The 112,485-nt window shown below is 62.8% G+C and carries 110 protein-coding genes and 2 tRNA genes (1 of these 112 running past the window's edge); 49 read left to right on the top strand and 63 right to left on the bottom strand.

What is annotated here, in order from left to right; all coding sequences use genetic code 11:
• Positions 1-43: 43 nt before the first annotated feature.
• Positions 44-937, top strand: coding sequence for a non-homologous end-joining DNA ligase (ligD, locus tag VIL42_03830; protein ID HEY8591978.1), 894 nt, complete (start codon positions 44-46; stop codon positions 935-937).
• Positions 938-1,005: 68 nt separating this feature from the next.
• Positions 1,006-1,428: a DUF4383 domain-containing protein gene (locus VIL42_03835; protein ID HEY8591979.1), complete on the top strand. Its 423-nt coding sequence runs from the start codon at positions 1,006-1,008 to the stop codon at positions 1,426-1,428.
• A gap of 36 nt (positions 1,429-1,464) precedes the next feature.
• Here the strand turns inward: VIL42_03835 and VIL42_03840 are convergent, their stop codons facing one another.
• Positions 1,465-1,731, bottom strand: a complete 267-nt coding sequence (locus VIL42_03840) for a hypothetical protein (GenBank protein ID HEY8591980.1) — start codon at positions 1,729-1,731, stop codon at positions 1,465-1,467.
• Positions 1,732-1,905: 174 nt separating this feature from the next.
• On the opposite strand from VIL42_03840, the gene VIL42_03845 reads away from it, so the two are divergent.
• Together VIL42_03845 and VIL42_03850 are read left to right on the top strand one after the other, a co-directional pair.
• The gene (locus VIL42_03845; protein ID HEY8591981.1) at positions 1,906-2,883 is read left to right on the top strand and encodes a PQQ-dependent catabolism-associated beta-propeller protein; all 978 of its coding nucleotides are present in this window, start codon (positions 1,906-1,908) and stop codon (positions 2,881-2,883) included.
• Complete coding sequence (locus VIL42_03850) at positions 2,880-3,683, top strand: quinoprotein dehydrogenase-associated putative ABC transporter substrate-binding protein (GenBank protein HEY8591982.1); 804 nt, start codon at positions 2,880-2,882, stop codon at positions 3,681-3,683. Before VIL42_03845 ends, VIL42_03850 begins: the two co-directional genes overlap by 4 nt.
• Here the strand turns inward: VIL42_03850 and VIL42_03855 are convergent.
• Positions 3,680-3,985 (bottom strand): hypothetical protein, encoded by a 306-nt coding sequence (locus VIL42_03855; protein HEY8591983.1) that lies wholly within the window; start codon positions 3,983-3,985, stop codon positions 3,680-3,682. The genes VIL42_03850 and VIL42_03855 overlap by 4 nt on opposite strands.
• Before the next feature lie 100 nt (positions 3,986-4,085).
• Between VIL42_03855 and VIL42_03860 the strand changes: the two genes are divergently transcribed.
• Both VIL42_03860 and VIL42_03865 read left to right on the top strand, forming a co-directional pair.
• Positions 4,086-5,060: a KpsF/GutQ family sugar-phosphate isomerase gene (locus VIL42_03860; GenBank protein ID HEY8591984.1), complete on the top strand. Its 975-nt coding sequence runs from the start codon at positions 4,086-4,088 to the stop codon at positions 5,058-5,060.
• A 13-nt stretch (positions 5,061-5,073) separates the two neighbouring features.
• The gene (locus VIL42_03865) at positions 5,074-5,871 is read left to right on the top strand and encodes a manno-octulosonate cytidylyltransferase (GenBank protein HEY8591985.1); all 798 of its coding nucleotides are present in this window, start codon (positions 5,074-5,076) and stop codon (positions 5,869-5,871) included.
• On the opposite strand, the gene VIL42_03870 is transcribed toward VIL42_03865, so the two are convergent.
• The 9 genes from VIL42_03870 to VIL42_03910 form a co-directional block, all read right to left on the bottom strand.
• Complete coding sequence (locus VIL42_03870; GenBank protein ID HEY8591986.1) at positions 5,868-7,100, bottom strand: capsular biosynthesis protein; 1,233 nt, start codon at positions 7,098-7,100, stop codon at positions 5,868-5,870. The genes VIL42_03865 and VIL42_03870 overlap by 4 nt on opposite strands.
• A 172-nt stretch (positions 7,101-7,272) precedes the next feature.
• Positions 7,273-8,625, bottom strand: a complete 1,353-nt coding sequence (locus tag VIL42_03875; GenBank protein ID HEY8591987.1) for a beta-3-deoxy-D-manno-oct-2-ulosonic acid transferase — start codon at positions 8,623-8,625, stop codon at positions 7,273-7,275.
• Positions 8,626-8,688: 63 nt separating this feature from the next.
• Positions 8,689-9,558, bottom strand: a complete 870-nt coding sequence (gene rfbA, locus VIL42_03880) for a glucose-1-phosphate thymidylyltransferase RfbA (protein ID HEY8591988.1) — start codon at positions 9,556-9,558, stop codon at positions 8,689-8,691.
• Between the two features lie 10 nt (positions 9,559-9,568).
• A complete protein-coding gene (rfbD, locus tag VIL42_03885; GenBank protein ID HEY8591989.1) occupies positions 9,569-10,462 on the bottom strand; it encodes a dTDP-4-dehydrorhamnose reductase in 894 nt (297 codons plus the stop codon).
• A 5-nt stretch (positions 10,463-10,467) separates the two neighbouring features.
• Positions 10,468-11,526 carry a dTDP-glucose 4,6-dehydratase gene (gene rfbB / locus VIL42_03890; GenBank protein HEY8591990.1) on the bottom strand — a complete coding sequence of 353 codons (1,059 nt, stop codon included), beginning with the start codon at positions 11,524-11,526 and terminating at the stop codon, positions 10,468-10,470.
• Positions 11,526-12,092 carry a dTDP-4-dehydrorhamnose 3,5-epimerase gene (gene rfbC / locus VIL42_03895; protein ID HEY8591991.1) on the bottom strand — a complete coding sequence of 189 codons (567 nt, stop codon included), beginning with the start codon at positions 12,090-12,092 and terminating at the stop codon, positions 11,526-11,528. Before rfbC ends, rfbB begins: the two co-directional genes overlap by 1 nt.
• 96 nt (positions 12,093-12,188) lie before the next feature.
• A complete protein-coding gene (locus VIL42_03900; GenBank protein HEY8591992.1) occupies positions 12,189-13,352 on the bottom strand; it encodes a glycosyltransferase family 1 protein in 1,164 nt (387 codons plus the stop codon).
• 12 nt (positions 13,353-13,364) lie between these two features.
• Positions 13,365-14,849 (bottom strand): hypothetical protein, encoded by a 1,485-nt coding sequence (locus VIL42_03905; protein ID HEY8591993.1) that lies wholly within the window; start codon positions 14,847-14,849, stop codon positions 13,365-13,367.
• A gap of 36 nt (positions 14,850-14,885) precedes the next feature.
• Positions 14,886-16,073: a polysaccharide biosynthesis/export family protein gene (locus tag VIL42_03910; GenBank protein HEY8591994.1), complete on the bottom strand. Its 1,188-nt coding sequence runs from the start codon at positions 16,071-16,073 to the stop codon at positions 14,886-14,888.
• A 242-nt stretch (positions 16,074-16,315) separates the two neighbouring features.
• On the opposite strand from VIL42_03910, the gene VIL42_03915 reads away from it, so the two are divergent.
• The 4 genes from VIL42_03915 to VIL42_03930 are packed head-to-tail and all read left to right on the top strand — an operon-like array spanning position 16,316 to position 19,980.
• The gene (locus VIL42_03915; GenBank protein ID HEY8591995.1) at positions 16,316-17,488 is read left to right on the top strand and encodes a hypothetical protein; all 1,173 of its coding nucleotides are present in this window, start codon (positions 16,316-16,318) and stop codon (positions 17,486-17,488) included.
• Positions 17,478-18,296, top strand: a complete 819-nt coding sequence (locus tag VIL42_03920; protein ID HEY8591996.1) for an ABC transporter permease — start codon at positions 17,478-17,480, stop codon at positions 18,294-18,296. The genes VIL42_03915 and VIL42_03920 overlap by 11 nt, the downstream gene beginning before the upstream one ends.
• Positions 18,293-19,030 carry an ABC transporter ATP-binding protein gene (locus VIL42_03925; protein HEY8591997.1) on the top strand — a complete coding sequence of 246 codons (738 nt, stop codon included), beginning with the start codon at positions 18,293-18,295 and terminating at the stop codon, positions 19,028-19,030. The genes VIL42_03920 and VIL42_03925 overlap by 4 nt, the downstream gene beginning before the upstream one ends.
• Positions 19,031-19,044: 14 nt before the next feature.
• Positions 19,045-19,980 (top strand): hypothetical protein, encoded by a 936-nt coding sequence (locus tag VIL42_03930; GenBank protein ID HEY8591998.1) that lies wholly within the window; start codon positions 19,045-19,047, stop codon positions 19,978-19,980.
• A gap of 3 nt (positions 19,981-19,983) precedes the next feature.
• On the opposite strand, the gene VIL42_03935 is transcribed toward VIL42_03930, so the two are convergent.
• The 7 genes from VIL42_03935 to VIL42_03965 are packed head-to-tail and all read right to left on the bottom strand — an operon-like array spanning position 19,984 to position 30,829.
• A complete protein-coding gene (locus VIL42_03935) occupies positions 19,984-20,904 on the bottom strand; it encodes an FkbM family methyltransferase (protein HEY8591999.1) in 921 nt (306 codons plus the stop codon).
• A 60-nt stretch (positions 20,905-20,964) separates the two neighbouring features.
• Positions 20,965-22,038 carry a GSCFA domain-containing protein gene (locus VIL42_03940; protein ID HEY8592000.1) on the bottom strand — a complete coding sequence of 358 codons (1,074 nt, stop codon included), beginning with the start codon at positions 22,036-22,038 and terminating at the stop codon, positions 20,965-20,967.
• Positions 22,035-22,790, bottom strand: coding sequence for a hypothetical protein (locus VIL42_03945; GenBank protein HEY8592001.1), 756 nt, complete (start codon positions 22,788-22,790; stop codon positions 22,035-22,037). The genes VIL42_03940 and VIL42_03945 overlap by 4 nt, the downstream gene beginning before the upstream one ends.
• Before the next feature lie 59 nt (positions 22,791-22,849).
• Positions 22,850-23,695, bottom strand: coding sequence for a 3-deoxy-8-phosphooctulonate synthase (gene kdsA / locus VIL42_03950; protein ID HEY8592002.1), 846 nt, complete (start codon positions 23,693-23,695; stop codon positions 22,850-22,852).
• On the bottom strand, positions 23,692-25,926 hold the full coding sequence (locus tag VIL42_03955; GenBank protein ID HEY8592003.1) for a hypothetical protein: 2,235 nt from the start codon (positions 25,924-25,926) through the stop codon (positions 23,692-23,694). The genes kdsA and VIL42_03955 overlap by 4 nt, the downstream gene beginning before the upstream one ends.
• Positions 25,927-25,934: 8 nt before the next feature.
• Positions 25,935-27,413 carry a hypothetical protein gene (locus VIL42_03960; protein ID HEY8592004.1) on the bottom strand — a complete coding sequence of 493 codons (1,479 nt, stop codon included), beginning with the start codon at positions 27,411-27,413 and terminating at the stop codon, positions 25,935-25,937.
• Complete coding sequence (locus VIL42_03965; GenBank protein HEY8592005.1) at positions 27,410-30,829, bottom strand: hypothetical protein; 3,420 nt, start codon at positions 30,827-30,829, stop codon at positions 27,410-27,412. The genes VIL42_03960 and VIL42_03965 overlap by 4 nt, the downstream gene beginning before the upstream one ends.
• A gap of 479 nt (positions 30,830-31,308) precedes the next feature.
• Between VIL42_03965 and VIL42_03970 the strand changes: the two genes are divergently transcribed.
• Positions 31,309-32,028 carry a hypothetical protein gene (locus VIL42_03970; protein ID HEY8592006.1) on the top strand — a complete coding sequence of 240 codons (720 nt, stop codon included), beginning with the start codon at positions 31,309-31,311 and terminating at the stop codon, positions 32,026-32,028.
• Positions 32,029-32,040: 12 nt separating this feature from the next.
• On the opposite strand, the gene VIL42_03975 is transcribed toward VIL42_03970, so the two are convergent.
• From VIL42_03975 to VIL42_03995, 5 genes are all read right to left on the bottom strand, one after another.
• Positions 32,041-33,612 (bottom strand): hypothetical protein, encoded by a 1,572-nt coding sequence (locus VIL42_03975; protein HEY8592007.1) that lies wholly within the window; start codon positions 33,610-33,612, stop codon positions 32,041-32,043.
• 238 nt (positions 33,613-33,850) lie between these two features.
• Positions 33,851-34,657, bottom strand: coding sequence for a sulfotransferase (locus tag VIL42_03980; GenBank protein ID HEY8592008.1), 807 nt, complete (start codon positions 34,655-34,657; stop codon positions 33,851-33,853).
• A 75-nt stretch (positions 34,658-34,732) separates the two neighbouring features.
• Positions 34,733-37,048: a calcium-binding protein gene (locus VIL42_03985; protein ID HEY8592009.1), complete on the bottom strand. Its 2,316-nt coding sequence runs from the start codon at positions 37,046-37,048 to the stop codon at positions 34,733-34,735.
• 360 nt (positions 37,049-37,408) lie between these two features.
• The gene (locus VIL42_03990) at positions 37,409-38,203 is read right to left on the bottom strand and encodes a DUF5672 family protein (protein ID HEY8592010.1); all 795 of its coding nucleotides are present in this window, start codon (positions 38,201-38,203) and stop codon (positions 37,409-37,411) included.
• The gene (locus VIL42_03995; protein ID HEY8592011.1) at positions 38,178-39,359 is read right to left on the bottom strand and encodes a glycosyltransferase family 2 protein; all 1,182 of its coding nucleotides are present in this window, start codon (positions 39,357-39,359) and stop codon (positions 38,178-38,180) included. Before VIL42_03995 ends, VIL42_03990 begins: the two co-directional genes overlap by 26 nt.
• Positions 39,360-40,205: 846 nt before the next feature.
• Here VIL42_03995 and VIL42_04000 point away from each other — a divergent pair.
• Positions 40,206-40,985: an outer membrane beta-barrel protein gene (locus tag VIL42_04000; protein ID HEY8592012.1), complete on the top strand. Its 780-nt coding sequence runs from the start codon at positions 40,206-40,208 to the stop codon at positions 40,983-40,985.
• 81 nt (positions 40,986-41,066) lie between these two features.
• Here VIL42_04000 and VIL42_04005 read toward each other — a convergent pair whose 3' ends face one another.
• A complete protein-coding gene (locus tag VIL42_04005; GenBank protein ID HEY8592013.1) occupies positions 41,067-42,791 on the bottom strand; it encodes a cytochrome c biogenesis protein DipZ in 1,725 nt (574 codons plus the stop codon).
• Positions 42,792-42,877: 86 nt separating this feature from the next.
• Here VIL42_04005 and msrB point away from each other — a divergent pair, with 86 nt between their 5' ends.
• The gene (msrB, locus tag VIL42_04010) at positions 42,878-43,360 is read left to right on the top strand and encodes a peptide-methionine (R)-S-oxide reductase MsrB (GenBank protein HEY8592014.1); all 483 of its coding nucleotides are present in this window, start codon (positions 42,878-42,880) and stop codon (positions 43,358-43,360) included.
• 6 nt (positions 43,361-43,366) lie between these two features.
• Here msrB and VIL42_04015 read toward each other — a convergent pair whose 3' ends face one another.
• Positions 43,367-43,690 (bottom strand): hypothetical protein, encoded by a 324-nt coding sequence (locus tag VIL42_04015; GenBank protein ID HEY8592015.1) that lies wholly within the window; start codon positions 43,688-43,690, stop codon positions 43,367-43,369.
• Positions 43,691-43,820: 130 nt separating this feature from the next.
• On the opposite strand from VIL42_04015, the gene VIL42_04020 reads away from it, so the two are divergent.
• Both VIL42_04020 and VIL42_04025 read left to right on the top strand, forming a co-directional pair.
• Positions 43,821-44,699 carry an aldose 1-epimerase gene (locus VIL42_04020; protein ID HEY8592016.1) on the top strand — a complete coding sequence of 293 codons (879 nt, stop codon included), beginning with the start codon at positions 43,821-43,823 and terminating at the stop codon, positions 44,697-44,699.
• Positions 44,700-44,760: 61 nt separating this feature from the next.
• Positions 44,761-44,853, top strand: a tRNA-Ser gene (locus tag VIL42_04025).
• Positions 44,854-45,120: 267 nt separating this feature from the next.
• Here VIL42_04025 and VIL42_04030 read toward each other — a convergent pair.
• From VIL42_04030 to VIL42_04045, 4 genes are all read right to left on the bottom strand, one after another.
• On the bottom strand, positions 45,121-46,137 hold the full coding sequence (locus VIL42_04030; protein ID HEY8592017.1) for a hypothetical protein: 1,017 nt from the start codon (positions 46,135-46,137) through the stop codon (positions 45,121-45,123).
• Entirely contained in the window at positions 46,134-46,883 is a 750-nt protein-coding gene (locus VIL42_04035) for a class I SAM-dependent methyltransferase (protein HEY8592018.1), read from the bottom strand. Before VIL42_04035 ends, VIL42_04030 begins: the two co-directional genes overlap by 4 nt.
• A gap of 275 nt (positions 46,884-47,158) precedes the next feature.
• The gene (locus tag VIL42_04040; GenBank protein HEY8592019.1) at positions 47,159-48,079 is read right to left on the bottom strand and encodes a Kdo hydroxylase family protein; all 921 of its coding nucleotides are present in this window, start codon (positions 48,077-48,079) and stop codon (positions 47,159-47,161) included.
• A gap of 11 nt (positions 48,080-48,090) precedes the next feature.
• Positions 48,091-48,987, bottom strand: a complete 897-nt coding sequence (locus VIL42_04045; GenBank protein HEY8592020.1) for a hypothetical protein — start codon at positions 48,985-48,987, stop codon at positions 48,091-48,093.
• Between the two features lie 305 nt (positions 48,988-49,292).
• Between VIL42_04045 and VIL42_04050 the strand changes: the two genes are divergently transcribed.
• The 3 genes from VIL42_04050 (at position 49,293) to VIL42_04060 (ending at position 52,344) form a co-directional block, all read left to right on the top strand.
• Positions 49,293-49,922: a hypothetical protein gene (locus VIL42_04050; protein ID HEY8592021.1), complete on the top strand. Its 630-nt coding sequence runs from the start codon at positions 49,293-49,295 to the stop codon at positions 49,920-49,922.
• 362 nt (positions 49,923-50,284) lie between these two features.
• Entirely contained in the window at positions 50,285-51,109 is an 825-nt protein-coding gene (locus tag VIL42_04055; GenBank protein HEY8592022.1) for a hypothetical protein, read from the top strand.
• Positions 51,110-51,264: 155 nt separating this feature from the next.
• Complete coding sequence (locus VIL42_04060) at positions 51,265-52,344, top strand: 2OG-Fe(II) oxygenase (GenBank protein HEY8592023.1); 1,080 nt, start codon at positions 51,265-51,267, stop codon at positions 52,342-52,344.
• A 903-nt stretch (positions 52,345-53,247) separates the two neighbouring features.
• Here the strand turns inward: VIL42_04060 and VIL42_04065 are convergent.
• A complete protein-coding gene (locus VIL42_04065) occupies positions 53,248-54,009 on the bottom strand; it encodes a hypothetical protein (protein ID HEY8592024.1) in 762 nt (253 codons plus the stop codon).
• 274 nt (positions 54,010-54,283) lie between these two features.
• On the opposite strand from VIL42_04065, the gene VIL42_04070 reads away from it, so the two are divergent.
• Positions 54,284-55,876, top strand: coding sequence for a calcium-binding protein (locus VIL42_04070; protein HEY8592025.1), 1,593 nt, complete (start codon positions 54,284-54,286; stop codon positions 55,874-55,876).
• A gap of 797 nt (positions 55,877-56,673) precedes the next feature.
• On the opposite strand, the gene bcsS is transcribed toward VIL42_04070, so the two are convergent.
• A complete protein-coding gene (gene bcsS / locus VIL42_04075) occupies positions 56,674-57,366 on the bottom strand; it encodes a cellulose biosynthesis protein BcsS (GenBank protein HEY8592026.1) in 693 nt (230 codons plus the stop codon).
• An 85-nt stretch (positions 57,367-57,451) separates the two neighbouring features.
• Here bcsS and VIL42_04080 point away from each other — a divergent pair, with 85 nt between their 5' ends.
• The 3 genes from VIL42_04080 to VIL42_04090 are packed head-to-tail and all read left to right on the top strand — an operon-like array spanning position 57,452 to position 59,337.
• Positions 57,452-58,603 carry a SpoIIE family protein phosphatase gene (locus VIL42_04080; GenBank protein ID HEY8592027.1) on the top strand — a complete coding sequence of 384 codons (1,152 nt, stop codon included), beginning with the start codon at positions 57,452-57,454 and terminating at the stop codon, positions 58,601-58,603.
• Positions 58,604-58,610: 7 nt separating this feature from the next.
• The gene (locus VIL42_04085) at positions 58,611-58,946 is read left to right on the top strand and encodes an STAS domain-containing protein (GenBank protein HEY8592028.1); all 336 of its coding nucleotides are present in this window, start codon (positions 58,611-58,613) and stop codon (positions 58,944-58,946) included.
• Complete coding sequence (locus VIL42_04090) at positions 58,936-59,337, top strand: ATP-binding protein (protein ID HEY8592029.1); 402 nt, start codon at positions 58,936-58,938, stop codon at positions 59,335-59,337. The genes VIL42_04085 and VIL42_04090 overlap by 11 nt, the downstream gene beginning before the upstream one ends.
• Here VIL42_04090 and VIL42_04095 read toward each other — a convergent pair.
• The 5 genes from VIL42_04095 to VIL42_04115 all read right to left on the bottom strand — a co-directional run bounded on the left by VIL42_04095 (position 59,324) and on the right by VIL42_04115 (position 68,415).
• Positions 59,324-59,569 carry a hypothetical protein gene (locus VIL42_04095; protein HEY8592030.1) on the bottom strand — a complete coding sequence of 82 codons (246 nt, stop codon included), beginning with the start codon at positions 59,567-59,569 and terminating at the stop codon, positions 59,324-59,326. The genes VIL42_04090 and VIL42_04095 overlap by 14 nt on opposite strands.
• Positions 59,566-61,305, bottom strand: a complete 1,740-nt coding sequence (locus tag VIL42_04100; protein ID HEY8592031.1) for a glycosyltransferase — start codon at positions 61,303-61,305, stop codon at positions 59,566-59,568. The genes VIL42_04095 and VIL42_04100 overlap by 4 nt, the downstream gene beginning before the upstream one ends.
• Positions 61,306-61,811: 506 nt before the next feature.
• A complete protein-coding gene (locus VIL42_04105; GenBank protein ID HEY8592032.1) occupies positions 61,812-64,919 on the bottom strand; it encodes an EAL domain-containing protein in 3,108 nt (1,035 codons plus the stop codon).
• A gap of 290 nt (positions 64,920-65,209) precedes the next feature.
• Entirely contained in the window at positions 65,210-66,637 is a 1,428-nt protein-coding gene (locus VIL42_04110) for an ATP-binding protein (GenBank protein ID HEY8592033.1), read from the bottom strand.
• A gap of 1,508 nt (positions 66,638-68,145) precedes the next feature.
• Positions 68,146-68,415 (bottom strand): hypothetical protein, encoded by a 270-nt coding sequence (locus VIL42_04115; protein HEY8592034.1) that lies wholly within the window; start codon positions 68,413-68,415, stop codon positions 68,146-68,148.
• Positions 68,416-68,701: 286 nt separating this feature from the next.
• Here VIL42_04115 and VIL42_04120 point away from each other — a divergent pair, with 286 nt between their 5' ends.
• A complete protein-coding gene (locus VIL42_04120) occupies positions 68,702-69,340 on the top strand; it encodes a response regulator (protein ID HEY8592035.1) in 639 nt (212 codons plus the stop codon).
• Between the two features lie 771 nt (positions 69,341-70,111).
• On the opposite strand, the gene VIL42_04125 is transcribed toward VIL42_04120, so the two are convergent.
• Positions 70,112-71,857 carry an ATP-binding protein gene (locus VIL42_04125; GenBank protein HEY8592036.1) on the bottom strand — a complete coding sequence of 582 codons (1,746 nt, stop codon included), beginning with the start codon at positions 71,855-71,857 and terminating at the stop codon, positions 70,112-70,114.
• Positions 71,858-72,408: 551 nt separating this feature from the next.
• Between VIL42_04125 and VIL42_04130 the strand changes: the two genes are divergently transcribed.
• Positions 72,409-72,564, top strand: coding sequence for a hypothetical protein (locus tag VIL42_04130; protein HEY8592037.1), 156 nt, complete (start codon positions 72,409-72,411; stop codon positions 72,562-72,564).
• A 388-nt stretch (positions 72,565-72,952) separates the two neighbouring features.
• On the opposite strand, the gene VIL42_04135 is transcribed toward VIL42_04130, so the two are convergent.
• Positions 72,953-73,972, bottom strand: coding sequence for a glycosyltransferase family 2 protein (locus VIL42_04135; GenBank protein HEY8592038.1), 1,020 nt, complete (start codon positions 73,970-73,972; stop codon positions 72,953-72,955).
• A 400-nt stretch (positions 73,973-74,372) separates the two neighbouring features.
• Here VIL42_04135 and VIL42_04140 point away from each other — a divergent pair, with 400 nt between their 5' ends.
• Entirely contained in the window at positions 74,373-74,540 is a 168-nt protein-coding gene (locus VIL42_04140; protein HEY8592039.1) for a hypothetical protein, read from the top strand.
• Positions 74,541-74,755: 215 nt separating this feature from the next.
• Here the strand turns inward: VIL42_04140 and VIL42_04145 are convergent, their stop codons facing one another.
• Positions 74,756-75,226 carry an AAA family ATPase gene (locus VIL42_04145; protein ID HEY8592040.1) on the bottom strand — a complete coding sequence of 157 codons (471 nt, stop codon included), beginning with the start codon at positions 75,224-75,226 and terminating at the stop codon, positions 74,756-74,758.
• A gap of 272 nt (positions 75,227-75,498) precedes the next feature.
• On the opposite strand from VIL42_04145, the gene VIL42_04150 reads away from it, so the two are divergent.
• From VIL42_04150 to VIL42_04170, 5 genes are all read left to right on the top strand, one after another.
• Complete coding sequence (locus VIL42_04150) at positions 75,499-76,602, top strand: hypothetical protein (protein HEY8592041.1); 1,104 nt, start codon at positions 75,499-75,501, stop codon at positions 76,600-76,602.
• 108 nt (positions 76,603-76,710) lie between these two features.
• Complete coding sequence (cphA, locus tag VIL42_04155; GenBank protein HEY8592042.1) at positions 76,711-79,506, top strand: cyanophycin synthetase; 2,796 nt, start codon at positions 76,711-76,713, stop codon at positions 79,504-79,506.
• A complete protein-coding gene (locus VIL42_04160) occupies positions 79,503-80,396 on the top strand; it encodes an isoaspartyl peptidase/L-asparaginase family protein (GenBank protein ID HEY8592043.1) in 894 nt (297 codons plus the stop codon). The genes cphA and VIL42_04160 overlap by 4 nt, the downstream gene beginning before the upstream one ends.
• On the top strand, positions 80,386-81,198 hold the full coding sequence (locus VIL42_04165) for a cyanophycinase (GenBank protein ID HEY8592044.1): 813 nt from the start codon (positions 80,386-80,388) through the stop codon (positions 81,196-81,198). The genes VIL42_04160 and VIL42_04165 overlap by 11 nt, the downstream gene beginning before the upstream one ends.
• 145 nt (positions 81,199-81,343) lie before the next feature.
• Positions 81,344-81,787, top strand: a complete 444-nt coding sequence (locus VIL42_04170; protein HEY8592045.1) for a DUF2243 domain-containing protein — start codon at positions 81,344-81,346, stop codon at positions 81,785-81,787.
• Positions 81,788-81,849: 62 nt separating this feature from the next.
• Here VIL42_04170 and VIL42_04175 read toward each other — a convergent pair whose 3' ends face one another.
• The 5 genes from VIL42_04175 to VIL42_04195 form a co-directional block, all read right to left on the bottom strand.
• The gene (locus tag VIL42_04175) at positions 81,850-82,269 is read right to left on the bottom strand and encodes a DUF983 domain-containing protein (GenBank protein HEY8592046.1); all 420 of its coding nucleotides are present in this window, start codon (positions 82,267-82,269) and stop codon (positions 81,850-81,852) included.
• A gap of 253 nt (positions 82,270-82,522) precedes the next feature.
• Complete coding sequence (locus VIL42_04180; protein HEY8592047.1) at positions 82,523-83,035, bottom strand: NADH-quinone oxidoreductase subunit B family protein; 513 nt, start codon at positions 83,033-83,035, stop codon at positions 82,523-82,525.
• A gap of 924 nt (positions 83,036-83,959) precedes the next feature.
• Complete coding sequence (locus VIL42_04185) at positions 83,960-84,298, bottom strand: hypothetical protein (protein ID HEY8592048.1); 339 nt, start codon at positions 84,296-84,298, stop codon at positions 83,960-83,962.
• Complete coding sequence (locus tag VIL42_04190; GenBank protein HEY8592049.1) at positions 84,295-85,524, bottom strand: integrase arm-type DNA-binding domain-containing protein; 1,230 nt, start codon at positions 85,522-85,524, stop codon at positions 84,295-84,297. Before VIL42_04190 ends, VIL42_04185 begins: the two co-directional genes overlap by 4 nt.
• 140 nt (positions 85,525-85,664) lie before the next feature.
• Positions 85,665-85,755: transfer RNA gene (locus VIL42_04195), tRNA-Ser, on the bottom strand.
• A gap of 113 nt (positions 85,756-85,868) precedes the next feature.
• On the opposite strand from VIL42_04195, the gene VIL42_04200 reads away from it, so the two are divergent.
• The 3 genes from VIL42_04200 to VIL42_04210 are packed head-to-tail and all read left to right on the top strand — an operon-like array spanning position 85,869 to position 87,441.
• Positions 85,869-86,279 (top strand): metallopeptidase family protein, encoded by a 411-nt coding sequence (locus tag VIL42_04200; GenBank protein HEY8592050.1) that lies wholly within the window; start codon positions 85,869-85,871, stop codon positions 86,277-86,279.
• Positions 86,276-86,827, top strand: coding sequence for a heme ABC exporter ATP-binding protein CcmA (gene ccmA, locus VIL42_04205; protein HEY8592051.1), 552 nt, complete (start codon positions 86,276-86,278; stop codon positions 86,825-86,827). The genes VIL42_04200 and ccmA overlap by 4 nt, the downstream gene beginning before the upstream one ends.
• On the top strand, positions 86,824-87,441 hold the full coding sequence (locus VIL42_04210; protein ID HEY8592052.1) for a heme exporter protein CcmB: 618 nt from the start codon (positions 86,824-86,826) through the stop codon (positions 87,439-87,441). Before ccmA ends, VIL42_04210 begins: the two co-directional genes overlap by 4 nt.
• On the opposite strand, the gene VIL42_04215 is transcribed toward VIL42_04210, so the two are convergent.
• From VIL42_04215 to VIL42_04250, 8 genes are read right to left on the bottom strand one after another with little or no spacing between them, the layout of a single operon-like run.
• Complete coding sequence (locus VIL42_04215) at positions 87,431-88,294, bottom strand: class I SAM-dependent methyltransferase (GenBank protein ID HEY8592053.1); 864 nt, start codon at positions 88,292-88,294, stop codon at positions 87,431-87,433. The two genes, VIL42_04210 and VIL42_04215, sit on opposite strands and share 11 nt — an antisense overlap.
• Positions 88,291-89,520, bottom strand: a complete 1,230-nt coding sequence (locus VIL42_04220; protein HEY8592054.1) for a pitrilysin family protein — start codon at positions 89,518-89,520, stop codon at positions 88,291-88,293. Before VIL42_04220 ends, VIL42_04215 begins: the two co-directional genes overlap by 4 nt.
• Complete coding sequence (locus tag VIL42_04225; protein ID HEY8592055.1) at positions 89,517-90,113, bottom strand: SURF1 family protein; 597 nt, start codon at positions 90,111-90,113, stop codon at positions 89,517-89,519. Before VIL42_04225 ends, VIL42_04220 begins: the two co-directional genes overlap by 4 nt.
• Positions 90,110-90,466 (bottom strand): DUF983 domain-containing protein, encoded by a 357-nt coding sequence (locus tag VIL42_04230; GenBank protein HEY8592056.1) that lies wholly within the window; start codon positions 90,464-90,466, stop codon positions 90,110-90,112. Before VIL42_04230 ends, VIL42_04225 begins: the two co-directional genes overlap by 4 nt.
• An 8-nt stretch (positions 90,467-90,474) precedes the next feature.
• Entirely contained in the window at positions 90,475-91,293 is an 819-nt protein-coding gene (locus VIL42_04235; protein HEY8592057.1) for a cytochrome c oxidase subunit 3, read from the bottom strand.
• 35 nt (positions 91,294-91,328) lie between these two features.
• Positions 91,329-91,880 carry a cytochrome c oxidase assembly protein gene (locus VIL42_04240; protein HEY8592058.1) on the bottom strand — a complete coding sequence of 184 codons (552 nt, stop codon included), beginning with the start codon at positions 91,878-91,880 and terminating at the stop codon, positions 91,329-91,331.
• Positions 91,877-92,005 carry a hypothetical protein gene (locus VIL42_04245; protein HEY8592059.1) on the bottom strand — a complete coding sequence of 43 codons (129 nt, stop codon included), beginning with the start codon at positions 92,003-92,005 and terminating at the stop codon, positions 91,877-91,879. Before VIL42_04245 ends, VIL42_04240 begins: the two co-directional genes overlap by 4 nt.
• A complete protein-coding gene (locus tag VIL42_04250) occupies positions 92,002-92,913 on the bottom strand; it encodes a heme o synthase (GenBank protein ID HEY8592060.1) in 912 nt (303 codons plus the stop codon). The genes VIL42_04245 and VIL42_04250 overlap by 4 nt, the downstream gene beginning before the upstream one ends.
• A gap of 89 nt (positions 92,914-93,002) precedes the next feature.
• On the opposite strand from VIL42_04250, the gene VIL42_04255 reads away from it, so the two are divergent.
• The gene (locus tag VIL42_04255) at positions 93,003-93,587 is read left to right on the top strand and encodes a peptidylprolyl isomerase (protein HEY8592061.1); all 585 of its coding nucleotides are present in this window, start codon (positions 93,003-93,005) and stop codon (positions 93,585-93,587) included.
• On the opposite strand, the gene VIL42_04260 is transcribed toward VIL42_04255, so the two are convergent.
• From VIL42_04260 to coxB, 3 genes are all read right to left on the bottom strand, one after another.
• On the bottom strand, positions 93,588-93,860 hold the full coding sequence (locus VIL42_04260) for a DUF4242 domain-containing protein (protein HEY8592062.1): 273 nt from the start codon (positions 93,858-93,860) through the stop codon (positions 93,588-93,590).
• A gap of 81 nt (positions 93,861-93,941) precedes the next feature.
• Positions 93,942-95,615 (bottom strand): cytochrome c oxidase subunit I, encoded by a 1,674-nt coding sequence (gene ctaD / locus VIL42_04265; GenBank protein ID HEY8592063.1) that lies wholly within the window; start codon positions 95,613-95,615, stop codon positions 93,942-93,944.
• 9 nt (positions 95,616-95,624) lie between these two features.
• Positions 95,625-96,791 (bottom strand): cytochrome c oxidase subunit II, encoded by a 1,167-nt coding sequence (gene coxB, locus VIL42_04270; GenBank protein ID HEY8592064.1) that lies wholly within the window; start codon positions 96,789-96,791, stop codon positions 95,625-95,627.
• Between the two features lie 162 nt (positions 96,792-96,953).
• Here coxB and pyrE point away from each other — a divergent pair, with 162 nt between their 5' ends.
• The 5 genes from pyrE (at position 96,954) to VIL42_04295 (ending at position 100,675) form a co-directional block, all read left to right on the top strand.
• Complete coding sequence (gene pyrE / locus VIL42_04275; GenBank protein HEY8592065.1) at positions 96,954-97,538, top strand: orotate phosphoribosyltransferase; 585 nt, start codon at positions 96,954-96,956, stop codon at positions 97,536-97,538.
• Positions 97,535-98,263, top strand: coding sequence for a pyridoxine 5'-phosphate synthase (locus VIL42_04280; protein ID HEY8592066.1), 729 nt, complete (start codon positions 97,535-97,537; stop codon positions 98,261-98,263). The genes pyrE and VIL42_04280 overlap by 4 nt, the downstream gene beginning before the upstream one ends.
• Entirely contained in the window at positions 98,260-98,667 is a 408-nt protein-coding gene (gene acpS, locus VIL42_04285; GenBank protein HEY8592067.1) for a holo-ACP synthase, read from the top strand. Before VIL42_04280 ends, acpS begins: the two co-directional genes overlap by 4 nt.
• Positions 98,668-98,745: 78 nt before the next feature.
• Positions 98,746-99,543 carry a signal peptidase I gene (gene lepB, locus VIL42_04290; GenBank protein HEY8592068.1) on the top strand — a complete coding sequence of 266 codons (798 nt, stop codon included), beginning with the start codon at positions 98,746-98,748 and terminating at the stop codon, positions 99,541-99,543.
• 16 nt (positions 99,544-99,559) lie between these two features.
• On the top strand, positions 99,560-100,675 hold the full coding sequence (locus tag VIL42_04295; protein ID HEY8592069.1) for an AI-2E family transporter: 1,116 nt from the start codon (positions 99,560-99,562) through the stop codon (positions 100,673-100,675).
• Between the two features lie 12 nt (positions 100,676-100,687).
• Here the strand turns inward: VIL42_04295 and VIL42_04300 are convergent, their stop codons facing one another.
• Together VIL42_04300 and rpsU are read right to left on the bottom strand one after the other, a co-directional pair.
• Complete coding sequence (locus VIL42_04300) at positions 100,688-101,185, bottom strand: FKBP-type peptidyl-prolyl cis-trans isomerase (GenBank protein ID HEY8592070.1); 498 nt, start codon at positions 101,183-101,185, stop codon at positions 100,688-100,690.
• A 19-nt stretch (positions 101,186-101,204) separates the two neighbouring features.
• Positions 101,205-101,411: a 30S ribosomal protein S21 gene (gene rpsU, locus VIL42_04305; protein ID HEY8592071.1), complete on the bottom strand. Its 207-nt coding sequence runs from the start codon at positions 101,409-101,411 to the stop codon at positions 101,205-101,207.
• A 255-nt stretch (positions 101,412-101,666) separates the two neighbouring features.
• Here rpsU and VIL42_04310 point away from each other — a divergent pair, with 255 nt between their 5' ends.
• Positions 101,667-102,329, top strand: coding sequence for a murein L,D-transpeptidase catalytic domain family protein (locus tag VIL42_04310; protein ID HEY8592072.1), 663 nt, complete (start codon positions 101,667-101,669; stop codon positions 102,327-102,329).
• Between the two features lie 55 nt (positions 102,330-102,384).
• On the opposite strand, the gene VIL42_04315 is transcribed toward VIL42_04310, so the two are convergent.
• Entirely contained in the window at positions 102,385-103,659 is a 1,275-nt protein-coding gene (locus tag VIL42_04315) for a L,D-transpeptidase family protein (GenBank protein HEY8592073.1), read from the bottom strand.
• Positions 103,660-103,820: 161 nt separating this feature from the next.
• Here VIL42_04315 and VIL42_04320 point away from each other — a divergent pair, with 161 nt between their 5' ends.
• From VIL42_04320 to VIL42_04330, 3 genes are all read left to right on the top strand, one after another.
• Positions 103,821-104,123, top strand: coding sequence for a PilZ domain-containing protein (locus VIL42_04320; GenBank protein ID HEY8592074.1), 303 nt, complete (start codon positions 103,821-103,823; stop codon positions 104,121-104,123).
• Between the two features lie 19 nt (positions 104,124-104,142).
• Positions 104,143-104,442: a PilZ domain-containing protein gene (locus VIL42_04325; GenBank protein HEY8592075.1), complete on the top strand. Its 300-nt coding sequence runs from the start codon at positions 104,143-104,145 to the stop codon at positions 104,440-104,442.
• A gap of 116 nt (positions 104,443-104,558) precedes the next feature.
• Entirely contained in the window at positions 104,559-104,801 is a 243-nt protein-coding gene (locus tag VIL42_04330) for a hypothetical protein (GenBank protein HEY8592076.1), read from the top strand.
• Positions 104,802-104,804: 3 nt separating this feature from the next.
• Here the strand turns inward: VIL42_04330 and VIL42_04335 are convergent, their stop codons facing one another.
• Complete coding sequence (locus VIL42_04335) at positions 104,805-105,704, bottom strand: peptidylprolyl isomerase (protein ID HEY8592077.1); 900 nt, start codon at positions 105,702-105,704, stop codon at positions 104,805-104,807.
• Positions 105,705-105,804: 100 nt separating this feature from the next.
• On the opposite strand from VIL42_04335, the gene purT reads away from it, so the two are divergent.
• Both purT and VIL42_04345 read left to right on the top strand, forming a co-directional pair.
• Complete coding sequence (purT, locus tag VIL42_04340; protein HEY8592078.1) at positions 105,805-106,977, top strand: formate-dependent phosphoribosylglycinamide formyltransferase; 1,173 nt, start codon at positions 105,805-105,807, stop codon at positions 106,975-106,977.
• 10 nt (positions 106,978-106,987) lie between these two features.
• On the top strand, positions 106,988-107,437 hold the full coding sequence (locus VIL42_04345; GenBank protein HEY8592079.1) for a hypothetical protein: 450 nt from the start codon (positions 106,988-106,990) through the stop codon (positions 107,435-107,437).
• Here the strand turns inward: VIL42_04345 and VIL42_04350 are convergent.
• The 3 genes from VIL42_04350 to galE all read right to left on the bottom strand — a co-directional run bounded on the left by VIL42_04350 (position 107,434) and on the right by galE (position 109,104).
• On the bottom strand, positions 107,434-107,703 hold the full coding sequence (locus tag VIL42_04350) for a hypothetical protein (GenBank protein HEY8592080.1): 270 nt from the start codon (positions 107,701-107,703) through the stop codon (positions 107,434-107,436). The two genes, VIL42_04345 and VIL42_04350, sit on opposite strands and share 4 nt — an antisense overlap.
• A 177-nt stretch (positions 107,704-107,880) precedes the next feature.
• Positions 107,881-108,006 carry a type B 50S ribosomal protein L36 gene (ykgO, locus tag VIL42_04355; GenBank protein HEY8592081.1) on the bottom strand — a complete coding sequence of 42 codons (126 nt, stop codon included), beginning with the start codon at positions 108,004-108,006 and terminating at the stop codon, positions 107,881-107,883.
• Between the two features lie 96 nt (positions 108,007-108,102).
• Positions 108,103-109,104, bottom strand: a complete 1,002-nt coding sequence (gene galE, locus VIL42_04360; protein HEY8592082.1) for a UDP-glucose 4-epimerase GalE — start codon at positions 109,102-109,104, stop codon at positions 108,103-108,105.
• A gap of 102 nt (positions 109,105-109,206) precedes the next feature.
• On the opposite strand from galE, the gene VIL42_04365 reads away from it, so the two are divergent.
• On the top strand, positions 109,207-110,379 hold the full coding sequence (locus VIL42_04365) for a M14-type cytosolic carboxypeptidase (protein HEY8592083.1): 1,173 nt from the start codon (positions 109,207-109,209) through the stop codon (positions 110,377-110,379).
• Positions 110,379-111,065, top strand: coding sequence for a 2,3-diphosphoglycerate-dependent phosphoglycerate mutase (gpmA, locus tag VIL42_04370; GenBank protein ID HEY8592084.1), 687 nt, complete (start codon positions 110,379-110,381; stop codon positions 111,063-111,065). The genes VIL42_04365 and gpmA overlap by 1 nt, the downstream gene beginning before the upstream one ends.
• Positions 111,066-111,071: 6 nt before the next feature.
• Here gpmA and VIL42_04375 read toward each other — a convergent pair whose 3' ends face one another.
• Entirely contained in the window at positions 111,072-111,650 is a 579-nt protein-coding gene (locus VIL42_04375; GenBank protein HEY8592085.1) for a GGDEF domain-containing protein, read from the bottom strand.
• A gap of 180 nt (positions 111,651-111,830) precedes the next feature.
• On the opposite strand from VIL42_04375, the gene purE reads away from it, so the two are divergent.
• The gene (gene purE, locus VIL42_04380; GenBank protein HEY8592086.1) at positions 111,831-112,352 is read left to right on the top strand and encodes a 5-(carboxyamino)imidazole ribonucleotide mutase; all 522 of its coding nucleotides are present in this window, start codon (positions 111,831-111,833) and stop codon (positions 112,350-112,352) included.
• A gap of 7 nt (positions 112,353-112,359) precedes the next feature.
• On the top strand, positions 112,360-112,485 hold the beginning of the coding sequence (locus VIL42_04385; protein HEY8592087.1) for a 5-(carboxyamino)imidazole ribonucleotide synthase. The gene runs 933 nt beyond the window's last position; the window shows 126 of its 1,059 coding nt (coding positions 1-126); the start codon lies at positions 112,360-112,362; the stop codon falls past the right edge of the window.

Consider the following 112,485-nt stretch of genomic DNA (forward strand, 5'->3'; position numbering starts at 1 on the left):
AGCCGATAAACGAACAGAGTTCCGGAATCGTTTACCAACCGAAATGGAGCAGCCGAGCGCCTGCGGCGTTGCTGGCGCGATGGTGTGGACGCCCGAACCGACGTACGAAAAGCCGGAAATCAGCGTCCGCGCGACGACGCTTTACTATCAGATCGTCGCGCCGATCATGCTCCCGTTCCTCGAGAGGCGGCTGCTCAACCTGTTCCGCTGCCGCGAGGGCAAATGCTTCTTTCAGCGCAACCGCGAACATCCGCCGACCGGGAAAGAATTCGACAAGCTCGTCCATTTCGAACCCGTCACCCAGAAGAACGGCCGCACCGAGCAATATCTCTATGTCGAGAGCGAGGAGGAGATCGTCGCCTGTGCCAAGGTCCAGACGGTCGAATTCCACGGCTGGGGCAGCCGCGCAGGGGCAGTCGAAACGCCCGACCGCCTGGTCATCGATCTCGATCCCGATCCGAGGCTCGGCTTCGACAAGGTGAAGGACGCGGCTTTCCAGCTCCACCGCGCGTTCGCCGAACTGGGTCTGGAGAGCTTCGCTCTACTGTCCGGCGGGAAGGGCATCCACGTGATCGTCCCGCTCGAACCCGCCTCGCTGTGGGAGGAGGTGCGCGAATTCGCCAAGGCGCTCTGCACCGCGCTTGCAAAAGCCGCGCCGGACCGCTTCACCGTCGCGCTGCCGAAGCCGCAGCGGCGGGGCCGGATCTTCCTCGACTTCCTGCGCAACCAGCGGACCGCAACCGCGATTATGCCTTATTCGGCCCGCGCGCGCACCGGCATGCCCGTCTCTGCACCTGTGACTTGGGACGAGCTGTCGGACATCGACAGCGCCGACGCATTCACCATTGCCGACGTCGAAGATCTGCTGAAAAGAGCTAAGTCGCGTGACCTGAAATCCTGGGGACAAGCGGCGCAACATTTGCCGCGGCTGTCCTAACTTGCGTCAACGCGGTGAACTTGCGCTCGTTACAGCCGTTTCACTCTCAATTAACGGGAGGAAGATCGATGACTACGCGTAAGTTCGCCCTGGTCTGGGGCATCATATTCCTGATCATCGGCGCAGGCGGCTTCATCCCCGGCCTGATGCATCCGCCGGCGATGGACGATCCCGACATTGCGATGCGGACCATGTACGGCCGTGAGCTCGGGCTCTTCCCGGTCAACCTGCTGCACAGCATCGTCCACCTGCTGTTCGGGCTGTGGGGCGTGCTCGCCTACCGCAGCTGGGACGCGGCCAAGACCTACGCGAAGGTCACGGCGGTCGTTTACGCCGTTTTCGTCGTCATGGGCCTGATCCCGGGCCTCGACACGACTTTCGGCCTGGTGCCGCTGTTCAGCCACGACGTCTGGCTGCACATCATCCTCGCGGCTGGTGCTGCCTATTTCGGCTTCATCCACCGCGACACCGACACGCGGGCGCGGACCTGACCTGAGAGCGCGGGCGGGCTTCGGCCCGCCCGCCGCTTAGATCTCCGCCCACTCCTTGGCCTTTTCGACCGCGTTGAGTTCGCGGATCAAGGCGTCGACGCTTCGCGTCAGCTCCGGCAAGAAGGTGATCTGGTGCCGGGCGCCGCGATAGCTTTCCGCCATCAGGATCGCGTCGATCAGCACAGGAACGACGAGACCTTCCGGATCTTCGAGTTCCGCCAGCGCCCGCAGCTTGCCCAAGGCCTTGCGCCGCGCCGCCACCGGGTCCGCAAGCGCTTCCGTCCGCCCGATCAACCAGCTCATGTCCCGCACTCCCGCAAAGAGGGACAGGATATTCCTTTGCGGCGAGCGCGGAAGGCTGCTCCGCCGCACGCAGGACTAGCTTCGCCGCTAACCACCGCCTCGGCTCCGTTGCCAAACCGAAGTTTGCCCGGCCAGCGCGCCCGGCTATCAGCCTGATTCGGCAGGAGAGTGGATTTGCGGGCGAAAGTGATGGGACTGCTTGGGGCAAGCCTGGCGCTGCACGCCTGCTCGCGCCAGCAGCCGTCGAACGATCTCGTCTTCGTGTCGAACGAAGCGGGCTATGTGACGATCGTCGACGGCGCGACGGGCAAGATCGAAGGACAGCTGGTCACCGGCCAGCGACCGCGCGGCCTGGAGTTCTCCGCGGACAAGAAGACGCTCTACGTCGCTGCCAGCAATGCGCACCGCATCGAGGCGTGGGACATCGCGTCCCGCAAGCGGACCGGCATCGTGAATTCGAACACCGATCCGGAACGCTTCGTGCTGAGCCCTGACGGTCGCACGCTCTATGTCGCGACCGAAGACCAGAGCGCCGTGACGTTCGTCGATCTCGCCACCGACAAGATCGTTCGCGAAGTCAAAGTTGGCGCTGAACCTGAAGGCATCGGCGTCAGCCCCGACGGCAAGCTGGTGGTGGCGACGTCGGAAGTCGCGAACGTCGCTCACTTTATCAATGCACGAACCGGCGAGGTGATCGACAGCCTTCCCGTGGGCACGCGACCGCGCTTTGTCCTGTTCATGAACCGCGGGCGCACCGTGTGGGTGTCGTCGGAGCAGCGCGGCACGATCACAGTCTTCGACAGCGCGACGCGGCGCGTCGTCCAGACCATCGACCTCACGCAAAGCTTCGACATCCCCGATCCGGTGCAGGCGGTGGAGATGCGCAAGACGCGTGACGAGAAGCGCGTGTTCGTCGCCATGGGGCGGTCCAACCGTGTCGCCGAGATCGATCCCGCGACGGGTGCGGTCGTCCGCTCTTTTCCGACCGGTGAGCGGACCTGGGGCATCGGCCTCTCGCCGGACGAAAGCCGGCTTTACGCCGCGGCGGGGATCGCCGGGACGCTCACCATCATCGACATCAAGCGCAACAAGGTCCTGAAAACCGTTCGTCTCGGAGGACGCCCGTGGGGCGCCATCGCCGCACCGCGATGAAGAGATGGATCGCTGCCAGCGTCGCAGCGATGCTGCTTGCGTCGTGCACCGGGCCCGAGCCGCAGCGGACGCTGACTGCCTGTGCGGACCCGAACAATCTGCCCTTCTCCAACCGAGCCGGCGAAGGCTTCGAGAACAAGCTCGCCGAGATGATCGCAGAGGATCTCGGCGCCAAGCTAGATTATGTCTGGTGGGCGCAGCGGCGAGGTTACGTGCGCAACACGCTCAACGAAAAGAAATGCGACTTCTGGCCCGGAGTCGCGAGCAACCTCGAGATGCTGGCGAGCAGCCGGCCTTATTATCGCTCGACCTACGTTTTCGTCACTCGCGAGCGGGACAAGCTAAGCGGCCTGACGCTCGACGACGCCCGCCTCAAGCGGCTCAGGATCGGCGTCCAGATGGTCGGTGATGACGGCAGCAATTCGCCGCCGGCTCACGCGCTCGCAAGCAGGGGGGTTAGGGACAACGTTCGCGGCTACATGCTCTACGGCGACTATCGCGAGCCGAACCCGCCGGCCGAGATCGTCCAGGCTGTCGAGCGCGGCGATGTCGATGTCGCGCTCGTCTGGGGTCCACTGGCCGGATATTTCGCCTCCAAGTCCGCTGTCCCAATGCGCCTTGAGCCGGTCATGCCGTGGATGGCCGACATGCAATGGCCGATGCAGTTCGACGTCTCCGTGGGCGTCCAGAAGAACAATCAGCCGCTGCTGAAGGAAATCGACAAGGTCCTCGAGCGGCGCAGGGGAGACGTCCGCAAGCTCCTCGAACGCTATCGCGTCCCGCTGGTCGACAACCCCTAGCGGCGTTCCCGCCGCGCGCCGGCGGCGCGGACGGCAAACGCAAGTGCGAATGTCACCGCCGTCGGGATGATCCAGTCGAGCCATTGATCGGGCTTTGGCCAGACACTGGGATCGAGGCCGCCCCACCAGGGCATATTGGCGCGCAAGCCGCCGCCGAATTGTTCGATCCAGCGATATTCGGCCTGCGTTATCTCGCGCGAGATTGCCCATGCGCTCGCCGCTGCGGCACCGGCAAACCAGCTGCGAGTCGGCCATGCAACGATCGCCTGAATCGCGCCGGCGAGCAGCAGATGAATGATCACGTTACCTCCGCAATATTACGAATCGTCAACGCCCGTCTACACCGCCGTCCGCGCGTGCTGTGCCTTCACATGCTGGCGGCTGCCCGATAGGGGGCAGCGGATGGGCGAAGACGTACTTCAGTTCGGACGCGAGATCCTCCACGACGAGGCCCGCGCACTTGACGCATTAGCAGACAGCGTCGGCGAGGAATTCGTCGTCGCCATAAAGGAAATCCTCCACTGCTCGGGCAAGCTGATCATCGGCGGCCTCGGCAAGTCCGGCCATATCGCGCGTAAGATCGCGGCGACGTTCGCCTCCACCGGCACGACCGCGACCTTCCTGCACCTTGCCGAGGCGGTTCACGGCGACCTCGGGCTGGCGGCGCAGGGCGACGTCGCTATTCTCATCTCCCAGAGCGGCGAGACCGCCGAGCTGGAGCCCGTAATCGATCATCTCGACCATGTCGGCATCCCCATCATCGGCATCACGGGCAATTCCGGATCGATGCTGGCACGAGCCTCGAAAGCACCGCTGGTGCTCCCGCACTGGCGCGAGGTCGGGCCGGAATCAGTGGCTCCCACCACCTCGACTACCATGACCCTCGCCCTTGGCGATGCGCTGGCGATGACGGTCATGCGCCAAAAGGGATTCACTCGGAACGACTTCGGACGCCTGCATCCAGGGGGCGCTCTCGGCGTCCGGCTGAAGCCCGTGACGCGGCTGATGCACGGCGGGACGGCGATGCCGCTGACCAGCAAGGACGCGCCGATGCATGACGCCATCGTCGAAATGTCGGCCAAGCGGCTCGGCATCATCGGCGTCGTCGACGAAGCCGGCTATCTTGTCGGAGTGATCACCGACGGCGACTTGCGGCGGCACATCGAGGAGGGGCTGGAACATACGGCCGCCGAATTCATGACGCGTGATCCGAAGACCCTCGATTCCGAGGCGCTCGTCGACGAGGCGCTGATCATGTTCGAAGAAAATAAGATCACCGTGCTGTTCGTCGTCGAGGAGGATGGCCAGGGCAAGAAGCCGCTGGGCGTGCTGCACATCCACGACTGCTCCGTGCAGCGCCGCGTCGGCCACAGCTGAAAAGCGGCGTCGTATGAAGAGCATCATCCTGGTCCCGGCGCGCTTTGCGTCGTCGCGCTACCCCGGCAAGCCGCTGGTCGAACTCACCGGCGCCTCGGGCACGCGCAAGCCGCTCATCCAGCGCAGCTTCGAAGCCGCATCGCGCGTCGCAGGCGTCTTGGACGTCTATGTCGTCACCGATGACGAGCGCATCGCCGACGCCTGCGCCGGGTTCGGCGCCCCGGTCATCATGACTTCGCCGGAATGCCGGAACGGCACGGAGCGCTGCGCCGAGGCGCTGGCTCAGGTCGGCGATGCCGATCTCCTCATCAATGTGCAGGGCGACGCGCTGCTGACGCCGCCGAGCTTCGTCGAAGCCTTGATCGATCATTGTGCGAGTAATCCCGAGGCGATGGTTGCGACCCCGGCGATCCGATTAGGCAGCGACGAAGTCCGCGAGCTGCTGATCGACGAGGCGAGGGGAATTGTCGGTGGCACCAGCGTGGTCGTCGATAGCCGGCAAAACGCACTCTATTTTTCGAAGCGCCTCATCCCCCATTTGCCGCAAGGCGCGCTCGACAGCCAATTATCGCCCGTCCGCTTCCATGTCGGCGTCTATTGCTACCGCCGTGAAGCGCTGGATCGCTATGCGGCCACGCCTGAGACGGAGTTGGAGCGGCTGGAAGGATTGGAGCAGCTGCGGTTCCTAGTCGCCGGCATCCCGGTCGCAGTGGTCGAGGTGGAGCGGCCGTCCTTCGCATTGCGCGAGCTCAACAACCCTGAAGACGTGCCGGCCATCGAGCAGGCGCTCGCAACGGCAGGGATCGACTAAGCGCTAGCCTCGGCGCTCACGGGTGCGCAGAGCTTGTCGGCCATATTCTTGACGAGCGTCGCGACCGCCGACTCGCTGGCGAGCCCGCCGCGCACCAGGCAATTGTGAACGAGGACACGGCGGAAGCATTCGTAGAGCCCAGGCTCCGGCGCAGGCGGGTCGGTCCAGAAATCGTCGACATGGCCGTCGAAGGTGAGGCCAGGAACCTTGTAGATTGCCTCGCCGAGCGCGCAGACCGGCGTATTGGCGGCGAGGGCGACCGTGGCCGAGGTGCTGTTGACGCAGACCATCCCGGCGGCCTGCTGCGACAGGCTGTCGAGGTCGCCGCCATCGATGAAGTGGACACGGCCGTCGATGCGGAGCCGGCGCGCGTTCCTTTGCAGGAAGCGGCGCCAGTTGAAGAAAGACGAGTCGAGCGGGTGCGCCTTGACGAGCAAATGCGCGTCCTCGGGCGCATGTGCGGCAAAGCTTTCCAGCACGTAGACGGCCGCTGCAGGCATGCTCGCGAAGGGCGAATGGTTGCGGATCTGGTAGTCGCCGGACAGCTGCAGCGGCAGCAGGAAGAAGGGCTTGCCTTCAAGCGCCGCCAACTGCTTCTGCGCAGCTTCGGCGCGGCGCGACTGGACGAAATATTTCCAGACCCAGCCGAACGCCTCGCTGAGGACCCAGGCCGGGCGGTGGCTCCTGAAATGCGGGTAAGCCGGCCGCCCGACGTGAAGGGCGGTATAATATCTCGCTGCGTCACGGACGCGCCGACGAAAGGCTGCGGTGACGGGCGGCAGCTCCGGCTCCGCGGGCAGCGCACGGGCCTCCTGGATGAACCACTCCTTCTCGCGACGCAGCCTGGAATGGCCGTTCACCCCGTCGAGCTCCAGTGTCATCCAGTGGGGGCGGACATAGCCTTCTTCCAGAACGTGGACGCGGATGTTGCGCAGTGCGGCAAGGCGGCGGGCGGTCACATGATAGGGCCGGCAATCGCCGAACAGCAGGATGTCGGTGATCTTCCGCTCCCTCAGGAAGCGGTCGAAGAACACCGGCCAGCTGTGGAAGCGGCCGCGGAAATCCGTTGCAGCGCCGGGCCAGTCCAGCTTGTCGCCGGCGCTGAGATTGATGCGCTCGACCTTGACGCCGCGCTGGCGCAGCTCCTGGGCGAGATTGTGGAACAATGGCCCTGGCGGACCCTGGAGGAACAGGAAGGTGCGCGGCGCGGGGGCTGCCCGCTTCCGCACTTTTGGCCGCTTCGGCCTGACCCGCGCCAAGGGGCGGGCAGTCGAAGGGCGAAGATGAAGATCTTGCTTCGTCATCCAGCCAAGTTTCTGGAATTGTTCATGATCTCATCCTGAACGACTCGCCTGCGAAACATCCGCAGAGGTGCAGCTTGCTTCACTTGTGGTGCACCGATCAACGAAAGAAACCCCGTAGTTTCCCCATGATCCTGCCTTGCACCCGCCGCAAGGCGACAATCAAGGTCCGGTCGGTCTCGCCGCCGCCACTGAGCCGCTCCACGACCACCTCCGCCGGGCAAGGCAGCCCCGTGACCGGATCCAAATAGCGGGGATAGATCAGCAGCACCGCAGCAACGAGTTCGTCGATCGTCGGGCGTGCCGTCCTGCGGCCGGGCACATCTCCAAGATCGGTGGTGAGCCCCCAGCCGGCATAAAAAGGCACGCCGTGCGTCACCACCCGCTTGCCGCGAAGCAGGGCCTCGAACCCCGCCAAAGAGGTGATCACATGCACTTCGTCCACCAGCGAGATCAGCGGGGAAATCGCTCCATCGCGGACGATTTCGTCGGCGAGTTCCAGCGCAACCGAATCCTTGATGGCTCCCACACGATGACCGGCCTCGATGTCCGGATGCGGCTTGTAGATGATGTAGGCATCGGGAGCCGCGGTCCGGACGCGGCGCAGTAGCTCGAGATTGCTGCGGACGGCGCCGCCGCCCTCGACCACGGACCGATCGTCCTCGACCTGACCCGGAACCAGTATATGCCGCCGGTCAGCGGATCGACGATCGAGCGAACCGCCACCCGCCGAATATTTGCTGAGGCCGGCGTCGACGATCGTCCGGCGCAATTCTCGCGCGCGCGCGACGACGTCCGGCGGGCAGCCGCCAGCCTCGATCAGCTGTTCAAGCTCGCTCGGCTTGGAGGGATCGAAATGGGCGCCGAGCCGGTCGACGACGATCGACAAAGGCGGGACGCAGTCCGCCCCAAGCCCTGCGGAGCGGATGAAGCCGTCTTCGACCTCGATAAGCGCACCCGCCCGTTTCTCGAGCTCGGCGAGCTGCGCCGGCGGCGTTCGTGAGCGCCAAAGCGCGACATTCGACCCTTCCGGCACGGCGTCGGCGCGCGACACGAATTGCATCTGCCGGCCGGACCACAACAGTGGTTCCACGGTCTCGCGCTTCCACGACGCGAAGCCGATCGCCGCGTCGATGGCGCCATTGCTTTCGATCAGCTGCCGCCAAAAAGCGCACAGCTCGATCGCCTCGGCGAGGTCCATCGGTTCGCCGGAAAAAGGATTGCGGTAACGCCAGCCGTCGACAGCACGGCTACGGAACTCGTCGATCGAAACGGTCCCGAAGCCGGCCTCGGCCGCACGGGCGGCAAGCCGCTCGACCTCCGCGTCGGTCAGCTTTTGGGCTTCTGCAGATCGCTCCGCCAGCGGCGCATGCCGCGCTCGCGGGAATGGCGGCACTTCAAGCAGTGGCGCGGGCAAAAGCGTATCCTGGTTCGCCAAAGTAGGTTCGCTCATCCGCTGTTCGGCTGCCTTGCCGGCTTCCTACGCCGATGCACGCCGCTTGTCGCGGCTCGCCGATCAGCCGAAGCTCGGCAGCCGCCGCAGGTAATTGGCATAGTCGCTCTTGCCGAGCCGGTCGGCCGCGCGTTCAAGCCCGGCTTCGTCGATGAAACCGCCGCGCCAGGCGATCTCCTCAGGGCAGGCTACCTTCATCCCTTGGCGCCGCTCGAGCGTCGCGACGAACTCAGCCGCCTGAAGCAGGCTGTCGGGGGTGCCGGTGTCGAGCCACGCATAGCCGCGCCCCATCACTTCAACGTGAAGCTGACGCTGCTCGAGGTAGACGCGGTTCACGTCGGTGATCTCGAGCTCGCCGCGCGCCGATGGCTGAATGTTGGCTGCGATATCGACCACCTGCTCGTCGTAGAAATAGAGGCCGGTGACCGCCCAGTGGGACTTGGGGGCGGAAGGTTTCTCTTCGATGCTGAGGGCGCGCATCTGCGGATCGAAATCGACGACGCCGTACCGCTCAGGATCGACCACCTGATAGGCGAATACGGTCGCGCCGCTTTCCCGCGTCCGCGCCTTTTCGAGCAGGTCGGGGAGGCCGTGCCCGAAGAAGATGTTGTCGCCGAGCACCAGGCACGACCGCCCGCCGCTGACGAAGTCGGCACCGATCGTGAACGCCTGCGCGAGGCCCTTCGGCTCGGGCTGGACGGCGTAGGAGATGCTCATCCCCCACTGCGATCCATCGCCGAGCAGGTGCTGGAACGCGGCCGCATCTTGCGGCGTAGTGATGACGAGCACCTCGCGAATGCCGGCGAGCATCAGCGTTGTCAGCGGATAATAGATCAGCGGCTTGTCGTAGACCGGCATCAGCTGCTTCGACACCGCGAGCGTCATCGGGAACAACCGCGTGCCGCTTCCGCCCGCCAGGATAATGCCCTTCATTCGCGCCCTCTTAGTTCGACGCCGTGCCGACGAGCCGGCGCACAATGTCCGGCAGCGACTGGCGCCACGACGGCAGCTGGACGCCATGTGCGGCCAAGAGCCTGCCTCCGTCCAGCCGCGAATTGGCTGGGCGCCTGGCGGGCGTCGGGAAATCGGCCGTCGGAATTGGCTTCACTGCGGCGGTCGGACCACCGAGAGCCTGCGATTCGCCGAAGATCGCTTCGGCGAAGCTCGCCCAAGTCGCTTCTTCGGCTCCGGCCATGTGGAACACGCCGCGCAGATGGGCGCCAGAGCCAGCAACTAGGTTCCTCGCGACCGCGATAATGCCGTCGGCGATGTCGAGCGCGCTCGTCGGGTTGCCGCGCTGGTCGCTCACCACGCCAAGCTCGTCGCGGGTCTGGGCGAGCCGGAGCATGGTCTTTACGAAATTGGCGCCGAACGGGCTGTACACCCAGGCTGTCCGGAGCACCGCGGCATTGTCCATCGCGGCAAGTACTGCCTGCTCGCCCGCCAGCTTCGAGCGGCCATAGACGGTGATCGGCCCGGTCGAGTCATCTTCGACATAAGGCCCGCTCTTGGCTCCATCGAACACATAGTCGGTCGAGAGGTGGATGACGGGCACGCCAAGCCGCTCCGCCGCGGACGCGACCGCGCCCGCCCCGCGCTCGTTGACCGCAAACGCTAGCTCGGGCTCCGACTCCGCCTTGTCCACCGCCGTGTAGGCAGCGGCCGAGACGATCACGTCCGGACGGGCGGCTTCGAGCGCTGCGATGATCGCGCCGGGATCATCGGAGAGGTCCAGTTCAGGGCGCCCGACATGCACGATCTCCGCACCTCGAGTCGCACCGCGCTCGGCAAGCGCCTGGGCGACCTGTCCTACGCGACCAGTGACGACGAGCCGCACGGGTCCTACTTCTTGCGGTCTTCGACGAGGCCGAGCCGCTGGCCGGCGTAACGCTCGCGAAGCGGCTGCCACCACCATTGGTTGTCGAGGTACCAGCGGACCGTCTTTTCGATGCCGCTGTCGAAATGCTCGCGAGCGCGCCAACCAAGCTCGTCTTCGAGCTTCGACGCGTCGATTGCGTAGCGCGCGTCATGGCCGGGGCGGTCGGTCACGAAGGTGATCAGCTCCTCGCGCGGCCGGTTGGCGGGCGCGAGCGTGTCGAGCACGTCGCAGATGCGGCGGACCACGTCGATGTTCCGCCGCTCGTTGCGGCCGCCGACGTTGTAGGTCTCGCCGATGCGACCCTTGTCGACGATCAGGTCGAGCGCGCGCGCGTGGTCCTCGACATAGAGCCAGTCGCGGACATTCTCCCCCTTGCCGTAGACCGGCAGCTGCTCGCCAGCGAGCGCGTTGAGAATTGTCAGGGGGATCAGCTTTTCGGGAAAGTGGTACGGCCCGTAATTGTTCGAGCAATTGGAGACGACCACCGGGAGGCCGTAGGTCCGCTGCCACGCCTTGGCGAGATGGTCGGACGATGCCTTCGACGCGGAATAAGGCGAGCTCGGGTCGTAAGGGGTCTCTTCGGTGAACAGCCCTTCGTCGCCCAGCGAGCCGTAGACCTCGTCGGTTGAGACGTGGAGGAAGCGGAACTCTTCCTTGGCGTCGCTGGCCAAGCCGTTCCAATAGGCCCGCGCCGCCTCCAGCATGGTGAACGTCCCGATGATGTTCGTCTGGATGAAGTCCGCGGCGCCGGTGATCGACCGGTCGACGTGGCTTTCCGCGGCAAGGTGCATGACCCGCTCGGGAGCAAAATCGGTGAACGCCTTCTCCATCGCCGAGCGGTCGCAAATGTTAGCCTGAAGAAAGCGGTAGTTCGGCTTGCCTTCGACATCGCGCAGCGACGGCAAGTAGCCAGCATAGGTCAGCGCATCGACGTTGAGGACCTCGTAGCCCTTTTCGAGCACGAGGTAGCGAACGAGCGCCGAGCCGATGAAGCCCGCGCCGCCGGTGACGAGCACGCGCATCAGGCGTCACCCATGGAGAAATAGGCTGGGAGGTCGGCGAGCCGTGGCTGAGTCCGGTCCTTGGCGGACAGCGTGTCCGGATCGGCGACTTCCGGCCAGGCAATCGCAATGTCGGGATCGTCCCAGGCGACGCCCTTGTCGTTCTCGGCGCTGTAATAGCCGCTGCAACGATAGCCGATGATCGTGTTCGGCTCGAGCGAGCAGAAGCCGTGACCGAACCCGACCGGAATCCAAAGCTGGTTATTGTCCTCCGGCGTCAGCTCGACCGCAATCCACCGGCCGAACGTCGGCGAGCCGGTACGGAGGTCGACCGCGACGTCGAGCAGCCGGCCTGCAAGGCAGCGGACCAGCTTGCCCTGCGGGACCGGGTGCGACTGGAAGTGGATGCCGCGGATGGTCCCGGTCCGGACGGACAGGGATTGGTTGTCCTGGACGAACTCGACCGCTCCCGCGCGCTCGACGAACGGAGCCAGGCGGAAGATCTCGGCGAAATAGCCGCGCTCGTCTTCGATCTTGCGCGGCCTGATTTCGAGCGGGCCGGCAATGTCGAACTCCCGGAACTCCATCATTCATCCTCTGCTTTGGGGAGGCGCCAAGTGACGCCGCGACCGCTTAGCCGACAGACGGCGAGTTGCAAGGCCAGAGGGCGACGCTGCGCCCACCTAGAGCGACTGCAACCAGGCCTCCACCTTGGCAAAATGTTCAGGCCAGCCAGGCGCCTGGAAGCCCTTGAGCGCCGCAAGCTGGCGGCCGCGTTCAGGATCCTCATCGCCGGCAAACGACACCACCGCCCGCTGCCACGCAGGGCCGTCGAGCGGATCGAGATAGGTCGGCAGCTCGCCGACAATTTCGCGATAGACCGGAAGGTCCGACGCAATGACCGGCGTGCCGAGTTGCAGCGCCTCGATCACCGGAAGGCCGAACCCCTCGGCGAAGGACGGCATCAGCAGCGCGCGGGCACCCGCCAGCCAGCTTGCGGTCTCGGCATCGCTGCAGCCATTCAGCTCGAAGACCGCACCGCGCAGGTCAGGCGCGCGGTCGAGTAGCGCTAAGGCGGCCTCGGCCTCCCATCCTCGCTGGCCGATCAGCACCAGCTTCGGCGCGGCCTCACCCTGTTCCGCGACCAGCCGCTGCCACATTTGCAGTAGCATCAAGTGGTTCTTGCGGCCCTCTATCGTTCCAAGCGTCACGAAATAGGGCCGGTCGAGGGCTTTCGCATGGACCTCTGTGGGGGGTCGCGGTCCGCTGATCCAGGCGACGGTGGAGGGCGGCATGGCGAGATCGCGCCGGCGGGCAAAGGCCTCGATCTCCTGGAGGGTGGCGTCGGAATTGCCGATGATTCCACTCGCGCTTTGCAGCGCATGTTCAATCCGGCGCGCATGCTTCGCAGCCTCGCCTGCCCGGCAATATTCCGGGTGGGTCAGCGGGATCATGTCGTGGATCAGGTACACGGCCTTGAGATCGTTTTGCGCGACCCAGTTCGGCAGCGCCGGGTCGTCGAGCCCGGTATGACCGACGTTGAGGAAGGTCATCCCCGGCGCAGGGGGCCTCCGGCGCGCCTTGGTCCAAGCCGTCGAGCCGAAGGCGACGAATGCGGAGCGCTTGGTCGCGGGCGCATTGAGGATCAGGTCGAACAGTCGATCCGAATGCTCGGCCGACAGCACGAAGGTCGAGCCGCTACGCTGGACCACCGCGAGGGATCGCGCCCGGAAGTGGGCCACATACTCCAGGCACACGCGGTCGATGCCGGTCGGCAGGCTTCGCCGCCAGCCGCGCCAGATCAGCCGCGAAACGTCGAGCAGATATTTACGCGGCGTGCCGCCCAACCCGTCTTCCCCCTACTGGCGCCGGTCCTCGACCTCGCGCCGTGCAAAGCCCGTCGCCCTAAGGCGCTGCAGCCTGACGGTCGAGCCGGGGGCGGAGTTGAGGAAACCAAAGTCATACTCGCCCGGGTGCGACGACGCGACGGTCGCGTCGACGACAATGTCCCTCGGCGCGCCGGCAGCCTCGCCGCGGGTCGGATCGTCGATGCGGATCCCGGCGCGGTTCCCAGCCGGCCACGGCCGCAGGATGCCTCCACCTGGCAGCCCAACCCTTCCGACGCCTGACACCTGCGCGCCGCTGACGCGCACGCCGCTGACCGGCCCGTAAAGGACGATGCCGCCCATCCCCGAATTGCTGACGCGGACGTTCGTCAGCGTAGCGCCCCGCAGCCGGTAGCCGAGCTTCAGGCCGAACGCGAAGGCGTTGCTGGTCGTCAAGTCGGTGATCGTCAGCCCATCGACGCCGCCACCGTTGGCGACCACGTCCACCGCTTCCCACGTCGAATCGATCTTGCCGCCGGTCACTTCGACCTGCTGCGATCCGCGCGAGATGTTGAGGCCATCGGCCTGCCAGGGGAGGTCGCCCGTGTCGAAGCGCGCGAGGCAGCGCGCGATCTGCAGGTTGCGGATGCGCAAGCGGCGGACGCTGGCGAAGGATGCGCAGCTCACCTGCTCCTGCACGCGTACCGCGTAGAACTTGGACGCGGCAACGCGGTCCTGCCCGGCGATCCGGAATTCTCGGATAGAAACGCTGTTCCAGCCGAGCTGCGCGACCTGCGCCTGAACCAGCGGCCGGTCGCCCTTGTACGGCGCCCATACCAAGTCGTGGATGTGGAGGTTGTCGGCCGTGACGTTCCCTGAGTCGAGCACCAGCAAGCCGAAACCCTTGCCGGCGCCGGTGACCTCGACGTTGCTCAGCACGACCTCGCGCGCCGATTCGATCCAGATGCCGGCCGCGTCAGTGCGCGAGCCCGCCTCCGGAAAGCGTCCGCGGTCGACCGTCACGTGATCGAGGGTGACCTTCACCCGGGTGCCGGCACGATCCGGGCGCACGAACAATGTGCGGACGGAAAGGTTGTCGTTGAGGCGCTTCGCGGCAGCGAGGGGGATCGCCGCGTCGCCGCAATCGCGGACGGCTGCGGCATCAAGGGTAGGGGCGCAGCCGCGAGTGATGAACGGGCGCGTGTCGATGGGCGCGAGGGATTGCACGATCGTGGCATTGCGGAGGCAAAGGTCGCCCCCAATCCGCACCGTGCCCCTGACCCGATAGTGGCGGCCCTCGCCATCAATGCAGCGCCCGGCCCCCTTGGCGAAGGCGTCGACGAGTGCGCGCGTGTCGTCGGTGCGCGCGTCGCCAGCGGCGCCGAAGCTGCGCAGCGTCGCCGCCTGTGATCCCCCCGATGGTTGCTGCGGGACCTCGGCCCCGCAGCGCATCGGCGCGAGAACGACGCTCGCCGCGACCGCACTTAGAACCAGCCAGTTCCGATCGAAGCCGATCATCGCCGTTCCCGCGTCCGCAGCATGTTGCGCCGCGGCCTAGTTGACGTAGTTCGTCAGGCTGAGCAGCGGGAAGGCGATCGAGCCGACGGTGCTGACGATCCGCTGAAGATCGGTCAGCGGCGCGCGGGCGATGTAGACTACGTCCTCGTCGCGAACCGCGAACATCTGCGCGTTGAACAGCGCAGCCGCCTGCTTCATGTCGAGCACGTAGACGACCGGGATGCGCCCGTCGGCGGTGCGCCGCGAAGTTGCGAGGATCGCGGCATCGAGCGCTGCCGGGTCTTCCAGGCGGAACACGAATACGCCGCTGGCGTCGGCGCGGTCGGGCTTCAGGCCGCCGGCGCGGCCGAGCGCCTGCGCAAGGGTAATGCCGGTGCTTTCGAACGGAATCTCGGCCGTGGTCCCGGACTCGCCGAGCGCGGTGAAGCTAAATTCCTCGGAGATCGCCGTCACCAGGTCATCCGGGCGAAGGCGGATATTCTGCCGCTGGTCGCGCATGATGACGCTGAGCGGCATGCGGGCGACGACGCCGTCGCGGGTGACCTGGACCATCGTCTTGTCAGGGGCCTTGCGGACGCCGCCCGCGGCGGAAAGCACGTCGAGGAGGCGCTCGCCGCGCGGCGTCAGCGCGACCGGGCCGTTATTCGCTACGTCGCCGAGCACGTTAACGCCCGAGCTGATGTTGCGGGCGATGCGGACGATCGCCTGCGGCTCGTGCGCCTTGCGGGCGAGCCGCGCCACGATTTCCCGCTCCAACTGCCTCGGGGTCAGCCCGGCCGCACGGACGGAGCCGGCGAAGGGTACGCGGATCAGCCCGTCATTGTCGACCATCGTCTCAGGCAAGGCGCTCTGCTGAGCGACGCTGCCCCCGGCCAGCGCGCCGGAGCCGACCGTGGCATCGGCAGCGCCGCCGCCGAAAGTCGCCGTCGCGCCGAACAGCACGGCGGGCGGCGCTTCCCAGATGGAGATCGCCAGCGCGTCTCCGCGGCCGATGATCGTCTGCGCGGGCGCGGAATCGCCGAACGTCTCCGCGAACGAGGCGAGGGCTGCGGGTCGCACGGCGCCGCGCTGGATCGCATGTTCGACCGGAATGACCTTGATCTGCGCCGTATCGACCTGCTGCATGCCGGCACGGACGACGGCGCGAGTGGTCGGACCAGTGCCGCCCAGCGAGCCGCAGGCTGCGGTCGCCAGCACGAGCGCGGCAGCGGCGACGGTGCGCACAAGCGGGCGGAAGTTGAGCCGTAAACGGCAAGACGCTTGAAAATGCATGGCTAATCCAATTGCTTTGGGTAGGCGTATAGGCAGCTTGTATGCGCGGCTTCAACGGCTAAACGGCTTGCGGCAGCCGCGGCTTTGGACGCCTTTGCCAGTGCGCACCTTAACGCCCGATGTGTTCAATGGGCGTTCATTGGTGTAGTCCCACCCGCGACCGCGTTAATTCCAGAGGTTTACAAGAGCATCGCATGGAACTGTTGCCGATCAAGGGAGGCACCCCCGACGGGGCGGACACTGAGCAGGAGCGCCGCCCTCGCCGGCTTCGGCTGAACGCGCTTCGGCGCGCGGACGTCCTGTTCCTGGTGACCGTGGTCCTGCCGGTCGCGACCGCGATCCTGTACTTCGGCTTTCTGGCGTCGGACGTCTATATTTCGGAATCGAAGTTCGTCGTCCGTGCGCCCGAAAAGCAGTCGACGACGGGCCTCGGGGCCATCCTGCAGACCGCCGGCTTCGCCAATGCCACCGACGAAGTCGCGGCCGCGCAATCCTATGCGGTTTCGCGCGATGCGCTCCGCGCCATCAACCAGAACGACGCGTTCAAGAAGGCCTATACGCGCCCCGACATCTCGGTCGTGGACAAGTTCAACCCGCTCGGGTTCGCGGGATCGTTCGAAGACCTGTTCCGCTATTTCCAGCACCGCGTCGCGCTGCAGAACGATACCAACACCGGTATCACGACGCTGACAGTCCGCTCCTACACGCCGCAGGACGCGCGCAAGTTCAACGAGCAGCTGCTCGAGCTTTCGGAAGTCACGGTCAATCGCCTCAACCTGCGCGGCAGGGAGGATCTGGTCCGTCTCGCCCAGGCCGAGGTGGATATTGCGAAGGGGCAGGCGCAGCGCGCCGCCGTTTCCCTCGCCGCCTTCCGCAACCAGTCGGGCGTGGTCGATCCGGAAAAGCAGGCCGCGGTGCAGATGCAGATGATCTCCAATCTGCAGAACCAGCTGATCGCCGCCCGCACCGAGCTTGCGCAGCTTCAGCGGTATGCGCCGGAAAACCCGCGCATCCCGGTCGTACGCACTCAGATTGCCGCGATCGACCGCCAGATCGACGGCGAAATGGGCAAGGTGACCGGCAACCGCCGCTCGCTGGCCGGCAGCGCGGTGCAGTTCCAGCGCCTGACGCTTGAGAACGAATTTGCCGCCAAGCAGCTCGGCGCCTCGCTCGCTTCGCTTGAAGACGCGCGCAACGAAGCGCGCCGCAAGCAGGCCTATGTCGAGCGGATCGTGCAGCCGAACCTGCCGGACGCACCGATGGAGCCGCGGCGCCTGCGCGGCATCTTCGCGACGCTGGTCCTCTCACTCGTGGCTTACGGGATCCTCCGCATGCTGCTGGCCGGCGTGAAAGAGCATGCCCAGTAACAACCGTTCGCACCCGACGGGCGCGTTAGTCCATCACAGCTCCTGGACGATCAACCGCCGAGTCATCGGCGCGCTGATCCTCCGGGAGATGCTGACCCGTTACGGCCGCAACAATCTGGGCTTCCTGTGGCTGTTCCTGGAGCCGATGCTGTTCACCCTGGTGGTGACGGCGTTCTGGGCCGCGACGCGCACCATCCACGGTTCGCAGATCCCGATCGTTGCCTTCGCTGTGACCGGCTATTCGTCGGTCATGCTGTGGCGGAACATGCCGAGCCGCTGCATCGGCGCGCTCAATTCCAACAAGCCGCTTCTCCACCACCGGCAAGTGACGATCGTCGACATCTACTTCTCGCGCATCGTGCTGGAATTCATGGCCTCGACCACCAGCTTCGTCGTCATTTGCCTCAGCCTGGTGATGATCGGATGGATGCCGTCGCCCGAAAATGCGGTGCGCGTGCTCGGCGGTTGGATGCTCCTCGCCTGGTTCGGCGCAGGTCTCGCATTGCTGATCGGCAGCCTTTCCGAGCGGTTCGACGTTCTAGGCAAGCTATGGCCGCCTTTCTCCTATCTGCTGTTCCCGCTGTCGGGCGTCGCATTCATCGTCGATGCGCTGCCCCCGGGCATGCAGAAGATCGTCTTGTGGCTGCCGATGCTCAACGCGCTCGAATATTTGCGCGACGGCTGGTTCGGCTCCTTTTTCCACGCCCATTACGACCTGGGCTACGTGCTCATCTTCAACCTTCTCCTTTTCTTCGCCGGCCTCAGCCTTGCGCGGCAGGTCGGCTTCGACAGCAGTAGCAGCGAATGATCAGGCTCACCGACGTTTGTAAGGACTACCCGACGCGCGGCGGCATGCGCCGCGTTCTCGACCGCATAAATCTGACCATCAACCCGGGCGAGCGGGTAGGCATTCTCGGCCGCAATGGCGCCGGCAAGTCAACCCTCATCCGACTGATCAGCGGCGCCGAGCCGCCGACTTCGGGATTGATCGAGCGGCGCATGTCGGTGTCCTGGCCGCTGGCGTTCAGCGGTGGCTTCCACGGCGCCCTGACCGGCGCCGACAACGTGCGCTTCATCTGCCGCATCTACGGCGTCGATTTCGAGCCGCGCTTCAAGTTCGTAGAGGAATTCTCAGAGCTCGGCCTCTACCTCAACGAACCGGTTGCTTCTTATTCGTCGGGTATGCGCGCCCGACTGGCATTCGCGATCTCGATGACCATCGACTTCGATTGCTACCTGATCGACGAAGTCATGGCCGTCGGCGATGCGCGCTTCCGCGAACGCTGCCGGGTCGAACTGTTCGAGAAGCGGCGCGACAAGGCGATGCTGATCGTGTCGCACAGCCACCGCTACCTGAAAGGCAATTGTGACCGCTTCCTGCTGTTCCGTGAGGGCAGCATCGAGGAGCATGCCGACTTCGAGGAGGTCTATTTCCTGTACAAGGAAAGCATCGGCGAAGGCTTCGCGAACAAGGAGCAGCTAGTCGCGGCAATGGAAGGCGACATGGTATTGGACCCGACGCGCCAGCGCGCGGCGAACTGAGCGGACTTCAGGCTATGGCTCACATCGAACGGCATCCGCAGGTGGCGGACTACTTCGTCCAGTTCTCGCTCGCGGAAATCGAGGCGAGGGGCGGCGTCGCCGACCTGGTCGAGACTGGCAATATCGTCATCCTCAAGGACTACCGGCTCGACGTCGATTTCGAGGTGCTGACCCGCCTCCGCAAGTCCACCGAGGGTATCGAGGACCGGCAGCTGAAGAAGACGCTGAAGAAGCTCGAATCGCCGTTCTTTTTCGAAGGCGAGCCGCCGGTCGAGCGAAAGGGGCGGCTGCTGTTCGCCAATGACGTGCGGCAGGCGGTGTTCGACGTTATCTGCCGCGGCGACCGCGAGCTGTTCGACGCCGCCGCCAAGGCCCTCCAGCATAGCCATGACGAAGCGCTTCGCATCTTCGGCGCCGCATTCCCGTCCTACGAACCGTTCAGGCTGGTGCCGAGCGTACGGCTAACCCGGACGCTGTTCGAAAACTTGCACTGGGACAATCATTCGATTGACGATGATTTCCACCAGGCGCGGGTTTTCGCGAACCTCGATGTCCGTCCCCGCATTTGGCACGTCAGCCACCGCGTGCCGGAGATGATGCGCCGCCTGTACCGCGAGCATGACCTCGGCCGGTTCGCGGGCCGCGACCCGAACGAACTGCTCGATTATCTGAACGGCGACGTGCTCGGCGGCGGCCACAAGATCTGGATGGACAACCAGCCCCGCCACCGCATCGCTTGGGAGCCCGGCGAGGTCTGGCTCGGCGAAAGCCGGCTGATCTCCCACCAGATTTATTATGGCGAGGCCGCCATGGTCTACATGTGGTTCATGCGCTCGAAGTCGATGGCGGACCCGCAGAACCGCTTCAACGCGATCGTCGAAGACGTCCACCGCGAGATGGCCGAAGGGGCCGCCGCGGACGCGCCCGAAGCCGCGCCCGCAGCCGCCTGATCCCTAGCGGAAGGTCTGTGCGAGCAGGCCTTCGGAATCGATGATTTCGCCCGGCGTATAGCTTTCGAGCATGCGCGCGAAATATTCGTCGTAGCGCTCGTCCTTGTAGAAGACGTAGTTGAGCCCGCCGACGCCCTTGCGCTGGTAACGCTCGATCTCCTCGACCGTGAACTTGACCTTGCGGTTGATGCGCAGCTGGTCCCACGAATAGCGCCAGCCGAGCTCGCAGATGCGATCGACGGCCTTAAGGTTCTCCGGGGTATCGAAGTTGATCTCGGCCATGACGGTCTTCAGGCCGGGCTGCTGGAGCGTTTTCATCATGCCGCCGATGACTCGGTGCTCGAGGCCGTCGACGTCGATCTTGATGTGGTCGGGAACGGGGAGGCCCTGGTCGATCAGCGTGTCGACGCGGTAGCCGACGCAGCCCTGCGGACGGCGGTTCTCCTTGCTGACGTGCCAGTCGGGGGCGAATTCCTTGTCGTCCGTCCAGCTATTCTCCTCGAAGTCGTGATAGGAGATGCCGAGGCCGAAATCGCTCAGCAGCAGGCGGTCGATCTTGTCGACGTCGCTGAGCGCGATGCAATAGCCGAGCACCTGCCCGTGCTTATCGTTGAGGAAGATGTTCTTGTTGAGCTCGGCATAATTCAGCGCCTCGGGCTCGAACGCATAAACCTGCGCGCGGCGCATAACCGACGCATAGACGGTGTACATGCCGACGTTGGCGCCGATATCGAACATGGTCTGGCCCTGACCGAAGGAATCGATCCAGGCGAGCATGATCGGGTCCTTTGTGAAGAGCGATTTGACGCGCTTGACGCTTGAATTGCCCGTGGTCGCGAAGCGAAGCGGCAGGCCGCGGTACGGGACCTCGGCATAATCCTGATTCAGCCACTTCGTGGTGACGTTCTTCAATGAATAGTCCAACGCGTCCTCTTGTCGTTCTATGGGTTTTGAGCGCTTCGGCTTGCCCGTTTGCGCCCGGGATCACTGGCGGTCGAGCGCGACCTCATCGCACTCGACCTCGATAAGCTGCTGCGCGGCGGTCAGATGCGCAGATTCGAACATGGAATCTTCGCTGTCCTTCACCGCGGCTGACGCGCCGCCGGTAGCATGAGCCATGAACAGGCGCATCACGTGGGACACGCCGTCCTCGAGCACGTTGCGCAGGTCGGAGGCGAAATAGGCACCGCGATTGTAAGCGCCCGTGATGATCTCATAAGACGGGAAATAGTGGACGTCGGGATGGCGCCGGCGCAGCGTTTCCGCAGCCACGCGGAGCACCGACTTGGAATAGGTCGTCGCCGCAAGCACGTGCGCGCCGGGGTCGGCCGTTGCCATCAGCGGAACCGGCGACACCGTTAGCATGATCTGCGCCGACTGATTGACGCTCAGCAGCCCGGCGCGGAACGTCTCCAGGTCCTCGATCACGTCTTCGACCGGCTGGTTATAGAATTCGTGCCGCTGCGGATCGAAAGTCCCGCCTTCGACGCCGGGGCAGAGCGGGAATACGGCGCCGTCCGACTTGGCGCGCCAGCATTCGGTGAGGCCCAGCGTGAAGACGAACACGTCCAGCGCTTCGAACATTTGCCGGACGGCGGCGAGATGCTGGTCGCGGTCGGCGCGCATCTCCGCTTCGCTGACGTAACCGCCGGGCTGGGTGGTCGGTCGGAAAGGATCGAGGACGAGGTTCTCGCCTTCAATCCAGGCGTCTTCCTCCGGCTTCAGCCTGCCATACGCGCGGTCGAACAGCTGGCGCAGCTGCCGCGTCGTGTAGATGTTGCCGTATCGGGCCGAGAAGAGGCCGTAATTGTTGGCGTCTCGAATCTTCTGCGGGAGCAGAGGGTGGCCCTGCTCGGCGACGTAATAGTCGTAGCCGGAGCTGCGCAGGTGGCGGGCGATGTGCTGGGCGAAACAGCTTCCCGCCGTCGCGACCTTGGTCTGCGGTTCGATGCGCAGGTCGAACGCGCCGACGGGATCGACATCGCCCACGGCGGGAGCGGCGACGGCACGGCGCCAGAACGCCTTCGAAGGCAGCTTCTTGTACGGGTGCTGGCTCACGCCGAGCTCCCTTCCGCCGCGGCCGGATGGAAGCGCTCTTCGATGTCGCGCAGGACGGCTTCACCATAGCCGGCATTCGCGTGCGTCGCGTCGTTCGCGTAATATTCCCGAAGCAGGAAGCCGTTCTCGTCCAGCGTGCTGCGTGGCGGCGGCAACACTTCGATGCCGAGTTCGCGGCAGATTTCCTCGACCACCAAATTCTGCAGCTGCCAGAACTTCATCCTAAGCGGCGCAGGGGAGACTCCGCGCGCTTCGATGTTGGCGGCGGCGAACCGGGTGTCGTGATAGTTCTCGATGAAACTGTTGTCGCCTTTCGGCGGCGGGGCGAGCAGGTGGACCATCCGCGCGTTCGTCGACTTGCGGATCGCCTCGAGCGAGCGGCCGTCGCCGTTGCGGATACCGACCGAAAAAGCCTCCTTGAGCACCCTGAACGGGATGATCGTTCCGGCGCTCGGGGCGCTGTCCTCGCCCGGCAGAAAGAAGTCGAACGGGACCGGGTGCTGGATTGTGCTGAACACCGCATGCTGGTTGCCGCCGATTAGCGAGACGACCACGTCGTGGCTCGTCAGTTCGCCGACCTGAGCGAGGAAGTCCTCGAACTCGGTGTCGCCGATGGTCTTGTCGTTCTTGACCTTGAGCAGGCGGCGGATGTCGCTCGCCGTTTCGCGGCCCTTGGCGGCGCGATGACGCGCGGCCTCCTGGATGGCATGCACGTGGCTGTCGCCGAAGATCAGTACGCGAGGGCCGGCCAAATCCGCTCCCAGAAGGTTCTGTCCGGCCGCCAGGGCGCGGCGGACCGCTCTTCCCAATATCATTGAATCACCAGTGGCGAGAAGCTTTTGACCAAACGGTCGATCGCTTGGACCTGTTCCAGATAGGGTTGGAGAGCATCCAGCGGCAGCGCGCAGGGTCCGTCGCACTTCGCGGCCGCCGGATCCGGGTGCGCTTCGAGGAACAGGCCGGCGATGCCGAGGGCCATTCCCGAGCGGGCCAGAGCGGCCGCCTGCTGGCGCCGCCCGCCGGCGCTGTCGGCGCGGCCGCCGGGGACCTGCAGCGCATGGGTCGCGTCGAAGACGACCGGCGCATAAGTTTTCATCAGGTCCATGCCGAGCATATCGACCACGAGATTGTTGTAGCCGAATGACGATCCGCGCTCGCACAGCAGGACGCGTTCGTTGCCGGCTTCCCGGCATTTGGTGATGATATGCTGCACCTCGTGCGGCGCCACGAACTGCGGCTTCTTGATGTTGATCGCACTGCCGGTTTCGGCGATCGCGACTACCAGGTCGGTCTGCCGCGCGAGGAAGGCCGGCAATTGCAGGATGTCTGCGACCTGGGCGGCGGGAGCGGCTTGGGCGGGCTCGTGAACGTCGGTCAGGACGGGCACGGAGAATTCGCGCTTCACACGGTCGAGGATCTTCAGCCCCTCGTCGAGCCCTGGTCCGCGGAAGGAGCCGATCGACGACCGGTTCGCCTTGTCGAACGAAGCCTTGAACACATAGGGGATGCCGAGCGCGCCCGTGACGGTCACGAACCGATCCGCGACCCGCAGCGCTATCTCCTCGTCCTCCAGCACGTTCATCCCGCCGATGAGGACGAAGGGCGCATCATTTTCGAACTGGATGCCGTCGGAAATGCTGACGGTAGTGATGGTCATGAACTCTCCTGCAATCCCTGCTCAGCACTGCGGCCGGCCATGGCCCGCCCCAGTGCATCATCCAGGATTGCCATGATCTGACGCCTGTGCTGCTCGATACCGTAGCGGGTCTCGAGCTTGGCCTGTGCACGCTGCACCTGGCCAATGCGAGCCGCGTCGTCGGCGACGAGCTGCTCGAGCGCCGCTAGCCATTCACCGGTACCGTCGGCAAGCATTCCGGACCCGTCGGCGCAACATTCGTCGTAGATCATGCCCCGGCTGGCGACCACGGCGGCGCCGATGGATGTGTATTCGACCCACTTGTTGATCAATTTGGTGAGATTGAAGTCGGTCGGGGTGAGCGGGCACAGGCCGATGTCCCATTTGCGCTCGGCGAAGCGCTCGAGGAAATTGTCGTACTCGGCGATCGGCGGGATCTTCACCACCCGGTCGCCGAACCGCTCGAGCTCCGGGGGCACCGGGATCGAGCCGAACAGCTCGAAACGCAGCTGGGGATATCGGTCCAGCGTCGCGATCACCGCCGGAAGGATCATCTCCAGGTTCGGCAGGTGGTCGGCGCTCGCCATGTAGCCGAGGATGCGTGCGGGGCGCTGCTGCGGGCGGCTGATCACCCGGCCCGAGCAATTGATCGCGCCGGCGACGATCGGAAGATCGGGGTAATAGCCGAGCAGCCGCTCCTGGAGGCGCTCGGTGGATGCGTAGACGAGGTCGACGCCGGTCAGCAACGTGCGCACTGCGTCGAGCCGCTCCGGCGCATTGTGATAGGCATATTTCCGCTCGCCCAGGCTCTTGGGCACGGCGAGGAGATCGTCATCGATCTGGTAGACGGTCGGAATGGCGCGCCGTTTCGCCCAGTCGAGCAGGTGCCGCGCATGCGGCCCGCTGTAGCGGCTGAACATCATCGCGTCGGGCGCGAAATCGACCAGGCTGCGGTCGAGCCAGCCAAGGAAAGCATCGTCCGACCCAAGCTCCGCGCGCCGCGCGAGCAGCTCGGTCTCGGTCAGGATCTCGGCCGCAACTTCGCCGGAATGGATCGCCGACGCGAGCGGCTGCTCCAGGCACACCTGCAATGTCGGGAGATGCGCATTCGCGACGAACAGCACCCGCTGCTTCGCAACCGGGAAGGCGCCGCGGCCCACAGAGGGCGTCGGGACCGCGGAGCGGAACAGGGCCGCATAGCGCTCGTAAATCTCCGCTGGGTCGAGCGGCATGCGCTGGGCTTCGAGGAAGGCGGCCTGCCGTTCCAGGAATGGTGCCGGTTCGGCGGTTGCGGCTCGGGCGAACTCCGCCCATTGCGCCGGAGTCGAAACGCTCGTCAGGCCGGCATAATTGCCGGTGTCCACGCTCCCGGCCTTGTCGTGCCACACTGCCGTCGGAATGCCGGCAAGCACCATGTCGAGCACGACCGACGATGGCGCCGAGATGCCGAACGCGAAGCGCCTGAGGTCCAGCCGGTACATCGGCGCATTGTCGATCTCGACGTTGGCCGGGAGCTGGATCGCGTTCTTCAGCGAATATTGACCGCCCGGGTGGGGGCGGAGCACGACCTTGCTGTCCTTGCCGACGAGGCGGCAGAACTCGGAGAAAGCAGCCACGAACTCCATCTTCGTGCCGCCCTCGACATTGAGGCGGACCGAATGGAGGTTTTCGCAGATGATGCCCGGCGCCGGCGCGTCGCGCGCGACTGGTCCCTCGAAGCCCTGCAGCAGTGCGGTCGGTCCGGTAACGAACAGCTTCGGCCGCTGCGATGCGGGGATCGACGACAGCAGCTCCCCATCCTGCCAGCCGCAGACGATGTCCGCCGCGAAGGACACGCGCTCGCCGTGGGCCCGGTCGTGCGCGGGGCTGTGACGGAAGCCGACGCATTCGAAGCCGTGCTGGAGCGTCACGGTGGTGAAGCTCGCCGGCGCAATCCGCAGCACCTCGTGGGTCTCTTTATGCCCGGGCAGGCTCGACTCGCTCCCGGCGAAGATCAGGCCGCGGCCGGTGAGATGGCGGGCCGCGTCCCACGGGCTTTCGAACGTGTCGATGCTGAGATCCTTGAGCTCAGCCTTCAGCGTATCCAGCTCCGCCGCCCAGATGCCGAACAGGTCACGCTGTGCGAATTTCGACGACACCAGCAGGCGTGTGGCAAGACCAAAATCACGGCTGGCCATGACGATCAGCGGCCGCAGGACGTTCACGTCCTGCACCAGGTTGATCAGGAAGACGGCCGAGGGTCGATCCAGCATCTTGGCGCTCAGCAACCGGCTGCGAACGGCAGCAGGGAGGTTTCGGAGACGATCACCTGGCCCGGTTGGAAGACGTCGGCAATCCGCTCCGCAATGCGGGCCATCGTCGCAGGGTACAAGGCCAGCTGGAAGGGAAGCGAGGGGTTAGCCCATTCGTGGCCCTGCGCCTCGCCGGCTGCTTCGGGCACGTGCCAGAAGTTCCGCCCGCCCAGGCTGCCGAAGCGGACGGCCGCCGCCTTGCGGTCATCGCGCACGCGGGACAGCGCCTTGTCGGAGACGATGAGGATCAGCTCGCCGCCGCCTCCCACGCGGAACGAAGCATCGAAGTCGAGCGACGCCGTGGTGAATGGCGTCGAAAAGGACAGACCGCCGGTCGCCTGGACAAGGTCGTGCGCGGCCGAATTGGTCGCTCGCCCATGGACGAGATAGGCCGGGACCGATCCCTCGCGCGCCTCGCCAGCGCCGTTTCGCGACTGAAGGAAGGCGGCCAGCGCCTCGGCCTCTTTCCCGGGGGACGCGATCTCTTCCAGCTTGCCGACCAGCTCGGGAAGCGAAGTCCGCGATAGCCGCAGGCTCTTCTGCCGGAAGTCGGAAGCGAAGACGGCAGCATCGCGGTAGAGGAACCGGTCTAGGGCCGCATAAAGTGGGTAGCCGGCCGAAAGCACCTGCGTACCGGCGCTCAGCGCCGTGATGGCCCGGTTCAGGGACTTCGCGGTGCTGAACGACTGGGCGTTGACCGGCAGGAAGCTGAGCAGTGCCGCGTCGAGCAGGGCTTGCTCCTTCTCCTCGGTCCACAGCTCGACGGTGGCCGCTACAGGGAGCTGGCGGATGCGCGCCAACCCGTCCGCCGTCAGCGACCGTTCGTTTGTGAGGATCGTCAGCTCGATCGCGCCCAGCACCGACCGCAGCTCGGCCAACGGACGGGCGAATGCCGCGACATCGGACAGGCCGACCGGGAAATTGGGATTGTCGCCGACGCCGAACCACAGGACGCGCGCACGTCCGGTCGCGCGGGCCTCGGAAAGCTTCTGGTCCAGGCGCTCGGCCACGCGCTCGGCCGAAAACGGCGGCGCCGGATCGCTCAGCAAATGGACGGGCAGATCGCCGCGATAGCTGCGCACGACCTCGGCAAGGGCGGGCGTCGAGCACATCGCGAGGTCCACGATTGCCAGCAGCTGCTTTAGCCACAGGCGATAGCGGACCAGCCGGCTGTCGTCGGCCTGGCTGAAATAGTCGTCGAACAGGTCGACTCCGACGGCAATCCCCCGGCTGGCGAGGACATGAGCCGCGACCAGCGATCGCGCGTCATGGCACTTGCTGATGATCGCTACGTCGCAGTCGGCATCGCGGGCGTCGAAAAAGGAGATGCTTTCCAGCGCGAGCGTAACGCCGTGCGACCCAAGGCATTCGGCGACGCGCGCGTAGCGGATGCGGGCGCCGGCGTTGTTCTTATACTCGGCCGAAGGAACGACTACGATGACCTTCATGCAACCACGACCTCGTGCTGCATGGCGTTCTCGTCAGCGACGGGCGGGGCGATCAGCGGCGGTGAGTCCCGGCGGTCGCCATTGTAGCTGGCCGTGACCACGGCCGAGCAGATGTGGGTCGAGGGAGGAAGGGCGGGCTCGCCGCTGCTCCACGCCTTGATGATATCCGTCGGCGCCAGCCACAGGTCGCGGGGAGGGGCGGCGACAGGCCAATGGGCGCGCCACAGAAGCTCCAGCGGCAGAGACCCTGTCGCCGGCCCGCTGCGCGCCGGAACGTGGCCGGCATCAGCAAGGGCCACTGCGTCCGGATTGCCCGGCTTGCCGATCCGCAGCAGCGGGACGGACGCGCTCGAAGCCCCGCTGTCGAGCAAGCCGGCCATCAACGCCGCGGTGCAGCTGTCGTGCAGCAGCACGTTGGGGCCCATATAGCCTGCGAGCGGCGTCGTGATGGCCTGGGCGGCGTCCTCCGCTGCGACGCAGCGGGTCACGCGTTCGGGGAACAAGCGCCCGGCGAGCCGGTCGACTTCCGGCGGACTGGAGCCGACCAGCACCAGGCTCGCGGGTCCCCCCTGTTGGAGGGCAAGCGCCTCAAGGGACTCAAGCAGGCACTGTTCGTCCCACGCTTCGGGCGCGACAATCCAACTGATGGCCTGGTCGCTGCCTGAAGGACGCAGCAGCGGCGGGCTGACCGGCGCCAGCAGTTGGGCGTCGTTCAACTGGTGGAGGTTCGACTGGCGAACTGCAGCGACGTCGATCCTTGCGTCGTCGGGCACGGCGCGATCGATCGATGGGAATGCCGCTACGGCGGCGTCCATCATGTCGCCCGGGACGCCGAACCAGATGCCGCCGTTCAGAGACGCGGTGGTTGCAACGAACGGAAGCGCCGCGCCGGGCCCGTCGCTGCCCTGGCCGGCAGCCGTCAGGCTCGCAATCGAAGGCAGCATGTCGGCGCGCAGCCCCAAGGTGGCGCCACCGTCGGCGCGCTTGCGGGAGGCGCTCAGGCGCGCCGCGGCGGCGAGCCATTGCGACGTCGCCGGCCGTTCACCGGCAATCGGCTCGATGGCCACGCCGATCACCTCGACGAGCCATTGCTGAATGTCGGCGCGGAATAGCTGCTCGGTGCCGTTCGCGTCGGCAAGATCGACTTGCACGGTGCCGACCAACGGGCCCTGTTCCGCTTGGCCCAGCAAGGCTTCGGCGCACCTCCTGCCGAGTGTGGCGACGCTGTCTCCACTCCGCTGAGCCGCAAGCACGGCTTCGAGCTCGTGGGCGCCGCCGCGCAGCAAGGATGGGAAGGGAAGCATGTCCCAGCCGGCGAGATCGCCGTCCGGACGGGCGAACACGAAGAAGATCGGGAACAGCGCGTTATGCGGCCTGATCTCGACGATGTCGGTGGCGGTCGCCGCGAGGCCTTCGCCAATCAGCCGAAGCCCCTCCGGGCTCGCCTGGACGGCCCGCACGACCAACCCCCCGGCGGAGCCCGGCTGCCAGCGCGTCCTCAACATGCCTTCGCCGGCGTGCCAGCCGTCGATCATCGACGTCGGCGGCGACGGGGCAAATATTGCTGCGGCGTCGCACGATTGGCCTGACGAGAATTGCTCGAAGGCGTCGAGAGCGGCCGCGATGCCGCCGCGATCCGCGGCGCAAGTCGTCTTCGCCAGTGCAAAGCCGTTGACCGACACGTCGGCGTTTCCGGCCAAGGTCAAAGCGCTGGCGCGAACCCACTCGCCCGCCGGCTCGCCCGTGCTGCCGGCATGGACGGGGGCAGGGTCGCTGAAAGGCGCGAACTTGGCCTGGGGAATGGCCTTCAGCTTGGCCTTCTGCGGCTCTCCGCGCCCTTCTGACCGGCCATATTCGATGTAGTGAAGGAGTGGGTTGATGCCGAGCGCGGCGACGTCGGCATTGCTCTTCAGATACGCGCTGGTTGAAAAAGTGGGGCCGGGGTCGCGTCCCTCTCGCCAGCCGGACTCCAGATAGTGCGTCGCTGGGTCCACCTCGCCCGCGGCGACGTCCGGATAACGGTCGAGGTACCAGGCCGCGTCGAAGTAAGAGGAGCTGCGGAGGAGCTGAAGGGCGCGGCTGCGGCGTCGCCGTTTGGAACCACCGAACGGGGCCAGCAGCGCGCCCCGCGCCTGCCGGCCGGCGCGCGCAAGGCGCACATAGGCACGCCACAGCAGCGATTGGCGATAGCCCTCCAGTTCGTGGTCGAGCTGGGCGATCCGGCGCTTCAGCTGCTTCAGCTGTTCGCGTTCACGCGCGAGGATCTGCTGCGTCGACCGATATTTACCGGTGACGGTCTTCAGCTGTTGCTTCAGCGCCGATTTTTCCGCCGTCTGCGCGCGGATCTGTTCGTCGCGAACTTCCCGCGCCCGCCGCTCGGCGCGGTGCGCCGCAACGGCCGCCGCGACGGCGTCCTTCATTTCTCCAATGCGCTGGCGCGCCTTGTCGCGCTCGGATCGCGCTTCCTTGGCTGAGAGCCTGGCGTCGTCACGAGCCTGCTGCGCTTCGTCCCGAGCCTGCTTCAGTTCTCCGACACGCGCCCGCGCTTCATCGCGGGCTTCCTTGAGCTCTGCGGCGCGGCTTCGTGCGTCGTCCCGAGCGACCTTGAGTTCGCCGATGCGGATGCTAGCCGCGTCCCGTTCCTGGCGGATACCGGCAAGGGTCACTCGAGCTTCGTCCCGTTCTTGGATCAGCTTCGCGAGCCGCTGGCGAACCTCTTCGGACACGTTCTTAAGCGCAAGCTTGACGCCGCTGACGTCTTCGAGCGCACGCCTCGCACGGTCGAGGTCAGCTGAGGTAGCGTCGGATGCAGACTTCAGGATTAGGCGCCGCTTCGCCTCCATGCGGGCGCGCTCCAGCACGTCGTCAAGGATTGCACCGGAGCGGTCCAGTTCCGCGCGCGCCTGGTCGAGGATTTGCTCGTCGGCCGCCTGCTGATCGCCACGTGCCCACCGCCCCAAGACCCTGTGCGCATCCGCAAGCAAAGGCATGCGCTCGAGCGCGCGCAAGCTTTCCCCCTCAGAGCGCCGATTGTGCCGGAGGTCTGCAGTGACGAACTGGCTAAGATCGGCGGCTTGCCCTTCCTCGAGTTGCAGGTCGAGCAGGGCCTGAAGACTGCCGAGCACACGTCGCGGGTCGCGTAGCAGCTCGTCGTAAGCGATGAACGCCCTTGGGAGGCCGCGAGTTTGATATTCGGCGTCGAGATAATAGCGCGCCCAAAGCAGCAGCCCTTGGTCTCGTTCCATTGAGTCCCGTGCCACGAGCGAATCGGCAACCTCGAGCGGGTCACGAATGATGAAGGGACAGACGCTCTTCGGCGCGAGCTTGTCAAAGACCGGCTTCCAAAGTCCCATCAAACGGCAAATGCGGGGATCCTTGACCACCGGCGTGCTGCCGCGCGGAAACTCGGTTGTCATTATCGAACGGAGCTGCGATTCCCGTTCTGAGGCAAGCTGCAGTAGAGAATCAGGCGAAATGGGCCTGAGGCTTCGCCAGCTAGTTTGAAGCTGATCGAACACTCGGTCGTTTTCGTTTTTTATGAGCTCAGATTCCCAGAATCCTCGCTCATTCCCTTCAGCAGCAGGGATCAGCGTTTCAGGCATGGTTAAGCCCAACAGGCCCAGAGCGCCTGTTAGAGCGGAAGTGCCAGACCTGTGCATCCCCATAACGACGATGAGTCGTTTGAAGGCATAAGCGCTAATCAATTGGAGGATTTCGTCATTTCTATTTGGCGCGGGAGAAGTCGAGTGCCTATAGACGGCTCGAACCACGACAGACAACCGGTCCCCTTAGCTTGCCATGCGCATGCGCGCAGGGCATTAGAGAAGACTCAGTGCCGGCTGGCCTTCCGCGGTCGAGTAATGTTGAAAGCTCAGGAAGCACGATAGCAGGGCATATGGCCAAGATCTTCGTAGGTTATGACAGTCGGGAGGATGTGGCGTGGCAGGTTTGCCGCCACTCGCTTCTGCGGCATTCCGGGTCTGACGTCGAGGTTCTGGCGCTCCGCCAGCAGGCGCTGCGCGACCTTGGACTTTATACGCGCCCGGTTGACCAAGCAGCCTCGACCGAGTTCTCCCTCACCCGTTTCCTGACGCCCTTCATCGCTGCGAATGACGAATGGGCCGTCTTTTGCGACTGCGATTTCTTATTCACGGACGATGTTCGCAAAGTATTCCAGGGCCTTGACGACAGCAAAGCAGTGTACGTTGTCAAGCACGACTATACGCCCGTTCATTCGGTGAAGATGGATGGCAAGCGGCAGGCTGCCTATCCACGCAAGAACTGGTCCTCGTTCATGGTGTTCAACTGCGCGCACCCAGACGTGAAGGCGCTCACGCCGGAGCTGGTTAATTCCGCCTCACCGGCTTTCCTGCACCGTTTCGGCTGGGTACGCGACGATAACGACATCGGCGCTCTAGACACCGGCTGGAATTTTCTCGCCGGCGAATATGCAATGCCAGAGGAGGTGCCGCCGGTCATTCACTACACGAACGGCGGACCCTGGTTTAACGAGTGGCAGGACTGTGATTTCGCCGATCTTTGGATCAGGGAGCGCGATCTGATGTTGGGAGAGCGCAACCCCCAGCGTGTGCTCGCCAAGGCTGCCGCTCTCTAGCGGCCTGCTGGCTCAGCAGTATAACCCGCCGAGTTCGACAGTGCCCTCGAGATCGCCCGGCAGGAACTTTGTGCGAGCCCCGTCGGCGTCGATGAGCCCTCCACTGCGCACTTTGAACCGCGGTCCGGTAGCTTGGCCCAGATATAATGCGCCGCCGGCACTGTAGACCGCATTAAGCTCCACGGCAGCGAATGCTTTGCCGAACCGCGGCGTACCCTGGAGATCGACTTTGCGTCCCCTACCATCCACGGTGCCGCCGAGCTGTGCGCGAATGTGCCATTGTGCCGAACCGGCGATCGAGTAGCGACCGATAACGGCAACCCTGGCACCGTTGTCGACTAGTATATGTGCCTCGCCTGCTTCGCCAAACTGGACATCCCTAAGCGACACCTGCGCTCCGTTCGAAACGTGCAAGCAGCTGCCGGACTGCGTGCTCAGGGTCAGGCTGCGAATCGACCATTTCGTCCTCGAACCGTTGCAGACGAGCGCATCACCACGGCCGTTGATGACGACCCTCTCTGCCGCCGACTTGTCGCCGATGATGGAAACTTCAGGCAATCCAACGTCGCGCAGCCATACGGTCTCCTCGAACCTGCCTCGCGCGAAGATCATCACGCTTGGCGCTGGGCGATACTGCCATTCAATCGTGTCCCGCTGCATTCGAGCTAGCGCGTCGATCGCACCTTGGAGGGTGCGGAACGCTCGGTCGGGAGTATTCATGCGCCCGTCATTGTTGTCGTTCCCGTCTTCCGACCTGACCCACAAGGCGCGATGCGCGGCCTCATTGCGGTCGACGACCCTGCCGCCATCCTGGACGATGATCGGGTCCCCACCGCGGTAGTTCCCGCGCAGGCTGGATACATTTAGCATCCCGTTGCAGTAGACGATCCCGCCGCCTCGGACGGTGCCGCTGATTGTTGCGCTGTCGATGTTTACCGACGCGTCGTTGATCCCCCAGATATACCGGGAGAAGTGCGGGGTGCCCTCGAAATGGATCTGCTGCCCGGCGAAATCGATGAGGCCGCCGCTCGTTGCATGGACGAACGCCAAGCCATCGCCGCGGACTGTCGTCGGCCCCATGGCGCGGACCGATCCGCTGTTGGTGGCTCGGATCTTCTCCCCTGCCGATGCGCCAAGGATACAGTTGCGGTGATCGAGAAAAGCGCTCCGCTTGATCAGCCACAGGTCGCCCTCCGGACTATCATTCTCGAAGGTTATTCCTGCCACCAACAGGTTAGCGAAGCGGGAGGCCTCGATGGCAGCGTTGCGGTCCGATCGGATGACGACCGCCGACGGGTTCTCCTCGTCGCCGAATAGCCGGATCGGCCTGCTACGGCGGTGGCGCGCACCAGTCGGTAATCCGTAGAGCGTCAGGCGCCCGGAGTAGGTCCCCGGTGCAAGATGAACCCGCGCCTCGAATCCGCGCAGGTCGAGCCGATAAATTATATCGATCGCCCGCTGCGGGTTCGCGAAGGCCCGCCGCGGCGTGTCGGCCAGACCGTCGTTCCCGTCGTCGCCGTCGGGGCGGACGTAGAAGATGACGTCTCTGCGCAGGAACGCGCGGCTTCGGCCGCGGCGAATCACTGTTCCGGTAAGCAAGAGCACGGCCGAGGCTATGCAGGCGGTAAGTACAATGAAGAGCGAAGTGTGCGCTGAACTCTGGCCTGCGGCAAACCTCTGCAAGAGCACGAACGTCAGCGCTGACCCGACAATGCCGCCGCAAATTCCGATGAGCACAGGATTGTGCGTCCGAACGATGGGAGAAGCCCGCATGGCGGGGGCCTAACCCACCTGCCTGCGCCTGCCAACGCAGCGCCTGCGCTCAGCTGGCAAGCGACTCGATGTAGTTGAGGTCTTCGGCACGAAAGAGGCTCTCGTCGAGGGCTGCACGGCTGCGGTTCGCGCGTTCCTTGCTGACCTCCGCGGTCAGCGCCGCCATATCGACTGAGTTGGCCCCGACGAAGCGGCAGAACTCGGCAATGCCATGTTCAGGCTCCTGGCATAGGCCGTCGAGGCTGAACAACAGGATCCGACCGGGGTAGAGCTCGACAAGCCTGCGCATGCGGCGGTCGACCGCGCACCAGTAAGACAGGCTGTCGCGCGGCCCCACCTCGACATCGCCGTTGAGGAATATCGGGCCCCAGTTCAAAAGCTGGTTCTGGTTGGCGCCGAACGCCGCGTCGAGCGGGTTCCGGAAGAAATGGATGTAACGCAGCGACGGGATGCTCGTGAGGAGCGGCTCAAGGATGATGTGCGTGTTTGGCTCTTTCCAGCCCCACTTCGAGGTCTCCGAAAGCGGAGCGTCCACAAAGGTCCTAGCGCGCTCCTCGAGCCAGCTACGATTGTGTTGGAGTCTTTCTATAGCCGCGTAGCGTTGCGCGAGTTCATGCCAGTGCCCTCCCGAGCACTCCCGACCGCTCATTCGTGCGGCAAAGGTGTCGATGAGCAGCCCGGTTTCAGCGGCAGGTAAAGTGAGCACTGACCGGTGTTTGAACAAAAGCGTAAACCAGAGGTTGTCGAGCGCCTCATTCAGGTCTCCACCGATCGAGAAACCTAGGATTTGAAGAAAACGGGCGCCGACTCGAGTGCCGCTTCCGCCGATTCCGCCAATGCCGAGAGGGCCGCTCATGAGCCTCATCAATCTACCAAAGAAGAAGGGGCGCACCTCACGGCGCGCCCCTTCCGGATCCACAAACGCTGGTTGTTAGACAGCGAAGCCGAAGTTGAAGTCCGCGGCCGTGATCGGAGCATTGTTCGCAAGGTTGATGATCAAGTCCTGCTCGTCGAACTCCATGTTCTCGCTGTTGTCGACGAACACATAGCTCTGGCTGTTGTAGGTGAAGGTAATAACCTGACTGTCAGAGCTACCATCAGCATCCGCGAGAGCGTTAACTGCTTCCTCGAAGCTGTCGTAGAGGAGAGCATAATCGCCCGTCCTCGTATCCAAAGTCGCAGTTCCGTTCACGACGTTCGAAACGTCGATCATGTCCTCGCCGGTCATGAAGTCAGTGATAACATCATAACCGTCGAGCGTGCTCTGGAGCGGTGCGAAATAATAGAAGGTGTCACTGCCTGACCCGCCGGTTACCGTATCAGCACCATATCCGCTGACAAGGAGATCGTCACCGGCGCCGCCGTCGAGAGTGTCCGGAAGTTCCCCGTCACCCAAGGTCGGCCCGTACAAGCCACCGCCATCGATAATTACATCGTCGCCGGCGGTCCCAATGAGATTGTTGCTGTCAGCCGACCCGTCGAAGATGAACGAGCCGTCGGCGAAGTCGACCTGCGTTAGTTCCTCAGCACCGTGCTCGATATTCAGCACATCCGAACCGGACGAAATGACCAGGTCCAGCGTTCCGTTACCATTGTAGTCACCAAGAAGAACGTTTCCGCCAGTGAAGAAGTCCGTCATGTCGCCGGTCACGGTGATGACGTCACCCTCACCATGGTCGTAGTCACCAATGACCGTCACGGCAGCGCCAGTACCGGTATCGCCAGTGCTGTCGGTGTTGAAGACGAACGTGTCCGCTCCTTCATTGCCGTAAACATATGCGCTGGCCCCGGTGAAGGTCGCATCCGCAGCATTCAGGTCGATATTGATCGTATCGTCACCGATGCCGGCCTTCACGAAGTAAGAGCCGTCGCCATTAATGCTGATATCGTCGACACCCTGGCCGCCGTAGATGTTGGCATGGCCGATCAGCGTATCAGCGCTGCCGACGACGCCCGACAGAGTGACATCGATCGTGTCGGCTCCACCGTTGCCATAGACGTCGAACTGGCCAGCACCGGTCACGGTGATGGTGTCGCTGCCATCGGCAGGGTCGCCAGCAGCCGAACCGCCAAAAACGGTCGCCGCACCATCCGAAGCAACCGTGATGTCGTCGCCACCCAGACCGCCGTTCACCGTCAGCGTCGACAGAGCATCGGCAGCAGCCGAGGTTGCAACGATCGTGTCGTCGTCAGCACCACCATGGACCATCGCAGATGCGCCATCGTCGATGTCAACGGTAATGTCGTCCTCGCCGCCGTTCCCGTAGACCGAGTACAGACCGCCGTGACCGTTCAGAGTGATGACATCAGACGTGTCAAGCGGATCGTTCGAAGCAGATCCGCCCCAGATGGTCGCATTGCCGTAAGTTTCGACGTCAATCGTGTCGGCGTCCTTGCCACCAACAACAACTAGGTCGCTATCAGCAGAGCCGCTATAAAGCGTGATATCGTCGTCACCAAGACCACCGTAGGCAGCGAGGCTGCCGGTGCCCGAATGATTACCGTAAATGACGTCATCACCACCGTTGCCGTAGACGTTCGTCTCTCCGTCATAGGAGTAGACGTCAATCACATCGTCTCCGTCGAGCGGATCACCAGCTTCGTTGCCGCCGTAAACGGTCGTCGTGCCGGTTGCCGACGAAACTTCAATGTAATCTTCACCGATACCACCGGAGACGACGGAGTCGCTCAGCACAGACCCATCGTTGTGCGCATAAATTTCATCGTTGCCCGAGCCGCCATAGAGTTCATTGGCAGCGCCGCCCTCATCGTGGATGAAATCGTCGCCCGCGTTACCGTAGACCACATCGGTCCCGTAACCCGAGTTGATGACATCACGAGAGTCAGCCGAATCGCCTGCAGCCGAACCACCGAAGATCAGGTGATTGCCGGAACCACCAGCGTTGATCGTGTCCGACCCACCAAGACCCATCGCGATCCCGAATGCATCGTCCGAGTCGAGCGTAATCGTGTTGCCAACATTGTCCGTCAGCGTGCTGCTGGTGCCGTCACCGAAAATAACGTCGCCGGCGCCGCCAGCGAACACAATGTCGCCGATTTCGATTTGAGCAAGCTGCACGCCCGACAAGACAAGCGTGTTGCCGTCAGTCGTGACGAAAAGCACACTGCCATCGGCATTGCGGATATCCGCGAGCGTCTCAGCCGGGTCAAAGTCAAACACGATCGTGTTGGACGAAGAATATGCCACCGTTTTGCTGGTGGTCCCGTCCCAATTAATCGTCGCCATGCAAGTCTCTCCTGTTGGATAAATCTGAGCGTTAGTGTGTCGTCGCGCCGAGCGAGCTTAACGGGCAAAGAATCGTCGCGCAAGCCACTCTGATGGTTAAGAAAGTCAGCGGGACCTGAAACCGCCGGCGCCGACCCTCTCCGCCACTCCGCTCTGAAAACCTTTAATTTCCAGCGGATTGCAAAAGGAAATCAAAGTGGCCGCGGTTATATTAAAGTGCGGCGCGCCGGCCACAGTTGAGCAAGAACGGCGCCTACGGCGCGTCGAATCGTTGAGTGAATTATCGAACCTGCAGCTTCCGTCGGTCAGCTGAGGGTGCATCAGCTTTGGTGGCGCGCGCTGTGACATGGACCTTGACGATCATCGCCGTCCGACGTTGCTCAAGAGCGCATCTGCGGCAAGTCGCAGACGCCAACCCCAATGCTGCGGCTGATTGCCAAGCTGGCGCTGTAATAAGCACGCGTCGCGCCTGATAGGGCCGCGGTGATCAAGCATGTTGTAAATGCGCCAGAACGCGTCGGGCCCGACAAGCGGAATAAGATTAAACGCGCCATGGAACCCAAATGTGGGCTGCGACGGCACAGTTCGCTCGAAGGAAAAACTTTCGGCGAGCGCATCATCGGCAAAGCGACAGCCTTGGTGCTCGAGAAACGTGCGGTTCAACCGCCCGATGGCGACATCCTCAGGGTGTTCCGCTTCGAACCGTTCGTCCTGACACGCCCTGAGCAAGCGCCGGCTTCGTAGCGAGAAGCCGCCATTTCCAACTTTACGGTCGTCGCTGAACTGCGGCCAGGGCGCGCCAATATAATCGCAGTCGAGGAAAGCATCGGTCCATTGCGCCGCATCGAGAACGAATCCGTCCCACTGCACAACCAGCACATGCTCTGTACGGATATGGTCGGCGAGTTCGCGGAGCATGAAGTGCGAATAGTTGGCAGCCGACCGCAGTGGCTGAATCGGGGTACGGCGAATGCCCGCCGGGACGGCAACGTCGACGTCGCTTAGCAATAGCGAGTCGCCGAAGCTTATCTGTTCTCGGCTCGCCTGCATCGCGGCTAAGGTCGCTCTGACATTGACCGAGGTCACCGCGCACAGGGTGACCGACGGTAGCTCGAGCCTCGGTTTCTCCTCAGATGGCAACGAAGAATTGCTCACTGAACGGGCTCAGCTGCGGATGGTGGAAGGGATCGCGTTCGACATCGGTACGCCATTTACGCTTCAGCGCGGCGAGCTCACCGGCGAAGCGTGCGCGGTTGACCCTCTCCCGATCGTTCCCACGCGACTTCGATTCATGGTGGATCAGCTTCGCGCGCGGCTCGTAGATCGTGTGCCATCCAGCGGCGCCGAGCTTCAGGCAGAGGTCGACATCGTTAAAGGCGACCGGGAATTCCTGCTCGTCGAAGCCGCCGACGCGCAGGAACTTGTCCCGACCGACGGCTAGGCACGCGGCCGTGACGGCGCTCACCCGTTGCGGCAGGCGGGCACGTTCGAAATAGCCCTGCTCGTCGGCTGCGAGGAAGCGGTGGGCATGCGCCGCGCCGCCGCCGATGCCCGTATAGACGCCTGCATGCTGCACCGTCCCGTCCGGGTAGAGCAGCTGGGCACCGACCGCGCCGACATCGGGCTTCGCGGCGTGCATCACCAGCAGCGACAGCCAGTCGTCGTCGATCATCTCGACGTCATTGTTGAGGAATAGCAGGATGTCGCCGACTGCATGCCGAACCGCCTCATTGTTCAAGGCCGAATAGTTGAACGGCCCGGGAACGCTCAGCACTTTGGTGCCGTCGCCACGAAGTCCGTCGAGGAAGGCGAGGGTCTCCGGATCATCGCTGCCGTTGTCGACGACCAACAGGTCGCGGGATGGATAATTCGTCGCCCACACGCCCTCGATACAGCTTCTCAGCAAGGCGAGCTGGTTGCGCGTCGGCACGATGATGCTGACTTGCGGCATCGCCTCCCCAGCCAACAAAGGCGGCTTACCGGGCAATGCGGGGGCCGGCCTTCGGCGCCGATGGTGAAGGACGAACGGCACATGGACCGGAGACACGCCGCTTGCGACCTTCCTGCGGATCAGGGCGCCGGGCCAATCCTCGTCGACATCGGCGGAAAGGTCACCAGGGCCGACCCTGACCATGCAGGCGCCACTGAGATAATCATGATGCTCGAAGAGCTCAGGGTTCCATTGCGGCTTGAAGTGCGGCTGCATCCGACGCCCGCCTTCGCTGAGGATGTCGTCATCGGCATAGATGATCTGGGCGTCTGGACGGCTGGCAATCGCGTCTGCGTAGATCCGCAGCGCGTCGGCAGCCATAACATCTCCGCAGCGGGTCGGGCAAAGCCATGCAACGCGTTGGAGGTGACGCGAGAGGGCGCTCGGCTGCCCGATCCACGTCTGCTTGCCGGATCCTTCCGCGCCCACCAGAATAGGCGCTTCCCCGCCCAGCGACCGCAGCGTCGCGTCCAGTCCGCCAGTACCGTCGCGGCAGTCGACGACTGGCACAATCCGACCCCCGGCAGGCGTTCCCAACCGAGGGCGCAGCGCCGGTTCGCGGCAGGAAACCCAAAAGTCGTAGGCCGCGGGCGATCGGCCGGTCAGCGAGGAGAGCCGGTGGCGAGACCGCACTTTCAGCCCTCGAGCCCGCCACAACGCGCCTTGAAGATAGCCGCGAGGATCGAGCCGGATCGCATCGGCCTGCACCCGCAGCCAAAGCCGTAGACAGCGCCATCGGTTGCCCGCCCTAGCCAGCAGGCGCGCTCGATGGTCGCTTTGGTCGATCGTCGCTTCCGGAAGCATCAAATCGCCTTATGCAATCACGGTTGCTTTGGCGACATGACTGAGCCGGATCGGTCCGGCGAAAACTGCTCGCCTTTTGATGGGTCGGCCTAGGCGCGTGGTCGGGGTGTTGCGCCGATGCCACAATTGTCGGGCGAATGACTCTGCCTTGGAACTGATGCCGGTGCTCCGCGTCTCTGCGAACGCAAGTAACGCAATTGCTTAGGACAACACGGGGCCAACCAAATCGAGAGCTAGCGATTTGGTCGATGCGAAGGCTAAATGGCTTTCTAAACCACATTGTTGCTGCTAGCTTCGAAGTATCGGATTACTGTTTTCATGGGTGGCTCCAGGGGAACACTGTTTGTGATGAAAGGGTACATTATGAAGAAATTTCAATTAGGTGCGCTCACTGCCGTCGCGCTCGTGATGGGTGTCACTGCTCAGTCGGCAAGCGCACAGTCGGCCAGCTTCCACGCTGACGCACAGGTCGGCTACAGCCGCTTCAGCGCTGCTGGCGACAAGGACGGCCATATCGGCTACGGCGCCGCGGTTGGCGCCGACTTCGACATGGGCGGCTTTTTCGTCGGTGGCGAGGGCACCTTCTGGTGGGCTCCTGCCGAGGTCAACACGATCGACGGCGCTGGCCTCGTCAATCACAAGACGTTCCAGGAATGGGGCCTGGGTCTTCGTGCCGGCGTGAACGTGATGCCGGGCACCAAGGTGTACGGTAAAGTCGCTTACGTCCGTAACGAGCAGCGCAAGCGTTTCACGCCGCTGCCGGGCGTGTGCGGTGGTAATGCTTGCCAGACCGCTGGTTACTACGACCACTACAAGGTCGGCGGCTTCCAGTACGCCGCGGGCGTCGAGCAGGCGATCACCAACAACCTCTACATCAAGGCCGAGGGCCGCTATTCGGACTATAAGTCCAAGCTGCACTCGGGCGGAACGCACACGGTCACCGGCTTGCTCGGTCTCGGCGTGATGTTCGGCGGCGTTGCTCCGGCTCCGGTCATGGAAGTTGCTCCGCCGCCGCCGGCTCCGGTCGAAGCCGCTCCGGCGACTCAGACCTGCCCGGACGGTTCGGTGATCCTGGCGACGAGCACCTGCCCGCCGCCGCCCCCGCCGCCGCCGGCTCCGGTCGAGCGTGGCGAACGCGGCTAAGCTTTAATAGCTTAAGCGAAAAAGGAGGGGCCGGCCCGCAAGGGCCGGTCCCTTTCTTTTGTCCTGCAGATCCCGCGGCCGTCACCCGAAGGTAAAGGCGAACGCCTCCGCACCCGGATCGAGAAATGTGATGGTGAAGGTCCTTTCACGCACCGGGCCCTTCATTCGCACCAGCTGGTAGAGGCGCTGTTCCGTGACTGTGCCGCTGCCGTCCGCGGCAATGTCGACCCCCGCGTCCGATCCGGGCGCCTGCCCGTCTAGCGTGACCCGGAACCGTAGCGGCTTTCCGGTCGCGGAGCCGAGCACGAGGTGGAGGTCTCGCGCCTGGAAGCGGTATGACAGCTTGCCGCCGGGTGCGAGTGAGCGAGCATTCTGGCGCTGGTCCAGCCAGCGACCCTCGAGAGCCCATTCGTTGAGCTTCAGCGGCGCCGCCGCGTAGCTCTTGACTACGTCTTTCGCGAGACCGCCAGGCGACACGAACCGCTCCGCCCGCCCATAGCCGACGTAGGTCTCGGGTGACCGCACCTGGCCTGACGCTCCGGCTTCCGCTCCTTCGCCGCCCGCCTTCGTGAGCCCTCCCGACGGGGGCCGTCCCGCCTCCGTGAGCAGCTGGCCGATAATCCGCTCGGCAAGCTCATACTGGCCCTCGCCATGGTGATAGTAGCGGATGCGGCCCCCGGCATCGACGAAGTAGTGGGCCGGCCAATATTGGTTCTTGAGCGCCCTCCAAAGGACGTAGCGGTTGTCGAGCGCCACGGGATAGCGGATGCCCAGATCCTTGATCGCCTTCTCGACATTTGCCGGATCGCGTTCAAACGCGAACTCCGGTGCATGAACGCCGATGATGACCAGCCCGTCGTTGCGATACTTGGCGTCCCACGCCTTCAAATAAGGCAGGGTGCGGATGCAATTGATGCAGCTGTAGGTCCAGAAGTCGATCAGCACGACCTTGCCCTTCAGCTGCCCATTCGTGAGCGGCGGGCCGTTCAGCCAGGGCCCAAGCTCGCCGAGGCTGGGCAGATCGCCAAGAGGAGGCAGGATCAACCGCCCATTCGCATCGGCGCGGACCGGCTGCTCCTCCATCTCCTTGCTCGCGCCAAGCCGCTTGGCGAGCCCGCTTTCGAGGCTCGCGGTCTGCGCGCTCGACAGCTTCGCCAGCACGCGCGTGTCGAGGCCGAGCGCAATTGCGGCCACGCCGACCAGCACAAGCACGCCGAGCACCTGGCGAATGCGTTCGCTCGTGCCCATCGACTTTTTCATCCGCGCGAACAGCTTGCCGCCGACCAGCAATGCCAGCGCCAGCGAGGTGGCTGCGCCCAACGCATAAGCGAGCAGCAGCAGCGTCGTATTGAAGCTTGCCCCCTGCAAAGCGGCGGCGGTGAAGATGATGCCGAGGATCGGCCCGGCGCATGGCGCCCACAGGAGGCCGGTCGCGACGCCGAGGACCAGCGAAGACCAGACGCTCTCCTTCTGCCCCTGTCTTTCCGTCAGGCGCGACCCAAGGGCCACCAGCGGCCGCATCAGCCGATCCGAGATTGACGGAAAAACCAGCGCAAGCCCGAAGAGGGCCAGCAGGACCAGCGCCGCCCAACGCCCGATCGCATTGGCCCGCACGGCCCAGCCGCCCCCGACCGCCGCGAGCGTCGCCACGAGGGCGAATGTCGCGGCCATGCCGGCGAGAAGCGGCAGCGTGCTGCGCACGAACGGCCGGTCGGCTCGGGCGAAGACGAACGGCAGCACCGGCAGGATGCAGGGGCTGACGATCGTCAGAAGGCCGCCGAGATAAGCGAGTAGGATGATGAGCATCGCTACCCTTTGCTCCTGCTCGCGGCGCTTTGGCCAATAAGTTTTCGGTATTGGAAGGTTCAGATGCGCTGAGGCAGGATGCGCTAATGGAAAACAGACGCACCGTGTTGGGGCTGATCGGCGCCGCAGCGACCAGCCTGCTGCTGTTCGGGCGCAGCGGCAATGCCGCCCCCGCGCTCCGATTCGCAATGACCAAGGCTCCCGCCGAATGGCGGCGGCAATTGGGACCGCAGCGCTACGCCATCCTCCGCGAAGCCGCCACCGAACGCCCCTTCTCAAGCCCGCTGCTGAAGGAGCATCGCAAGGGCACCTTCACCTGCGCCGGGTGCGGCCAAGCCTTGTTTAGCTCAGCGACCAAGTTCGAAAGCGGCACCGGCTGGCCAAGCTTCTGGAAGCCGCTTTCCGGCGCTGTTGCGACTCGCACGGACCGCAAGCTGATCATTGCGCGCACAGAGGTCCTGTGCGCTCGCTGCGGCGGCCACTTGGGCCACGTGTTCGAAGATGGCCCGAAGCCGACGGGCCTTCGCTATTGCATGAACGGGCTGGCGCTGAACTTTCGCGTCGCCTGACCGCGCTCAGGCGACGATACGGAGCTTCCCGCGGCTGCCGGGCGCCGCGTAACATACGACGCCAAGCTCTTCCTGAAGCCGGGCGAGCTCCCGCTCCTTGGCTTCCTTGCTCTGTTCGGCATAGCGGCGCTCGATGTCCGCTTCCTCGTCCGTCTGCTCGCGAAAATAAGCGATGGTCATGCGATGCCCGAATACTTCGTCGCCGCGGAGCCGGAGCTCGGCATCGGCATCTTCAGGCAGGCTGTCGCGCAGCTCGGCGAGCTTGTCGATCAGATCGTCGATGGACACATGGTCCGCGATATCGACAAAATCCTTTACCCGTCTTTTCATCGTTGACCCTCCCCGGCCCACGGGGCGTTTGAATACATGCCGTGCGAATCCACGCGCAATCGGCTTTTCGCGTTTATCCCCAACGAACTTGCCCTCCTGTGAATCATGGTGAAAGCCAAGGGACAGCCTAATGAGTGAGATCGCCCTTACCGCCGGCAAGCTCCGGCTGACGCTAAGTCCCTCCGTCGGCGGGGCTATTTCCAACTTCGAGTGGATCGGTCCGGCTGCCCCGCGAGGAATATTGCGCCGCTGTAACAATCCACTGGGAAATGTCCTCGAAGCCGCCTCCTTCCCGCTGGTCCCTTATGTGAACCGCATTCGCGGCGGCTGTTTCGAGTTTCGCGGACGCTCGGTCCGAATCGAACCGAACCTGCCCGGCGACCCAAGCCCGCTTCATGGCCAGGGCTGGCTCGGTCCGTGGGGCATCGATACTCAGGACGAGCGCAGCGCAGCCCTCGTCTTCCGGCACGACGCCGGCGAGTGGCCCTGGTCCTATCAGGCGCGGCAGGAATTCGTGCTCGACGACAGCGGCCTTTCTCTGGCGCTCACGTGCCGCAACGATGGCGAGGAGCCGATGCCCTGCGGGCTCGGCCAGCACCCTTACTTTCCGTGCGGGCCCGAGACCCGGCTCGACACGGCGGTCGAGAGCGCCTGGACTGTGGACGACAAGGTGCTCCCGGTCGACAAGGTCGCGCCGGAGGGCCGCTACAACCTCAAGGACCGTCTGATTTGCGGCCAGGACCTCGACAATGGGTTCGGCGGTTGGCGAGGCGAGGCGCGGATGAGCGACCCCGATTGGCCCTACGAGCTCCGGCTCACCTCACCGAACGCCGGCTTCTTCCAGGTCTATTCACCGCGCGATGGCGGAATCTTCGTCGCCGAGCCTGTCACCCACGCCAATGCCGCCCTGAATGCGCCCGAGCGGGAATGGCCGGAGCTCGGGCTGCGCATCCTCGAACCCGGCGAGGAGATGCGGCTCGACATGCGCCTCGACGTGCTCGCGAAATAGGCGCCGTTCAGGTTGAAGGTTGCGAGATGCGCTTATATAGCCTCGCGCCTTGAGGCCTCCCGGAGACGTGGGTGAGTGGCTGAAACCAGCGGTTTGCTAAACCGCCGTACGGGGATTTCCCGTACCGAGGGTTCGAATCCCTCCGTCTCCGCCAATTTGCTTTGTTGACAGCCAGACACCTTTGCTAAGGCAGCGCGTCTCACTAAAGGTCCGGGCCAGCCTTTGCTAGCACTGGCTTGCTTTCATCCATTAACCTGCTCTGAGGTGCGTTTACTCAGCTCCCCAAACGCCAGCCGCTCAGCAGGCGGAGCCCGTCTCGGAACCGAGCTGCGAGTGATCGCAACGTGGGTGGTAAATTTCGCTCATCGCCCCAGCCTCACGCCTGTTCGACGCGTGGCCAAGAGCCCAAGGCTCAAGTTATTCAGCGACGGATATCGCTCGTGAACCGCTCGCGTCCTCTGGCGCGTATGAGACGCGCGAGCGCCTCTTGTGCTGGAGGAACGCATGATTGCATCGCAGCAAACTTTGGGTCCGAGGAGATTGGCAGGAAGTTCATGGTGGGGTTGGCTTCGAAAAGGATAGGGTGGCCGTCGGAAGACAGCCCGAAGTCCACCCCAAAAAAGTCCAACTGAAGCTTCTCGGCTATCGCAAGGAGCGTACTCCGGACGGAAGCAGCCACCGCTCCCGATCCGCGCTGGTAAAAGGCTTCGGATTCGGCAACCAAATTGTCACGTGGAGCCATGAACCGCTTTCGATCGGCCATGTGGATGTTCCATGCGTCCGAAATGAGCAGATGTCGGAAGACGAGCTCTCCGCCGATGAGAAAAGCTCGGTACTTTCTGTACAGACCATCGGCGCTTCGGAAGTCGATGAATTCTGTGGCCGTAAACCCAGCAGCTTCAGCTCGAAGTTGTGGAATTTGATCGGGGTGGTCGAACAGTCCGATAATTTGCCCGCCATGAGAACCGGCGCGGCGTAAAATGACAGGGAACTTGATTTGTCGCCGCTCTTGAAGAGAACGAAGCATGGAGGGCGACGGAGCACGCACTCTGACCACCCGCGGCACTACCAGTCCCGCTAAACTCGCTAGCATCTGCGCTGTGCCGTTGCGCGTCGCGCGCAAGATGTATTCAGGGCGGTTCAAGACTGGAACGTCGCACCCCTTCAATGCCTTGGAAATGACGTTCAGCACCTTCGGGTTCTGGTCTGGATCAGTAACCAAGTTTATCAAAAGATCATAGGACGACAGACGATGCCTTCCAACCTGCCTAAAGTAGCTCTTGGCAAAATGAAGAATAAATGAGTTCGAGTTAGGTAGACCGATAAGTTTAAAAAGGTCGGTGCTGCCATTTAGATCAAAGTTAACAACCGTAGACCAATCCTGATGGTCATGCTTGTCAGACCCGACAATGAACGCAATCTTTGAAGCTCTACTCAATTTCGTAACCGTACATTGGGTTCACAGACTACTTTTCTCAGCGACCAATTAAGATATACGGTTGTTGAGCTAACGGTGAAGCCGATGGTAGTAGCCAGTTCAGCCTCTACCTCAGCTGCTGTCACATTTAGCCCGAAAAGAAGCTTGCTATACCGGCCCGCGGCTCGGCGCGATGGGAAACGCCAAGGCATGAGCACTGTCTCGTCGGCCAAGACGTTCATCCCGGCTTCGGCCAGCAGCGTGTCGAAATCCTCGTCCAGAAAGTGACCTTTGTGGCCGGTGCTGCTGTGTCGATCAACATAGCCATTTAGAAAATGCGCAGCGGCTGTCCCTGCCGCAACATCGGCAACGACGCAGATGCCGTTCGCGTCCACTAATCGCCTGAATTCTTTGAGAACAGGCAGTTTATCAGGTTCGTGATGTAGGCCAGCTAGGGAAACGACGCCGTCGAACGAAGCCGATGGGAGGGGCACCTCCGACAACTTTGCTTGCACCACCACCGCATCGCGACACTCTCGCGCGAAGTCTGCCGCTGGTTCAACGGCCGTGTAGCAGCAGTCTTTTGGAAGAAACGCGCTCAGATAGCCCCCTCCTGCGGGGATGTCGCACACTCGCTTTGCGCCTCTCGCCAAAAGAGGCGAGCAGACCGCCTCAAACTCGGCGGCGCGAGCATGTGGGCACATCACCATCGCGCGATGGTAAGCCGCGGCGCGTTCCGAGAAGATTTCTGCATAGCTGTCATACATTATTTGAAACCTATGGAATTGGAGGAAATCTATGCAATATCCGCAGTTTACGTCCCGCGTTGTACGGCCTCTCCAATTGCAGCATTCTAGATTGAGGACCTCTTGGCCGGTGAGCGGTGAAGTTCTCACAAGAGCTGGATCGTAGCACTCTGTCGGGGAGACGTCGGTGAGCGTGTACCCCGAAGCTTGATGTGACACGTCCTCTTTCGCCCAATTCGATATTCCGATTATGGCTTCTTAGGTGTGGCCGCAAACGCGGCGTAGACGAGTCGTTGTTAGCTAGAGAGTCCCGGCGCTATGGGCGCGCGCCCCCGTGAATGCCACCAATACCTCAACGGGCCAAGACTGCGCCGGTGGATGCGCTCAACAATGCGCGGGTAAAAGCGATCCGAGTTTCGAAGTTGGTTGGCATCGAAGAGAAACACGCCATCGAGCACTCGACGCCCATAAACCACTTCATGCGCCAGCATGTTAGGGTTGAGGAACCAGACATCTCCAGGCTGAAAGGCAATGGAATGCATCGGGTACCCGTGGGCACCGCTTTCATAACGGTCACCAAATGACGCGAGCGTCGTTTCACGCGTGAATACGCGCGCGTGCTGCCGAATTGTCCGCTGAAGCTTGGCAGTCCTATAGCAGTTTCCTGCCATATCCTCGAGGCTTCCGCCAATTCTCCAAATTCGCGGGAACTTGTCAATGTTCACGAAGGCTCTCAACTGAGTGCAATCACCTGCGTGTTCTGGGCTGTCGAAGTGCATGTTGTGCGCCAACATTTCGGCAAGATTGTATATGCAGTAGCGTTTAGAGTACTGATAAAATGGAAATAGCTGGTCGGATATCTGCAGCAGCTCCGCGTTAGCTGCCCGCACCGCCGCCTCAAACTGCTCAAACGGTACACCGCTAGCTTCCACACCTTCCTTGGCCGCCTGCCATTCGAATACCCTCGGACCCTCGCCATGGAGCGCTTCGTCGATATGCAAGAGCAGCTTGTTCCGTCCTCGCACGTTGGGCAGCACAACTTTATTGAAGACATCTCGTCCTGCTCGAAACCGGTAGTTTTTCACCATGATCAGATCGCCGTTTTCGTACCAATCGGTTAGCTCCTCGGCTTGGGCGCCGGTCTGCCCTGCATACCTTTCAAATTCGACGACCCGAATACGATCCGGGACACGTGGGTTCATTACGATCTTTGCCATAAGAGCTCTTTTCAGAACCGCTGCGCGAAACGTTTGATAGTTTCGATCAAGGATGGCTGCTCGTTCGGTTCAGGGAGACCGGCCATGAACCTCCGCATAGCTGCAATCTGAGCAGGCAGCGTGTTCGCTTGGACAAGGCACTGTCGATAAGGATATTCATAATGGGCGCTGCACAGCAAGCTGCCGGCTTGAACTTGGTGAGCAACGAGCGCCGAATTCGTTAACCACACCTCTCCAGGCTCGAAGTCGATGATGTGCCGCGGCTCATCGCAATGATCGCGATTAGAACCGAATGCGGCGTGGTTCAGGTGCGAGTTGAATGTGTATGGATCATCCGTCCAATCGCCCAGTTTCGCTGACTGCCAATAGCGCTGCGCGTAATGGCGCCAGTGACGAGCAACGCCCCATCGTCGTGCGGTCGTGCCCAGATTGACAAACAACCGCACCTGAGCGCTGTGATTCGAATTTGCCAAATTGTCGATGTGCATGTTTTCATAGACGATTGGCTGAAACTTCCACGCGATGAACGCGGTTGAGAAGTGATGGCGCCCGAACAGCCCTTTTACCAACCGATCGACCTGGCTCTCGACACGTTTGACTTCCTGACGAAACCTTGCGCCGTAGGCAGGGTCCGGCGGGAAGTTGTCGCCGATGAACCCGCTCCAGACCGATGAACGCTTCTCGGGCACGCCCCTGTTCCACTTGGTGAACACGTATTTGCCTTTGCGAACGTCCTTGCGGTCCATCGGCCGAATGCGGTCAAAATACCTGAAATCAGCGTTGATCCTCACATCGCTGAGAACGACTACCTCACCGCGCTCGAAGCACTCCCGCACTTTACGACGTTGCCGCGACGAGATGAGCTTGATGTTTGGCGGAACCTCCGGATGTAAGACGATCTGAGCCATCACCATCTCCCGAACGACGCCGACAAGCTGCGCATGTCGCCCTCGCGGGGCTCTCGCTGACTGGCGCACCTCACCATTCATTCATTTCAGAATTGCTGAGCGCAACCCCTTAAAGGGAAGCAGTTCGTGTCAATGCTTCAGGCGCTCCTATCGGACGCTGCTCGGCGCAATCGGCACCGCGACCGAGCAGGATTGTGTCGACGCGGGCGCCGGAGCCGACCAGATCTACGCCGGTTAGGATGACATCGTCGATGGCGGGGAGGGTTTCGATACCGCCTACATCTTCGACATCGGGGGCTACGGCGGTGACCAACGGCGATACGGCGACCCTATTCGCCAACCAGCCGTTTGTCGCCGGCGGCGGAACGCTTGCAAATGTCGAAAGCTTCGCGACCGTGGCGCTTACGTCATTCAACGACAGCTTGGTGTTCGGCAACCAAGACGCGAAGGTCACCGCCTACGCCTGGCACGGCAATGATACGCTGATCGCTCAGCAGGCGAACGTTGAATTCACGGCGGCACGGGCGACGACTTGCTCGTCGGGGGGCCCTGCCGATCACTTCCTCTCGGGTGAGGACGGCAACGACCGGCTCGTCGGCGGCCAAGGCTTTTACAGCTTCTCCGGCGGCGCAGGAAACGACCGCTTCATCTTTGTGAATGTCGATGACGATTGCGATAACATCAACGACTTTGACGTGCAGCAGGATATGATCGATCTGTCGGTCATCGACGCGAATCTCCAAGCAGCCGGCGATCAAGCGTTCACCTTTACCGGCAACGCCAGGTTCCCGGTCATGGTGGAGAATTGCGAGCCGCGAACGAGAACCGCAGCTATGTTCTGTACGGCGACGTCGACGGTGACAAGATTGGCGGACTTTGTAATCGATCTCGGCGTCTCAAACAGCCTGACCGGCTCCAACTTCATACTTTATTAAAAGGGGACGAGAGGCGGACTCCGGTGCCGAGCAGGACGTGCGAGCGTGCGTTTGTCTAGCGATCAGCGAGCCTAAACCGCTGTCTGGGATCATGTACGCTGCTTTAGTATGAATTGGGTTGAGCTTAGCACGAGGACTTCCGCGGGATCGCCCGAGTAGGAACAGCATGGTCTCTAAGCGCGCTGGCTTGCCGGAGCTGCCTAACTCCGTGCAGCGGCCGTGCGGTTACGGCTTCACCTAGAAGGTTTCTGCTTAGGCCTGCTATCCACCTATTTCAGACCTGGGCTGAGCGACACAGGCAAGAATGCCTCAGGAGCGTGCAGCGCTTGCGAAGCTTCGAAGCGCGTGCGAATCCGTTGTACATGGCTCACCATAACGTCGATTCTGCGGATGACGTCATTGTTATGCGCGGCAGTCCTGATTGGCTTCGATTGGATTTGTCCGAAACTCGGCCGTTTTTGCGAGCGCATAACCTTCCCGAAGACCTGCTCGAACAATTTGTGGCGCTGTGGGACGGCGCGATAATCCCGGACTACCGCACTTTTCGCGCCCAGCTGAAACATATTTCCTTGGCCACGGTCGACCAAGTCAGTGGCGCATTGGCGATTCACCTTCGAGACATTGATCACCGAGATGTGCCGCAGCGAACACGGATCGCCTTCACGGACGATGACGACTGGTTCTCACCCGCCCTGTTTGCAGATCTCCCGCGCGCAGCGGTAAATGGCTACCGATGGGGCTCATGCCGCATCGGGTTCGACTTCGATCCAACTGCGCCCAACCCTGCGATCATCAGCCTTCGGCCTCTTTCGGAAGTCGTGTACACAAACAATTACGCAGTACAGGCGCTTGATGGCATCGATGAACTTCGAAAACTGTCTGACCATCGCCAGGCAAACAAGCGATTTCGTGAAAAAGCATTCGAATGCCTGAGCTCACCGGAGTATCTGTCGTGCGCCGTTAAACACCCCTGCAGTACGGTTGCAGCCCTCCATCTACTGCGAGATGCGGCATTCGTGAATGACCCCTACGCCGTGCTAGTGCGTTTTGTCACCGAACTAAACGATGCTGTAATCCCGGCAGGCGCCGAATGGATCGGCTCTCCGCTTCGGGAATTACGTTCAGCCGTAAGCGCGATGAAACCACGCTTCCGAAAAATTCGATCCGCCGCCCTCTTTAGAAATTAGCGGCACAGATCTGTTCTGGCACTCGAGAAAATGATTCCGGAACTCACGCTAGGTATACTGGTAATCTCGCGAATTTAGAAGCCTGAGTTGCCGAGTCGCGCGCCCCTAAGGCTGCTTCTTAGATCACCAAAGTTACTATTCGTGGATAGAGTGCAATGAGAAGACTGATAGTTGGCGAGGCAGCGCCCTGGTTCGACGGTCGGGAGGTAGCCGGCAATCCTCGCTTTGCATTCGACCAGGCGGGGGGTCGATGGGTCCTGCTGCTGTTCGCCGACACCATGGGGGATGACCGAACCAGATCCGCATTCGAGTGGGTTATGCATAACCGCACGCTCTTCGACGATCGCAGAACTGCATTCTTTGGCATAACGACAGATCCACAGGACGTTGCGCAACGCCGTGTAACGCAAGAGCTGCCTGGCATCCGGTGGTTCTTCGATGAACACCGCTCGGTTTCGCGGGCCTACGGTGCGGTCGCCGAGAGGGAGAGTTTCGAAGAGTACCATCCCCACTGGGTGTTACTTGATCCTACGATGAGGGTTCATGCCGTTGCCGATTTGCAAGACGCTCAAGATATCATTGGTTTGATGCGGACTGCTGCAGAAGCTGGCTCGATCCCCAGCCCGCAAGCTCCTGTGCTAATTGTGCCTAATATCCTGCCGCCAGAAATGTGTCGCCAACTAATTGCGACTTTTGAAACTCGTGGAGGCCGCAAAAGTGGCTTTATGCGTCAAATTGGCGACCGCACCCATCTCGTCGTGGATTCGCGCGCTAAGCGGCGGAGTGATTACAATATTGAAGAACCGCAACTTCGAGCGGCCTTGAAAAGCAGGATCTCACTTGCACTGCTGCCGATGATTTATCGTGCATTTCAGTTTAAGGTAACCCGTATCGAGAGGTACACTGTGGCTAAGTATGATGGAATCGAAAAAGGTTTCTTCACGGCTCACCGCGACAACACCACAGCTGGCACCGCTCACCGCAAATTCGCATGCACCATCAACCTAAACTCAGATGATTACGAGGGTGGAGACCTGTGCTTTCCGGAGTTTGGTCCGAAGAGATTCAGAGCTCCCACTGGAGGTGCTGTTGTGTTCTCCTGCTCGCTGCTCCATGAGGCACAGGCGGTGACGCGCGGATCGCGCTACGCGTTCCTGCCTTTCTTTTACGATGAAGCAGGAGCGGAACTTCGCAAGAAAAACGCTGGCTCGATTTCACTTGAGGTGCCATCGTAAAGGCCGTTGTGAGGCAGGTCGCCACGAATGACATTGAGCTCGCCGATCGCCTGCGAACGTTCGATGGTCACGAACTACGACATGAGCGGCTTAGGCGATCTCTCTCTCCTTGGCCAAAAATCGTCATCACCTGTCAAGTACGTTTCACTGGTGTGCTTGAGAACGGCACTCCCGCCATTCGCCAACTGGGCCGTGCCTGCTGGAGCGGCTCGCGTACCTCTCTCAAACGAGTCGTTTACCACTTACGTTTCGAACAGCTCTTACAACTTAGACAGCTAGCGCGCATCCTCCCGAGCCTTGCAGAGCCTCAACGGCGTGACGGCCGGGGCAACCCCACCACAGAGGCTTAATAGGACCAACCGGGATCCCGCATCTGCTTTGCCGCATCTACGAAGAGCACGAGCTTCATGTACTGTTATCGGCTTCCGGTGGACACAGAGTGCCTGGCGCTGCCATCGTGCCCCCAGCCACTTTCTGGTTTTCACCTAGTAAACTCGAACGCTTGAGTCTGTTTGTTGCCTATTCAGAAGGTTAGCGGCTTAGGTCAGATTTCGAGGCGAATTAGGTGGCACCCGTTAGGCAGACGTTGAGCAGCCGGAGTGCTGCTGCTGATTACTACATTTGAGAGCGGCTCGATTGCAGAGGAAGAACGATCAAGCCGCGTTTTGGACACGCAAGCAGCCAGGACGGCAGTTGATCCTTATAGTCGCACTCGAAAACGTGCGGCGTACAAAAGGTCCGAAGAACGGGCGGCCTGGTGCGCATACCAGGCCGCCCAACGCACAGGTATAGAGCGACGTGCTCAGAACAGCCGAGCTGCTAAGTCCAGGGGGAGAAGCTGACCGGGGGAGTGCCTCATGAGCTATCCTGCCGCGAACACGAACCAGCGGCAGTCCAGTTCTCTCAAGCGTTCGGTTGCACTCCTACTCGCCGTTCGCGAACGATGCCGCAGCTCCGTTGTAGAATGCTCCGAGCTGTCGTCTTGATCTCCTTCGCCCCAGTCCCCGTCATCGTCGTCCCAAGGATCATCCCTCTCGCCGGACAGATCCTCGACCTCCACGTCCCGGGCGGACCGTCCGCCTCAGGTAAACTGCGGCTGTTCTCGTCGCTTATGCCGTGCTCATCACTGCAAGAGCCGTCCTGCACACAAAAGCCAGCTTTGTCTTTCTGCTCCGTTACGTGAGGACCGCCTTCGCTAACCTCATGCTCGTCGTTGTCATCGCCGTCGTGGCGTCGATCTTCGTAATAGTCATCATCGTCATCATCGTCATCATCGTCATCATCGTCGAAAATTCCGTCCTGTTGCCAAAGGGCAATATTTTCGGCCGTAATCCAGCATTCCTCTCCGTCAATGTCTTCTGTATGACGCGATCTAAAGGCATCCAACGCTACCTCGAACTGCGACAGTTGGAGCAAAGCGTCACTCACTTGCAAGTCAGCATTTACGTCCAGGTCGTAGAGGTACTTACCTTCTGGCTCGTTCCGGAGAACGGCTATCAGATCGGTAAGCACCCGATTGATCATATGAGCCTTTGCCGAAGTTAGGATCGCTTCGGGCTTTTTCTTCGAAAGCTCGCGGACCTCAGACATGACGGCTACAAAGACGGGTTCTGTGTTCTCGATCGCATCCGCGTTCAATTTCGTTGTGACGTTCTTGAACTTCATAACAGTTCTCCTTAGCGAGACTTCCTGAAGCCATCGGGTGAGAGCTTCTTCCGACACTAAATTAGGAAGGGGCTGCAGTTATCGTCCGTCGCGAGAAGGCGAGGGCACGGGTTTTCGAACGCAGCCGTTTCCTGCTCGTAGCGAACGGCGCGAAATGTCCGGATTGGATGGTAAGCGGAAGTTAAGTCGCGAAATTGAGAAAAACGCAGTGGCGGTTGCAAAAACCAACGCGCGGAGCCCATATCCAGACCGTATTTGCGTCATGGAGAGTTGAATGATGGCGACTGTCACGGGCACCAACGAGAACGACCTGTTCATCAGCAATTTGGAGCAGACCACCTACGATGGGCGCGAAGGGTCGGATACGGTCGACTATCGCAATGCCGGGGGCTTCGTTTCAATCGACCTTGCCGCCGGCCATGGTCCATTCAGCGACACTTACATCAGCATTGAGAACGTCAGAGGCTCATCGTTCGGCGATCTGCTGAAGGGCGACGGCGGCGCGAACACGCTAATCGGCCGCGGCGGGACTGACACGCTGAGCGGCGGCGGCGGCAACGACACTCTCTATGCTGATGCATCGGGGACACTCGACGCGGGTACCGACAGGGACTTGCTCGACGGCGGCGCCGGCGACGACGTGATCTGGGCCGGCAGCGACGATTACGTCAACGGCGACAGCGGCTTCGACACGTTGCTGCTGTCCTATGCGGCCGCGCCAAGCACCTACCCGCCGGGCTATGGTGTCACCAATGGCTACGATCTCGACACGATCGACATGCTCAACCAGCAGTTCGGCAGCTACCGCAACATTGAGCTGATCTCTCACCTTTGGGGCAGCGCCTTTTCGGACACGATCAAGCTGGCCACCCAGCCCGGCAGCATCACCGTCGAGGCAGGGAGCGGCAACGATGTCGTTTTCGGGCGCGACAGCACCGTTACCATCTACGGCCAGGACGGCTTCGACCAACTGTTCGGCAGCAGCACCGGCGACGTGCTGTCCGGCGGGGCCGATGGCGACCGGATCATTGGCAACGGTGGGGGAGACTGGCTGGACGGCGGCGAGGGCCAAGACATCATCTCGACAGAGATGGAGATGAGCTTCGACAACTTTGGTGCGCAGGACCACGTGTTCGGCGGCGCTGGCGCCGACCAGATCTATGCCGGCTATGGCGACATCGTTGATGGCGGCGAGGGCTTCGATACCGTCTACATCTCCTACATTGGCGGGACTACCGGCATCTCCAATGGCGATACGGCGACGCTGTTCGCCGGGCAGCCGCTAGTCGCCGGCGGCGGCACGCTGATCAGCGTCGAAAGCTTCGCGACGATGGCGCTCACCTCGTTCAACGACAGCATGGTGTTCGGCAATCAGGACGCAAAGGTCACCGCATACGGCTGGCATGGTGACGACACATTGATCGCGCAGCAGGCGAATGTGGTCTTCTACGGCGGGACTGGGAACGACCTGCTCGTCGGCGGCCTAGCCGATGACTTTCTCTCGGGCGAGGACGGTAACGACCGCATCGTTGGCGGGCGCGGTTTCGATTCCTTTTCCGGCGGAGCGGGAAGCGACCGCTTTATCTTCGTCAACGTGGATGACAAGCGCGACTACATCAACGACTTCGAAGTGCAAGCGGACGTGATTGATTTGTCGGCAATCGACGCGGACCTGACGGCGAGCGGCGACCAGGCGTTCACCTTCATCGGCGGCGCAAGCTTTTCCGGGCTTGGCGGAGAAGTGCGGGGCGCGAACGAGAACGGCAGCTACGTCCTGCTCGCCGACGTGAACGGCGACAAGGTCGCCGATTTCATCATCGATCTTGGGGTCGCGCCTGCGCTGAGCGCTACGAATTTCGTCCTTTAGTAAAATGAGCACGAGGGCGCATCTATGCGCGCCTCGGCAGCGCTGGTTCCGGCTTGTCTAATATGGGTGGAAAGCAGACGTTAGCCGCACGCGCCGTACTTTGAATTTCAGTCGGCTGCAGAGGTTTTGGGAGGAACGCTGCCCTCTTGTTCAGAGACCACTCTCGTCGAAGTCAGTGTCGAGGGCTTCTGCCCAACTCCTAAGGCAAAAAGCTACACGCAACAGATTGTTACCCTGTTTCATACCCCAGTGGGAGTGCAGCCCTTCAAAAATGACGAACCGCCGGCCGACTGCGGTGCCGCAAGAACAAAGCGGCAAAGCAGGTAAACTGGACGACGCTGAGTGAGGTGGGGACTGTGTGACAGTAAGAACAAAAGCGACATTGGCTCCGGTACTTGAGGCAAATTGCCAAGCAGCGCGTTGTCCGGACGCCTGAATGACCGAGGGACTAGTGAGACCGCCCTCTACCGCAAGCGCGCGATATTGAGGGAAGATCGTCACGAGCGCGGTAACTAACATCACGCGGACTCATTTCAGCAGTGGCCGCTGCGACCTTCACCGGCTCAAGAAAAGTAGCAGAAACCCTGCAAAGTAGACGAGAACGAGCCAAGCAACGATCAGGCCCTCAGAAACGCCTCTGCCCTGACTCGAGACGGGCTTCTTTTCCGGCGAGAGCGAGCCCCGGAGATCAGACGTGTAACTGCCGCGTGGAGCGGACTGTGCCTCGCTCGCCGTCTACAGCGGCTTGTCCGCATTATAGCATGCGGTGGGGCGAGCCTGTGAGCGGCTCGTGCAAGCTAGAACAGGAAACTGCCGCCGAACCCGACATAGGCGCCCGGCTTGCGCGCTTCCTGATCGCGAATGCCTGCGGACAGCTGGATCTCGGTGGCTTTGGCGATCTGGGTGGAGGCAAAGACGCCGGCGCTCCGCGAATTGTAGGCCGGATCGCCCTGAATCGTGCCTTCGACCCCGATGCGTGTTTGCTTCTCTCGATTGACCAACCGCCCAACGGCCGCCCTGGCGAGGTAAGCGCCATGTTTGACGCCGAAACTACCAAGATAGGTAAGTCGCCATTGAGGGTCCAAGTTGAAGGCACCGTCCGCCTGGAGGCCCAAGTCCCAGCGGGTGCCTTGCAGCTCATTCTTAGGATCGGCCGGAGACAAACTCGTTTTGGTTACGCGTGGGCCTACGGACAGGTTCGACCAGCCGAAGTTTCCGGACAATTGGTACACCAGCGCGGCTTCGCCACCCCGATAGCGCCCGCGGATCGACGTCCCATTCTCCGCATACCTGTAGTTGCCAGCGATTGCAGTGCCGCGCACGGCAAGACCACGGCCCAGGGAGGCGCCGGGGAGCGAGGCGACTGCTCCGACATAGGCACTGTTCCCCTGCCCAAGCGACGCGCCCGCGAATGCGACACCGCGATAGTCCTGCGCCTGTGCGGTTCCCCCAACGCTCCAAGCAAGCGCACATGCTGCCAATCCGTACAACCGCACAAACTTCCTCCCGAACATTCCCGCCGGCACCGCCTGTAGACGGCACCTGTCGCGAGCACTAACGTTTCCGAGCGTCATAATGGCTGCGAGCGAAATTCCACTCCGAATTCTTGTCGTCGAGGATGACGACATTGCGGCTGCCTACCTGGCGCTGCACCTCGAGCAGCTTGGCTGCCGCGTCGAGATCGCTGCCGACGGTGAGGCGGGGCTCGCCTCTTTGAGATCCGCAAGGTTCGACGTCCTGATCACCGACTGGATGATGCCCCGGATGAACGGCGTTGAATTGATCCAGCTGGCGCGGGGTGAGGTCGATCACTACCTGCACGTCATCCTCATCACTGCCGCGGGCCACGAAAGGACGATGAAGACGGCGCTCGATGCGGGTGCCGACGATTTCCTCTACAAGCCGATCACGCCCGTGCAGCTGGAGCTCGGCATCACCACCGTCCGCCGAGTGATCGAGCTTCAACAGCGGCTAGCTCGCCGCAATCGCTCGCTCGCGTCGTCGATGGTCCGGATCCGCCAGGCCTATAAGCAACTCAAGGCGGACGTCGACGCCGCCGCGGCAATGCAGCTGAGCCTGATCCCCGGCGACGGCGTTACCGGCGAACTGGAGCATGCAGCTTTCATCCAGCCATCGATCGAAATGGGGGGGGACAGCTTCGGCCTGATCGAGCTGCCTTCGGGCACCTTCTTCTTCGCAATCGACGTGTCCGGCCACGGCGTGCCGGCCGCGCTCAACAGCTTTGCTATTCACCAGCGTCTCGTGAGCCTTGCACGTGGCGGGCTCAGCCTGGTGGCGATCGCCGAGACGATCAACCGGGAACTCCTCGATCAGCCTGGCGATAGCTATGCGACTGCCCTCCTGTGCAAAGCGCGCGGTGGAAAGATGCAAGTGCTTCGCTGCGGGCACCCTCCACCAGTGCTGCGGCAAGGTACGCGTTGGCAGCTGGTGGAAAAAGGGAACATGCCGTTAGGGCTTTTCCCCGACGCCCCGTTCGCTGCCGATGAGATCGAGCTCGACGTAGGCGACCGGCTTGTCTGCTACAGCGATGGCGTGATGGAAAGCGGCATGGACGAGCTCGCGCTGGTCCGATTCTGCGCGGACGCTACTTCGCTGACGGTTGATGCGTTCGTTTCCTCCATGAGGCTCGAACTGGCCAGGCGGCGCGGCGACAGCCCTCCGCCTGACGACCTTTCAGTGCTGGCCGTGCAACGTTGCGAGGAATAGCTGCAAAATGACGACGATCTGGATTGACGACGGAGTGGCCGTGGTGGGTGTGGACGGCGATCGCCTGGATGCTGCCGCAACGCCTGCGTTCAAGCAGGCGCTGGACAGCGGGCTTAGCACCGACGTCCGGGCAGTCATTCTCGACGCGAGCGGCCTGGCCTTCGTCGATTCGACCGGCCTCGGGGCAATCGTCGGCGTGATGAAGCGGCTGCCGGAAGGCGCAACGCTGGTCATCGCCGGTGCGCAGGCACCGCTCAAACGCCTGCTCCAGATCACCAGCCTCGACCGATTGTTCAGGCAGTTCGACAGCGTCGAAGAAGCGCGGGCGGCTCTTGGCAATTGAAGCGCGACTAAGCGTCGACGCGACGTTCGAGCAGGTGCGCGAGATTGCGGCGTTCGTGCGGCGGGCGGCGGAAGCTGCGGGGTTAGCGCCCGCTGCCGTCGACGATCTGGAAATAGCCGCGGTCGAAGCCGCGAATAACATCGTTTTCCACGGCTATTCAGGCAGCGCGGGGTCGATCGAGGTTTCGGCCGGTACCGGCCCCCAGGGCTTCTGCGTCGAGCTGGTCGATGATGCGCCAGGCTTCGCCGAACACACTTTCGATGCGCCGGCCTCGACATCGTCCGTGGCCGAAAGCGGCCGCGGGGTGGCGATCCTTCGGGCGTGCACCGATGCGCTGGAATACAGCCGCATCGGCACCCGCAATCACCTGCGGTTGATCAAGGCTGGATGACGCGGCAGCTCTGCGCCTTCAACGAGGCGCAGGCGTCGCGTGCCGCTTCTGCATTTTGAAAATGGGCAACGACCGTCGGACCCGCGCCTGCGGCCAGTGCAGTGCTCTGTTCCTGGCCCCACGCATCCGGATCCCGGCTCTCCGCCCACAGGATGAAGGCCGAGGCCGCAAGCAGGCCGGCGATGAAGATCAGGTGGCTTCGGCCCCTGACGATGTTCTGGCGGACGCTCATGCTTTTGTCTCCGGCTTCCAGAATGCGGCGCGTATCATCAGCAACATGGCTGCCACGTTATTGAGACCCCACAAGCTGTTCGCGAGCACGCCTTCGGGCGTGTAGGCCTCGACATCGCGCAACAGCTGGACCATGCCGAAGCCTATCGCGACCAGGGTCAGTGCGGCGATCGCAACCTGCGGCCAGACGATGTGCAGGAAATTGCCCTCCTGCCGCTCCTTTGGCGTGACGTGGAACTTGATCGGCTTGTTGCGGATCACTGCCCACAACGCTTGCAGCGACAGCGGAAATGAGGCGAGATAGCTGACCTTGCTCTTGTAGCCGCTATATCCCCAGAAACCGAACAGCATCGCCAGTTCGACCATGATCAGGAACGGAACCAGGCGGATGAAGAAGTCAGCCGTATATGCCGACACCGGCGCAATGGCAGTGAACAGGTAGATCGCGGGCGCGATCAGGAACATCAGGTTCCACAGCGCGCCCAGGTACGACCAGAAAGTGTTGAGATACATGAGCCGCTGCGGCAGCGAGAGGCCGCGCGCGGTGATCGGATTGTCGTGGATCAGGATGTCGAGGCTGCCCCCTGCATATTTGAACCGTTGGATGGTCCAGGTGAGCAGGTCCTGCGGCGATAGCATGCGCGACTCCGCAAAAGGATGCATCACGCTCTTCCAGCGGCGGCTGCGGTCCTGTTGCAGGACGATCGACGTGTAGATGTCTTCGGAAACGTGGAACTTGTACGGCGTCAGCTCCTCCTCGCGTGCCGCCTCCCACAGGCGAAGCGCCGCGACGTTCGGGTCCCGCGCGCGCCTGCGGATCCGCTCAAGCAGCGACCTCTTTTCCGCGGATGCGCGGCGGATCGCATCGCCATAGGCACGAAGCGCGACGTACATGACGGCTTCGCGCCGGTGGATCGACGCGGCGCCGCAACAGAAGGCCGCGTTGGCCCGGTTCCGCCGCCTCAGGATCACCTCGTAGAAGATCGACGCATCATTGTTGAACGGATCGGCGCCCACGCGAATCTCACCGAATATTGTCTCGATCGCGCGGCCGGCGGCGCGCCCTGCCGCGCCCGCGCTGCGGCCCCAGCGCTCGCTCAGCCGCTCTCCCGGCGGTAGGTCATAGAACCATTGCGGCGTCTGGACGAATGCGACGTCCGGGTCGCGGAAATAGCCAAGCACGTTTTCGAGCATGGGCGGCAGCAGTCGGGTGTCGGCATCGCAGATGACGATGAAATCGCCGTCCGTCTGCTCCATCGCATTACGTAGGTTGCCGGCCTTGTAGCCGAGATTGTTGTCCCGGCTGATGTAATTGGCGCCCTCCCGTTCGGCGATCTCCCGCATCGACGCCCGGCGGCCGTCGTCGAGGACGTGGACCTTCACCACCACGCCGGCCGGTACGCGCACGTTCAGCGCGTCGCGGATCGACAGGCGCACAAGGTCCTCTTCCTCATTGTAGGTCGTGATGAATACGTCGACGCTAACCGCACGGTCGGGTTCGGGCGCTGACGGGTCGCAGTCGCCGATCCGCGCAGGTGGAGGCTGCTGCGCGGGATCGTCGATACCCCACATATTATAGAAGAAGAGGAGTAGGCCCAGGTACGCGCAGGTCTCGCCAAGTGCCATCGGGATCGAGAACCACAAGGCGTCGGGATTGAGCGAACTCGTCCAGCGCCAGACGATGTACCAGGCACCCAGTATAGCGGCGATGGTCGCGAAGAACTGCCACAGGCCCATGACAAGGGCGCCGGGCGTAATCGGCGGACCGGGTAACCGGCTCTCGAAACTGGAAAAGTAAAAGGACGGCGTGGCCATTCGGCTAGATCGAAGCTCCTACTCTCTGATCGTGCGAGAGGCTGGGACGTAAGTGCGCAACGGCCAACAGCCGTTAAGGCTTCAACCGCTCAGCGGCAACCTTCACTAGCGAGACGTCCAGTTCCCCCCACCTCGCCTGTCGCGCGGCGGCGCCATCGCCACTCGCCTTTTCGACATTGCCGGCTACCACCCAAACGGGTGAAGAGTCCCTGTTCCGCGCCGTCCCGCAGATACCGTAAGAGTGACTCCGCGCCTCATTTGACGGGCAGCTGCCACGGCTTTCTAGTGGGCAAAGTCAATTATCTCGCCCAGTCGAAAACGCAGTTCGCCCACTCGGCCATCATGATCGCCGTTGCGCTGAAGCGCCGCTTTGGGTCGAAAGCAGACCTAAGCGGCGAGTGTCGTGAGTGGTGGGAAGCGGAAGGGTGCTAGGCTGCGATCAAACGGGCTTTGGTGAGCACAGGCGGAACCTCGTCCGGCCTTATTGCGCGTCCGAAGAGATGCCCTTGGCCAAGCACACATCCTTGCTCACGCAACAGCTGCCTTTGCCTGGCGGACTCAACCCCCTCGGCGACGACCTCTATCTTGAGTCTCGCGCCAAGGTCGATGACTGCTGCGACGATCGCAGCAATCTCGGGGTCATCCTCTAAGCGGGCAACGAACGATTGGTCGATCTTGAGAACGTCGACGGGGAAGTCGCGAAGGTGCGACAGTGATGAGTACCCTGTGCCGAAGTCGTCAAGAGCGACTCGAACGCCAGCACGGTTCAAGGTCGCCAGTGCGCGGCTCACGTGGTTGGACGTGCGGTCGTAGAAAACGTGTTCCGTTACCTCAAGCTCAAGGAGGTCTGGGGGAACACCGTATTCCTGCACTTTGAATAGGAGCCGTTCAGCGAAATCATCCCTGAGGAACTCTGCCGGAGCCGCGTTCACTGCGACAACACCGAATTGCAGACCTTGCCTCAGCCAAGCGCGCATGTCGGCAAGAACGCGTCGGTGCATGAGGTCGCCGATCTTCGTGGCCAATTCATAGTCTTTGAAGGCCTCTGCAACTGTCTCAGGCATTTGCATACCGCGCGTGGGATGGTGCCAACGAAGGAGGGCTTCAAAACCGCGCACCTCACCCGTCCCTAAATGCACCTTCTGCTGGTAGTACGGCTCGACGGAATTCTCGGACACCGCGATACGCGCTTGTGTTAGCTGCGTCGCGACTTTCTGGGCCTCTTCGCGCAAGTGCTGGTGGAACATTTTCGTTCCTCCGCGACCTCGCTCTTTCAGGGCATAGAGCGCCGTATCCGCATTATTGAACAACTCGTTTGCGTTCTGAGCATCGTCCGGAAAGATCGCTCCGCCGATGCTAGCGCCCACGCTCATCATTCTGCCGTTGAATGTCATTGGCTGCTTTACGCGCTGGAGAACCGACTCTCCTGTTTCTAATAACGTGTGTTCGGTGATTTGGCCCTCGAGGATGACCGCAAACTCATCACCGCCTAAGCGGGCGACGAAATCAGTTGACCGGATGCTCTCCTTAAGACGGGCTCCGAAAGCTTCTAGCAGTTTGTCCCCAGCCGCATGGCCGAGACTATCGTTGACGTATTTAAAGTGGTCGAGGTCGATAAGGAGAAGGCCCACTGACGTTCCTGCCTCCATCGACCGGATCGTCGCAGCCTGCAGCCGCGATTGGAACGCCCGGCGGTTCGGCAGCGACGTCAGGGCGTCGTGCTCGCTTGCCCATTTGAGCTGCTCGGCAGCCTCCCGCTCACGTGTGATGTCGCGTGAGATAGCGAGGATACGTTGAACAACGCCGCAGTCGTTGGAGATTGGCGAGACCACGACATCCCACCACTTCCCCTCACCGCAGAGGATCGGGCAGTACCCAGAAAAGCGCACGACGTTTCCGAGCCGGGCTGCATCCAGCGCAGCTTCAACCACCTCCCTGCTTTCGCCGGGCCAAAGCTCCGGCCAGCGCCTTCCCAGCCAATCATCCATGACCTCAATCCCGATCGCCTTCTGGCCCGGGGGGTTCATGAGTTCGATGCGACCGTCGAGATCGATGACTTTGATACAGTCAGCACTTGCCTCGAGAATGCTGCGGTGGAGCTGCTCGCTGTCACGCAACGCTTGCTGCGCAACAACTCGGTCGTGAACGTCTGCGCAGGTTCCATACCAGCCCAGCAGTTGTCCATCCTTCAGATCAGGAAGTGCGCTGACCGAAACCCAACGATGGCTTCCGTCCGGTAAGACCACGCGAAATTCATTCTGGTATGGCTCGCATCTGCCCATTGCAGCGGACCACGCGGTAGCTACTTCCGCGACGTCGTCGGGATGTACGATCCGCAGCCAACCTTCACCGGCCAAGCTTGCAGGTTCTCCGCCATACAAGACTGACCACTGCTGACTAACGAAATTGAGCTTACCGTCAGGTCCTGCTGCCCAAGTGACTTGCGGGACCGAGTTCAATATTCGGTCGGTCCTCGCCTCGCTCTCCTGTAGCGCCTGCTCCGCAACGACGCGATCGTCGACATCGGTGCACGTGCCGTACCAGCGCACAATTCGACCATGTTCATCGCGCTCAGCCCATGCTCGCCCGAGCACCCATCTATACTGCCCCGATACATGGCGAAGGCGGTATTCAATCTCGTATGGTTCACCCGTTGCGAGGGAATGTTTCCATGCATCCCACGCCCGCTCTCGGTCATCAGGGTGGAACACTGTGTTCCAGGCGTCGCCGTCAGTTGCGCCGGCATCTACACCCGTGAACTCGTACCAGAGACCACTGAAGTAATCGTGATGACCGTCTGGACGTGTGGACCAAACCATCTGAGGAATGTGGTCCAACGTTTTCTGCAATCGCTGATGATTATCTTTAAGTGCCTGATCGGTAGCTTTCCGGTTATCAATATTTGAAAAGAAGACGCTGATCCCGCCTTCGCTTGGAGCGGCGTAGGCTTCATACCAAGAGTCTATCCCGGCAACGAAGCCTTCAACTCTACGTGGCTTTCGGTCAGCCATTACCTGCTGGTAAGTTGCCCAGAACGGCGTTTCCACCACCGATGGAAACACCTCCAGCACGTGACGGCCTAGGAGCTCGTCGGCAGGACCAAGTTCGCTGCTGGCTCGACTGTTTAGGTATGTGAAACGCCAGGCTTCATCAAACGTGATGACGCAGTCCGAAGTGCTTTCGAGAACAGCGGACAGGCGAGCTCGTAAACTGGACTCCGCTTCGTTCGCCGCCGCAGTCTCGGCCTTGAGACTATGTTCTAAGCTGATGTCAGTGATTATACCTTCGAGGAACAGAGGATCCCCAGTTTCACTGTACATTGCTTTGCCGCGATCGCGCACCCAGACCGTTTGGCCCGCTCGAGTTACGATGCGATACTCTAGACAAAAGATCCGTCGCTCCGCGACTGCCTTTTCAACGTCCGCTTCCAAGTGCTTGCGGTCTTCCGGCACGATCAGATCTGCCCAAGGACAACTCTCAAAGTGCTTTGGAGAATAGCCGGTAAGTTCAACGACGCCGTGGCTTAGGAAGGCCATCCGCCAGGGGCCATTTATTTCGCACCGGTAGAATGTCCCTGACAGAATCCGGAGCACACTCGAAAGCTCCGCATTGGCCTCCACCCGACACCTTTCGGTGAACGCTTTAGCAACGGTTAGTGATCGACGTAGCACCATTCAGCGACTGTGAACTGCGATGATTGACGCTCCCTAGAGAATGGGTCCGTTTCCGTTGCTTTTTACGTTTTGTCCGGTTTGGGTCGAAAGCAGACCCAAGCGGCCAATGTCGTGAATTGGTGGAAAGCCGACATTCCCCCCCCCCCGGATGATTACGCGAATGACTGAATTTCACCCGCTGACGGGAGCTCGATCGTAACCTCCGCACCACCGTGTGCAGCATTCGCAAGTGAGATGTTGCCCCCCAGCGATTCTACGATGGTCCGGCAGATCGATAATCCGATCCCGAGGCCTTCAGCTTTCGTCGATGTGAAGGGACCAAACGGATTTTGAAGGCGCTCATCGGCGAAGCCGGCACCGGTATCCGTCACAACGATGCAAACCTTATCTGAAGTTCTTGAGCCGCTTACGGTAACGCTAGCCCCTGGAGTGCCATTTGCGGCCTCGGCTGCATTTTTAAGAATATTCGTGAGTACCTGCTGCAACTCTACAGGGTCTGCCTGAACATGTAAGTTGGCTTCACAATGAGCTCGCATAGCAATGCCGTCGTCGAGCAGGTGCCGTGTCGCCGTTATCGCTTCGTCGATCTGCTGTTCAAGATGCAGAACTTGCAAAGTGCGAGGCCGGCGTTTCAATTGCTGACGAAGACGTTTTATCAAGTGGCCTGCATGAAGAACGGCTTCTTCAATTTTTTTTGAGACCTCACGAACCGCCGCGCGATCGAGATCTGAAGACCTGATCAAATGTTTCAAGACTGCGGTGAGGTTCGCGGCAGCCCCTAGTGGTTGATTGACCTCGTGAGCTAAGGTGGCAGCCATGCTGTCCATGGCCCTCACTCGCGCGAGATGTGTCAATTCGGCCTGCAGTTCATCAATGCGAGCCCTGGCTTGCACCTCGTCATCAATGTCCGTGCATGTGCCATACCATCTCACGATTTCGCCGTGCGATCCGCGCTGAGGACGTGCTCGGCCGAGCATCCATCTATAGCTTCCGTCGGCATGTCGCAGCCTGTATCGGATCTCGTAGTCGACGCCGGTCTCCAGTGAGTGTCGCCAAACAGCCCAGGCGCGCTCACTGTCGTCGGGATGAAACATGTCATTCCATCCGTCACCGTCGGTCGAGCCTAAGGCGGCGCCGGTGAACTCGTACCAACCTTGGCTATAGAAATCGTGATAACCGTCCGGTCTTGTGGACCAGACCATCTGGGGAATGAGATCTAACAGAGTTGTAAGCCGGCGGTTTTCGTCCCGCAGGTCTGTGTGGATCTGAACGTGCTGTGTCGTCTCCACAAGCGTAGAAAGGGCGCCCGCAACTTTGTTGCCGTCGAGTATTGGAATGCATTCGAGTCTGAAAAAGGCATCTTCTTCGGTTCCGCCCCGCTTCGTGCGCACATTTATGTTTTCGACTTTGACCGGGTCGCCGTCCAGAACCATGCGAACGACATGTTCGACGCGCGGCCACACATCCGGTCGGAATTGAGGGTATGGCTGACCAATCCCGTCGGGAAGCGACCACAGCAGGGCTGCTCGATAAGCGTCGTTGTAGAATGTTAGAAGCTTATCGCCCCACACGAGGTTCATTGGCTCGGTGCTTCTAAGAATGAAGCCTAAGGCCGTTTGAAGTGCTTGAGGCCAACTGCTAATCGGCCCCAGACTAGTTTCCTCCCACGCAACACCTGCGATCAAGTCTGATACGTCAGAAGCATACAGGAACGGCGGTAAAGCCGCGGACGGACGCACTACATCTGGCATTGGTGGCCCCCCGGCCGAAGACACTCAAGGCTAACGCGTTTTCTCGATTGATGCCATATCGCGTTAGTCCGCCACGAATGGCTCAGCTGCGTCCTAATCGGTCGTCATTCGGGCCGAAATTGATTTCCAATGTATACTTTGGTTGGATACCGGACGTGAGGGCCTTGGTTCATTTTGACGACGACACTCGATTGGAACATGCCACGCGAAACCTCTCGATCGCGGCGGTGCGCTGCACTTGCTGCGCCACCTGTGCTTCACTGATCTCGGGCATGAACTGAGCGCCCAAGTGATCACCATTCATCCAGACAATTCTCGCTCTTACGTCGGTTCCGCCACAGGTGAGCTGAACCGATGATCCGAGCCCGACTTTAAGCGACGAGCGTAACATCGCTCCGCCCTGACTGACGTTGAGAACCGTGACCGGGGCCCGGTACGCGCCGGCTGTAAGTATCGCGGGGACCAAGGTTTGGGACCGCAGCTTCGCACGCCGCTCGCTGTGTACCGGGATGCCAATCCCCATCAGTTCGCCCGCCGACTGACTGAGTCGACGGGAGTTCCAAATCGACGTGCCTGAGCCAGGTAGAAGTCGGCTAGTTCCATGTAAGCTAGTCGAATCTTGGGATGAGGCGCTTCAGAGGCCTTTGATAAAGCGTCTACCAAGCAAGCGGACCAGTTTGGCTGCTGCATTGCGGGACTCTCCCATACAACGGGTAACTCAACCTACTCGTTGTGAACCCAGCCATTGCCAGACGACAATCTCGGAAAATCCCGGTGGGAGCGCTACGGTATTCGCATCGCTAGAGTGCCCACGATCTGAATAGACGCGCGTCGAATACTCGCTGAGGAGCAGCGGTCCGGAAGAGCGAGGGCTGGCGGAACGGTGACCAATTTGGCCTTCAATTCAAAAGTGAATCAGCAACGTTGCAGTGGCCAATCAACTCCGGCGAACAGCTGCGATCAAACAGCTTCGACAAGAACATTAGTTGTGAATAACAGCGCCGCGCGAGCGGCGTTCCCTCGCGCACGCAAGCCAAGGTGCTAACCTGCGGTATCTTGAACAGAGTTATTGTTTTGCTGTACGCTCACTACGAAACTTTGGCTGCCTTATTGCCGAGTCGAGGTAACCATGCGCGAGATCGAAGAGATCTTGAAGCTTCAGGTTGAAGCCGCTCACTACTATGCACGGGCCGGGAAGGCTGTGGGTCCGACGGCTCGAGTAGCCGCCGTTCAGCTGGCAGAGTCGGCTCGACTCGAGGCAGAAGCGCACATTAGAACTAGCGATCGCTGCGGAGATAAATTCAGCGACGATCAGAAGGGTCAATCATAGTTCCTTCTTAGATCCGGCAGGCTGTTTTCGGGTTGCTTGAGAGGGCACAGGCTAACCAATGCTTGAGCGCTTTATGTACGTGAGCATCAGCCGGCTTAATGCGGGCCACGCTGACGAGGCGATGGGGGCGCTTGTTGAACAGGCGCGCTCTCGCAACGAGGCGTGCAGTGTCACCGGAGCGCTCATATTTTCCGGCAAGCTCTTCGCTCAATATCTTGAGGGTCCGGGCCATCAACTTGGATCCGTAATCCGAAGCATCATGGCCGACGATCGTCACTGCGACATTCGTATATTGAAGCAAGGAGACGCTCAACGTCGCATGTTCCCAGAGTGGAGGTTATCTTACTCTGGGCCCTCTCACTTTGTTGAGCGGCGGCTAACTCCGCTCTTCGATGAGCGGCTGGATAGCGGCGAGCAGGCAGAGGCGTGCTCAACGCTCTTGCATCTGATGATCAGCTTTGCGCGGTCCGCTGATTAGATTTTTCGGAGCAATCCGCACACATCCATTGCCATCTATTTTCCTGCGGCTAGCATGATCTCGTGTGCGGACGCAGGAGAACCTTTTGGCTGACGAACCAGGCGCTACGTTGAAGCGCGTGTACGTCGTAGACGACGACGAAACCTTTCGTACATCGTTGCTGATGTTGCTCGAAGCAAATGGTTTCGTTGCCTCAGGTTTTTCGTCGGCGTTGAATTTTCTTCGAGAATGCCAGAATCTTCCGCCAGGTGCCTTGCTGCTAGATGTGCGAATGCCGGAGGTGAGCGGTTTAGACCTTCTTGAGAGCCGCGATCCTTGCTTAGTGAACTTTGCAGTAATCATTGTGACTGGTCATGGTGATATCGAGACGGCGGTACGGTCGCTAAAGCGAGGCGCCGTGGACTTCATCGAAAAGCCATTTAGCGCGACCGATCTGATCAATATGCTGGACAGCAGCTACGAAGATCTGCTGAGCAGGGTAGAAGTCGTCCAACGGGCGAAGCAAGCTAGAGGGAAGTTGGATGTACTAAGCTCTCGTGAGCTTGAAGTACTGCAAGGATTGGTAGCAGGTGGATCTCACAAGACAATCGCTCGTCAACTAGGTATCAGTGACCGCACGGTAGAAATGTACCGCAACAACTTACTTCATAAACTTGGCGTTCGAACGACCATAGAAGCGGTTCGTGTCGCCACCATTGGCGATTTGAAACCGCTCCAGTTATGACGCGATAGGCTGTGTAGGTACCGGGGAATACCGGTAGTGAATATCCTGTCGCGATGACCCTGTATTTCAACACCGCCTTGACTGCCACATTGTACGTCCAGAGGAGGACGTACTTTGCTTCAACATGGCGCAGCGGAATGGCAGGTGGCGAGCGAAGCTCCCGCACATGTATTTACCGTAAGCGATTGCCCTTCGGTTCTCAGCCCTGTCGCGGTTGAGCGGATGTGGCAACGACGGCGTGCCCGAGCTCGGTTTTTCCCCGACCGCCTTTTTGCTGATCCCGCGTGGGACATGTTGCTGCACCTTTACGCCACCGAACTTTTTGGCGCACGCACAACTGTCTCGAATACCCTCGAAGCCGCCAGCGTGCCGCACGCCACGGCGCTGCGCCACCTTCAGGCGCTTATTAGAGAAGGCCTGTGTGATCGTAGACCCGATCTCACAGACGGTAGGCGGCACTTTGTGAATCTAACTGCCGGAGGCCGTAAAGCGATGGATAGCTATTTCGCGGCGGTTGGCGATCCATCTCGCAATCCGTTGCTCGTCTGATCTTCCGTTGGCGTTCTTAAGTTCCGCTCAGCGCGTGCGGTAGCAGCGGGTGCTGGGATGCAGTCCGGTTCTCAGTTCGGTGTGAGAGCCAAACGACCGCTCTCAGGTCAAGAGCTCTGCGCTGTCGCATGCCCCACTTATGACAGCGCAGACCTTCAAACTAACCGCTTAGCCTTCTTCGGCGACGGCCCTCGCGAAAAGAGCCTCGCGGCTCCGATCAACTCAATTCGCGAGCGGTAGCTCGATGCGGACCTGCGCTCCTCGGTCCGGCAGGTTATCTATCTTGAGCTTGCCGTCGTGCGCCTCAACGATAGTGCGGGCGATCGCCAGGCCGAGGCCGAGACCGCCTGTAGTGGAGGTGCCGATTTTGAGCGATGAGCGAATTACGGCTGGAGCGAAACCCGGCCCATTATCGCTGACCTTTATGACCGCACAATCGTTACTGCGTGCTACCGCTATCGTGACCCTGCCAGCCGGGTCTTCACCTAAAGCTTGCGAAGCATTCCGGACTAGGTTGAGGATCACCTCTTCCAACTGCGCGCGATCAGCTTTCACGACCAGCGGTTCTTTAGGGAATTGGCAACGGACACTTGGAATAAGATTGCCGCTTACCTTAGCTGTCTTCAGGGCGCTTCCTATCGCCTCCTTCAGCATAACATCTTGCCTACGAAGCGGGCGCCGACCGGCGAGTGCCATGATGCCTCTTATGATCTCGCCGGCACGCAGGACCTGTTCGTTAGCCCGGTCGACGACTTCGGCAACTCTGGTCCGCCTTAAACTTGTTTCGGCACTAAGCGCCTGCGCCGTCGCTAGGTAATTGCTTGCAGCACCGAGTGGCTGATTGAGTTCGTGTGCGATAGTAGAGGCAAGACTGCTCAGCGCCGTGGCCTGGCGCGCGTCTTCGAGTTCTTGCGCCAATTGAGTGGCCTGCGCCCTTATCGAGTGCTCGCGAGTGACGTCGTAGCCAACGCAAAAAATACGTATCACCTTGCCAAATCCGTCCCGCACGGGCTGGAAGCTGAAGTCGACGTAAGCTTCCACCTCGTGATCACTGCCTTCAGGACAAAGTGTCAGAGGCGCGGCACGGCGCAAAACAGCCTCTCCCGACCCCGCAAGCTGCAGCAGTTCGATGAAGCCCTGTGATACGACCTCGGGGAGCGCCTCACTTACAGTTTTGCCGACAAGATCGGAGCGGCCGACCAGACGCTCATAAGCTTCATTGACGTATTCGAAGCGAAGATCGGGAAAACTGCCGATGGCTATGAACACTGGCGCTTGGGAAAAAAGCTCCTGCAGCCGTTCATGGTCTCTGCGAGCAGTTCTGGATTCCCGCTGTTTAACCCGCAGTGCCGCCCAACCGACCACAAGTGCCAGGGTGACGAGGAGAATTGCCAGAGCTGCGAGCAGAACCGTAGCGCGTGCTGCTGATCGAGCACTCTCTCTGGCTAATGCTTCGCGCTTCGTACGCTCTGCTAATGCTCTGTTCTGGATGGATGCGAGCAAGGTTTCAGCTTGATCCAGAGGCGACTTGCTGACGCCGCTTTCCACAAGATCAATAGCATCGTGATGGCGACCTAAACGGGAAAGCTCCACTCCTTTGCCGAAGATCTGAAGGGCGGCGCGTGCCGCCCTCGTAAGCTGCCGAACATCTTCTATGTCCTGCGGCCGCTCGCGCGTGGCATCACGCAGCTTGCGCAAGTCGACTTGCGCCGCAGCAATGGCAGCGTCGTAAGCGTCGAGATATTGCGCATCGTTAGAGATGAGATAGCCGCGGAATCCGCGCTGCGCGTTTAGTAGGTCGACGCTGAGCTTTTGTGCTGAAACCAGCACGATGAACTCGTTTGTCTCAGCCTTTTCGGCAACCTGCGTTATTCTTGTGTAGGATACAGCTGTAAGCGCGAAGCTAGCTGCAGCTATCGTCGAGGCGACCGCAAGTAGTGCGGTAATTGGGGAGTAGAGCTTGCGCAACCTGGTCCTCAACTTGGCGGTATCAGACCGTCCGCTGTTGTGAAAAAGCCCGCTTGAGTGACCAATAGCCCTTCATTGACGCCGCGCGAACCGTTCACCGCGCGATTATCGCACTCGCGGAATTCGCCGGCAAGCATGTGGAGCGGATTATGTCGGCAACGGGCCGAGAGCAGACGTCAGCCGCCTAACATCCGGAAAGGGTGGAAAGCGGACATTAGCTCCTGTTGCGCTTCGACCCGTTCACCAACTTGCTTGTGAGCAATCCCATTGGAGCCGCGACGGCGAAGGTAAGCAGATGACTGCAAGCCAGCAAAGGCCTTCGCACTGAGGACATTGCCCAGTCTCCGCAGAAGGCCAGGAACGTCCGCGCATGCGTCGCATCGAAGTCGGCGCCGAACGGCCGGGCCGATCATCTAATCTACCTCTTGGTTCAGCCACCGCCTGACTGCAGGCGCCAGGGCCCCTCGGATGCTGCCAAAGCAGGAATCCTAAGAGCCACGGGTGCAACTCGCCGGGGCGCCTGTCGGTTAGCACGTCGAAAGGACATTTGAATGGCTGAAAACAGGCATGGTCAGGGACTTCACAATGGGCAGGAACCGCGCAGCAAATCATCCGCGGTGAAATTGTTTGCGTACGCCGCAATCGCTGTGCTGGTCGTCGGCATCATCCTGCTCGCGACCGGTGCGATTAAGTTCGGACCTTACTAGGGTCCTCTCATCGAAACGTTCGCCGCCGCTCCCCGCCCGAGTCCGGAATTGGTGGGAATCCTGACGCTGGGGCGCGCTGAGGGTTTCGTCGCATTGGCACCATCGTCACAGGTCAGCTTTGGCCGGCTTAGCCACTAAGCCGGGAGCCGGTGCGTCCCCAGCTCTCGGCTATGACTGGGGGCGGTCCCGTCTGGAAACTCGTTGGGTCTCTTAAGTGTAACAATAGTTCGAGGTGACAGCATTTCCCTTGGTAGTTCGACAGACCTCCGCTTGGCCAGCCGAAGGCGTCCTCTGCCGCCGTTCGGGTGCCATTCGGCCTCAGCCGCTTTTTGAAACTAGTTCTGTTGCATTGGCGCGTCGCGCTCCGGGGAACGACCCGCGATCCGTGTCAGGCAGCGAGGCCAGCCACCACTGAAGCGCTCCATTTCGCCAAGTCCGCGTTTAAGCCTGAGGTTAGTGGTGACCTGCACAAGTAACGGCTGGTCCGCAATAAACCTCCTCTTGCGATTGCCGCGATAGCGGCAGCAATCCAGGTTCGAGCGCAGACCGTTGCAAATGCGCGCTCGTCGTATCGCCCCGTGCGTGCATTCGAGGCCGCCAAATGGCGAATCCATTGTTCTGCCCACTCCATGAATTCTGGCGGCGGCGGGCTCTTCTTGGGGTTGCCGAGGTTGATGTGCTTGTCGAGTTCATCGGCAGTTGGTTCGATGTCCAGTTCTCGCACCAGATCGGAGAGCAGCAACCTCTTGCGGTCTCGCACCAAGCCGCTCTCCGCCCTGCCTATCTGACCCGAGTGGATGCGGCGATCGATGAGTACCTGCGGCAGGTTCGCCAATCGCTGCCTGCGAGATAGGCGGATGAACATATCGAGGTCTTCGCAGACCGGGAACTCGGCGCGGTATTCATAGGCTTTAAGAATCTCGGCGCGCCCGGTGATTGACGATTGCTGAAACGGGGAGCGGAACAGCAGGGAAGCCGTCAGCGTCTCGTGCGCGCGGAACGGAATTCGTGCTCCCAGCTTTCTGCCGCCAGTGGCGGTCATGCGCCCTGCGCCCGAGCCCACCAGGGCAATGTCCTGATGTTGCTCCAGATATTTCACTTGCCGCTCGAGCCTCCGCGGCCGCGCGACGTCGTCGCTATCAAGCCACGCGACGTAACGGCCGCGCGCCGCCTCCAAGCCGGTGTTGCGCGCTGCCGGGATACCCCGGTTCGCGGAATGAACGATGATTCGTGCGCGACCAGCCGCGGCGCGGTCCGCCGCTTCGGCCGACCCGTCGCTTGATCCATCGTCGACGATGATAATTTCAGTGCTCTTAAGGGTTTGCCCGACCAGGCTAGCTATTGCTTCTCGGATCACAGACCGGCGGTTGAACACCGGCACGACGACGGAAACGAGAGGAGCGGTCACAGCGGCCGACGCAGAAAAGTCCGCGTGATTGCCGGTGTCGATCCTAAGTGCTCGGCCAATCGGACGGCCGATGGCTCACCATTGCCCTTTCCGAGAGCGCTGCTGGGCAAACCGCGACTGCTGGGCATCGAGCTGTTCCTCGACCGACGTGGCGGACCCTTTTGCTGTCGGAGCGACAAGTTGCACTAACTTCAATCAGTTAACCGCGCAGCGCCGAGCTTCTTTCAAGGCGAACGGACCATCTTCATCTACGCGCTGTCGTCACGGCCGCCGGCGCGTCAGCAATCGCGCTCGCCGCCGTCACGGCGCTGCCCCGGCTCGTCAGGGCCCGTCTGAACCTTGGATAAGTTAGTGAACTTGAACGAGAACGGCGGCATCGCTGGCTCGACAGGTAGGTGGTATGTTCGATTGGGTGATCGAAGCCGACATTTACCAGCTGCGGAAGGCGATCAACGAGACCACCGACCCGCAGCAGCGGCGCGAGCTAACTACGCTGGCCGAACAGAAGGAGATTATCCTCGCGCGCCGAGGCGCTGGAAAGCCGATGACCGGAAGAGAGCTCTCATGAAGAGGCTGCTACGCGGACACGAGTCCGATGCGAGCTACTTCAAGAAGCGGGCGACCCAAGAGACGGCTGCCGCCGAGGCGGCCGCCAGTCATGCCGCGAAAGCGCCTCACCGTCGCTTGGCAGAACGCTATGCTCTCTTGGCAGCGTACATTGACGAGGTGCAGCACCGACTCGATTGAGTTTTCGGTTATGTCCTCAATAGCTGGAAAGCAGACCTAACCGTCCACTTCCTGTCGCTCCTCATCTGGCGTGAGCGGTTCAAAGCGCATTCTGAGCAAGTCGTACGTCGCATCGGTGATTAGCAGACTGCCGTCCAAGTTCTCGTTGCGGATCCTGAGACGTGTCCGCGCCACATGTTCCGGACAGTTGAGGCGATCGAGCAAGACGTCGGCACCGCGTGCTCTCGCTCTTGCTTTGGCTTGGTCGCGCTCCTTCCGAGACCAGAAGCCTACGTCGAGCACCACGTCCACGCCGAGCTCGAGACATCGCGGCCAAAGGAGGTCGATCTGTTCGGTGACCGCTCGTGAATGATGCTCGAAAAGATCCGCAGGCGGATCAGTCCCGTAGAAGCGCACCATCCACTCGTCATGACTGAAGCGGACTGCAGGAAGGCTTCGCTCCAGCCGCTTTGCGAAGGTGGTCTTACCAACGCCGAGGAAGCCGTGGACGAGGTGCGCCGTGGCCATAAGGGCCAACTGGCATGAAGAGTGTGTGTCCCAACGCGTCGAAAGCAGACCTAATCCGCCGATGGGCGAATTGCGTCGACACCGGACACACGACAGCGAGTTCCCGGAGCGTTCTCTCGCATACGCGTCTACTCGACCGGGGGCCGAACGCGCAATTTTGACTCAAATAGGTTGGTGTCCGGCCCGGTCGCGCCGTCTAGGTCGCCTGCAGCAGCAGCGACATCACAGATGGAAGCCTCGTGTTTGGAGCAACTCTCTTCGGCAGCTTCTTCATGGCAGGCTTCGAGTGTGCGTCTCATCGCCGTGCCGACGGCCTCCGCCTCGACCTGATCCGGAGCACTGGTCACGAAGGGTGCGCCCTGGAAGATTACCGCGGTTGTGCCAAGCTCGGCCTGACTTCTCTCAGGGACGGTCTGCGCTGGCATCTAGTCGAAGCGAACCCAGCCACTTACGATTGGTCGAGCTGGCTGCCGATGCTCACCGCCGCGGAAGCAGCCGGAGTAGAGGTCGTCTGGGACCTTTGCCACTACGGCTTCCCCGATCATCTGCAGCTCGCAAGTGACGGCTTTGTCGAGGCCTTCGGTCGGTTCGCCGCAGCCGCTGCCAAACTGCACCGCCAAGTGACGGGTAAGCCGGCAATCTTCTGTCCTATGAACGAAATCTCTTACTTCACCTGGGCGGTGAACACCGGATATTTCCCGAGGCTGCAGCAGGAGAAGCGCGGTTGGCTTAAAAAGCGCCTCGTCCATGCTGCTTTGACCGCGGCGAAAGCTGCGCGCACTGCCGACCCAGACGTCCGCCTGTGCTGGGCCGAGCCGCTGATCAACATCGTCCCGCGCAGTTCAGCGCCCGAGGATCGCGTCGCCGCGGAAGAGCAGCGGCTCGGGCAATTCGAAGCTTATGACATGTTGCTAGGGAAGACGGCCCCCGAGCTCGGCGGTGGCAGTTGGGCCGTCGACGCTCTCGGGTTCAACTTCTACCCCGACAATCAGTGGATCGACGGCGGCTCGACTATTCCACTCGGCCACCATGAGTTTCGGCCGCTGTCCGACATGCTTGCGGAGGCGCATTCGCGATTTCAGAAGCCAGTATTCATGTCCGAGACGGGGGCCGAAGGGTCCGCGCGAAGCGCCTGGTTCCACTATGTCTGCGAAGAGGTCCGAGACGCTCGCCGCGCGGGTGTACCCGTCGAGGGCATCTGCCTCTATCCAATTACAGCCTTTCCCGGTTGGGATGACTCTCGGCACGCGGAAGCCGGTCTCTTCAGTACGCCGCATGCGGACGGCACCCGACGCGCGGACCCGCGTCTTAAAGCCGAACTCGATCGTCAACGACTGCTCTGTGCCGACGCGCATCCTCATCAAGCGTCTTCCTAACCTGCATCAAATTTCGCAGCCGATTGCTCTGATCGAGGTTGCGCATCCGGATGAAAACTTTGTGCGCTACCACCTCACCCGGGGCTTTGCTCGGCGGGCTTGTCACTGATGACCTCTGACCAGGAGCCCCGAAACCTGTTCTCCGCGAGCGAAAGTCCCGCAGAAGCTCGGCTGATCGAGCGGCCAATGCGTGTGTTGGAAGTGGGGGTCTATCGCGGCCCGCACTATTACAGCCTCACGCCCATGGTCCGGGTCATGCTCGATCTCGGGAAACTCGAGGCTTCGCCGTCGAACCAGATCGACGGCTTTTCTGAGCGTCTCCTGAAACTGCTTCCGGGCCTCGAGCGGCACCATTGCAGCTTGAAGAAGCACGGTGGATTCGTGTCTCGATTGGTTCAGGGCACATGGCTTGGGCACGTGGCCGAGCATGTCGCGCTGGAACTACAAACCCTCGTCGGCCCGCGCGTTTGCCGCGGCAAGACCAGGTCGGTCAAAGGCAGGCCCGGCGTCTACAACATCATGTTCGCTTATCGGTACGAGGACGTGGCTCTCATGGCAGGCCGCGTCGCGCTGGAACTCGTCAATACTCTTCTTCCCGAAGAACTTGCGGGGATCGAGAAGCTGGACCGTGTCTATCAACTGGATGGAACCTTCGACCTCGAAGGTCGGCTCGCCGAGCTGCGCCGTCTGGTCAGTCGTTCGGCCTATGGCCCAACGACTCAAGCCCTGGTCGACGAAGCGCGCCGCCGCGACATTCCCGTCATGCGGCTGAACGAGGGAAGTCTGATCCAGCTCGGTCACGGTAAGTACCAGAAACGGATACGCGCAAGTATTACCGGACAGACGCCGTTCATCGCCGCCGATATCGCAAGCGATAAAAATCTCACCAAGGCGCTTCTCGGCAGCAGCGGAATCCCGGTCCCGCAGGGTGTTGTCGGACGCAAGCTCGAGGACATCCTGCCTCAGGCGCGACGCATCGGCTTCCCGCTCGTGACCAAACCGCTCGACGGTAATCACGGGCGCGGAATTACGATCGGCATTTCGGACGAAGAGCAACTTCGGTTCGGCTTCAAGCTTGCCCGGGAACATGGCCGACAGGTTATAGTCGAACAGCTATTCGCCGGTCGCGATCACCGCATCCTCGTCATAGGCGGCAAGCTGGTCGCGGTTGCCGAACGCGTGCCTGCTCACGTCATCGGCGACGGGATCCATTCAATTGCCGAGTTGGTCGAGATCGTGAACCGTGATCCGCGCCGGGGCGAGGGTCACGAGAAAGTGATGACCCGGATCAGGATCGACGAACATGTACGCGAGTATATCGCTAGATCGGGGCTCACCCCCGACAGCGTTCCGACGGCCGGCGATGTCGTCATGTTGCGAGCAACCGCCAACCTGTCGACCGGGGGCACGGCGATCGACCGCACGAACGAGATCCACTTCGACAATGCGGAAATCGCACGCCGCGCGGCTGCCATCATCGGCCTGGATATCGCGGGTATCGACTTCATCTGCCCCGACATCACCCAGTCCGTACGCGAAACCGGCGGCGGTATCATCGAGGTGAATGCGGCACCGGGGTTCCGGATGCACCTTGAACCATCGGAAGGCGCGCCGCGTGATGTCGCCCGTCCCGTAATTGCGATGCTTTACCCGCGCGGCTCGCGAAGCCGCATCCCAATTGTTGGCATCACCGGCACTAATGGGAAGTCAACGACCGCTAGAATGCTGAAGCACGTTCTTCGGTATACCGGCTGCACCGTCGGTCTCACTTCAACGACGGGCATCTATGTCAATGACGTCCTGGTTGCCGAGGGAGACATGACCGGGCCTAAGAGCGCTCGCATGATACTGCGGGACCCCACCGTCGACGTGGCCGTGCTGGAAACCGCCCGCGGCGGCATACTTCGTGAAGGTCTTGGATATGACGAGGCGGACATTGGAGCCGTGCTCAACATCTCTGCCGACCACCTCGGCCTAAAAGGGGTCGAGACGATTGAGGACCTCGCGAACGTGAAATCGCTTGTGGTCGAAACCGTTCGACCCCGAGGCACGTCGGTTCTCAACGCCGATGATCCCCTTTGCGTGCGGATGGCGCGCCGCGCGGGCGGAAGCATTACCTGGTTCTCGCTGAAAAGCGGAGCGGACATGTCGCCGCAGTTACGCCGCCACATCGAGGAGGGCGGTGCCGCGGTTGTGCGAGAAGCCGGCCCTGAGGGCGGCACCATCGTGTTGTACGAAGAATATCAGCGCCAAGTCGTGATGAAGGCGGGTGATATTCCCGCAACCCTACATGGAATGGCGACATTCAACATCGCGAACGCGATGGCGGCTATTGCTATCGCGGTGGCCCATCGCGTGCCGTTGGTCACCATTCGATCCGCGCTCGCAACGTTCCAATCGAGCTTCGAGCAGAACCCGGGTCGTCTCAATGTGCATGACGCCCACGGCTTCAGAGTGATCGTGGATTATGCACATAATGCGGCCGGGCTCACCGCTCTCGGCGAAGTCATCAACGGGCTACGACACCGCTACAAGCACACGATCGGTGCCGTTTCCATTGCCGGCGATCGCCGCGACGAAGACATAGTCGAGCTTGGCCGCATCGCCGGCGGCATATTCGATGAGATCATCTTCCGTGAGGACCCCTATACGCGCGGCCGGCCTCGCGGCCAGATCATGAACCTGTTGCGCAAGGGCGCTTTGGAGGCTGGCGCGTCGGCGGCGGCAATGCACCTGATCGCAGGCGAGTCGGAGTCAACCGCCGCCGCGCTGATGGCCGCAGCACCGGGCGACCTCGTCGTGATCACGCCGACGGATGTCTTTGCCTGCTGGGCGCAAGTGAACGAGTTTGAGAAGGTGGCATCGCCTACGGACCGGCACGCGCACGTGATCGCTGCCGAATGAACGAAAGTCATGGTCAGAAGCACTGGGCGCTCATCGTCCACGGCGGAGCCAAGCACATCGAGCGAGACGAGGAGCAGGACAACCGCTCCGGGATCGCAGCGGCTGCGACCGTCGGTGCAAAAATCCTGGAGGACGGGGGTAGTGCGCTTGACGCGGTCGAGGCGGCGATCCGCGTGCTCGAAGATTTGCCCGTCTTCAATGCAGGGCGCGGCTCCTGCCTCAACGAGGCTGGCGAAATCGAGATGTCTTCAGGACTGATGGATGGAAGCGACCTTAGCGTTGGCGCGGTGGGAGCGATCCGCAACGTCCGGAATCCGGTTCGCGTGGCCCGAGCGCTGCTGCGCGAACGCGAAGTGCTGCTCGTCGGTGATGGCGCGAGCCTCTTCGCCAGGGAATGCGGCGCCGAGTTTGCAAGCGACGAATATCTCAAGGACACGCCGCGCGCTGCTGCGGAGCATGACACGGTCGGCGCCGTGGCCTTGGACTTGGACGGCAATATCGCCGCGGGCACCTCAACCGGGGGCCTGCCCGGCAAGCGCGTAGGCCGGGTGGGTGACAGCCCGCTCGCCGGCGCAGGCTTCTACGCACAGAATGGCGTCGGCGGTGTTTCGCTTTCGGGAGACGGCGAAAGCATCATTCGAGTCGGTGCCGCGGCACGGATCATGGGCGGCATCGACGATCTCGGCCCGGAAGTTGCGAGCACTCGAGCGCTCGATCTCCTGCCGGTCGTCGGAGGCAAGGACGGGGACGGTGGCGCGATCGTCATCCGCGCCGACGGCCAGTTAGGTTGGCACCACAACAGCAGCCACTTCGCAGTCGCCATCATGACTAGCGACATGGACGAGCCGAGTGCCTGGCTCAGCAAGCAAGAAGAATGCAATGAACGATAAAGAGCGGAAGGGCTGCCTGATCATCATTGGCGGCCACGAGGACCGTGATCCGCAAGGTGACCGCTTGATCCTCAAGGAGGTCGCCCGGCATGTGAAAAAGGGGAAGCTCGTGCTCGCTACGGTCGCGAGCCGACAGCCGGCAGGCTATTTCGAGGAATATCAAAATGCCTTCGCCGACCTGGGGATCGGCGAGCTGGTTGAACTCTATCTCGAGGACCGGGGAGAAGCCTGGGATCGTGAAAAGCTGCAAGTCCTCGACGATGCCGCGGGCATCTTCTTTTCGGGCGGCGACCAGCTGCGCATCACCAGCCAAATCGGCGACACAGGCATCGAAGCGAAAGTGCGCGCGCTATTCGAGCGCGGCGGCCTCGTCGCGGGCACTTCGGCTGGGGCCTCGGTGATGAGCGAAACGATGCTCGTTCGCGGCACCAACCGGGAAACGCACAGGATCGGCGATCTCAGCATGGCACCCGGCCTTGGCCTTATTGCCGATGTCATCGTTGACCAGCACTTCGCCGAACGGGGGCGCTTCGGCCGGCTCATCGGCGCCGTAGCCCACAACCCGCGAATGCTGGGAATGGGGATCGACGAGAATACCGCCGCGGTCGTTGAAGGGCGCTCACTCAGTGTGATCGGCGAGGGCGCGGTTTACATCGTGGACGGAAGCCGATCGACATACTCAAATGTCGGCGACGCGAAGACCGACGTCACTTTGGCGATGCACAATATCGCGGTTCACGTTCTTGCCGATGGCAACCGATTCGACCTCACTTCTCGGCAACCTTCGTCGTCAGACAGCTAAGTCTGCTCTTCTCAACCGCGTCTGCTTCGGGTGGAAAGCGGACACTCGAAACCAGTTGATTAGGGGGAGCGCTGTTCGCGCGACCGGGAGACAAATGATGGCAGACTACAGCGCTTCTAGACTGTCAGTCGCCCCAGCAGGTATCATGCTGGGCATTGGCCTCGGCGGCTTTTTCGATGGAATCCTGCTCCATCAGATCTTGCAGGTTCACGCGATGCTTTCAGCGAAGTTGCCGCTGGACAATATGGCCAACATGAAGACCAACATGACGGCTGATGGGCTGTTTCACGCCGTGACTTGGCTGGCGACCCTTGTCGGCGTTGCTCTTCTCTGGAAAGCCGTGAACCGGCACATCGACGTCCGTCCTACTGGTATCGGACTGGTCGGCTACATGCTCGCCGGTTGGGGCTGGTTCAATCTCATTGAAGGCATCATTGACCACCACATTCTCAACCTTCACCACGTCATCCAAGCGCTCGGACAATCCATCTGGGATTGGTTATTTCTCGCGTCCGGCATTGTCCTGATTGTTGTCGGACACACGATGGGTCGCAGGGCCTATCGCGAGGGCCACGACACCCGAACGTAGTGTCTGCTATGGGGTCGAAAGCGGACCTAAGCCGCTGATGCCCAATGGGTGGAAAGCAGACGCTAGCCGACGATCTGCCCTTCCCGCGCTTCATGAAAGAACTGGCTTGCAACGAGCCAGCCCTTGATCGGGCGCAACGGTCCAAGCGTGCTGAGCACGACGATGGGCAGGCTGACGAACAAGTGCACCCAAAGCGGCGGGCTCTTGATGATCTCAAGCAAGATCATGAACAACACGCCGGGAACGCACGCGAACAACTGCACAAAGATGGCTGGACCGTCTGCGGGATCGGCATACGAGTAATCGAGGCCACAGACCTCGCAATCCTCACGCAGCTTCAGAAAGCCATCAAAGAGTCGCCCCTTCCCGCATCGAGGACACCTGCTTCTAAGGCCGGTCTCATATGGGGGTAACGGCGGCCACGCATGCCCTGTGTCATCGACAAAACGGTTTGCCTGAAGGCGCTTCGGCTGCACGGTCATTTCGATTGAATCCCATAGATGCAGAAGCGACGAGCGACGCCCCGGGTCGTCTAAGCAGTTACCGCTCTGCGATGTTGCCCACATGGGCATCGGCGACACGGAATACCATCAAACAAAATCACTTAGAGTGATCGATGCACCGGCTTCGCACCCACGTTGACTGGAACGCGCTCAGTCTCGCATGTCCGCAATGGGTCGAAAGCAGACCAAGCCGCTTACGTCCGGACAGGGGTGGGAAGCAGACGTTAGTCACTCACCGCTCGATCGTGCCTTCGCGTCGGATTTTTCGCTGAAGTGTCATGATGCCGTAAAGCAAAGCTTCGGGTGTTGGCGGGCACCCTGGCACATAGACGTCAACGGGGACGATGCGGTCGCAGCCCCGCACCACAGAATAGCTGTAATGATAGTAGCCACCGCCATTGGCGCAGCTGCCCATTGAGATCACGTAACGTGGCTCGCTCATCTGATCGTAAACCCTGCGGAACGGCGCAGCCATCTTGTTCACGAGCGTGCCCGCGACGATCATCACGTCGGACTGCCGGGGGCTTGCCCGGGGTGCCGATCCGAACCGCTCTAAGTCATACCTAGGCATGTTGGTGTGAATCAGCTCTACGGCGCAGCACGCTAGGCCGAAAGTCATCCACCAAAGGGAGCCAGTTCGGGCCCAATTGAAGAGGTCTTCAGTGGTAGTGACCATGAAGCCCTTCTCGTTGAGCGCTCGCTGCACTTCCTGCAGTTGTTTCTGCTGCACACCGCCCGGAACCAGCCCGGCAATGCGGGCAAGCCTTCTTCAGTCGGCAGACCAGTCGGCGTTTCGTTCCTGCCCAGCATTACAGTCATGGCGAGCTCCTTAAGAGTCGGCGGTACGCTTCTGATGCGACCGCGCCTTAACTTGCGGCAGCAAACCCCGGGCGCTGGTTGGTCCTCCCCGAGCCTAGCGAGTCGGCAACAGAGGGCACTGGAGAGCTCCCGCTCTGAGCACGGGTTTTTCTCAATGCCGATGACCCAACAGGCCTAGCCTTCCTCGCGGTCAGGCTTCTAGGCTTCGTCCTCGAGTTCGTCAGCGATGTGGTTGAGTTCGACCCGATCAGCTGGACTGCGCGCGTCTTCGGCCAACCGTCGACATGTCTTTGGCCGTTCCCGGAAGCGTGCGGCATCGTTCGACATGGCAACACAACTTACATGGGTTAATGGCGTTGCTGCCGTTCCAAACCCGTAGCGTTAAAACCGCGCAACTCACCAGCAGCCGCGAGGTCGGGGAACTCCTTGCCCTCGTGGTCCTCAGCATCAACGTCGTTGTGCAAGTGGAAGTAGAACACGGGCACTTCCGTATAGCTGCAAATACGCCGATAGGTTCCGCCCCCGCTAACTGGCGCTAACGTACAGAATGGGTGGAAAGCGGACATAAGCCGCGATCGTCCTGTATAGCTGGCGTGGACGCCACAAAAGCCAGTTGGCAGTCGCGTCCGAGGGACTGTACGTACCAAAGCGGTTCGACTGCCAGGGAGGCTGCGGTGCGCCTGTTTCTCCTACCTTTCTTAATTGCGCTGATGGCTGCGTCCGCTCCCGGTTCATCCGCCGGAGAGCATCACGTGCGCACCACTGATGGGGTGGAGCTCTGGTACAGGGTCGCCGGGGTCAGCAGGGGGCTCCCCGTCATCTTTATTCATGGGGGGCCTGGCGAGGGTAGTCAGGCGATGCAGGCCCTAGGAGGCCCTGCACTCGATTGGAAGTGCCGGATGAACTCGCTGATGTTAGGCATCGCACCCCCATGCTGAGACATCCAGGCTTTGGCCTCTCTTCGGACCATGCTTTTGAACGGGCCAGATGATTGACGGAACGCCGGCGTAAGCCTGTTAGCCAACGACTTTCGGGCTTCTGCTAGGAGGCCGCGCTCAACGTCGGTGAGGGGGCCCTGCAACTCTTCGGCAATTTCTGCTTCCTCAACGGCGTGGTCGAACGCTTCATCGAAGGAGAGCTCTTTGAACCCGCCCCTGCCGTGAGGCTTGCGGTCAATTTTCGCTATCATGCTCGCTTCTCAGCGAGCGCTACAACGTTGCTCCGATCGGAGAGGACGTAGCACGCCCAGGCCGGCATCAGCTTGTCGCGGCGTTCGGCATAGTAGGTGGTCCGCTTGTAAGCAGCCTCAACTTTGTCTGGGTTCCCGTGTGCCAGCGCAGCTTCGGCCCACGCATCTGCGAAGCCAGTTTCGGCAGCCCAGTCGCGGAACGAGCTGCGGAAGCCGTGAACCGTAAAGTCACCACCGCCCGCGATACGAAGAACTTTGCCCATGGTGGCATCACTAAGCGGCTGTCGCTTTAGTCCCGGGAAAACGGGATCATCCATCCGTCCTCGGCTACGTTCCTTCGCAAGCTTCAGAATCTCAGCCACGGCCGGCACAAGCGGGATGATGTGCAGCCGGCCTGCCTTCATGCGCTCTGCGGGGATCCTCCATTCGCCGGCCTCCACATCAATTTCCTGCCACGTTGCGCCCCTGACCTCATTCGATCGCGCTGCCGTGAGAATATGGAATTGAAGCGCCAGGCGCCCGACTGATGATTCACCAGTGCGGAGCTGCTCCATGAATGCCGGGAGGTCCGCATAAGGCATAGCGGCGAAGTTCCGGCCCTTAGGCTGCTTGATCCCGCCCATCAGCTTGTTGACCGCCCGGATGGGGGCTTCCGCCTCGCGCCAGCCCTTTCCGTGCGCGTAGTCGAGAACTACGCCCACGCGCTGCCTCACTCGACGTGCCGTCTCGGCCTTGGAGAGCCAGATGGGTAGCAAGACCTTCTGCACGTCGGCCGCGTCAATCTGATCAACGGTCATTTCGCCGATCAGCGCAAACACATAATTCTCGAGCGTCGTCAGCCACTGGGCGCCATGCTTGCCGTTGCGCCAGCCCTTGGAGACCTGCTGATGATATTCCCGTGCTGCTTGCTCGAATGTCGGTGTAACGACGTGCTCGACCCGCCAATGTGCGGCGGGGTTCTCCCCCGCCTTGGCGAGCTCACGCCCAATACGCGCCTTTTCCCGCGCCTCGGTGAGCGTGAGCGACTTGCGCCGGTAAATCGGCAGATCGGTTTCAACCGGCTCAGCTGCGAATGAGCCAATGCCGTAGTCGCGCCTCTTGCCCTCGTGCTGGACCCGCAAGACCCATGATTTTGCGCCTGAAGGCTTGACCAGCAAGTACAGACCGCGACCATCGGAATGACGCCCGGGTTTTGCATGTTGTGCCTGCTTCGTCGTTAGACCCATCGCTAAGCTCCCCCATTCGTTACCCCACTGTAAGTGGGATTTGGCGAAACAGCAATGGACCACATGAGCCGGTCCATCGTGTCAAGTCATTCGTATCATGTTGAAAATGATACGTTGTAAGACATCATGAGATTGGAAGCTGGCGGAGCGGGAGGGATTCGAACCCTCGATACGGTTTTGCCGTATACTCACTTTCCAGGCGAGCGCCTTCGACCACTCGGCCACCGCTCCGCCGCACCCGGACGGGTGCATTTCAAGAAAGCGCCTGGAAGGCCGCCCATCTAGAGAGGGCTGCCGCGCGGGGCAAGGTTGCCGGGCGTAACGAGCGCCCCTAGTCCAGCGGCATGACGCCTTCGGAGCGCCTTTCCGGCCGCATGCCGACCGCCGCCGACATTGAGGCGATCGCCCGGCGCACGCTCGACCGACTGCCGTCGCCATTCTCCGAAAGCCTGGGCGATATCGTCCTGCTGATCGAACCCGTGGCCGATGTGGAGACCGCGCGGAGCGTCGGTCTCGACGATCCGATGGAGCTGAGCGGCCTCTATCACGGCATCCCGCTAAACGAGCAGAGCGTCAGCGATTCGGGGCGCCTGCCCGAACAGATCATGCTCTACACGCGCCCCATCCTGCTCGAGTGGGAAGAGACGGACGTCAGCCTCGAAGCTCTCGTCTCACACATCGTCATCCATGAAGTCGGCCATCATTTCGGCTTTTCCGACGAGGACATGCACGCGCTGGAGGAGGAGGCGGAGTGACAGCGCTGCTGCGCTTCCAGGACGTCGCGCTCGTGCGCGGCGGGCGCCTTCTGTTCGAAAATCTGAGCTTTGCACTTGCGCCGGGGGAAGCGCTGCAGCTCGCGGGCCCGAACGGCACCGGAAAATCGAGCCTGATCCGTCTCGCCGCCGGCCTGCTGAACGCCGCGGGCGGCACAGTCGAACGCAGCCCGCTGGCGCTGTCCGACGATCATGCAGCACTCGATCGTGAGCTGCCGCTTCAATCCGCGCTCCGCTTCTGGGGCGCCGACGTCAGCACGGCGCTGGACCAGCTCGGGATCGGCCATCTTGCCCCCGTTCCGGTGCGGCTTCTGTCGTCCGGCCAGCTGAAGCGCGCTTCGCTCGCCCGCGTTGCCGCGTCCGGCGCGCCTTTGTGGCTGCTCGACGAGCCGCTGAACGCGCTGGACGCCGACGGTGTCGAGCGCCTGGGACAAGTCGTCGCTGCGCATCGCGCCGGCGGCGGTGCGGTGCTCGCCGCCTCGCACCAGCCGCTCGCCGGTGACTGGCGGCGCCTGGAGCTGGGCGCATGATCGGGGCGCTGATCGCCCGCGACCTGCGCCGCGCCTTTGCCGGCGGTGCATGGCTGCCGATCGCCTTCTTCCTGCTCGTCGCCGCGCTCATCCCGTTCGCCGTCGGCCCGGACGCCCGGTTGCTCGCCCGGATCGGTCCCGGCATTCTCTGGATCGCGGCGCTCACTGCGGCGCTCTTGCCCATCGAGCGCCTCGTCGAGCCCGACCGTGCGGATGGGATCCTCGACCAACTCACGCTCCACGGCATGGCCGAGGAGACGGTCGCCTTCGCCAAGATCGCCGCTCACTGGCTCGCCTTCGCTCCGCTGCTGCTGATCGCCGCTGTCCCCGCTTCAGCCCTCCTGGCGATCGACGGCGAGACGCTGCTCCGCACCGAAATCGCGCTCCTGATCGGCACGCCCGGGCTCGCCGCACTCGCGGTTGCCGTCGCGGCGGTGACGGCCGGCCTGCCGCGGGCAGGCGCGCTTGCAGGCTTGCTCCTCCTCCCGCTCGCGGTGCCGCTGCTGATTTTCGGCGCAGCCGAGGCGCTCCTCCTCGAGGGGGCCGTATCGCTGCTGCTGACGGCTGCGGCTCCCTTCGTTGCCGGCGCCGCGATCCGCGCTTCTAGGACCTAGACCAGCGGGCAAAAATGGCGGTGGGCAGGAGCAACCCCCGCGCTTCCTCGCGCACCGCCATCTCGCCAAGGTCGACCTTGCCCCCCAGATCGCCGAACAGCTGGCTGACCAGCTCGCCGATCGACAGCGCCGACATGCGCACCGCGTAAACGGTCAGCACCAGGAAGCGGCTGTTCTCGTCCAGCAGCTTGCGGCAGTCGGCGAGCAGCGGCGCCAAATCCTCCTCCAGCCGCCACACTTCGCCAGTCGGGCCGCGGCCGAACTTCGGCGGGTCGAGCAGGATTCCGTCGTATCGCCGCCCCCGCCGCACTTCGCGCGCGGTGAACTTGGTCGCGTCGTCGACAATCCAGCGGATCGGCTTGTCGGCGAACCCGGACAGCTGCGCATTGGCCTTGCCCTGCTCGACCGACTTCTTCGACGCGTCGACATGGACCGTCCGCGCCCCAGCCTCGCTCAGCTGCAGCGTTCCGACGCCCGTGTAGCCGAACAGGTTGAGTACTTCCGCGTCCCTCGAGCGATCGCGCATCCAGTCCCATTGCGGTGCCATGTCCGGGAAGAAGCCGAGGTGGCGGAACGGCGTCAGCGAGGCGGCAAAACGTACGTCGCCGCGCGTCAGCGGCCATTCGCGCGGCACCGCCCGGTGCTGGACCCAGCGCCCGCCGCCCTCCTCATCGGAGCCGGGGACGAAGGTCGCGTCTGGATCCCAGTCGTCCCGTGCCGGCGCCCACATCGCCTGCGGCTCGGGCCGGACGACCTGCACGTCGCCATAGCGCTCGAGCTTCTGGCCATTACCGCAGTCGATCAGCGCCCAATCGGGCCAGCGCTCGGCGACGATGGTCGTCAGCTGCGTCACGCGGCAACCGCGAGCTGCGTCCCCACCGATGACACCGCCACACGACCGTCGAGGAGCGCGCGTCCAGCGTCGCGGGCGGCAGTGACGTCGACCGAACGGAGTTCGCCGAGCAACTCGTCAAGCGGCACGATGCGCCCGAAGACTTCGATGGAGCGCGCCATGTGATCGGCACGGCCCTGCGCGCCTTCGAGGCTCATCAGCAGCCCGGCCTCGAGTTGCGCCCGGGCGCGGTTGAGCTCGTCTTCGGCGAGGCTTTCCACGGCGCCGGCGAGCACCTGGCGGGCAAGATGCATCGATTCGACGGCGCGCCCGCGGTCCGCGGCGCAGCTCAGCGCAACGATGCCAGTGTCGGCATAGGCCTGGTGCCAGGCGCTGACCGAGTAAGCGAGGCCGCGCTCCTCGCGCAGTTCCTGGAACAGGCGCGACGACATGCCGCCCCCAAGCGCCTGCACGAACAGCGACAGCGCGGGCAGCCGCGGGTCGGCGGCGGCGAAGCCGGGAAGCCCAAGGCACCAGTGGGCCTGCTCGAACTCCCGCTGGTCGTTGCGGATGCCGCCGGTGAACTCGGCGCGGCCGATCGGCACGCCGGGCCAGTCGGCCATGTCGCCGAACAGCCTTTCCGCGAGGTTGAGCACATGATCCGGGTCGACCTTGCCGCTGGCCGACAGGATCAGCCGCGACGGGATCAGTTCATCGCGGATCCACCCTCGGCAATCGTCGGTGCTGATCGACCTGATGCTTTCCGCCGTGCCGAGCACGGAGCGGCCGATCGGCTGTCCCGAGAACGCCGCTTCGAACAGATGATCGTGGACCAGGTCGTCCGGCGCGTCGACAGCCTCGCCGAGTTCCGAAAGGATAACCGCCTTCTCGCGCTCGAGATCGTCGTCCTGAAGGTGCGGCGCGCGCAGGAAGTCGGCAATCAGCCCGGCGAGCAGGTCGACATCCTTCGCCAGCGTGCGGCCGTAGAAGACCGTCTGGTCGCGCGCGGTCCAGGCGTTGATGACCCCCCCGACATCCTCGATCGCTTCGGCGATCTGCCGCGTGTCGCGCTCCCCCGCGCCCTTGAACACCATATGCTCGACGACATGGGCCAGGCCCGACAAATGCTCCGGTTCGGAACGAGAGCCGACCATCGCGTAGACGCCAAGGGCGACCGACTGCGCGCCTGGCATCGGGTCGACCGCGACCTTCATGCCGTTCGCCAGCACGTGCATTTCGGCGCTCACGGCCGGCGCTCCGCGGTGCGGCGTCCCCGCACGGCAAGCAGGAAGATGACGAGCGCAATGGCGGCGAAAGCGAACCACTGCACGGCATATGAGCGGTGGTTGTTCGGAATGGTGGCGAGCGACGGTTGGGCGCTCGGCTGCAACCCCGCCGGCGCGCCTGCCGCGACCAGACGGATGCCGTTCTTGCGATCCGGTGCGATCACCCCGCTGACGAGGCCACCGGGCCAATCGAAACGTGCATTGGGGTTCTTCGACCAGCCCAGGTCCACGGTCATGACCGGCCCGGGGCTGGTCGGTGCGCACTCGACGATATGGGCGTAGCCCGGCTCTCCGGCCATGTTCGCGCCGGCCACCGCGCGCTTCGCGACCACGCGCGGGCACAAGCCGGTCGCGTGCCGGAACAGCGGCAGCTGGTCCTCCCGCAGCGGCGTCGCCGGCCAGGCGATCGGCGGCATGTTTTCCGCCGCCTGGTAGCGGGCGATGAGGCGGTCCTTTTCGCCGGCCCGCTTCAATTGCCAGATGCCGAGCGCGATCATCACCGCGACGGCTGCGGCGACGAAGATCGTCGCGATGACCGGGAAGCGACGGGTCACGGGGCAATCCGCCCTTCGCGCGCCCGATGCTTGTATTCCTGCGCCAGCAGCCACGCCTTTCCGACGCGCAGCCCGCCGACGGTCAGCCCAGCTGCAACCGGAATCCAAACGAGGTGGACCCACCAACGGGGCGAGAAGGCGCCGTCCACCACCAGCGCGCCGACGACGGTGATCGTCCCGACGATGAAGATCAGGAACGCCGCCGGACCGTCTCCGACGTTGAAGCTGTCATAGTCGAGCCCACAGCTGCGGCACTTCGGCGCGAAGCTCACCCATCCGCGAAACAGCGTATGCGCCCCGCAGCGCGGGCAGTCGCCCTTAAGCGCCGCTTTGCCGGCGGAAGGTTCAGCCACGCCGATCCTTAGCCGTGGACCGGCGCGCCCCAGCCGCCCCAGATGTAGATGGTGGTGAACAGGAACAGCCACACCACGTCGACGAAGTGCCAGTACCAGGCCGCCGCTTCGAACCCGAAGTGCTGGCGCGGCGTGAAGTCGCCGCCGCGTGCGCGAAGGTAGCAGACGATCAGGAAGATGGTGCCGACGATGACGTGGAAGCCGTGGAAGCCGGTCGCCATGAAAAAGGTCGAGCCGTAGATGCTGTTCTTGAACGGGAATGGCGCGTGGGCATATTCCCAGCCCTGAACGAAGGTGAAGACCAGGCCGAGCGCGATCGTCAGCAGCAGGCCGAGCTTCAACCCCTTGCGGTCGCCGTGGATCAGCGAGTGGTGCGCCCAGGTAACGGTCGTGCCGGAGCACAGCAGGATCAGGGTATTGAGCAGCGGGAAGCCCCACGGGTCGAGCACTTCGATGCCCTTGGGCGGCCACTGGCTGCCCACGGATTCGGCCGCGGACGGGAACAGCGACGCGTCGAAGAAGGCCCAGAACCAGGCGAGGAAGAACATCACTTCAGAAGCGATGAACAGGATCATGCCGTAGCGCAGGTGAAGCTGCACCACCGGCGTGTGATAGCCCTCGTGCGCCTCGTTGATCGTATTCTTCCACCAGCTGAACATGGTGACGAGCACGCCGAGCAGTCCGAGGCCGAACACCACCGGCCCAAAGCGGTTCTCGTGCCACCACATGACGAGCCCGGTGAACAGGATGCCGCCCGACATGGCGCCGATCAGCGGCCAGGGATCCGGCTCTACCAGATGATAATCGTGGTTCTTGCTCGCGGCCATGCGCTGGGGTTCCCCTCGTTCTCTTTGTAGCGCCTCTAGCGAGAGGCTTTGACAGTTTCCACAGGATAAAAGGTGTAGCTCAGCGTGATCTCGTGGACGTTCTTGGCGTCCGGATCGTCCTTCATCGCCGGATCGACGAAGAAGACGACCGGCATGTCGACCTCCTGCCCCGGCTGGAGCGTCTGCTCGGTGAAGCAGAAGCATTCGATCTTGTTGAAATATTTGCCGGCCGTATCCGGCGATACATTGTGGATCGCCTGGCCCTTGATGGCCCGCGCGCTGAGGTTCTTGGCGCGATAGTAGACCGTCGTCTGGGCGCCCGGCGCGACGCTCACCGACGTCTGCTTCGGCTCGAACGTCCACGGCAGGCCGGGGTGAACGTTGGCGTCGAACTGAACCTTCACCTCGCCGGCGACGGCGCCGGGTGCACGCTCCGCGCGCTGTGTCGTGCCGTTCAGCCCCGTCGCTTCGCAGAAGATGCGGTATAGCGTGGGGCTCGCGGCGACGACGCCGACCATCAGTGCAACGATGCCCAGCAGGTAGAGCAAGGTCCGGCTGTTGCGGTCCTTGACGGCAATGGCGGTCACCAGTTGATCCCCGTCTTGGCGATGGTGATGAAGAAAAGCAGGATCACGAACGCGCCGAGGAGCAGCGCCATGATCCGCGCCCGGTCCCGCTGGCGCTTCTGGTATTCGCGCTGGTCGAAGCTCATGCGGCGATCCACCGATCCGCGACGAGGACGGCGAACAAGGCGAAGAGGTAGAATACCGAATAAGCGAACAGCTTCTTCTCGGGCGCCATCTGCGCAGGCTCGGTGGCGCGGTTGACCAGCACGCGCGCCGCAAGAACCAGGAAGACGGCGCTGAGGACGATCGCCGAGACACCGTACGCGCGCCCCGTCAGGCCGAGCGGCCAGGGCGCGACGGCCGCTGCCGCCATCGGCAAGCTGTAGATGAAGATCTGGCGGCGCGTGCTCGGCACCCCGGCAACGACCGGCAGCATCGGAATGCCCGCGGCGGCATAATCCGACCGGACGAACAGCGACAGCGCCCAGAAATGCGGCGGCGTCCACAGGAAGATAATCGCGAACAGCAGGAGCGGTAGCGCGTTCATCTCGCCCGTCGCGGCGACCCAGCCGATCAGCGGCGGGAAGGCTCCAGCGGCGCCGCCGATGACGATGTTCTGCGCGGTGCGCGGCTTCAGCCAGACGGTGTAGATGAGCACGTAGAAGAGGATCGACGCGGCGAGGAGAGCAGCGGCCAGCCAGTTGGTGGCAATCCCCATCAGCAGCACCGAAAAGGCGCCGAGGCCCACGCCGAAGTGAAGCGCGACCTGCCGGTCCATCCGGCCGCCGGGAAGCGGGCGCTTGGCCGTGCGCCGCATCTTCGAATCGACCTCGACTTCGTACCATTGGTTGAGCGCGCCGCAGGCGCCGGCGCCGAGCGCGATGCACAGGATGGCGGTGAAGCCGAGCACGGCAGGCGGCATCGCCGGCGCTGCCAGCAGCCCGCACAGGCCGGTGAACACGACCAGATACATGACGCGCGGCTTGGTCAGCGCGACGATGTCGCGCCAGTCGGCAGGCAGCGCGGCTGGCTGAGTCACCTGGGCGGTGGGCATGCGCTGCCTATAAGGGCTTGGCGGTAAGCGGAAAAGCCCCGCTCGAAGCACTATGGCGGCGTTCATCCGTGCTTTGCTATGTGGCGGGAATGACGATGCGAATCCTTGCCGCCGCGCTTCTTGCCGGCATCTCCACCGCCACCTTTGCTCAGGCGACGGCGCCGGAACTCGTCCCGGTCGCGATCGAGACGAGCGCGGGCCGCATTGTCGTCGCCCTCGACAAGACGCGCGCACCGGCGACCACCGCCAACTTCCTGCGCTATGTCGATGCCCAGCGCTTCGACGGAGAGAGCTTCTACCGGGCGATGAAGGTCGAGGACGGCGGCCTGATCCAGGGCGGCATCCGCAGCAGCGCGAGCAAGCTCTACCCCAAGATCAAGCATGAGCCGACGTCCGAGACGGGGCTACGCAACGTCGCCGGTGCCATCTCCATGGCGAACGGCGGTCCCGCCACCGCTCAGGCCGACTTCTTCATCCTCGCCAGCGACATGCCGTCGCTCGACGCAACGGCTACCGACGCGGGCTTTGCCGCCTTCGGGCACGTGGTCGAGGGAATGGACGTGGTGAAGACCATCCTCGCCTCGCCTACCTCGCCGACGCTCGGCGAGGGCGTGATGCGCGGCCAGATGCTCGACCCGAAGGTCAAGATCATCAAGGTTTCGCGGGTGAAGTAACTATCCGGCGGTCGTCGGGTCGATCGTCGCGCGTACTTCCGACACCTTGTTCGCCGGAAAGCCGGCGGTGTCCGCATGCTGGCGTATCAGGTCCGCGTTCTCGGCACGGTAGACGCAATAGATCTTGTCGTCCGTGACGTAGCTGTGGACCCACTGAACGTCGGGACCGAGGTCGTGCAAGACCGCACATGATTTTTGCGAGGCGCCTTTGAGCTCCTCCGCTCCAAGGCCACCGACTCCCGGCATTTCACGCTCGATCACGAACTGCTTCATAGCGATGCTCCCCTGTCCTGAGACAGCGGCCATCTACCACAGCAGCGAAACGGAGTCCCGCGCGCAGGACTCCGTCCGTGACTAGTCGATCCGCGGAAGGGTCGAGAATTGGTGGAACGGCGGCGGGCTGGACAGCGTCCATTCCAGCGTCGTCGCACCTTCGCCCCACGGGTTGCCAGGCGCCTTCTTGCCGGCCGCGAGCGACCAGGCGAGATTGACGAAGAATACCGCGACACCGGCGATGGTGATCATGTAGCCGACCGTTGCGACATAGTTCCATTCGGCGAATGCCGGCGTGTAGTCCGGGATACGCCGCGGCATGCCGTCCAGCCCGAGGAAGTGCATCGGGAAGAAGACCACGTTCACGCCGACGAACATCAGGAAGAAGTGCAGCTTCCCGAGGAACTCATTGTACATCTTCCCGCTCATCTTCGGGAACCAGTAGTAGAAGCCGCCGAAGATCGCGAACACCGCGCCGAGGCTCAGCACATAGTGGAAGTGAGCGACCACATAATAGGTGTCGTGCATGTAATTATCGACACCGCCGTTCGCGAGGACGACGCCGGTGACGCCGCCCACGGTGAACAGGAAGATGAAGCCGATCGCCCACAGCATCGGCGTTTCGAAGGTGATCGAGCCGCCCCACATGGTCGCGATCCAGCTGAAGATCTTCACGCCGGTCGGAACGGCGATGATCATCGTCGCCGCCGTGAAGTACATCTTCACATCGACGCTCATGCCGGTGGTGAACATGTGGTGGGCCCAGACGACGAAGCCGATGACGCCGATCGCGACCATGGCGTAGGCCATGCCGAGATAGCCGAACACCGGCTTGCGGCTGAACGTCGCGACGATCTGGCTGATCATGCCGAAGCCCGGCAGGATCATGATGTACACTTCGGGGTGCCCGAAGAACCAGAAGAGGTGCTGGTAGAGCACCACATTGCCGCCGCCCGACGCGTCGAAGAAGGCGGTCTGGAAGTTGCGGTCGGTGAGCAGCATGGTGATCGCGCCGGCAAGCACCGGAAGCGACAGCAGCAGCAGGAAGGCGGTGACCAGCACCGACCATACGAACAGCGGCATTTTGTGCAGGGTCATGCCCGGCGCGCGCATGTTGAAGATGGTGGTGATGAAGTTGATCGCCCCGAGGATCGAGCTGGCGCCCGCAAGGTGGAGCGAGAAGATGGCCATGTCGACGGCCGGGCCTTGTGAGCCGCTCGTCGACAGAGGCGCATAGACGGTCCAGCCGGTGCCGGCGCCAAGCCCGGTGCCGCCCGAAACGAAGGTCGAGCCGAGAAGCAAGGCGAATGCCGGGATCAGCAGCCAGAAGCTGATGTTGTTCATCCGCGGGAAGGCCATGTCCGGCGCGCCGATCATCAGCGGCACGAACCAGTTGCCGAAGCCGCCGATCATCGCCGGCATGACCATGAAGAAGACCATGATCAGGCCGTGCGCGGTGATCAGCACGTTCCAGTGGTGAGTCCACTCATCGAAGCTCGCGGTGCCCGGGCCAAGCGGCCAGGCCTGGTTGAGCACTTGGATGCCTGGTTCCATCAGCTCCCAACGCATGATGCCGGAAATGCCGCCGCCGATGATTCCCGCGACGATCGCGAAGATCAAATAGAGCGTGCCGATGTCCTTGTGGTTCGTCGACATGAACCAGCGGGTGAAGAAGCCCGGCTTGTGATCCGCATCATGATGCGCGTCATGCGCCTCGTGCGGCTGGAGATGCAGTGAATCGGCGGTGGTGCTCATGACGGGCTCTTACTGGTTCTGACGGTTTGCGACGTCGGGATTGTTCGGCGCGGGCGCGGGATTGGCGTTCGTCGTGCCCGGAGTCGCCGGCGGCATCGTGATGTTGTCGGTGTCCGTGCCGCCGGTGCGGGCAGCCGCAGCGACCGGCTTGGCACCCGGCATCTTGCCGCCCTTCGATCCGACCCAAGCGGCGAACTGCGCTTCAGGCACGACCTCAACGGCGATCGGCATATAGGCGTGGCGGGCGCCGCAAAGCTCTGAGCACTGGCCGAAATAGACGCCCGGCCTGTCGACCTTGGCCCAGGTCTCATGCAGCTGGCCGGGGTTGGCGTCCTGCTTCACCCAGAAAGCCGGGACTGCGAAGCTGTGGATCACGTCGTCGGCGGTGACGATGAACTTCACGACCTTGCCGGCCGGGATCACCAGCCGATTGTCGACGGCGAGGAGCGGCGGCCCGTCGGCGTCGGTGCGCGGGCGCTGGTTCGCCTGGCGGGTCGGGTCGTTGCCTTCCTTCAGCATGTAGCTGTCGAACGACACGCCATGGTCAGGCAGCTCGTAGGACCAATACCATTGGTGGCCGGTCACCTTGACCGTCAGGTCGGCGGGCGGCGGCGTATATTGGTGGCGAAGCAGCCGGATCGACGGAATGGCGATGGCGACGAGCACCAGCACCGGGACGAGCGTCCAGATCACCTCGATCGTCGTGTTGTGCGAATTGCGCGACGGCACCGGATTGGCGCCGCGGCGGAAGCGGATGATCGCCCAAAGCAGCAGCGCGAGGACGAGGATGCTCATCGCGGCGCAGAGCGTCAGAAGCCAGACATTGTGGAAGGTCGCGGCTTCCTTGCCGATCGGCGTCACCTGCTCCTGGATGCCCTTGCGGCCTGCAATCGGCACGCCGAGCTCCTTGGACGCGGGGGTCTGGGTGTAAGCGAACGGAGCCGTCGCCGGCTGACCCACGGCCTGACCCGTGGCCGGTGCGGTCGCCGGATCGGGCGTGACCGGATTCTGGGCGAAGCCTGCGGGCGGCGCATTGTTCGGCTGCGCGGCGGCGGGGGTGCCCGGGGGCGTATCGGCCGTCGTTTCGGCAGCTGGCCGGTTGCTGGCCGGGGCTTGCGCCGCTGCAGGTGTAAGCCAGGCCGCGGCCAAAGCGACCGCCCATCCAATCCGTTTCATTACCACCCCAGACAAACTTGAAATCCGAAAAGCACGCGAGCGGCGCTCCGGGATTGCGCCTCCTATAGGCGCGGCATCGCACAGCCTCAAGCGCCTGATCGAAGGTCCAGGTGAGCGCGGTTGATGGGGGTGCTTGGGCGGCCTAATGGCGGTGCCGACATGATGAGCGACGACGACATCCTTGCCGAGTTCCGCGCCGCCGACGCCCTCCTCGAAGGGCACTTCATTCTCTCGTCCGGACTGCGAAGCCCCCGCTACCTGCAATGCGCACGCGTGCTGATGGACCCGGCACGGGCCGAGCGCCTGGCGACAGAACTTGCAAGCCGGCTGCCCACCGCCCTCCGCGTCCAGGTTGAGGCGGTGGTCTCCCCAGCCATGGGCGGCGTGATCATCGGCCATGAGATGGGTCGCGCGCTCGGCCGGCCGGCGATGTTCCTCGAGCGCCCACAAGGCGTGTTCGAGCTTCGCCGCGGCTTTCGGCTCGATCCCGGCACCAAGGTCCTGATGGTCGAAGACGTGGTCACCACCGGCCTGTCGTCGCGCGAGGCAATTGCAGCCGTCCGCGCGACGGGAGCCGAAGTGCTTGCCGAAGCGAGCCTCGTCGACAGGTCTGGCGGCACTGCGGACCTCGGCGTCGATTTCCACCCGCTGATCCGCATCGACGTGCCGACCTATGAACCCGAGGCGGTGCCCGCGGAGCTTGCCGCGATCCCGGCCGTCAAGCCGGGTAGCCGCGCGGCAGCGTGAGCAACCGTCTCCGCCTGGGCGTCAATATCGACCATGTCGCGACGATCCGGAACGCGCGCGGCGGCGACCATCCGGATCCCGTCCGCGCTGCGATGCTCGCCGCTGGAGCCGGGGCGGATGGCATCACTGCCCACCTTCGCGAAGACCGCCGCCACATCACTGACCAGGACATTGACCGGCTGACCGCCGAGATCGACCTGCCCCTGAACCTAGAGATGGCCGCGACCGAGGAAATGCTCGACATCGCGCTCCGCCACCGGCCGCACGCCGCCTGCATCGTGCCGGAGCGGCGCCAGGAGCGCACCACCGAAGGCGGCCTCGACGCCGTCGGCCAGCAGGACGCCTTGGCTCCGTTCGTCGACAAGCTCGGCGCTGCCGGCATCCGCGTCAGCCTCTTCATCGAACCGACCGAAGCGCAGGTCGCCGCCGCCGTCCTGCTCGGCGCACCGGTCGTCGAATTCCACACCGGGCGCTACGCCCATACACAAGGCGAGGAGCGCGCGGCCGAGCTCAAGCGCATCGCCGATTGCGCGGCGCTTGCGACGAAGAACGGCATCGAGCCGCACGCCGGCCACGGCCTGACGTTCGACAATGTCATCCCGGTCGCCGCGATCGCGCAGGTCGCCGAGCTCAACATCGGCCATTTCCTGATCGGCGAGGCGATTTTCACCGGCCTCGATCACAGCGTCCGGCGTATGCGTGCCCTGATGGATGAAGCGCGATGATTGTCGGCCTCGGCTCCGACCTCTGCAACATCGAGCGGATCGAGAACTCGCTGGCGCGGTTCGGCGATCGGTTCCTGCAGCGCGTCTTCACCGACCTCGAGCAACGCAAGGCGGCGTCGCGCCCGCACACCATCGCCGGAACCCTCGCCAAGCGCTTCGCCGCCAAGGAAGCCTTTTCGAAGGCCGTCGGCACCGGGTTCAAGCGCGGCGTCTACATGAAGGACATTGGCGTCGTTAATCTGCCGTCAGGCGCACCGACGCTACAGCTCACCGGTGGCGCCCGCGCTCGGCTTGACGCCCTTGCGCCGGAAGGCCACGCCATCGACATTCACCTGACGATGACCGACGATTATCCCTGGGCGCAGGCCTTCGTGATCCTGGAAGCCCGAAAGCTGGAGCCCTGATTGTTGAGCGATACTGTTCCCGAGGCGACTGAAGCAGAGGCGCCGCCGGTCGAAAAGAAAGAGGGCAAGGGCTCGGCATTGTGGCGGGAGGTCAAGGGCCTGCTGTGGGTGCTGCTCGCCGTCCTCGCCTTCCACAGCTTCGTCGCCAAGCCCTTCTACATTCCGTCAGAATCGATGATGCCCGGCCTGCTGACCGGCGATCGTCTGGTGGTCACCAAATATCCCTACGGCTGGTCCTGGGTGTCCCCGAGCTTCCACATTCTTCCGCCGATGAAGGGCCGCGTGCTCGGTAGCCTACCCAAACGCGGCGACATCGTCATCGTCACTCCGCCCGGCACCCGCACCGATTACATCAAACGAGTGATCGGCTTGCCCGGCGATACCATTCGGATGGTCGACGGGCAGCTCTATCTGAACAACCAGCTGGTGCAGCGCCAGCTGCTGAAGCCGCGCCTCATCCCGGTCGACGTCAACTCGCCCTGCGGATCCGACCGCGATCCGGCGCTGTACGACTTCCGGGTCCGCGGACCAGGCGGCAAGGATTATTGCCGAGTGCCCGTGGTGCGCGAGACGTTGCCGAACGGCCGTTCCTACGAAACGGTGGAGCTAGGCCGCTCGCCCGAGGACAATTTCGGGCCGATCACCGTGCCGGCCGGCCACGTCTGGCTGATGGGCGACAACCGTGACGACAGCGCCGACAGCCGCGTCGAGACCTGGCGCGGCGGGCTGGGCGGGCCGGTCCCGTGGGAGAATATCGGCGGCCGCGCCGAATTCATCACCTTCTCGCTCGACGGGACTTCCGAGTGGTGGAACCCGGTGAGCTGGATCAAGGCGCTGCGGTCAGGCCGCGCCGGCACCTCGCTCCGGAATAATTGATGGCGGCGCGGGGCTGATGGCGCAGGAGCCGCCGACCACCGAGGCGCATATCGAGCGTCCCGGTCCGGCGGAGTTCCGCGACCCCGTCGTCCGCCGCGAGATGCGCCGCGCCGCCGTGTGGTTCGGCATGGCGCTGGCGATCGCCGGCATCATTTTTCTCGCCCAGTCGCTGCTGCTGATTGTCGGCGGCATCATTTTCGCCGTGCTTCTCGATGGCGGTGCGCGCCTGCTGAAGCGAGTCCTGCCGATCCCGCGCGGGTGGCGGCTGATGCTGGTCATCCTGCTCGGCTTCGGGTTCATCGGCTGGGTTTTCTATTTTGCCGGCACCACCATCGCGGCGCAGTTCGAAGCGCTGCGCGCGGTGCTGACGGTCCAGTTCAACCGCCTGATCGACTTTGCCGCGTCGCTCGGTTTGATGCCGAAGGGCCCGCCGGGCGAGCTCGGCACCCAGCTGCTCGGCTCCGTCGGACGGCTCACCAGCGCGCTCGGAAGCGCCGTCGGCGCGCTGACGAGCGTGCTGTTGATGATCGTGATCGGTATCTTCCTCGCCGCCGAGCCGCGCATCTACGACCGCGGGATCGCCTGGATGATGCCTCTGCGGCACCGCGCGGCCTTCTATCGGGTTGCCGACCATGTCGCCTTCACCATCCGCCGGCTCCTTTTCGGCCGGCTCGTCGGCATGATCTTCGAAGGCGTCTTCACCTGGTTCATGCTGGCCTATGTCAGCCAGCTGTTCGGGCTCGACCCGATCCCAATGGCGGCGCTGCTCGGGCTCGTCACCGGCGTGCTCGCGTTCATTCCGAACATCGGCGCGATCACGTCTGGCATATTGATGGTCGCGGTTGGCTTCAGCGCCGGGCCGCACGAAGGCATCTACGCCATCTTCGTCTACTTCTTCGTCCAAAACATCGACGGCTATCTGGTCGTGCCATACATCGCCCGGCGCACCGTCGATCTCGCTCCTGCGGTCGTGCTGGCGATGCAGCTGCTGATGGGCGCGCTGTTCGGGATCCTCGGCGTCCTGTTCGCGGACCCGATCCTTGCGACCCTGAAGGTCGTGCTGGTGGACCTCAGCCGCAAACATGCGGCGGAAGAGAATGAGGAACAGGAAGTCGTCGCAGCGGCGCCCTAGCGCCGGCGCGGCTTATTGCTGCGGCTGGGGACCGCCGCCGCCGCCTTGCATCAGCGCGGCGTTGGGAACGACCTTCACGACCTTGACGTCGAAATCGAGGTCGGAATTCGGCGGGATCGGCGCACCCGGCGGCGGGTTCGCGCCATAGGCGAGCTTCGCCGGAATGTGGATCTTGTAGCTTCCGCCTTCCTGCATCCGCATCAGCGCGTCGGCGAAGCCGGGCATCACCTGGCTGGGAAGAAGCGGCACCGGACCCTTGCCCATGGTCGATTCGAAGACCTTGCCGTCCGGCAGGCGGCCTTCATATTCGATCAGGACGCCGTCCTGCGCCTGGACGTTCGGGCCGCGGCCGGCCTGGAGCGTCTCGACCTGCACCGTGCGCTGACGGACCGAATGCGCGCCAAGCCACGCAAGCGCGACTCCCGCGCCGATGACCAGCAGGAACGCCAGCCACAGTCCGATCGTCCTCCCGCGATTCGCGGGGCGATGGGCGGCTTCGGCGACGGACACTTGGCTTAAGCGCGGATGCTTAGCGCGCGCTCTCGCGCTCGACGCGCTTGCGCTCGAGCTTGCGGGCGCGGCGAATCGCGGCGGCACGCTCACGAGCGCGCTTTTCCGACGGCTTCTCGTAGTGACGGCGCAGCTTCATCTCGCGGTAGACGCCCTCGCGCTGCAGCTTCTTCTTGAGCGCGCGCAGCGCCTGCTCGACATTATTGTCGCGAACGATGATCTGCATAAACTCTCGTCACAACCCTTCTGTGCAATAGATAGCGGCCTCCGGAGACAGTTCCTCGGGAGGCGGGCTCGGGCCATTAGCAGCGTCGCGCTTTCGCTTCAACCCGCGATCGACGGCACCATCATGCGATGAATCGTGGGGTCAGGGCGATGGGCCGCGCAACAAAGTCGCAAGGGTTATCGGCGATTAACCCTTTGATTGTTATATCAGTCGTCCAAGAGCGGAGGGAAATGGATGACTTTTGACCGGAGAGAAATGTTGCGTCTGGGTGCCGCTGGCGCCGCTGGACTCATCCTCTCGTCGGCCGCCGGCTCGCAGGTCCTTCCGGGCCTCGTGATGCCGGGACAGCCCGCCGGTTCGGCGCCCCTGCCGCCGGTTCCGGCGCAGCCGCAGGCGCTGACCGCACCGGGCGGAATCAACCCGCACCTGTTCGCCCGCGCCAAGGCCGCGCTCGACCAGCACCGCATCCGCGCCCGCGACTGGATGGGCGTCGTCGATTTCTCGCTGCCGTCAAGCGAACCGCGCTTCCACGTGGTCGACCTGCGCTCGGGCGAAGTCGAAAGCTTCCGCGTCGCGCACGGTTCGGGCTCCGATCCGCGTCACTGCGGCCAAGTCGAGCGCTTCTCGAACGAGTTCGGTTCGTACGCGAGCTCGAACGGCACCTACACGACCGGCGAATATTATCAGGGCAAGTACGGCCTCTCGATGAAGACGCACGGCCTCGACTGGACCAACAACAACGCCGAGCCGCGCGCCATCGTCATCCACAACGCCTGGTATGCCGAGCCGGAAGTGCTCGCCGCCCACGGCAAGCTCGGCCGCAGCCAGGGCTGCTTCGCGTTCAGCCGCGAGGACCAGTGGAAGGTGATGCGCAAGATCGCCGGCGGCCGCATGATCTACGCGGATAAGCTCGCTTAAGGGTTAGTCGCTCCCCGCAATAAAAAAGCCCCGGCGTCACCGCCGGGGCTTTTTCTTATTTGCTTGCGACCTGCGTTGCCGGCTTGCCTGTAATGGCGCCGCCGTCCCTCGTCTTCAGCGCCGCGAGCGCCTTGCCGTCGCGGCCGTACAGGTCGGCATAGTCGACCATCCGTCCGTCGTTGAGCCCGGCGGTGGTGAAGTAAACGATATAGACCGGCACCGGCTTCACGAAGTCGGCCTGCTTGGTCTTGCCCGTCGCAAGCTGCGCGTCGATCTTCTCGCGGGTCCATTCGCCGCCGTCGTCGCCCCCAAGTTCCGCCGCCAGGTCATGGATGTTCTGGGTGCGGATGCAGCCGTGGCTGAGCGCACGCATGCGACTGCTAAACCGGCTCCGCGCATTGGTGTCGTGCAAATAGATGTTGTGCGGATTGTACATCACGAACTTCATCTGCCCGAGCGCGTTCGACGGCCCCGGCGGCTGGCGCCAGCGTTGAACCTTGCCGTCTTTGCCCTTGACCGCGACATAGCCGGCCTTGCCGGCCACTTCCCTGGTGATGCTCGGCGGCACTTCCCACCACGGGTTGAGCATGACGCCGGTCGCCATGGCCGAAAGCTGCGGCGTCGGCGTCTTCACCGACCCGGCAATCGCCCGCTGCTTCCATCGGTTGACGCCATTCTCGACCAGCGTCGCGTGGAAGCCCGGCACGTTGACGATGATGTACTTCGAACCCAGGTCGCGCGGCAGCCAGCGCCAGCGATCGAGGTTCAGCCGGATCCGGTCCCGCTTCGCCGTTTCCCCAGCGGGCGTCGCCGCAAGCGCCGCCTTCAGCGCGGCATATTGAGGGTGAGTCGGCAGCAGGCCGTTCAATGCTCCGGCAATGTCCCGGCGCGCCACCGCGGCACGCAGCAACGCGTCCTGGCGCTCGGCGTCGAGGTCCTTGTCGACCACGAACCATTGCACGCGTCCGGCCTTCTTCACGTGGCCGAGCGCAAGGTCGGAGGACAATTTGTTGAACCGCTCGGTCGCTGCTGCGGACACCGCCATTGGGTCGCGCGCCGCGATCGCGGCAGCCAGAGCCTCGGGTTGATAATCTGCAGGATTGAGGCCTTCGGCCCCGACCTGGCGAATATAGTTGAGCAGGTCTGTCGCGCTGACGAGATCCCAGATCACCGGCGGCAACGGCGCCGGTGCGGGCGCGGCTTGCGGCTGCCCGGCTTGAGCCGGTGCAACCGCGGGCGCCACTTGCGCCAGCGCAGGCGCCGCAGCTGCCGAAGCAAGCAGAGTCAGGACCAGTGCGCGATTAATGCGCTTCGTCAGCAAGCCGTTCATTTGAAAAGATAACCCCCGCAAGTTCCGAACCCATACTATGCGCCGCCGGGCGCCGCCAGAGACTGCGCGCAACAGTTGCAGCCAATCCGGCTCGGCTCATCGCAAACCAATCCTTAAGCGGACATGGCTAAGCTGCTCTTGCTGTATTGGGAGTAGTGGAAGTGGCGACCGGGTTCTTTCTCGACGGCGGCATGATCCCGCGTTCGGCGGCGAGGACGATCGACGAGCGCGACGAACCGCGCCACCTGGCCGAATCGAGCACTGCCGTTCTCGAGTTCCGCGGCCGCAAGCACGTCGTCCGCCTCGTCAACGTGTCCCGCTCCGGCGCGATGGTCATCTTCCCGCATGTCCCGAACATCGGCGAGCGGCTGCTGCTGCAGCTTCTTGACCGCGGACTCGTCTCGTCACAGGTGCGCTGGGTCAAGGACGGGCGGATCGGCCTCTCCTTCGGCAAGCCTGACTGAAGCCTTGGAGATGAGTTTCGTGAGTATCAGGGCGCGTATCGCCGAGGACTCTGCCGAGCGCCGGCTGTCATGGCGCGTACCGGTCGAACTCGACGCCAAGATGCGCGAGCTCGGCACCAGCGGCGTCGAGGCCAAGGTGCTCAACATCTCGGAAAACGGATTCATGGCGGCCGCCGACGGCGCTTTCGAAGTCGGCGCTCGCGTGTGGCTGATGCTGCCGGGCCGCGACCGCGCCAATGCGGTCATCAAATGGACCGCCGCCGGCAAAATCGGCGCGGAGTTCGCCGAGCCGATCTCGCTGGACGGACTCGCCCGCTAAGCCTGCCAACGCCGTCACCGTTCGTCCCGCGCCCGGCGCGAAAAACCGCAACCTGTTTAAGTGTCTGAAACCGCAGCCGCCCCGGACCGTTAGCAGCGGGAAAGGAAGGTCCTCTTATGGCCATGTTGTTCGGCGACGCCTGGAAACCGGAAGAGCGCGGCTACCACGCCGTCTACCGCGAGCATGAAGTGAACCACTGCCCCGGCTGCGGCCGGACCCAGTGGCTGATCGGCCGCGTATCGGCCGAATGCGCCTTCTGCTCGACAGCGCTGCCGCTCGCCGAAGCAAGCATGCGGTCCCACAATGGACCGGTCGTCATCCAGCACAAGAATCGCGAGCTTCGCGACTGGGCTGCCTGAGGCTCAGGCCTTCTTCCTGACCGGCACCGGCACCGCACAAAGGGCCGCGCCCGGCGACGGCGTTCCATAATCAGACCGATGCGAGGCCAGCTGGACATAGTCCGCGAACGCCGGCGAACCGGTCTTCAGATACTCAAAGCGAGGCCGGGTAGCGGCCGGCATGTCGGCTGCGACATGCACGCCCGTAATGACCGTCGGCGCCTGATCCTTCGCATAGACGCCCATCTCCGCAGTTCCCCGAGGAAGAGCGGACAAGTTTTCCATCCCGTCGACCACCCTGCCGACCAGCGCATAATTGCGGTCGAGGCGCCGGGCAGTGCTGCCGATGACGGCGAATAGCTCATTGCCATTGCCGGTATCCGGCGCGGCGTCGCGCGCCACGCCGACGGCGCCGTAGCAATAGGTCGGGTTGACGGTTCCCCCGACCTGCATCGCCACTGGCCAGCCGTCGGCATAAGCCGCCATTGCCGAATAAGGATCGACCGACCCCATCGGCATCAGGGTCAAGCCCGCGGCGCTGCGCTGATATTCCTCGGGCGGCCGTGCGACAGCCCCCTTGGGCAGCGGGGTGATGGTTTTGCTCTCATCCTCGTCTTCGCCCAGGCCCCATTGCGTGACCCAATTGTCGACGACGCGGTAGATGGTCGCTTTCGCCCAATAGCCGCTCCTGGCCATCGTACGGATGTTCGCGACGTGCACGGGCGCGAATTGGGGAGCGAGCTGGATGACCACGCGCTTGCCGCCTGCCAGGTTCATGACCAGGAGGTCCGAAGCGGAGATTTCCATCCAGTCGTTCGGCGACGCTGCTTTCACCGCATCGCTCGGCGAGCGGACTGCCGCTGGCGGCGGCGGGGCCGCGCCGGCAAGTGCAAGAATGGCGACGGCCGCGAATAAGACGCGCATGAACGGCTCCCCCTAGTGCGGAGCATACCCTTCCTTGTCGCTGCGCAGATAGCAATAGGCCGCTATTGGGCAATCGCAGGCCGGCGGCTAAGGCCTGCCCATGTTCACCGCCACCTTGATGCTGCTGGGCTCCGGCGAGCTCGGCCGCGAGTTCACGATTGCGGCCAAGCGGCTCGGATGCCGCGTGGTCGCATGCGATCGCTACGCGAATGCGCCGGCGATGCAGATGGCCGACGCCTGCGAAGTCTTCCCAATGCTCGACGGGAAAGCGCTCCGCGCGGCGGTCGAAAAGCACAGGCCGGACGTGATCATCCCGGAGATCGAGGCGATCGACACCGCCACGCTCGCCGAACTCGAGGGTGAAGGATGGCGCGTCGCGCCTTCGGCCAAGGCTGTCCAGCTGACGATGAACCGCGACGGCATCCGCGACTTCGCCGCCAACGAGCTCGGCCTCGTGACGTCCACCTATCGATTCGCCGAAAGCCGCGAGGACGCGATCGCCGCGGGCACGGCGGTGGGCTTCCCGTGCGTGGTGAAGCCGGTGATGTCGAGCTCGGGCAAGGGCCAGAGCACCGCCGGCAACGCCGATGAGCTCGGAAAAGCCTGGGACTATGCGGTGGAGAAGATGCGCGGTGACCGCCCGCGCGTCATCGTCGAGGAATTCATCGCCTTCGACAGCGAGATCACTTTGCTCACCGTCTCCACGAAGGACGGCGTCATCTTCTGCGCGCCGATCGGGCACCATCAGGAGGCCGGAGACTATCGGGAAAGCTGGCAGCCCGCCGCGATCCCGCGGGAGGCGCTCCAGTCCGCACGGTTCCAGGCGCGCAAGGTGGTCGAAGCGCTCGGCGGCCACGGCATCTTCGGGGTCGAATTCTTCATCCGCGGCGACCAGGCCATCTTTTCCGAGCTAAGCCCGCGCCCGCACGACACCGGCATGGTGACGTTGATCTCGCAATTCCCCAATCAGTTCGAGCTGCACCTGCGGGCCGTCCTCGGCCTGCCCATCCCAGGCATCGAATTCGCGGCGCCATCGGCCTCCGCGGTGATCCTCGCCGACCGCGAGTGCGAGGAGTTCGGGTTCGAGGGTCTCGCCGAAGCGCTGGCGCTTGGCGCCCCTGCAAACCCGGTCGACCTCAGGATCTTCGCCAAGCCGAGCACGCTCAAGAACCGGCGCATGGGTGTCGCCCTGGCGCGCGGCACCAATGCCGAAGAAGCGGTCGCGCGCGCGAAGTCTGCAGCCGGACGCGTCCGCATCCGTTATTCGCAATGAGGAGGATCCGATGATCAGCAGGCCCATCGCCATCATGCTCGGTTGCGCAATGATCACTGCGTGCAACGAGCCCGCGCAGAAAACAAAACCGATTCGGGTCGTCAGCGCCGAACAGCAGAGGCTCCATCAGCTCGATGCCTACAATCTCGGCATCGGGCTCAAGCGCGCGATCTACGACGCTGGTTACAATTGCCGGCGAGTCACCGATGGCGGCTATGTCGGAACCTGGAAGAACCTCGACCAATGGGTCGCCCGCTGCGAGTATGAGAATGGCGCCACCCGCGACTGGGCGGTGTTCGCCGGGCCGGACGGCGGCGCTCAGGTGCGCGAGTGCAAGGATGTGGTGAAAAGCGGACTGCCGCCCTGCGACATCAAGAAGCGGCCGGCTGGAAGCTTTGTGATTGGAGAAGACGCGCCGGCGGGCGATGGCGCCCGCCAGCCTAAGCAATCAGGTGCTTAGCCGGGATTGCACTGGCGAGTTTCCTTATACTCGCCAGCCGCACTCTTCTCGCGAATGGTCACGCAATTGCCTTGCTTGACCTCTTCGCGCCAGCTTCCGTCCGGGTTGGTCACGCGATTGCTCTTGGGCACGCGCTTTCCGTCCTTGATTTCGTAGTTCCAGCCCTTCGGCGTGTGCGCCGGCTGGTCCATGGTCGCCGCAGTAGCCGCCGTCGCGCCGAACGCGATCGCGCCTGCAAGCAGCGCTTTGGTGGCGAACTTCATCATCATACGACTCCTCATGGTCCCTTCTACCCCATGACAGGTGAACCGGCGCTTACGCGATTCGCCCCGCGCCGGATGCGTCCCGGCGCTTCTCAAATGTGGGGATCGGAACGGCGCGGCGCAATTGCCGCGCGCGGGGCTTAGCCCTGGCGAGCTCGGGAGCCTAAGCTCCCCCGGAGCTTAGCCTTGCCTCGCTTTAAAGCGGCGGTTCGTCTTGTTGATGACGTAGGTGCGGCCGCGGCGACGGATGACACGGCAGTCCCGGTGGCGCGACTTCAGCGACTTAAGCGAATTGCGAATCTTCATGGCCGGGCGCCTGCTCGTCTCTACTGTTCAAGTTGTCGGATTGGTCCCCTGAAGGACCGGCGGCCCACCTAGAGAGAGGGTGGGCTCAAGTCAAGTTCAGCCCTGCTGCATGTCCGCAAGCTTGCGTTCCCAAGCCAGGGCATCGCCGACGATCCGGTCGATATCGTTATAGGCCGGGCGCCAGTCGAGCGTCTGCAGCAGCCGGGCGTTGCCGGCGACGAGTTCCGGCGGATCGCCGGCGCGGCGACCTTCCATCACCCGCTTGATCGGCTGATTGGTGTGCCGGTCGATCGCGTCCAGCACCTCCAGGACTGACAAGCCTTTGCCGTAGCCGCAGTTCATCGCGAGATTTTCGCCCGGGTGCTCGGCGAGCCATTGCAGTGCGGCGACGTGCGCAGCGGCCAGGTCGCTGACGTGGATGTAATCGCGAATGCACGTCCCGTCGCGCGTCGGATAGTCGGTCCCGTAGACGGCGATCTGCTCGCGCTTGCCCGTAGCGACTTCGGCCGCGACCTTGATCAGGTGGGTCGCGCCCTTGCCGATCTGCCCGGTGCGGCCCTGGGGATCGGCGCCCGCCACGTTGAAGTAACGGAGCGCGCCATAATTGAACGGGTGCGCCGCCGATGCGTCGGCCAGCATCCGCTCGGTCATCAGCTTCGACCAGCCGTAGGGGTTGATCGGCTCCTGAGGATCGTCCTCCTGGATCGGCACCGTCTCCGGCTCGCCATAGGTCGCAGCGGTCGACGAGAAGAGGATGTGCTTCACGCCGGCTTCGACCGCTGCGCTGATCAGCGCGTGGGAAGCGAGTGTGTTGTTCTCATAATATTTGAGCGGGTTCTCGACGGATTCGGGGACCACGATCGACCCCGCGAAATGCATGATCGCGCCGATCCCTTGCTCGGCGAAGATTCTCCGCGTCAGCGCGCGATCGGCGATATTGCCTTCGTAGAATGGGACCCCGTCCGGCACCACGCGGCGCGACCCATTGGACAAATCGTCGATCACCGCGACCGTCCACCCCGCATCGCGGAGGGCGAGAACCGCGTGGCTGCCGATATAGCCGGCACCGCCGGTGACGAGGACTGGGACTTTGCTCATGGGGCGCCGCGGTAGCCAGACGCGCCGTCCCTGCCAAGGTTGCGGGTCAGACGATTTCGGCTATCACGCGCCGCAAATCCCACCAGACCCGAGTAGCAGCGCATGGCCCTTGTGATTTCCTCTTCGTTCGACGCCGGCAACATCCGCGTCGTCAGCCAAAGTGACGACAGCGCCGAGCTGGAAATCGTCAAGGATCACATGAGCGACTTCTACCAGTGGTTCTACTTCCGCGTCGCCGGCGAGGCGGGCCAGGACGTGACGCTGAAGATCACCAACTGCGCCGACTCCGCCTATCCGAACGGCTGGCCCGACTACAAAGGTGTGATGAGCTTCGACCGCGAGGAGTGGTTCCGGGTTGAGGACACAAGCTATGCCGACGGCGCACTGACGATGCGCTTCACCATGCCCACGGATATTGTCTGGGTCGCCTACTTCGCACCCTATTCGATGGAGCGACACCATGAGCTGGTGACGCAGACGGCCGCGCTGGACGGCGTCGACTATCGGTCGCTGGGCAAGAGCTTGGACGGCCAGGACATCGATTGCCTGGAAATCGGCGAGGGGCCGCTGAACGTCTGGCTCTATGCTCGCCAGCACCCCGGCGAGAGCATGGCCGAATGGTGGATGGAAGGGGCGCTCGAGAAGCTAACGGACGAGGACGATCCCGTCGCCCGCGTGTTGCGCCGCGAGTGCACGTTCCGCGTCGTTCCCAACATGAATCCCGACGGGTCGCGTCGCGGGCACCTGCGCACCAATGCGGTCGGCACCAACCTCAACCGCGAATGGCATGCGCCCTCTGCCGACAAGAGCCCCGAGGTCCTGTGCGTGCGCAATGCGATGGACGAGACGGGCGTCGATTTCGCGATGGATGTCCACGGCGACGAGGCGATTCCGGCCAACTTCCTCGCCGGGTTCGAAGGCATTCCGTCGATCACCGAGCGCCAGCAGAACCTGTTCAACCTGTTCGGCGAAACGCTCGAGCGGCTGTGCCCCGATTTCCAGCGCCAGCAGGGCTATGAAGTCGCAAGGCCCGGCGAAGCGAATATGAGCATGTCGACGACCCAGCTGGCGGAACGCTTCGGCTGCGTGTCGATGACCCTCGAGATGCCGTTCAAAGACAATTTCGACTTGCCCGACGAAGTCTATGGCTGGTCGCCGCAGCGGTCGAAATATCTTGCCTATGCCTGCATGGACGCGCTCCACGCGATCCTTCCGGAGCTCAAGAAAGCAACGGCCGAGCGCGGCACCGCCAAGCGCGAGCAGGTCGACGCCTGATGCCGACCTTGGTGCTCCTGCGGCACGGCCAGTCGCAGTGGAATCTGGAAAATCGTTTCACCGGCTGGTGGGACGTCGACCTGACCGACACCGGCGTCGCCGAAGCGCGGGCCGCTGGTCGGCTGCTCCGCGACAGGGGCTTTGATTTCGACTGCTGCTTCACCAGCGTCCTCACCCGCGCCATCCGCACGCTGCATTTGGCGCTGCACGAAATGGATCGCTTGTGGCTGCCGGTGACAAAAGACTGGCGCCTCAACGAGCGCCACTATGGCGGACTGACCGGCCTCAACAAGCAGGAGATGATCGACAAGGTCGGGGCCGAGCAGGTCAAGATCTGGCGCCGGTCGTACGACATTCCCCCGCCGCCGCTTGAGAGCGGGAGCGAATGCGATGTCAGTCGCGACCGCCGCTACGCCGGGATCGAAGTGCCGAACACGGAAAGCCTCAAGGACACGATCGCGCGTGCCGTCCCTTATTACGAAGCGGAGATCGCCCCGGCGCTGAAGAGCGGCAAGCGCGTGATCGTCGCCGCCCACGGCAATTCCTTGCGCGGCATCATCAAATATCTGTCGAACATCAGCGACGAAGACATCGTCAGCCTGGAAATCCCGACGGGCAAGCCGATCGTTTACGAGCTCAGCGACGACTTGTCGGTCGAACGCCGCTACTTCCTCGGCGCGGAATGAGCCGGTCTAAGCCGCGGCTTTGCGGCGGTACATTTCCTCGTCGGCGCGATCCATCACTTCTTCGGGGCTTTCCTCCCCGTCGATCATGGCGACGCCGATCGCGACGCTGAGCGGCAGGCCGTCGCCGTCATGGCTGAATTCGCAGCTGCAGATTTGGTCGCCCAGCCGCGTCGCGGTTTCGTGAGCGCTCGCCTCGTCCGCATTTTCCAGCAGGATCCCGAATTCGTCGCCGCCGATCCGCGCGACGAAATCGCTGTGGCGCACGCCCTGGCTTAGCAGTCGCGCGACCTGGATCAGCGCTTCGTCGCCGGCGCGGTGCCCGAACGTGTCGTTGATCATCTTGAGGCCATCGAGGTCGACGAACAACATCGCCGCCGAACTGTCGTGGCGCTGGACGCGGGCGATCAACCGCTCGAGCTCGCGCATGAATCCGCGCCGATTGGGAAGCTTGATAAGGGTATCCTGATGGGCAAGCTCGTCGAGCTGCTCAATGCGTTCCTGCAGCTGAGCAACGCGCCCACGCAGCGCGTCAATCTCGCTGATCAGCCGCTCTACATCCGCGGCATCGCTACCCTGCTCAGACATTGCCCCCGAGCCTTGCCCCTGTCTGTGCGCGGTCCATAGCGTGATTCCGAAGCCTTTGAAATGCAGTCCCTTGGCCGGGTCGACACTGTCGGCTGAGTCGCCGCGGCCACGCATCGATTGCCTAGCCGGAATCGGCACCTTAAGGCAGCCGCCTCGATTACACTGGTTCAAGGCGGGACAATGCCATCGGTTGTAGGTGGGCCAACGGTTGAAGGTGCGCCCCTGGTCGGCATCATCATGGGCAGCACGTCGGATTGGGAAACCATGCGCCACGCCGCCGACACGCTCGACCAGCTGGGGATCGCGCACGAGACCAAGGTCGTGTCGGCCCACCGCACACCCAAGCGGCTTTACGATTATGCCCATGGCGCCAAGGACCGAGGCCTCAAGATCGTCATCGCCGGCGCCGGTGGGGCCGCGCATTTGCCCGGCATGACGGCCTCGATGACCGCGCTGCCTGTCCTCGGCGTCCCGGTCGAAAGCCAGGCGCTCAAGGGCATGGATAGCCTGCTGTCGATCGTGCAGATGCCCGCAGGGGTGCCCGTCGGCACGCTCGCCATTGGGAAGGCCGGCGCCGTCAACGCCGCCCTGCTCGCCGCCGCGATGCTCGCGACCAGCGACGAAGCACTGGCGACGCGGCTGGAAGCGTGGCGCGAAGAGCAGACCGGCTCGGTAGCCGAAGCGCCGGAATGCCTGCGCTGAGCCCGCCGTGATCGAACCGGGATCGACGATCGGCATAATCGGGGGCGGCCAGCTCGGCCGCATGCTCAGCGCCGCCGCGGCGCAGCTCGGTTACAAGTGCCATATCCTCGATCCGAATGAGAACAGCCCGGCC

The sequence above is a fragment of the Sphingomicrobium sp. genome (genome assembly GCA_036563485.1).
GTDB lineage: Bacteria > Pseudomonadota > Alphaproteobacteria > Sphingomonadales > Sphingomonadaceae > Sphingomicrobium.

What these genes read in the sequence shown, in the direction of transcription:
- ligD (HEY8591978.1), top strand. Translation starts at nt 44, where the DNA reads ATGGAGCAGCCGAGCGCCTGCGGCGTTGCTGGCGCGATGGTGTGGACG.
- VIL42_03835 (HEY8591979.1), top strand. Translation starts at nt 1,006, where the DNA reads ATGACTACGCGTAAGTTCGCCCTGGTCTGGGGCATCATATTCCTGATC.
- VIL42_03840 (HEY8591980.1), bottom strand. Translation starts at nt 1,731, where the DNA reads ATGAGCTGGTTGATCGGGCGGACGGAAGCGCTTGCGGACCCGGTGGCG.
- VIL42_03850 (HEY8591982.1), top strand. Translation starts at nt 2,880, where the DNA reads ATGAAGAGATGGATCGCTGCCAGCGTCGCAGCGATGCTGCTTGCGTCG.
- VIL42_03860 (HEY8591984.1), top strand. Translation starts at nt 4,086, where the DNA reads ATGGGCGAAGACGTACTTCAGTTCGGACGCGAGATCCTCCACGACGAG.
- VIL42_03865 (HEY8591985.1), top strand. Translation starts at nt 5,074, where the DNA reads ATGAAGAGCATCATCCTGGTCCCGGCGCGCTTTGCGTCGTCGCGCTAC.
- VIL42_03875 (HEY8591987.1), bottom strand. Translation starts at nt 8,625, where the DNA reads ATGAGCGAACCTACTTTGGCGAACCAGGATACGCTTTTGCCCGCGCCA.
- rfbA (HEY8591988.1), bottom strand. Translation starts at nt 9,558, where the DNA reads ATGAAGGGCATTATCCTGGCGGGCGGAAGCGGCACGCGGTTGTTCCCG.
- rfbB (HEY8591990.1), bottom strand. Translation starts at nt 11,526, where the DNA reads ATGCGCGTGCTCGTCACCGGCGGCGCGGGCTTCATCGGCTCGGCGCTC.
- rfbC (HEY8591991.1), bottom strand. Translation starts at nt 12,092, where the DNA reads ATGGAGTTCCGGGAGTTCGACATTGCCGGCCCGCTCGAAATCAGGCCG.
- VIL42_03905 (HEY8591993.1), bottom strand. Translation starts at nt 14,849, where the DNA reads ATGATCGGCTTCGATCGGAACTGGCTGGTTCTAAGTGCGGTCGCGGCG.
- VIL42_03915 (HEY8591995.1), top strand. Translation starts at nt 16,316, where the DNA reads ATGGAACTGTTGCCGATCAAGGGAGGCACCCCCGACGGGGCGGACACT.
- VIL42_03920 (HEY8591996.1), top strand. Translation starts at nt 17,478, where the DNA reads ATGCCCAGTAACAACCGTTCGCACCCGACGGGCGCGTTAGTCCATCAC.
- VIL42_03925 (HEY8591997.1), top strand. Translation starts at nt 18,293, where the DNA reads ATGATCAGGCTCACCGACGTTTGTAAGGACTACCCGACGCGCGGCGGC.
- VIL42_03930 (HEY8591998.1), top strand. Translation starts at nt 19,045, where the DNA reads ATGGCTCACATCGAACGGCATCCGCAGGTGGCGGACTACTTCGTCCAG.
- kdsA (HEY8592002.1), bottom strand. Translation starts at nt 23,695, where the DNA reads ATGACCATCACTACCGTCAGCATTTCCGACGGCATCCAGTTCGAAAAT.
- VIL42_03955 (HEY8592003.1), bottom strand. Translation starts at nt 25,926, where the DNA reads ATGCTGGATCGACCCTCGGCCGTCTTCCTGATCAACCTGGTGCAGGAC.
- VIL42_03960 (HEY8592004.1), bottom strand. Translation starts at nt 27,413, where the DNA reads ATGAAGGTCATCGTAGTCGTTCCTTCGGCCGAGTATAAGAACAACGCC.
- VIL42_03965 (HEY8592005.1), bottom strand. Translation starts at nt 30,829, where the DNA reads ATGACAACCGAGTTTCCGCGCGGCAGCACGCCGGTGGTCAAGGATCCC.
- VIL42_03970 (HEY8592006.1), top strand. Translation starts at nt 31,309, where the DNA reads ATGGCCAAGATCTTCGTAGGTTATGACAGTCGGGAGGATGTGGCGTGG.
- VIL42_03980 (HEY8592008.1), bottom strand. Translation starts at nt 34,657, where the DNA reads ATGAGCGGCCCTCTCGGCATTGGCGGAATCGGCGGAAGCGGCACTCGA.
- VIL42_03985 (HEY8592009.1), bottom strand. Translation starts at nt 37,048, where the DNA reads ATGGCGACGATTAATTGGGACGGGACCACCAGCAAAACGGTGGCATAT.
- VIL42_03995 (HEY8592011.1), bottom strand. Translation starts at nt 39,359, where the DNA reads ATGGCTGCCGACGCGCTGCGGATCTACGCAGACGCGATTGCCAGCCGT.
- VIL42_04000 (HEY8592012.1), top strand. Translation starts at nt 40,206, where the DNA reads ATGAAGAAATTTCAATTAGGTGCGCTCACTGCCGTCGCGCTCGTGATG.
- VIL42_04005 (HEY8592013.1), bottom strand. Translation starts at nt 42,791, where the DNA reads ATGCTCATCATCCTACTCGCTTATCTCGGCGGCCTTCTGACGATCGTC.
- msrB (HEY8592014.1), top strand. Translation starts at nt 42,878, where the DNA reads ATGGAAAACAGACGCACCGTGTTGGGGCTGATCGGCGCCGCAGCGACC.
- VIL42_04015 (HEY8592015.1), bottom strand. Translation starts at nt 43,690, where the DNA reads ATGAAAAGACGGGTAAAGGATTTTGTCGATATCGCGGACCATGTGTCC.
- VIL42_04020 (HEY8592016.1), top strand. Translation starts at nt 43,821, where the DNA reads ATGAGTGAGATCGCCCTTACCGCCGGCAAGCTCCGGCTGACGCTAAGT.
- VIL42_04035 (HEY8592018.1), bottom strand. Translation starts at nt 46,883, where the DNA reads ATGTATGACAGCTATGCAGAAATCTTCTCGGAACGCGCCGCGGCTTAC.
- VIL42_04040 (HEY8592019.1), bottom strand. Translation starts at nt 48,079, where the DNA reads ATGGCAAAGATCGTAATGAACCCACGTGTCCCGGATCGTATTCGGGTC.
- VIL42_04045 (HEY8592020.1), bottom strand. Translation starts at nt 48,987, where the DNA reads ATGGCTCAGATCGTCTTACATCCGGAGGTTCCGCCAAACATCAAGCTC.
- VIL42_04055 (HEY8592022.1), top strand. Translation starts at nt 50,285, where the DNA reads ATGGCTCACCATAACGTCGATTCTGCGGATGACGTCATTGTTATGCGC.
- VIL42_04060 (HEY8592023.1), top strand. Translation starts at nt 51,265, where the DNA reads ATGAGAAGACTGATAGTTGGCGAGGCAGCGCCCTGGTTCGACGGTCGG.
- VIL42_04065 (HEY8592024.1), bottom strand. Translation starts at nt 54,009, where the DNA reads ATGAAGTTCAAGAACGTCACAACGAAATTGAACGCGGATGCGATCGAG.
- VIL42_04070 (HEY8592025.1), top strand. Translation starts at nt 54,284, where the DNA reads ATGATGGCGACTGTCACGGGCACCAACGAGAACGACCTGTTCATCAGC.
- VIL42_04080 (HEY8592027.1), top strand. Translation starts at nt 57,452, where the DNA reads ATGGCTGCGAGCGAAATTCCACTCCGAATTCTTGTCGTCGAGGATGAC.
- VIL42_04085 (HEY8592028.1), top strand. Translation starts at nt 58,611, where the DNA reads ATGACGACGATCTGGATTGACGACGGAGTGGCCGTGGTGGGTGTGGAC.
- VIL42_04095 (HEY8592030.1), bottom strand. Translation starts at nt 59,569, where the DNA reads ATGAGCGTCCGCCAGAACATCGTCAGGGGCCGAAGCCACCTGATCTTC.
- VIL42_04100 (HEY8592031.1), bottom strand. Translation starts at nt 61,305, where the DNA reads ATGGGCCTGTGGCAGTTCTTCGCGACCATCGCCGCTATACTGGGTGCC.
- VIL42_04105 (HEY8592032.1), bottom strand. Translation starts at nt 64,919, where the DNA reads ATGGCCTTCCTAAGCCACGGCGTCGTTGAACTTACCGGCTATTCTCCA.
- VIL42_04110 (HEY8592033.1), bottom strand. Translation starts at nt 66,637, where the DNA reads ATGAACCTCGTGTGGGGCGATAAGCTTCTAACATTCTACAACGACGCT.
- VIL42_04130 (HEY8592037.1), top strand. Translation starts at nt 72,409, where the DNA reads ATGGCTGAAAACAGGCATGGTCAGGGACTTCACAATGGGCAGGAACCG.
- VIL42_04140 (HEY8592039.1), top strand. Translation starts at nt 74,373, where the DNA reads ATGTTCGATTGGGTGATCGAAGCCGACATTTACCAGCTGCGGAAGGCG.
- VIL42_04145 (HEY8592040.1), bottom strand. Translation starts at nt 75,226, where the DNA reads ATGGCCACGGCGCACCTCGTCCACGGCTTCCTCGGCGTTGGTAAGACC.
- VIL42_04150 (HEY8592041.1), top strand. Translation starts at nt 75,499, where the DNA reads ATGGCAGGCTTCGAGTGTGCGTCTCATCGCCGTGCCGACGGCCTCCGC.
- cphA (HEY8592042.1), top strand. Translation starts at nt 76,711, where the DNA reads ATGACCTCTGACCAGGAGCCCCGAAACCTGTTCTCCGCGAGCGAAAGT.
- VIL42_04160 (HEY8592043.1), top strand. Translation starts at nt 79,503, where the DNA reads ATGAACGAAAGTCATGGTCAGAAGCACTGGGCGCTCATCGTCCACGGC.
- VIL42_04165 (HEY8592044.1), top strand. Translation starts at nt 80,386, where the DNA reads ATGAACGATAAAGAGCGGAAGGGCTGCCTGATCATCATTGGCGGCCAC.
- VIL42_04170 (HEY8592045.1), top strand. Translation starts at nt 81,344, where the DNA reads ATGCTGGGCATTGGCCTCGGCGGCTTTTTCGATGGAATCCTGCTCCAT.
- VIL42_04175 (HEY8592046.1), bottom strand. Translation starts at nt 82,269, where the DNA reads ATGACCGTGCAGCCGAAGCGCCTTCAGGCAAACCGTTTTGTCGATGAC.
- VIL42_04185 (HEY8592048.1), bottom strand. Translation starts at nt 84,298, where the DNA reads ATGATAGCGAAAATTGACCGCAAGCCTCACGGCAGGGGCGGGTTCAAA.
- VIL42_04190 (HEY8592049.1), bottom strand. Translation starts at nt 85,524, where the DNA reads ATGGGTCTAACGACGAAGCAGGCACAACATGCAAAACCCGGGCGTCAT.
- VIL42_04200 (HEY8592050.1), top strand. Translation starts at nt 85,869, where the DNA reads ATGACGCCTTCGGAGCGCCTTTCCGGCCGCATGCCGACCGCCGCCGAC.
- VIL42_04210 (HEY8592052.1), top strand. Translation starts at nt 86,824, where the DNA reads ATGATCGGGGCGCTGATCGCCCGCGACCTGCGCCGCGCCTTTGCCGGC.
- VIL42_04235 (HEY8592057.1), bottom strand. Translation starts at nt 91,293, where the DNA reads ATGGCCGCGAGCAAGAACCACGATTATCATCTGGTAGAGCCGGATCCC.
- VIL42_04245 (HEY8592059.1), bottom strand. Translation starts at nt 92,005, where the DNA reads ATGAGCTTCGACCAGCGCGAATACCAGAAGCGCCAGCGGGACCGGGCG.
- VIL42_04250 (HEY8592060.1), bottom strand. Translation starts at nt 92,913, where the DNA reads ATGCCCACCGCCCAGGTGACTCAGCCAGCCGCGCTGCCTGCCGACTGG.
- VIL42_04255 (HEY8592061.1), top strand. Translation starts at nt 93,003, where the DNA reads ATGACGATGCGAATCCTTGCCGCCGCGCTTCTTGCCGGCATCTCCACC.
- VIL42_04260 (HEY8592062.1), bottom strand. Translation starts at nt 93,860, where the DNA reads ATGAAGCAGTTCGTGATCGAGCGTGAAATGCCGGGAGTCGGTGGCCTT.
- ctaD (HEY8592063.1), bottom strand. Translation starts at nt 95,615, where the DNA reads ATGAGCACCACCGCCGATTCACTGCATCTCCAGCCGCACGAGGCGCAT.
- coxB (HEY8592064.1), bottom strand. Translation starts at nt 96,791, where the DNA reads ATGAAACGGATTGGATGGGCGGTCGCTTTGGCCGCGGCCTGGCTTACA.
- pyrE (HEY8592065.1), top strand. Translation starts at nt 96,954, where the DNA reads ATGAGCGACGACGACATCCTTGCCGAGTTCCGCGCCGCCGACGCCCTC.
- acpS (HEY8592067.1), top strand. Translation starts at nt 98,260, where the DNA reads ATGATTGTCGGCCTCGGCTCCGACCTCTGCAACATCGAGCGGATCGAG.
- VIL42_04295 (HEY8592069.1), top strand. Translation starts at nt 99,560, where the DNA reads ATGGCGCAGGAGCCGCCGACCACCGAGGCGCATATCGAGCGTCCCGGT.
- rpsU (HEY8592071.1), bottom strand. Translation starts at nt 101,411, where the DNA reads ATGCAGATCATCGTTCGCGACAATAATGTCGAGCAGGCGCTGCGCGCG.
- VIL42_04310 (HEY8592072.1), top strand. Translation starts at nt 101,667, where the DNA reads ATGTTGCGTCTGGGTGCCGCTGGCGCCGCTGGACTCATCCTCTCGTCG.
- VIL42_04315 (HEY8592073.1), bottom strand. Translation starts at nt 103,659, where the DNA reads ATGAACGGCTTGCTGACGAAGCGCATTAATCGCGCACTGGTCCTGACT.
- VIL42_04330 (HEY8592076.1), top strand. Translation starts at nt 104,559, where the DNA reads ATGGCCATGTTGTTCGGCGACGCCTGGAAACCGGAAGAGCGCGGCTAC.
- VIL42_04335 (HEY8592077.1), bottom strand. Translation starts at nt 105,704, where the DNA reads ATGCGCGTCTTATTCGCGGCCGTCGCCATTCTTGCACTTGCCGGCGCG.
- purT (HEY8592078.1), top strand. Translation starts at nt 105,805, where the DNA reads ATGTTCACCGCCACCTTGATGCTGCTGGGCTCCGGCGAGCTCGGCCGC.
- VIL42_04345 (HEY8592079.1), top strand. Translation starts at nt 106,988, where the DNA reads ATGATCAGCAGGCCCATCGCCATCATGCTCGGTTGCGCAATGATCACT.
- VIL42_04350 (HEY8592080.1), bottom strand. Translation starts at nt 107,703, where the DNA reads ATGATGAAGTTCGCCACCAAAGCGCTGCTTGCAGGCGCGATCGCGTTC.
- ykgO (HEY8592081.1), bottom strand. Translation starts at nt 108,006, where the DNA reads ATGAAGATTCGCAATTCGCTTAAGTCGCTGAAGTCGCGCCACCGGGAC.
- galE (HEY8592082.1), bottom strand. Translation starts at nt 109,104, where the DNA reads ATGAGCAAAGTCCCAGTCCTCGTCACCGGCGGTGCCGGCTATATCGGC.
- VIL42_04365 (HEY8592083.1), top strand. Translation starts at nt 109,207, where the DNA reads ATGGCCCTTGTGATTTCCTCTTCGTTCGACGCCGGCAACATCCGCGTC.
- gpmA (HEY8592084.1), top strand. Translation starts at nt 110,379, where the DNA reads ATGCCGACCTTGGTGCTCCTGCGGCACGGCCAGTCGCAGTGGAATCTG.
- VIL42_04375 (HEY8592085.1), bottom strand. Translation starts at nt 111,650, where the DNA reads ATGTCTGAGCAGGGTAGCGATGCCGCGGATGTAGAGCGGCTGATCAGC.
- purE (HEY8592086.1), top strand. Translation starts at nt 111,831, where the DNA reads ATGCCATCGGTTGTAGGTGGGCCAACGGTTGAAGGTGCGCCCCTGGTC.